This is a genomic window from Tsukamurella sp. II2bb, from assembly GCF_057815145.1.
This window is the reverse complement of sequence record NZ_JBYPZI010000002.1, coordinates 338,743-433,266: the sequence shown is the minus strand read 5'-3', so window position 1 is coordinate 433,266 and position 94,524 is coordinate 338,743. Positions and strand designations below refer to the sequence as shown.

Sequence of the window (94,524 nt, the reverse complement as noted above, 5' to 3'; positions counted from 1 at the left end):
CCTCTGTAGAGGAGGGAGAAAGAAGGAGAAGTACCCGCCCTTTGGCTCTGTCCCCCCGCTCCTCGCGTCTCCTGGTGACCGTCTGGTCAGCCGGCCTTCTCGGCGTCCTTCGACGGTGCCGCGGCCGGGGCCTTCGGCGCCGACTTCGGCAGCGCCTTCGTCGGCGAGCTGGTGTGCACGGGCGGGATCGCCTTCTTGGCGCCCGTCTGCAGGGCGTCGAGCGCCGTGCGCGCGTAGACCTGCTGCTCCGTGATCGTCATCTGCCCGCGCTTGTTCGTGAGGAAGGTGATCGCCCACGAGGTCAGCGTGATCACGCGGTTCTGGTAGCCCACGATGTACCACAGGTGCAGGGCGAGCCAGCCGAGCCAGGCGAGGAAGCCGCCGAACTCGAGCTTGCCGACCTTGGCCACGGCACTCGCCCGCGAGACGGTGGCCATCGAGCCCTTGTCGAAGTACTTGAAGGGCTTGCGCTCGGCGGGGGACTGGCCCTCGAGGCCGGCCTTGATCGCCTTCGCCGCGTAGGTGGCGCCCTGGATGGCGCCCTGGGCCATGCCCGGGACACCGTCGACCAGCATCATGTCCCCGACGACGAAGACGTTCGGGTTGCCGGGGATCGTGAGGTCCGGCAGGACCTTGACCCGGCCCGCGCGGTCGGTCTCGGCGCCCGACTGCTCGGCGAGGATCGCGCCGAGCTTACTGGCGGCGACGCCCGCGGACCACACCTTGCACTGGGCCTCGATGCGGCGCTCGGTGCCGTCCTTCTCCTTGACGACGAGGCCGTCGGCGTCGACGTCGACGACCATCGCGTTGAGCTGGATCTCGACGCCCATCTTCTCCAGCCGCTTGGCGGCCATGGTGCCGAGCTTCTCGCCCATCGGGGGGAGCACGGCGGGCGCGGCGTCGAGCAGGATGACCCGCGCCTCAGTGGGGTCGATGTTGCGGAAGGCGCCCTTGAGGGTGTTGTCCGACATCTCGGCGATCTGCCCGGCCAACTCCACGCCGGTGGGGCCGGCGCCGATCACCACGAAGGTGAGCAGACGCATGCGCTCCTCGTGGTCGTGCGAGAGCTCGGCCTGCTCGAAGGCGCCGAGGATGCGGCCGCGCAGCTCGAGGGCGTCGTCGATGGTCTTCATGCCGGGCGCGAACTCGGCGAACTGGTCGTTGCCGAAGTAGGACTGATCCGCACCGGCGGCGACGATGAGGCTGTCGAAGGGCGTCACGGTGGTGCGCTCGAGCAGGTGGCTGGTGACCGTGCGGTTCTCCAGGTCGATGTCCGTGACCTCGCCCAGCAGCACCTCGGCGTTGCGCTGCTTGCGCAGGATCATCCGGGTGGCGGGGGCGATCTCGCCCTCGGACAGGATGCCGGTCGCGACCTGGTACAGCAGGGGCTGGAACAGGTGGTGGGTCGTCTTCGCGATCATCGTCACGTCGACATCCGTGCGCTTGAGGGCGCGGGTGCCGAACAGGCCACCGAACCCCGAACCGATGACGACCACCTTGTGGCGGTGCGATCCCTCGCTCATTACTCTCGTCGCTCCTGGTTGTGCGTCGATGCCGGGATCCCCGGCGTGTGCAGTACTACCGTAGTCGCCTGCTCAGTCCCCGTCGCGTCGCCCGCCCGATGTGGTCGTGGCGCGGCGCTCCCGGTAGGCGGCGACGTGCGTGCGGTTGCCGCAGTTCCCCTCGGTGCAGAAGCGACGGGAGCGGTTCTTCGACAGATCGACGAGGACCCGGTCACAGTCGTCGGCGGCGCAGGCCTTGAGCCGGTCGACGTTGCCGCTGCGCACCAGGTCGACGAGGGCCATCGCGAACTCGGCGCGCATCCGCACCGGGATCGGCGCGTCGTCCGGGGTGAAGTGCAGGTGCCAGTCCCAGTTGCCGTGCCGGGTGAGCCAGGGCTGCTGCGGGGTGGCCGCCAGCATCTCGTTGACGATCGCCGCGACCCGGTCCGGATGGCCGGCCGACCAGGCGTTCGCGAGCTCCGCCCGGAGGGTGTGCACCGGCTGCAGATCGCGGGAGCCGGCGTTGCTCCACCCGGTGAACTCGTGCCGGCGCAGGTAGTCCTTGAGCGCCGCGACCGTGGTCAGGGTGTCGACGCCGTCGTAGTCGGAGTTCACCAGCTCGGCCGCCATCACCAGGGACGGCTCGGTGTCATGGGCGAACTTCATTTGACTCCTTACGTGGGCCGCCGGTACTGTCACCAGTGTAGTTCATTTCACTCCTTACTGATCGCGTATTGTCGGAGGTGACGCATGGGTCGGGGTATCGCAGTCGCACTACTGTCGGGATTCGCGTTCGCGATGTCCGGCCCGTTCGGCAAACCGCTGCTCGCCGCGGGCTGGAGTCCCGCCGGGGTCGTGCTGGTCCGGATCTGGATCGCCGCGCTCGTGACCGGCGTCCCGATGCTGCTCTTCGCGCGCGATCGGCTCGCGACCCTGCGGCGCGCGCCCTTCACCGTGCTCGCGTACGGCATCCTCGCCGTGCTCGGTGTGCAACTCGCGTACTTCAACGCCATCGCGCACATGTCGGTCACCGTCGCGCTGCTCATCGAGTTCTCGGCGCCGCTGCTGGTGCTGGTGTACCTCTGGGCGCGGTTCGGGCAGCGCCCGACGGCGCGCACGGTGCTCGGCGCCGCGCTCGCGGTGGCGGGGCTGATCGCCGTCGTCGGCGCGGCCTCGGGCGGCGCGGTCGTGACGCCCATCGGCCTGGCCTGGGCGTTCGTCTCGCTGGTCGGCCTCGCCTCGTACTTCCTCCTGGCGGAGGACGGCACGCGGGCCGACGTGATCGACGTGCCGAGCGCGCAGAAGCCCGGCGTCGACCAGCTCGCGCTGGCCGTGGGCGGCCTGGTGGTGGGCGGGCTCGTGCTCTCCGTCACCGCGCTGGCCGGGATCACGCCGGTCCGGATGTCGACGCAGCCCGTGGTACTCGGCGGTCTCGGCACCACACCCTGGTGGGTGCCGGCGGTGGTGATCGGGGCGATCGCCACGGGGCTGGCGTACGTGGCGGGCATCCTCGCCATCAACATGGTGGGGCCCACGCTGGCCTCGTTCCTCGGTTTCTCCGAGGTGATCGCGTCGGGGATCGTCGCCTGGTTGATGCTGGGGGAGGCGCTCACGCCGGTGCAGATCGGGGGCGCGGTCGCGATCGTCGTGGGGGTGATCGCCGTCAAGCAGGGCGAGCGGCGCGGAGCCCGCGCGGCTGCGCGGCAGGACGTGCCAGCCAATCGGCGCGATGGAGTTCGTACTCCACCCGTGCGTACGGTGTGAGATCCGCCTCGGCCTCGTCGCCGAGGTCGATCTCGTCGTGCAGGGACTCCCAGTCGAGCATCGCGATGTCCAGCTGCTGCATGCCCAGCCCCGCCAGGACCCGGCGGGAGGCGAGGTTCGACCACGCGGTGGAGGCGTAGATCCGGGCCGTGAGTCCGTGGTCGAAGGCGTGCCCGACGAGGGCGTGCGCCGCTTCGGCGCAGAAGCCCCGTCGACGGTGCTCGTCCGCGACGGAGTAGCTCAACTCGAGCCCGCGGACCCGGCTGTGCCGGGATGCGCGCAGGGCGATCCGCCCGAGTGTCCGGCGGCTGTGCCGGTCGACGATGTGGAACCTGCCGTCCGATTCGCCGACGATGCCGGAGACGGGGGCGAGGTGCAGGCGAGCCGTCTCGATGTGCACGCGCAAATCACCCCTCACAGTGCTCAGCGTAACCGGTCGGCCTCGGTGTGCCGTGCACTTCACGCGGGTGTCGCGACGCCCGGCCCGCTCCGGCTGCCATACTGTCCGGCGTGACGTACCGAATCGCTCTTGCCACTTCCGCGGCGCAGCCGGACACCGACGACCGCGGCCAGGAGATCCTCTCCGCCCTCCGCGCCGCCGGCCACGAGGCCGAGGCCGCCGTGTGGTCCGATTCCGCCGTCGACTGGGAGCAGTTCGACGCGGTCGTGATCGCCGGCGCCTGGGACTACGCGCAGCGCTACGACGACTTCCTCGGCTGGGCCTGGCGCGCTGCCTCGCACACGTTGGTGCTCAACCCCGAGCCCCTGGTCCGCTGGTACGCGGACAAGCGCTACCTGCGCGACTACGAGTCCGAGGGCATCCCCATCGTGCCCACGCAGTTCATCACGGTGCACGACGCCACGCTCGATCACGACTACCTCGGCACCGAGCACGTGGTGCGCCCGTCGATCAGCGGTGGGCTGGCGGAGTCCTTCCGGTTCGGCCCGGGGGACGACGACGCGAGCCGCGCCAAGCTCGACGAGATCAAGGCCAGCGGCAGCAGTGTGATGGTCTTCCCGTACTCGGTGGAGGCCGGCGGCGTCTCGCTGGTGTACATCGGCGGCGAGTTCAGCCACGCCTTCGGCCGCGATCTGGCGGCCGAGCTAGCCGCCGACGCGGCGGACGGCCGGCCCGCCGAGGTTCTCGTCGACGCCGAGCCGACGGAGGCGGAGCGCGCGCTCGCCGAGGCCGCGATCAAGCCGATCGATCCGGCGAACCCGCCGCTGTACGTCCGCGTGGACCTCGTCCGCACCCCCGGCGGCGATCCGGTGATCCTCGAGGTGCAGGTCGTCCAGCCCGACCTGCACCTCGAGCGTCTCGACGACGGCGCGGAGAAGTTCGCGCAGGCGGTGATCGCGCGGATCGCCGCGGCCGAGGCCTGACCGGCGCCCTTCTCGCTCCGAAGCCCCCTTCCGACGTTCGGACGGGGGCTTCGTCGTCGTTGGGGGTTGCCATTGCGACTATCGCGATATATCGTGAACGCATCGGGTCGCGGAACATGCGACCCCCTACCGAAAGGAGTGCCACCATGCGTAGGCACACTCACGATGAACAGCGTTTCGAGGGCCGGGGCGCCCACCTGTGCGACGACCGGTTCGAAGGTCGCTTCGGCGGCAGGTTCCGGCAGGGCGGCTTCCCGGGCGGTCCCGGCTTCGGTCCGGGCGGTCCGGGCCCGTTCGGCCCCGCGGGCCGCGGCGGTCCGATGCACGACGGTCCCGGACGTGGCCCCGGAGGCCATCGCGGCCGGGGGCGCGGGCGTCGCGGCGTCCAGCGCGGCGACGTCCGGATCGCGGTCCTGCGGCTCCTCGAGACCGAGCCGATGCACGGCTACCAGATCGTCTCCTCGATCGAGGAGCGCACGGCCGGGGCGTGGAAGCCCAGCCCCGGCGCGATCTACCCCACGCTCAGCCAGCTCGAGGACGAGGGCCTGATCACCATCGAGCGCGAGAACGGCCGTAAGGTCGCCACGCTCACGGAAGCGGGCCGCGAGTACATCGAGACCGCTCTCACCGATGCCCCGGACCCCTTCGCGGGCTTCGACGGCGGCTCGGCCGAGCGGGGCCACCTCCGCGAGACGCTGCGCGAGCTGCACGAGGTCACCCGCCGCGTCGCACGGACCGGCACCGCCGAGCAGACGGCCGCCGTCGACACCATCCTCGGCGACGCGATCAAGCAGGTCTACCTCCTGCTCGCCGGCGTCGACCGCACGCCCCCATCCGCGGCTACCGAGGATCCGGCGCAGCCGGACGAGCAGTAGCAGCGCGCCGGGCCCGCGCCGGGTCGGGGTGCAGCCGGACGGCATCGCCGGGGTGCAGATCCCGGTAGCGCTCCGCCGGCAGCTCCGCGACCAGCGCGGTCCCGTCCTCGGCGGTGGCGGTCACGCGGCAGTGCCCGCCCGCCACCGTCACCTCGACCACGGTGCCGGGCACCCCGTCACCGTCCGGCCCGTCGACGCGCACCGCGTCGGGCGGGAAGACCCACAGCCCTTCGCCGTCCGGCAGCAGGTTCATGCCCGCCAGTCGGGCGGCGAAGGGCGTCGCGGGGGAGAGCAGCAGGTCGGCCGCCGGCCGGTGGTCGGTCACCCGGCCGTCCTCCAGGACCGCGGCCTCGTCGGCGAGGGCGACGACGTCCGCGGCGTCGTGCGTGATGAGCACGCACGTCCGGCCGGCCAGCAGCGCCCGCAGCAGCGAGCGCACCTCCGCGCGCGCGGAGACGTCCAGCGCCGAGAGCGGCTCGTCGAGCAGCAGGACCTCCGGCTCCGCCGCGAGCGCCCGCGCGAGCGCGACCCGCTGGGCCTGCCCGCCGCTCAGCTCGTGCGGCCGCCGGTCCGCGAGGTGCTCCGCGCCCACGGCCGCGAGCCAGTGGTCGGCCGCGGCCGCCGCCGCCCGACGGTGCGCGCCCGCGCTCCGCGGCGCGAAGGCCACGTTCGCGCGCACCCGCAGGTGCGGGAACAGCCGCGCCGTCTGGCGCAACAGCGCCACCCGCCGCCGATGGGCCGGCACCGAGACGGCACTGTCGAAGACCGTGCGGCCGGCGACGGCGATGCGTCCGGAATCGGGCCGGACCAGGCCGGCGACGGCGCCCGCCACCGTCGACTTGCCGGCGCCGTTGGGGCCGAGGAGGGCGAGGGTGCGGCCCGCGGGCACCGCGAATCGCGCCTCGACGCCGCGGTCGGCGACGGAGACGTCCACCGCGAGGCCCGGCGTCATCTCCGCCATGCCCGCACCCCGTAGACCGCGGAGACGATGACCGCCGCCGCGGCGAGCAGTACCAGCGACAGCGCCACCGCGGCCTGGGGATCGGTCTCGTTGCGCAGGTAGATCTCCAGCGGCAGGGTGCGGGTGGTCCCCGCCAGCGAGCCGGCGAAGGTGAGGGTCGCCCCGAACTCGCCGAGCGCCCGGGCGAAGGTCAGCACCACGCCCGAGGCGACCGACGGCAGGACCAGCGGCAGGGTGACCCGGCGGAGCACCGTCGACGGTGCGGCGCCCAGCGTCGCCGCCGTCTCCTCGAAGTCGGTGCCGAGCGTCCGCAGTGCGCCCTCGACGGCCAGCACCAGGAAGGGCAGCGCGACGAAGGCCTGGGCGAGCACCACGGCCACCGTCGTGAAGGCGATGTGCCCGCCCAGCCCGGCGTACTGGCCGACCAGGCCGCGCCGGCCGAAGGCGTAGAGCAGCGCGATGCCGCCCACCACCGGCGGGAGCACCAGCGGCAGCAGGACCAGCGGCCGCAGCACCCCGACCAGCCGGGACCGGCTGCGCGCGAGGATCACCCCGAGCGGAACGCCGAGCACGACGCAGACGCCGGTCGCGGCCACGGAGGTCTGCAGCGAGAGCACGAGCGCGGTCCGCGAGTCCGCGGATCCGACCAGCTCGCCGAACCGCGGCCAGTCGACCTTCGCGACGATCGCGACGAGCGGTACCAGGACGAAGGCCACGCCGAGCGCGGCGGGCAGGACGATCCAGCGGGGGTATCCCCTCACGGCGCTCCGAAGCCGGCGTCCGCGAGCGCCGCCCGGCCCTCGGGGCCGCGGACGAAGTCGACGAACCGCCGGGCGCCCGTGGTGTTCTTCGCGGCGGTCAGCGGCGCGATGGGGTAGACGTTGACGGCACCGTCGGCCTGCGGGAAGTCGACGGAGCCGACCGCGCCGTTCGTCCCCCGGACGTCGGTGCGGTAGACGAGGCCGGCGTCGGCCTGCCCGTGCCGGACCTTGGCCAGCACGCTGGAGACGGAGTCCTCCTCGCTGACGGGCTTGAGGGTGACGCCGGCGGCCCTGGTGACCTTCGCGGTGGCGACGCCGCACGGCACCGGCTGCGCGCAGACGACGACGGTGACGCCGGGCCGGGCCAGGTCGGTGAGCGAGCGGATCCCCTTCGGATTCCCCGGGGCGGTGGCGATGGTGAGCAGGTTGGTGGCGAAGGGCTGCGGGTCGGTGACCAGCGCGGCGGCCTTGGCCTTGTCCATCGTGGGGGTGTCGGCGGTCGCGAAGACGTCGGCGGGCGCGCCCTGCGTCAGCTGGGTCAGCAGGCCCGAGGAGCCGCCGAACGAGAACTTCACCGTGGTGCCGGGGTTCCGCGTGCCGAACTGCGCGCCCAGCTTCTCGAAGACGCCCTGCAGGCTGGCCGCGGCGTAGACGACGACGGTGCCCGACGCCGCCGAGGGGGAGGCGGAGGTGTCGGCCGGCCCGGTGGACGGGGAGCACGCGCTGAGGCAGACGGCGAGGACGGTGGCGGACAGTGCTCGTGTAGCGCGCATCGCATCTCCCGGTCGAGGGCGTGGAATGTTCGTGGTCGACAATAATCCCATGGCAGGTCACGAGGTCGAGGTCCCGCTGCGGTGGTCCGATATGGACGCACTCCGGCACATCAACAACGTCGCGATGCTGCGGCTGCTCGAGGAGGCCCGTGTCCGGTTCCTGGCCGAGCGGGTGTGGCGGCCGGGGACGCCCAGGGCGAACGTCTTCGTCGCCCACCACGAGATCGATTACCTCGCGCCCCTGCTGTACTCGCCGGAGCCGGCGCGGATCGTCCTGCGCGTCACCCGGATCGGCCGATCGGGTTACGACCTGGGCTACGAGGTCTTCAGCGCCGACGGTGCCGCGGTCGCGATCGCCGAGACCTCGATGGTCGTCGTCGACGGTGACGGTCGCCCCGCGCCGATCCCTGAAGAGTTGCGCACCGGACTCACCGAGCTCCTCGGCGACCCGATCCCCTTCCGGCGCCGCCGCACCGAGCCCTAGCAGCGCACCGCCGCCAGGTACCGCCGGGTCATGACGGCCTGCAGCAGGCGCCCCACGGGCGCGCCGAGCCGCGTGTACCAGCGCCCCGGGCGGGAGAAGGCGACGATGACGGCGACCACGGCACCGTCGGGCCGCAGCTCGACGGAGAAGAACTCCTCGCCGCTCTCCGGGTGACCCGGCAGGGTGCCGTAGGCGAACCCCGCGCGGCCGGGCTCGTCGACGACGTGGACCACGCGACACGGGATCCGGATGCGGCCGAACAGCGGCGTGCTCATCACCATCACCGTTCCGGGCTCGGCCCGGGGCGTGCTCGCCCGCACCCGCAGGCCCGCGCCGCGTTGCATGCCGTAGCTCAGGATCGAATCGCGGACCGCCGCGAAGTCCCGCGGGCCGCGACCCACGACGCGCTCCGCACGCACGACGTGCGCGTCGGCGGGCGGGGTGCCGCGCGTCGCGCCGACCTCGGCGTAGGTGAAGGGTGCGTGCGCCAGTGCCGCGAGCTCCGTCATGCCGCCCGACGGTACGCCGCTACCGCCGGGCGAGGCGCGCCGCCGCGACGGCTCCGACGACACCCGCGGCGATCACCGTCAGGCCGCGCGCGCCGGTCAGCGTGACGGACTCGTGCAGCACGACCGCGCCGAGGGCCGCGGCGCACAGCGGCTCGGCCAGCGTGATCGCGGGCAGCGAGGCAGAGATCGGGGCGGGCTGGAAGGCCCTCTGCTGCAGGTACATCGCCCCGATCCCCGCCAGGACCAGGACGTACAGGCGCCAGTCCGTGAGCAGCCGCGCGGTGTTCGCGAGCGGGTCCGCGTGGTCGTACGACGTGAGCACCGGCTTGGTCAGCACCGTCGCGACGCCGAAGAGCACGCCCGAGGCCACGCCGAAGGCGAGCGCCCGGGACGGGCCGGGCACCGACCGGATCAGCCCGGCCCCGGTGGCGGCGGCCGCGACGATGCCCACCACGGCGAGCGCGGGCAGCCACGCGGCGCCCGGTGCATCGGCCACCCCGTCCGTGGGGCGGCCCGCGATGAGGAAGACGGCGAGCGCCGCGGCGAGGACGAGCGCGTACGCCCACTCGCGGGCGGACACGCGAGTCCGGTTGAGCAGCGCGGAGACCGGCAGCGCGAACAGCAGCGCGGCCACGATCAGCGGCTGCACGATCAGCACCGGGCCCAGCGCCAGCGCCCACGCCTGGAAGCCGTAGCCACCGAGGTCGCCGAGCAGGCCGAGCCACCATCGGGGCCGGCGGATCAGCTGGGTGAGGAGCGGCGCGCCCTCGGCGACGCTCGCCGCCTCCGTCTGCTGCGCGGCCGAGCCGCACGCGAACAGGAACGCGGCGATGAGGGCGAGGACGACCGAGGACGAGGTTGCGCTCACGGTTGAAATCTACGCTCGGGTCACGGTGCGTCGGCGGCACAGGATAGGTTCGACAGCAGCAACTGGTGAAGGAGGACGACGGTGGCGAAGGTCGAGAGCAGGGTCGAGGTGGCGCTCACCCCGGACGTGGCGTGGGCCAGGGCCGCGGACCTGCAGACCCTCCCGCAGTGGGTGACCCTGCACGACGGCTGGCGCGGGCCGCTGCCGGACCTCGCGGAGGGCGCGAAGATCACCTGCGTGCTGAAGGTCAAGAACTTCCGCAACCGCGTCGACTGGACCGTCACCGAGTACGACCCGCCGCGGTCGCTGGTGCTCGACGGCAGGGGCGCCGGAGGGACGAGGTACAAGCTGACCGTCACCGTCGTGCCCGCGGGTGACGGGTCGACGATCGCCTTGCGCGCCGACCTCGGCGGGGCGCCGCTCTTCGGCCCCATCGGCGCCACGGTGGCCCGGGCGCTCCGGGGCGATATCGCCGAATCGCTCGCGATCTTCCGGCGGATGTTCGAGTAGCGGCGCGGCAGCGGGAGGCGGAGGGAGAGTGACGTGGAGCTCACGGATCTGGTCGGCGCGGCGGTCCGGGGTGGCCTGACCTGGGGCTCCGACACGCTCGCGCGGCTGCGCCATCGCGCGGGCATCGACGGCCCGCGGCCCTGTGCGGGCCTGGTCCTCGATGTCGATGACACGCTCGTCGACACCGACGCGGCGCTGCGGGTCGCGGCGCGGGCGGCGGCGCTCGAGGTGTGGCCGTCGACGAGCGCTGCGGCGCGCGAGCGCTTCGCGGAGGCCTTCCTCGCCGACCCGGAGGGCGTCGTGGGCCGGTATACGGTGGGGGAGCTGCGCTTCCACGAGATGCGCAAGGCACGGATCGCCGTCGCCGCCGACCGCTCGGGACTGCTGTGGGAGGCGCGCCGGTACCGGCGCTTCTGCAGCGGCTTCGATCCCGCCTTCGCCGCGGCGCAGCGCCTGTACCCCGACGCGATGCCCGCCGTCGAGGCGGCCGTGCGCTGGGGGATCACCGTGGTGCTGCTGACGAACTCGTCGACGCCCGCGACCCGGATGAAGCTTCAGGTCCTGGGCATCGCCGACCGGTTCGACAAGGTCGTGACCACCGACACCCTCGGCGTCGGCAAGCCCGACCCCCGGATCTACCTGCACGCCTGCGAGCTGGCAGGCGCCGCGCCCGAGGACTGCGTCGCGGTGGGGGACAACTACGACTACGACGTGGCGGCCGCCCGTGCCGCGGGCCTGCGCGCGCTGTGGCTCGACCGGTCCGGGACCGGCGTCGGCGGCGAGCCGCCCGCGATCCGCTCGCTCGCCGAGCTGCCCGCCGCCCTGACCCGCGCGGAGTGACTTGTCGGACGCTCGTGTTAGAACTGCCCCCATGCTCACGGTGCACAGGTCCGAACGCGGCGACGTCCTGCTGGACGCGCTCGCCGAGGTCCTCGCGGTGCCCGGCGCCGATCCCTTCGTTCCGGACCTGATCGCGGTCCCCGCGCGCGGCGTCGAGCGGTGGATCATCCAGGGGCTCGCCTCCCGGCTGGGGATCGCCGCGAACATCGATTTCCCCACGCCCGCAGCGCTCGTGGCCGATGCGGTCGGCGCCGCCTCGGGGACCTCGCCCGACGAGGACCCGTGGCGCGGCGAGCGGCTGGTGTGGCTCGTGCTCACCGCGATCGACGCGATGGCCTTCGAGCCGGACGGGGCGGTACTGGCCCGGCACCTCGGCGTGTCCCGGCCCGGCGGCTGGGCCGAGCAGCCCGGCCACCGGCCGCGCCGCAGGTACCCGACCGCCGAGCTCCTGGCCGGCCTGCTGCGCTCGTACGGCGCGAACCGGCCCGGCATGCTCGTCGACTGGGCCGCCGGCCGCGACACCGACGGCCTCGGGGGAGAGCTGCCCGAGGACCTGCGCTGGCAGGCCGAGCTGTTCCGCCGCGTCCGCGTCCTCGCGGGCGCGCCCAGCCCTGCCGAACGCCTCGACGCCGCGTGCGCGCGGCTCCGGGACGAGCCGGGCCTGGTAGCGCTGCCCTCGCGCCTGTCGGTGTACGGCCCCACGCGCATCCCCACCGACCAGCTCGCCGTCCTCGGCGCGCTCGCCGCGGGCCGCGAGGTGCACCTGTGGCTCCCGCATCCGAGCCCGGCCCTCTGGTCCGCGCTGTCCGACGGTGCCGCCCCGCCCGCCGGGCCCGTGCCTCGCACCGTCGGCGCGCCGACGGCCACGAACCCGCTTCTCGCGTCCCTCGGCCGCGAGGCGCGGGAGCTGCAGAGCCGCGTCGCGCCGCTCGCGGATGCCGATCTGCATCATTCTGCCCCCGCGCGCCCCGCGACCCTGCTGGCGGCGTTGCAGACGTCGGTCGCCGCCGACGAGCCGCTGGCCGGGGAGCACGCGCCCGACGGCTCCGTCGAGTTCCACGCGTGCCACGGGCCCGCCCGCATGATCGAGGTACTGCGCGAGCGGCTCGTGCGGCTCTTCGAGGACGATCCGACGCTGCAGCCGCGCGACGTCCTGGTCACCTGCCCGGACATCGAGACCTATGCGCCGCTCATCCGGTCGGCGTTCGGCCAGGCGGTGGTGGGCGCCGACGGTGCCGACGGCTCCGGTGAGGCGGTGCACCCGGCGCAGCGACTGCGCGTGCGGCTGGCGGACCGGGCGCTGCGGTTCACCAACCCGCTGCTCGACGCCCTGGTCACCGTGTTGGAGATCGTCGACGGCCGCGCCACCGTCGCGCAGGTGCTCGACCTCGCCGCCTCCGAACCGGTGCGCCGCCGGTTCCGGTTCAGCGACTCGGACATCGAGCGGTTGCGCGGGTGGGCGGGCCCGTCGGGCGCGCGCTGGGGCCTCGACGCCGCGGGCCGCGAGCGCTACGGACTCGGCGGCTTCCCGCAGAACACCCTCGCGACGGCGCTCGACCGCATCGTCCTAGGCGTGGTCGCCGACGAGTCGTCCGGTCAGTGGCTCGGCCTCGGGCTGCCGCTCGATGACGTGGACTCCACGGACATCGATCTGGTGGGGCGCTTCGCCGAGTTCCACGCCGTGCTCACCCGCGCGGCCGCCGACAGCCGGGGCCGGCGGCCGGCCCGCTCGTGGGCCGAGGCGCTGCAGCGGCTGCTCGGCGAGGTGGGTGCGGTCCCCGCCGCCGATTCCTGGCAGGTCACCCAGGCGGCACGCGAGCTCGCCGCCGCGCTGCGCGACGGCGCCGATCGTGACCTCACCCTCACCGAGGTCCGGGCCATGCTCGCCTCGCGGCTCGCGGCCAAGCCCACCCGGGCGAACTTCCGCACCGGCGAGCTCACGGTGTGCACGCTGGTGCCGATGCGCTCGGTGCCGCACCGCGTCGTCGTGCTGCTGGGCCTCGACGACGAGGTCTTCCCCCGCTCCACCCGCTACTCGGGTGACGACGTGCTGGGCCGCACCCCGTGCGTCGGCGAGCGGGATCCGCGGGCCGAGGACCGCGAACTCTTCCTCGACGCCGTCACCAGCGCGACCGACCGGCTGCTCGTCTTCTACACCGGGGCGGACCCGGTGAAGGGCACGCGCCGGCCGCCCGCCGTCCCCGCCTCGGAGCTGCGGGACGCGGCGCAGGCGCTGCTCGCGGACCCGGCGGCCCCCGGGCTGGAGTACCGGCATCCGTTGCAGCCCTTCGACCCCGTCAATTTCGACCCCGCCGCGTTCGGCCGGGGCGAGCCCTTCTCCTTCGATCCGGCGGCGTACGCGGGTGCCGTCGCGGCCCTGGCGCCGCCCGCCCCGCCTGAGCCCTTCCTGTCCGCACCGCTGCTCGCCGCGGCGGTCGAGGACGTCGACCTCGACGCTTTGGTGCGGTTCTGCGAGCACCCCGTCAAGGCCTTCCTGCGGCAGCGCCTCGGTTTCACGGTCCCCGATGCCGACGAGGAGCTCGCCGAGGCGCTGACGATCGCGCCCGACGGCCTGCAGAAGTGGGACATCGGAGAGCGGATGCTGGCGTCGGCGCTGGCCGGGGTGCCCCCGGAAGCGTTCACGGCCGCCGAGGTGCGCCGCGGCACGCTCCCGCCCTTCGCCCTCGGCTCGGCGGTGCTGGGCGACATCGGGGCCACCGTCGCCGAACTCGCACGCGTCGCCGGACCGCTCATGACCGGCCCCGCGAGCACCGTGGACGTCGCGGTCGATGTCGGGGACGGGCGCAGGCTGGTCGGCTCGGTGCCGTCCGTGCGGCCCGACGGGGTGGTGCGCGCCTCCTTCTCCCGGCTCGCGCCGAAGCACCGGATCGCGGCGTGGATCGCGCTGCTCGCGCTGGCGGGTGCCGGCCACGACGGGGCCGCCGCCGCCGCCATCGGCCGGGCCCGGTTCCGCGGCGTGCTGACCTCCCGGCTCCGGGTACCTCCGGACCCCGTCGCGGTGCTCCGCGAGCTCGTCGACCTGCGCGACCGCGGGCTGCGCGAGCCGCTGCCGCTGTTCCCGTCGGCGTCGGCCGTGTACGTCGAGCGCGGCGCCGCGGGCGCGCCGGGCCAGCAGGCACTCGACGCGGCACGCGCGGAGTTCGAGGGGAGTTTCGGCGACGGCACGGACCGGTCGATCCGGTACGCGCTGGGGGAGAACGCCTTCGAGGACGCGCTCGTCCCACCCGTGGGGGACGAGGCGGCGTTCTCCCGCGCCGGTACGCGGTTCGGGGCCCTCGCAGCCCGCCTGTGGGTGCCGATCCTCGGGCACGAGGAGATGATCTGATGACCACCCGCGAGCCCGTCCTGGGCGCTGTCCCCTTCGAGCTCACCGGCCCGTTGCCGGCCGGGCCCACCAGCACGGTCCTCGAGGCGAGCGCCGGTACCGGCAAGACCTACGCGATCGTCGGGCTGCTGGCCCGGTACGTCGCCGAGGGCGTCGCCGAGCTGGGGGAGATGCTCCTCATCACCTTCTCCCGCGCCGCCACGCAGGAACTGCGCGAACGTGCCCGGGCGCGGCTGCTGTCCGTCGAGCGGGCGCTGCGTGATCCCGCCGCGGCAGCGGCGTCCGGCGACGAGCTGATCCGCCACCTCGCGACCGGCGATCCCGCCGAGGTCGCCCTCCGGCACCGCAGGCTGGTCACGGCGCTCTCGGACTTCGACGCCGCGACCATCACCACCACGCATGGCTTCTGCCAGCGCATGCTCGACGCCCTCGGCCTCGCCGGCGATCTCGAGCCCGGCGCGATCTTCGTCGAGGACGTCGACGACCTCGTCCAGGAGGTGGCCGAGGACGTCTACCTCGGGATGTTCGCCGGCCGCGAGCGCGCGCCCTTCCCCCTGTCCGATGCCCTGATCTACGCGCGCACCGTGGTCGCCAACCCGCGGGCGCGGATCACCCCCGTCGACGCCGAGCCCGGCTCGGAGACGGGGCTGCGCGTCGAGTACGCACGGGTCGTGCGCCGGGAGGTGGACCGCCGCAAGCGGATGGGCCGGCTCCGCGACTTCGACGACCTCCAGGGGCTGCTGCACGACGCCCTCACCGACCGAGAGCACGGGCACCGGGCGCGCGCCCGGCTGCAGGCGCTGTATTCGGTGGTCCTCGTCGACGAGTTCCAGGACACGGATCCCGTGCAGTGGGACATCCTGCACGACGCCTTCCACGGTGCGAGCACGCTCGTGCTGGTCGGCGACCCGAAGCAGGCGATCTACGCCTTCCGCGGCGCGGAGGTGACCAGCTACCTCAGGGCCGTCCGTCTCGAGGGAACCATCAAGCGGGAACTGGACGTGAACCGCCGGTCCGACGCGCCGCTGGTCACGGCGTTGCAGCACCTCTACGGCGATGTGGCGTTCGGGGACCCGCTCATCGTCGCGGGATCCGTCGAGGCGCATCGCGAGACGTCCCGGCTCCCCGGCGGCGCGCCCCTGCGGCTGCGCTACCTCGGATCGAACGGGCTGGGCCCGAAGACCCAGTCCGGCACGCCGTACGTGCGGAACGTGCGTCCCGCCGTCCTCCGTGACGCCGCCGCGGACATCACCCGCACGCTCACCGCGGGTGAGCAACTGGAGACGGAGCCCGGGGAGAGTCGGGCGCTGCGGCCCGGCGACATCGCGGTGCTCGTGCGCAAGAACGCTCACGTCGCCGAACTGCAGTCCTTGCTGCAGGACTACGGCGTGCCCGCCGTGGCCGCGGGCGGCGCGAGCGTCTTCACGACGGCCGCCGCCGTCGACTGGTTGCGCGTGCTGCAGGCCCTGGAGAACCCCGGCCGCAGCGACCGGGCCCGGCTCGCCGCGCTCACCCCGCTGTTCGAGTTCACCGCCCGCGACCTCGATGAGCGCGGCGATGAGCTGGTCTCCGCGATCAGCGGCCGGCTGCGCACGCTCGCCGGGATCTTCGCGCGCTCCGGCTTCGCGGCGATGTTCGACGCCCTCGCCACCAGCTCCCGATTCGACGCGCGGCTCCTCAGCCGCGTCGGGGGCGAGCGGACGCTCACCGATCTGCGGCACGTCGCCGAACTGGTGCAGCACGCCACCGTGACGCTCGGGCTCGGGCTCGCCGCCGCGACCCGATGGCTCGCCGACCGCATCGCCGACCCCGGCCTCGGCGGCACCGCCGATCCCGCGCGGCGGCTCGCGACCGACACCGCCGCGGTCCAGCTGATGACGGTGCACGCGAGCAAGGGCCTGCAGTTCCCGGTGGTCTACCTGCCCTTCGGTTGGGACGACGGTTCCTTCGGCGGCAAGAAGACCTTCGTCTTCCACGACGAGAAGGGCGACCGGCTCATCGACGTCGGCGGCGAGTACGCCCCGGGGTACGCCGACCGGTACGCGATCTCGCAGAAGGAGGCCGCGGCCGAGGAGCTGCGGCTGTTCTACGTCGGCGCCACCCGGGCGCAGTCCCGCCTCGTGCTGTGGTGGGCGCCCGGTACCACCACTCGGAGCTCGCCTCTGCATCGTTTGCTGTTCTCCGACGTGGGCGGCGGCCGAATCCCGGCGGCGCAGGTATCGATTCCCCGCGACGCCGACGTGGGGGCGAGGCTGCGGGAGTGGGCGGCGCCCGTCGCGGCGGCGGTGTCGATCGAGGCCGTCGATCTCGCGGCGCCGAAGCCGGAGCCGTGGCGTCCCGAGGACCGCGCCTACCCGGCCCTCGAGCTCGGCCGTGCCCACCGCCGGATCGACCCCACGTGGCGGCGCACCAGCTATTCGGCGCTCGTCGCCGACGCCGCCCACGGGCCGGCGGAGGCCGCGCCAGATACCGGCAGCGAGCCGGAGGAACCCATCACCGACGACGAGCCGGCCGAGGAGCCGGCGGACGCCGCGGCCCGGGTGGACGGGGCACCGTCGTCGCTGATGAACGGCCTGTCCGGCGGCGCGGTCTTCGGCACCCTGGTGCACGAGATCCTCGAGCACGTCGACACCGGCGCGCCGGATCTGGCGGCGGAGGTGCTCGCCCGGTGCCGGGAGGCGGCCGAGTTCGGCGCCACCGGCGACGATCCGGCGGAGGTCGCCGCCGCGCTGGTCGCGGTGCTGCGGACGCCGCTCGGCACCGGGGACCTCGCGCGCCTGACGCTCGCCGACATCGCGCCCGGCGACCACCTCGCCGAGCTCGATTTCGAGCTGCCACTCGGCGCGGACGACGACGGTGCGGACCTCGGCGCCGCGGCGACCCTGGCCACGATCGCCGACCTGCTGGACGAGCACCTGCCCGCGGGCGACCCGCTGGCCCCGTACGCGGAACGGCTGCGCGAGGTCCCCGGGGCCGCGCTGCGCGGCTACCTCACCGGCAGCATCGACTCGGTGCTGCGGGTGCAGACGCCCGGCGGCCCGCGGTTCACCGTGGTCGACTACAAGACCAACCGGCTGGCCCGGGGCGATCTCACCACCGCCGACTACACGCCGGAGGCGATGGCGCGCGAGATGATCTCCTCGCATTACGTGCTGCAGGCGCTGCTGTACTCGGTCGCGCTGCACCGGTTCCTGGCCTGGCGGGTCCCCGGCTACGCCCCGGCCACCCACCTGGGGGTGGTGCAGTACCACTTCGTGCGGGCGATGATCGGCCCCGAGACCCCGCCGGGTGCCGGGGTCTTCGAGTGGCACCCGCCCGCGGCGCTCGTCGTCGCGGTCTCCGAGGCGCTGGCGGGAGGTTCGCGATGACCGAGACCCTACTGGAGACCTTTGCCGAGGCCGGCGTCCTCGGCCCCGCCGACGTGCACGTCGCGTCCACACTCGGCCGCCTCGGCGGCGAGTCCGACGAGGCCGTGCTGCTCGCCGCCGCGCTCGCCACCCGGGCCGTGCGGCTCGGATCCGTCTGCCTCGAGCTCTCCCGGCTGCGCGACGTGGCGGTCGACGGGGAGGCCGCCGTCGACGTCGCCGCCTTGCCGTGGCCGGAGGACGAGACGGTCCTGGCCGGACTGCGCCGGAGCCCGCTCGTCGTGGGCGGTGCCGCGGGGCCGCTGCGGCCGCTCCGGCTCGTCGGCGACGAACTGCTCTACCTCGACCGGTACCACCGGCAGGAGGAGACGGTCCGCGCGATCCTCGACGCCCGCGCCGGCGCGGCCCCCGGCGTGGACGCCGCGCGCCTGCGCGAGGGCCTGCGGATCCGGTTCCCCGAGCCCGGCCCAGACCGGCAGCGCCTCGCCGCCGCGGCCTCGGTGCTCGGACAGACCACGGTGCTGGCCGGCGGCCCGGGCACCGGCAAGACCTACACGGTCGCGCGGATCCTGGCGCTGCTGTTCGACCAGCACGGCCCTGACCTGCGGGTGGGCCTCGCCGCGCCGACCGGCCGCGCGGCGGCCCAGCTCGCCGGGGAGGTGCGCGCGCAGGGCGTGGCGCTGGGGTTGCCGCGGGAGATCCCCGCGCAGACCATCCACCGGATGCTCGGCTTCAAGCCGGGTACCGCCAGCCGGTTCCGGCACGACGCCGGCAATCACCTGCCGTACGACGTCGTCGTGGTCGACGAGACCTCGATGGTCTCGCTGACCATCATGTGCCGCCTGCTCGAGGCGCTGCGGCCCGATGCCCGGCTGATCCTTGTCGGTGATCCCGACCAGCTGGCCTCGGTCGACGCGGGCGCCGTCTTGGGCGACCTCGTCGCGCGGGGGGTGACCATGGCACCGTCGCCGGAGCTGGAGGCGCTCCTGCAGGACGAGGCCGCGCGCCCGGGCGCCGACGAGGCCGCGCTCGATCCCGCCGAACTGGCGGACGCCGCACGCGGGGTCGTCCGGCTGCGCCGCGGGCGCCGGTTCGCCGGCGCGCTCGGCGACCTCGCCGACGCCGTGCGCCGCGGGGACGCGGACCGCGTGGTCGAGCTGGCGCGCGCAGGTGGTGACGGCGCGATCGAGTGGTGCGAGCCCGACGATCTCGCCGGCCTGCGCGCCGACGTCGAACGGGCGAGCGCGGTCACCGTCGCCGCCGCGCAGCGCGGGTCGGCCGCCGAGGCCGCCGCCGGCGTGCAGCTGCACCGGGTGCTGTGCGCGCACTCGGAGGGCCCGTCGGGGGTGACCCGGTGGGCGCAGCTCGCCGAGGAGTGGGCGGGCGTGCGCGGCGGGGGCGGCTGGTACGCCGGGCAGCCCCTGCTGGTGACCGCGAACGACTACGACACCAAGGTCTACAACGGCGACGTCGGCGTGGTGATCGCGCACGGCGGCGATCCTGCTGACCTGCGGGCCGCTTTCGCGCGCGGCGCGGATGTCGCGCTGCTCTACCCGAACCAGCTCGTCGCGGTCCGCACCGTCTACGCGATGACGATCCACCGCAGCCAGGGAAGCCAGTACGAGGCGGTGTCGGTGGTGATCCCGCCGGCGGACTCGCGGCTGCTCACCCGTGAGCTGCTCTACACCGCGATCACCCGCGCTCGGCAGCGGGTGCGGCTCGTGGGCGGCGAGGAGGCCTTGCGCGCGGGCGTCGAGCGTCAGGTGCTGCGGGCCAGCGGCCTGCGGGGTGACGCTGGGGTATGACTGGGGTATGAGCGAGAGCGGACGGGTCCTCATCCAGGGTGCCGGGGCGGTGGCCGCCGCGGCGGGCGCGCTGCTCGCCGGGACCGGTGCCGAGGTCCGTGCCGCGTCGCGGCGCGACGGGGTGCTCCTCACCGGCATCGCGCCCGACGGTGCCGCCGCCCACGTCCCGGTGGTCGGGTACGCGGACGTGGGGCCCGGCACCGTCGACCTGCTGATCCTGACGTCCGCGCCGGGCGAGCTGGACGACGGTGTCGCGGCGGCGCTCGCGGCCGTCCGGCCCGCGGTGGTCGGCGTGACGAGCCCGGTGATCGGCGACGCGGCGGTCGCGCAGCGTCTCTTCCCCGATGCCGACGTCGTGACGCTCGCGCCCGGGCTGCTGTCCTTCGCCACCGCCCGCGGCACGGAGACGCGGGCCGAGTACTGGGTGCCGCCGCTGGCGCCCGCCTTCGCCGCGGTCGCGGTCGAGGGGTCCGACCGTGACCTGCCGCGACGCCTCGCCGCGGAGTACCCGGGGGTCATCGGGCGGGCGCCGACGCGGGCCGTCGCCGTCGTGGGGGTGGCGATGGTGCCCTACGCGGCCGAGCTGGCGATCGCCGGCGGCGACTGGCCGACCTTCCTACGGCGGCTCTCGCGCCCGGGGAAGGCGATGGCGGAGGCGATGCGGGCGGACGTCGGGATCCCGGCGCCCGCGCCCCCGCCCGTCGTGGTCCGGGCCGTGCTGCGGATGCTCTGCCGGAGAGTGCCCTTCGACTTCCCGAAGTTCGCCGGGAACCACTTCGTCCGGCACGCCGAGCAGAGCCTGCGGATCCTCGACGCCTGGCGCGCCATGACGCCCCGGGCGACCCCCGCCCTGGATTCGCTGCGCGAGGATCTCGCTGCGGCTCTTTAGGGCTGCACGAGCAGGCGGATCGGGTTGCCCTCGTGGCGCTCGAGGCGCTCGATGCCCTCCGCGATGTCCTCCAGCGGCACGATCCCGCTGATCGACCGGGACAGGTCCAGCCGCCCCAGTGAGACGAGAGTCGCCAGGGTCTCGATGTCGACGTTCTTGTAGCCGAGGTGCCCGAGCACCTGCTTCTTGGTCAACCCGAGCATCGTCGTCGATCCCACGGACGGTTCCTGATCGCTCATGCCCACCGAGACCAGGCGCCCACCGACGCCGAGGTGGCCGAACGCCTGCTCGAAGGTGGCCTTGAGGCCGACGGCGTCGAAGGCGACGGCGAGGCCCCGGCCGCCGGTCGCCTCGGCGATCTTCGCGCCCAGCTGCTCGTCCCGCGAGTCGAAGGCGTGGTCCGCGCCGAGGTCGAGTGCGCGCTCCAGGACCTCGGGATTGATGTCGACCGCGATGATCGGCGCCGCGCCGACGAGGCGGGCCAGCTGCACCACGTGCGTGCCGACCCCGCCCAGGCCCCACACCCCGACGGACTCGCCGATACCGACCTTCCCGGTCCGCACCACGGCGCCGTACGGGGTGGACACCGCGTCGGCGAGGATCGCGGCCTGTTCGAGGGGGACGTTGTCCGGCACGCGCGTCAGCCCGGCAGCCTGGGCGACGGTGTACTCGGCCCACGCGCCGTCGTAGGCGAAGGCCATGATCTGGATCTGCGTGCAATCGGCGAAGTTGCCGCGCCGGCAGTCCGGGCACGTCGTGCAGGGTCGGCCCGCGGCCACGACGACGCGGTCGCCCTCGGCCCACCCGGTGACGCCGGGCCCCAGCTTGGCGATGGTTCCCGAGGCCTCGTGCCCCTGCGTGACCTCCGGCAGCATCGCCGGGAAGGTGCCGTTGATCAGGCTGAGATCCGAGTGGCAGATGCCGCAGAACGCGACCTTCACCAGCACCTCGCCGGGGCCGGGCTCGGGGATCGGCACGTCCTCCACGCTGATCGTCCTGGTGTCGGCGTGGAACCGCTGTGCGCGCATCGTCATCGTCTGTGTCATCAGTCCATCGTCGGTGGTCGCCCGGCTGTGGGGGTGGGATCGCGGAGACCGGCGGGGATTCCCGGGGCACGGTCGGACGTTCCGGTTCATATCGAACATGTCGTCGTGGAAATGCCTTGTCAAGCCCTATCGTCGTTCGAATGTGGTCGGTAGAATCGAAGGTATGAGCAGTTCGGATGACGCCTTCACTCTGGGCCGGCGGGTGGTGACCACGCTGCCGGGGGTGTTCGACGGTGTCGTGTCCGAGCTGACTGCCGGTGGTGCGCTCTCGCGGTTGCGGGTGTTGACGGTCGAACAGAACAAGTTGGAGGCGGAACGCTCCGCCGTTCTGACTCGGCTGTACGAGCTCCGCGATGACGCCCGGCGGGTGCGGGAGGCGTCCTCGCGCCGGTTCGTCGATGAGTGGGATGAGTTGGTGGCGGAGGTCGGTGCTGCGCTCGGGGTGGGTCGGATGGCGGCGGGGTCGGCGGTGCATCGGGGGTTGGATCTGCGGGAGCGCTGCCCGAGGTTGTTCGGGTTGTTCGCGTCCGGGGCGGTGGGGTTGTCGGTGGTGCGGGAGGTGCTGCGGGCTTCTGCTGCGGTGCTGGATGAGGGTCTCGCGGTGGTGTTCGATGAGCAGGTCACCGGCTGGCTCACCAACCGGGTCGGGCAGTCGCTGACGGTGGGAGCGGTCGCCGACGCCGCGAGAACGATCCTGACCCGCATCGACCCGGCCGCGGCGCGGCAGACACCACCGGCGGCGCCGCGGAAACGGTTGGAGTTCCACGCCCGCACGGACGGCCTGGTGGATTTGGAGGCGGTGATGCCGAAGGATCAGGCGTTGCGTCTGTCGGCGCAGATCAACCCCGTCGCGCGGTCCGTGTGCCGCGATGACGGGCGGACGCTGGGGCAGCGGCAGGTCGCTGCCCTGGTCGCTCTCGCCGAGGGCTACGAGAGCCTGGGGTGCCTGTGTGGGAAGGACTCGTGTGAGCTGCGGGAGGCCCGTCCGCGGGTCGGGGCGGTGTCGCAGGAGATTCAGGCGTTGGCGGTGATCGTGCTCAACGAGACCGACCTCGCCGACATCCACCCAGCCGAGGCCGATCCGACCACCGCCGCCGGGGATGCTTCGCAGGATCCGGACCTGTTCACCCCCGCCGCATCCGAGTCCGACACCGCTGGCGACACCGACGTGGGCGACGCCGACGAGGCGGACGTTGACAAGGTGGAGGTTGACGACGCCGATGCGGACGCCGCGCTCGCCGACACTGCTGCCGGCTCGGCTGCGAGTAGCGCAGACGTCGACGCCTCGGGCGTCGATGGTGACGGCACCGCCGCTACCGACGTCCTAGGTGCCGATGCTGACGTCGCTGACCCAGGCGCCCAGTGTGATGTCAATGATGCTGATGGTGCGGGCGGTGAGTCCCCTGGGCGAGCGGGGCGTAGTTCCGGGGCGGTGGTCCTCGCCGGGGAGCCGGGGATCACCGGGCCGGTCACGGTCGGGCAGGCGGGGGAGTTGATCGCCGCCGCGCGGACGCAGTGGCGGGTCCTCGGGCGCCGGGACCCCGCGACTGGGGAGATCCATGCGCGGGGTGCGGGTGGGTATCGGCCGACCTGGTATCAGCTACTCGTCATGCGTCTGACATATCCCACGTGTGTCTTCCCCGGCTGTGGTGTGCCGTCGGATCGGTGCCAGGCCGACCACGTCACCGAGTACGACCGCGACGACCCCACGGTGGGTGGGGCGACCACCGTCGCCGGCAGCGCCGGACCGGGAAATCTGGTGCCGTTGTGCGGATTCCACCACCGCATCAAAACCGAAACCGGGTGGCTCTCCGATCTCCTGCCCGATGGGACCGTCGAATGGCGCCACCCCGCCGGCGGGATCTACACCGTCCCACCCGGTACGGCCCGTGAGCTCCTGCCCGGGCTGGAGAAGATCATCTGGGACGCCCCCGACCCCACACCCGCCACACCGAAGAGCCCCGACGGACTCCAGACGGCGGCGAAACGGAAAGCGAAGGCCCGCCGTGCCCTGCGCACTAAGAATCGGCTGCTGCGGCAGCAGCACCGCGAACGCCGAGCTGCCGAAGCCCGGGCCCGGCAGCGGGCGGAGGAACGCGCCGAAGCCGAAGCCACCGGCCAGGCCTACGACGACACCGCGCCGCTCAAACCCCCACCCTTCTGAGGAGCAGAGATGCAGGGGCCCTCAGTGGGACGGCATGGACCGGCCGGCACCGTGCGTGGCGGTTCACTCGAGGCTGCGCAGCGGATCGTGCTCGGCCATGAGCCGGTCGATCCGGGCCTCGTCGACGCGGACGCGGATGCTGTTCGCCTCCTGCTGGTCCCGGACGACCTTCGCGAGGTTGAAGCAGCTGGTGATGAGGAAGAGCGTGCCGACGATCATGAACCCCCGCTGCCACGGGTCCATCGGCAGGTAGAAGGCGCCGATGAGGAGCGCGCCGGACGAGACGGCGAAGGCGATCGCGGACTGGACGAAGTAGGCGGTGGTCGGCTTGGGCGCCGGAGACGGTGTGCTCATGGCATCAGCCTGCTGCGCCGGTGGCCGTGCCGGATGCGTAGAACTACCCGATTCCCCTGCGTAGTCCGCGCCCTAGTCCGCGCTGTGAAAGCGGCCACAGGATTGTGCGGGAACGGGGCCGGGCTGCGATTCTCTGTGAGAGAAGATCGGCGGAGTTCTATCGCGACGAGGAGGCGGCATGACCACGGTCCTGGTTCTCACGGTCATCGCCGTGCTGGTCACCGGCGCGATCGGGCTCGCCGTCGCTGGGCCGGGCCGCCGGGCTGCGCTACCGAGCCGGATCCTCGTCCTCGTCGTCGCTGGGCTCGTGGTCGGCGAGCTCGTCTCGATGCTCGTGCTGAACGGTGCGATCGAGGACCGTCTGCGTGCGGACGCCGAGCGTGCCGCGGCGACGGCACCCGCGGTGCGCGCCGCCCAGACCGACCTGGACGCCGCCCGCGCCGACCGGACCGCGCTCGATACCGCGGTCGCGGAGGCGTCGGGCCGCCGCGACCAGGCGCTCGTCGTGGCACGCTGCGAATACCGGCCGGGCCCCGCCTGCCCGCAGACCTCGATCACCGGGGTCGCGGGCCAGGGGCCCGAGACGCGGACCGCGAATCAGCGGCTCGCCGCCGCCCAGACGGATCTGGACCGGGCGACGGCCGCTCGGGCCACGCGGTCACCCGGACTCGACGCCCGGGTCGCCGCGGCCCGGACCGACCTGCGAGCGGCGCAGGACGAGGCCGTCGCCGGTGCGGACGACGGTCTCGGTGCACGTTGGACGGCGCTCGGCGGCGTCACCGCGCACTCCCCGGCGTCGGCGGCGCTGCGGCTCACGACCGACCTGGTGTGCGTGCTGCTCGCGCTCTTGCCGCTGCTGCTGCGCCTCTGGCGGGGCGACACCGCCCGCGACGTCCGGCGCCGGCAGGAGCTCGAGAGCGAGCGGCTCGCCGCAGCGGCGCAGCTCGCGATCGACCGACGGAGCCAGCAGCGGCGCGTGGAGCTGGCCCTCGCAGAGGACTCGCCCACGCAGGTCCTGCCCGTGGTGGGCGGAGCGGCCCGCGGGGCCGCTGCGCTCGAGGCCGCGGGATTCGAGGCGGTCGCGGTGTCCGCCCGCCGCTACGTCCGTCCGACGCCGCGCGAACCCGCGCCCGACGAGGACTTCCTCCCGATCGCCGCCGCCGCGGAGGCGGCCAGCCTGGCCGCAGCGCAGGCGGCACGCCCTGCCGCAGATCGGCCGGCGGACTCGGCCGGCGGGTGGCCCGACGTGCGGCGGTCTGCCGACGAGTCGCCGACGGGGCCGATCCCCGTCGAACCCGGCACCGCGACCCAACTCGGCACCGCGACCACGGCGCCCGACGATTCCGAGGACCCCGAGCCCGCCGAGGAGGCGACCGTGCCCGACGAGACCGTGCCCGACCAGACGAATCTGCCGGTGCCGGCCAGCACGGCGGAGGTGGTGCCCGCGGCGCCCTCCCGCGAGGTCCGTACCCCCAACCCGTTCGTGCCGCCCGTGCTCGACGAGGCCGCGCGCACGATCGTGGGCTTCGTGCGACCGCTGATGCCGCCGGTCGTGGCGCGCGTCCTCCCTGGTGGCGGGACCCGGACGGTGCAGCAGTCCTACGAGGAGGTCGAGGAGGTCACCTTCTCGATGCGCCGCACGCGCAAGGTCACCGTCGGATCCATCGAACAGAGCGTCCCCGCACCGTCGGACGACGGTGCGCCTACCGCCCCTGGTGTCGACCCCTCCGGCCCTGTTCCGGGCGCCGGGCGCTCGGGCCCCGGCCAGGAGCCGCTCGATGTGGCGTACGAGCCGCTCGACGGCCTGCCCGGCCGCGGTCCGCGCGAGCTCGGCCGCGCGCGCGAGGTGTGAACGGGCGCGCCTCATACGCATTATTTGCTATTCTGCAAACGGGAGATCCGAGCGCAGAGGAGGCGCCCGTGGTTACCGTTTTCGCAGTCTGTGCCGTGGTCGGGATCGTCATCCTGGTCGCGTCACTGATCCTGGGGGACTTGCAGATCGGGGGAGTCGAGGTCGGCAGTGCCGACGCCGGCCTGCCCTGGCTGAGCGCGCCCGCCCTGGCCGCCGCCGTCGGCGTCTTCGGGGTGGTGGGCTGGCCGCTGTCGTCCGGCACCGCACTTCCGCTGCCCGTGACCGTCGGTGCCGCGGCCGTGTCCGGCGTTGCCGCGTACGGCCTGCTGATGCTGGTGCTGCGGGCCATGCGGCGCGCGCAGGCCGGAACCGTCGCCGGGCTCCGAGCGGCGATCGGCACGATCGGCGAACTCAGCATGGAGATCCCGGTGGGCGGCTGGGGGCGCGTGAGCTACATCGACTCCGAGTCGGTGCGCGCGGTCGCCACCGCGATCCTCGTCGATCCGGGCGTCGGGGCTGGTACCGGTGCCCAGGTGCTCATCGTCGACGTCGAGGGCGACCGGCTCGTGGTCCAACCGCTCGACACCCAGGCCTGATCACAAGCGCCGGGCCGTTGCGCCCGGCAGAGGGAGTGAATCAATGACCGTATCGATCCTGATCGCGGCCGGAGCCGCGGTGATCGTGATCCTGCTGGCGCTGTGGATCTTCTTCCACAACTACATCAAGTCCCCGCCGGACCAGGTGGCCATCTTCACCGGCCGCGGCGAGATGAAGGTCGTCCGCGGTGGCGCCCGATTCAAGGTGCCGGGGCTCGAGCGCGTCGATTACATGCCGCTGCGTCCGTTCGAGGTGCGGATCGCGCTCAGCAACGCGCGCAGTATCGACGGCGTGCCCGTCGAACTGCAGGCCGTCGGCCTCGTCCGGATCGGCACCACCGACGAGATGACCCGCACCGCTGCGCAGCGCTTCCTCACCGCGAACATGGCGGAGCTGGAGAACCAGATCAACGAGATCCTCGCCGGCAGCCTCCGCGGCATCGCGGCGACGATGACCGTCGAGCACCTCAACAGCAACCGTGAGGCCCTGGCGCGCGGCGTGGTCGACGAGGCCGGAGGCGACCTCGCCCGCATCGGCATGGAGGTCGACATCCTCAAGATCGCCGGCATCGAGGACCGCAACGGTTACCTCGAATCGCTCGGCCAGAAGCGCATCGCCGAAGTCAAGCGCGATGCCGATATCGGCAAGGCCGAGGCCGAGCGGGATTCGTTGATCCGCTCGGCGGACGCCCGCCGCGCCGGCGAGATCGCGCAGACCGAGGCGCAGACCGCGATCGCCGAGGCCCAGCAGGGCCGCGATGTGCGTATCGCCCAGCTCCGTGCTCAGACCGAGGCGCAGAACGCCGAGGCCGACCAGGCGGGTCCGCTCGCGAAGGCCAAGGCGGAGAAGGCCGTCGGCATCGCGCTCGAGGAGGCCGAGGCGGCCCGTATCGAGGCCCGCACCGATGTCGAGCGCAAGCGTCGGGCGCAGGCCGAGGCCGCGCTCGAGGCCGACGTCATCGCGCCGGCGGAGGCGCAGCGTCAGGCGGCCATCACCCGCGCCGAGGGCGAAAGGCAGGCCGCGATCCTCACCGCCGAGGCGGCGGCCGAGTCCACCCGCCTCGAGGGCGAGTCGAAGGCGAAGGCGCGCAAGTCGGCGGCGGAGGCCCTCGAGGCCGAGCTGCGGGCCGACGCCGCCGGTAAGCAGGCCCAGGCCGAGGCCTTCAACCGGTACACCGCCGACGCCGCGCGGTTGCTGCTGGTGCCCCAGGTGCTCTCGACCATCGAGGGTGCGGTGCGCGCGCAGTCCGAGGCGACGGCCGCGATCGACAGCATCAACATCATCGGCGGCGGGCAGAACGACGCCACCGGCGGGCTGCTCGGCCTGTCGGCGCAGTCGATCGCCTCGATCGTCGCCGCACTGCGCGCCCAGGGCGTCGACCTGTCGAAGCTGCTCGACGGTGCCGCCCCCGCTCCCGGGGCGCCGGCGGAGTGGCCGGGCACCGTCGACCACGAGTAGCGCACCGGTGAAGCCCGGCGATGCCGAGGCGTTGTGGCTCGCGGTGGGGCTGCTGGAGGAACGACTCCGGCAGCTGCCCGCCGCGGGTCTGCGCGGCTCCGAGCTGTTCGTGCTCGCCACCGTCGAGGCCCTCGGGCCCGGGGCCTTCCCGACGGCGATCGGGGACCGCCTGGACATGAAACGATCGAACGTCTCCGTCACGGTCGCGGACCTTCGGCGCCGCGGCTTCCTGCAGGGGGACGCCGACGGTTCGGACGGGCGGCGGCGCCCCGTCGCCCTGACGGAGCGGGGGCGCGCCGCCCTCCACGCCCGGGACGCCGAACAGGACGCGTGGCTGGTGCACACCGGAGCAGCGCAGCTCACGACCGAGGAGGCCGTCCGGCTGCGGGCGGCGATCCCGCTGCTCCTGCGGCTGGCGCGAGGCTGAGAATCACGGCGAGCACAACCCTGGGCGCCGTCCGCGCCGGGGGATAGCCTCGGTGTCGTGAGTGGTCTCCTCTCCTTCCCGAACCCGGTCAACGAGTACGCGGCCCGCGCCACCGCCGGCCTCGTCGTGGTGCTGGCGGTCGTCACGATCGTCGCCGGCCAGTGGTGGCTGTACGCCGCGCTGGCGGTGGGTTTCGCGCTGCGAGTCGCGGGCGGGCCCCGCTACTCGCCCTTCGGTCGACTGTCGGTGCACGTCATCGCGCCGCGGCTCGGCCCGGCCAAACTGGTGCCGGGTCCGCCGAAGCGGTTCGCGCAGACCATCGGCCTCGTCTTCTCGACCGTCGCGCTCGTGCTCTTCCTGACGGGTCAGCACCTCGCGGCCCAGATCGTGCTCGGGTTGCTCGTGGTGGCCGCGCTCCTCGAATCGGCGGCCGGCGTCTGCCTCGGCTGCATCGTCTTCGGCTGGTTGCAGCGCCGCGGCGTGATCCCCGCGTCGGTCTGCGAGGCCTGTGCGGGCGTCAACACCACGCCGCCGACCCTGACGGTGCCGCGCTGACCGGCGCCGGACCACCGCACTGACGAGAGAACGCCGCCACGGAGATCATCCGTGGCGGCGTTCGGCTGTTCAGGGAGGCTCAGATCTGGCCGACGATCTCCTCGGCCCACTCGACGGCCTTCTCGTCGACGTCGTCGGTGCCGGAGTTGTCGTGCTCGAAGCGCTCGCCGACCTGGGTGGCGCCCAGCGCGGTGAGGTGCTTGACGATGGTCTTGCCGCCGGCGTTGTAGGTGTCGACGTAGATCGAATCGCCCAGGCCGAAGACCGCGAAGCGCAGCCCGGTGAGGTCGGGTGCGGCCTCGACCAGCTCCTCGAAGAACTCGGTCGTGCCGGCGGGCAGCTCGCCCTCGCCGTAGGTGGCGCACGAGAAGACGTGGAAGTCCGCAGGATCGAGCGCGTCGATCTCGCCGTCCATCATGTCGTGCAGCTCGACGGAGCCGGCCTTGGCGAACACGTCGAACATGGCGTTCGCGGCGCCCTCGGCGGTGCCGGTCGAGGAACCGTAGAAGATGTGAACAGACATGAGTAGGCATTCTAGCCTTGTCCCACCCGGCACTGTGAGCAGCATCCTGTCGGTGTGACCTCCTAGGCTTACGGCCATGGCTCACGCAACCACGCCCGACGGTGCCCGGCTCGCCTACACCGTTCATCCGGCGGCCGCGGGCGCCGCGGGGCCGGGGGTAGTGCTGATCGCCGGGCAGGCGCTCGCGGGATCGTCGTGGGGCCCGGTGGTCGACGCCTTCCGGGCCGCCGGACCGGTCGTCACCTTCGACCACCGCGGGATCGGCGCGAGCGACGACGTCTTCCCCCGCCGCTGGAGCACCCGGGACTGCGCGGCGGACGCCCTGGCCGTCCTCGACGCCGCCCGGGCCGACGGTGCCGCGGGCGACCGGGTGGACGTCTACGGCTTCTCCATGGGCGGCCGCGCCGCCCAGTGGCTCGCCGCCGACCACCCCGATCGGGTGCGCAGGCTGATCCTCGGAGCCACCACCGTCGGGGACGCGCACGGCGTCTCGCGCCCCAGCGAGGTGCTGCGGATCCTGGTGCGGTCGGACCGGCGCGCCTTGCTGGAACTGTTCTTCACACCGGAGTGGCTGGCCGAGCACCCCGAGGCGGCCGAGGCGATCCTCGCGCGGCCGCGGTCCCTGCCGGCGCAGCGCGCGCACTTCGCCGCGAGCACCGACCACGACGCCGCGGCGGCGCTGCCGTGGATCGAGGCGCCCACTCTGATCCTGCACGGCGCCGACGACCGGATGTGCCCGGCCGAGAACGCGGAGATCCTCCGCGCGGGCATCGACAACGCCCGGATGCGGGTCTACCCCGGCATCCGGCACGGTTACCACCTGCAGGAGCCGGCGGCCACCGTCGACGCCCTGGACTTCCTCACCGCACCCTAACCGGCACTGCTACGGTCCACCCATGGCGGACTACGGCAGTTTCCAGGACGGCATCTACGCGGAGGGGCTGCTCGCGAAGCACCGCCGGTTCCCGTACACGTTCGCGGACCTTCAGGCGCGGGCGGAACAGGTACTGGATCCGGCGACCTTCGACTACGTGCGTGGCGGCGCCGGAGACGAGTTCACGCAGGACGTGAACGTCACCGAGCTGCGCCGGTACGGCTTCGTGCCGCGGATGCTCCGCGACCGCAGCGTGCGGGACCTGTCCACCTCGTTCCTCGGCACCGAGCTCGAGGCGCCCGTGATCCTGTGCCCGGTGGGCGTCAACGGGCTGGTGCACGAGGGCGGCGACCTGGCCGTGGCCCGCGCCGCCGGTGCGCTCGGCATCGCGGCGATGTACTCGACGCTGGCGGAGGCGACGCTGGAGGAGGTCGCCGAGGCGCGGGGCGACTCCTTCGCCGCCTTCCAGCTGTATCCGACGAAGGACGATCAGCTCACCGACAGCCTGGTCCGCCGTGCAGACGACGCGGGCTTCGACGCGCTGACCATCACCCTCGACACCGGCAGCCTGGGCTGGCGCCCGCGGGACCTGCGCAACGGCTACATCCCGTTCCTGCGTGGGCGGGGCCTTGCGAACTATGTCAGCGACCCCCGGTTCATCGAGCTCTGCGGGGTGGAGAATCCGCCGCCGTTGCACGCGGGGGTGGTGTGGTCCTCGCTGTTCAGCAAGCCCACCTTCGGCTGGGAGGACGTCGCGCGGATCCGCCGGATCACCGACCGGCCGATCATCCTCAAGGGCATCTGCCACGCCGAGGACGCGCGCCGGGCCGCGGCGGAGGGTGTCGACGCGATCGCCTGCTCCAACCACGGCGGGCGGCAGGCCAACGGCGGGCTGCCCGCGATCAGCCATCTCGAGGGCGTTCTCGACGCGGGCCTGCCCGTCACCTTCGACAGCGGGATCCGCGACGGTGTCGACATCCTGCGCGTCGTCGGGCTCGGAGCGACGCTGGCCGGGATCGGCCGGCCGTACGTCTACGGGCTGTCGATCGGCGGGCAGGAGGGCGTCGACCACGTGGTCCGGTCGATGCTCGCCGAGGCGGACCTGACGATGGCGGCCGACTGCCTCACGACGCTGGCGGACCTGCACGTCGTCAAGCGATGACCGGTGCCGGGAGCGGAGCGAGCGGGCCGAATCGGTGACCGGCGCCGGGAGCGAAGCGAGCGGGTCGAATCGATGACCGGCGGACCGGACTTCGACTGGTTCGGGTTCGAGGATGCGGTCGTGGAGGAACTGCGCACCGTCGCCCGGGCGCTGCTGTACCAGTGCGACGGTGAGCTGCCCTACGCGTACGCGCTCACGGGCTTCCATGCCGAACCCGGGGGACCGATCGACCTGCCGTACCCGGCGCTCGGCACCGTCGAATCCGTGCCTCCGCGCGACCTGCGGAACCCGCCCGCGTGGCCCCGGTCCGACGATGCCTGGACTCGGCGGGCGCCGCTCGACGCCTGGCAGGACCGCCTGAACGGGGTCGTCGACGGGCTCGGCGACGCGGACTGGCACACCGCTCATGCCCGCTACCGGTATGCGCTGCTCGGGGCGATGCGCCGCGTGAAGGCCGAACTGGTCGCGGAGGGGGCCTTCCCGACGGAGATCGCCTGCGTCCTCGATGATGAGGACGGGAGCTCGCGGACCCCGTGACTACTGCGCCGGTGACGACCGGAGATCGCGCACGGTGAGCACCCGGCCCGCGCGGGTGGTGACCCAAGCCAGTCCCTGCTCGTGTCCGGCTGCGGTCTGATCGGCCACGGCGTCGCCGACGACGAACGCCTGGATGTCGTTCTGGATGGAATCGGCGGCGGTCAGTAGGACCCCGGTGCCCGCGTAGACGCCCACCAGGATGAGTTGATCGCGCCCCTGCGCGCGGAGCAGTCCCAGCAGGTCCGAGTGGAAGTACTCGGACAGCTTGTGCTTGGTGAGGACCTTCTCCCCAGGACGCGGGGCGATGGACGGCTCGATCCCGCGATCCGACTCCGCCGCGCTCATCCCGAGACCGGAGAAGTCGTACATCAGCCCGCGCTCCTCGCGGGTCGCGCCGCCGCGCTGGGCCGAGAAGACGACCGGCACGCGATGCCGGCGCGCCCAGTCCTGCACGGCGCCGACCGACCGCAGCAGTTCCTGCCTCGTGCTCTCGGCGAAGATCCGGGTGAAGTACAACTGCATGTCGTGCACGAGCAGCACGGCGCGCCGGGGATCGACCTCCCAGGTGACCTTGTTCACCGGCTGCGGGACCGCGCTGATCCGGTACGCCACCGAGCCGGGCGGCGCCACCGCGGCGCTGGCGAGTCCGGCCCCGCGGCCGGTCGCGGCGAGGGCGAGCACTCCGGCGGTGCTCACGGCGGTGGCCCGGAGGAAGCGGCGGCGGTCGCACGCCGCCGCGTCCCCGTCGTCCGGGCCGGGCGAGCCCTTGTGCGTGGGTCCGATCATGCCTCGGACGATAGAGCCCGGCGCGCGGGTGCGCATCCGCTGCGCGTCCGGCCGTCGGTCTCCCCGCCGCGACGGCTCGACCCGCGAAGGCCCGGTCCGCGACGGCTCGACCACCGGATTAGGGTCTGCGCATGACGTTCTCGACCCTGGCTCTCGTGACCGCGCTGGGGCTGCTGGGGCCGCTGCTCGCGCTGCGGAAGTCCTGGCATATCCCCGCGATCGTCGGCCCGCTGCTGGCCGGTGTGGTCTTCGGGTCGACTGGATTCCGCGTGCTCGACGCGTCGGAGCCCACGTTCGCCTTCCTCGCAGACATCGGTTTCGCCCTGGTGATGTTCGTGGCGGGCACGCACGTCCCGGTGCGGGATCCGGCGGTGCGCACGGCGCTGGGAGCCGGTGCACTGCGCGCCGTGCTCGTCGGGGTGGTCGCGGCGATCCTCGGCACGGGACTCGCGGCGGCGTTCGGTACCGGACACGCCCTGCTGTACGCGGTGCTGATGGCGTCCTCGTCCGCCGCGGTCGTGCTCCCGATCATCGACTCCGCCGGACTGTCGGGGCGGCCGGTCCTGGCGCTGACGGCGCAGGTCGCGATCGCCGACACCGTCTGCGTCGTCGCGCTGCCGCTGGTCATCGACCCGTCGACCGCCCCGCGCGCCGCCGTCGGCGCCCTCGCGGTGGCCGCGGCGGCCGGGGTGGTCTACCTGCTGCTACGCCTCTCCGAGGAACGCGGCTGGCGCCTGCGCGTCCACCGGATCTCCGAGGAACGCCGGTTCGCCGCCGAGCTGCGGGTGAGCCTCGTCGGCCTGTTCCTCCTCGCGGCCGTCGCGACGCGGATGCACGTCTCGGTCATGCTCGCCGGGTTCGCGATGGGTCTGGCCGTCGCGGCGGTGGGGGAGCCGCGGCGGGTCGCCAAGCAGCTCTTCGCCATCGAGGAGGGCTTCTTCGCGCCGCTCTTCTTCGTCTGGCTCGGCGCGCGCATCGACCTGCGCGACCTGGTGGCGCACCCGGGGTTCATCGCTCTCGGGCTGGCGCTCGGCGGCGGGGCCGTCGTCGCGCACGTCGGGATGCGGCTGCTGGGGCAGCCGATCGCGCTGGGTGTACTCGCCGCCGCGCAGATCGGCGTGCCGGTGGCGGCGGTGACCGTCGGCGAACAGCTGCACCTGCTCGTGCCCGGCGAGGCGGCCGCGCTGATCCTCGGCGCGCTACTGACCATCGCCGCCGCGGCGGTCGCGGCCGGCAGAGCAGCGGGGATTCACACGGACAAGGCGTAGTCCACGACCACCGCGGCGTGATCGGAGAGCCGCAGATCCGGCGCGGGCTCCTTGTCGACCGCCACGGACACCGCGGCGCGCGCCAGGCGCGGCGTCGCGAGGTGATGGTCGATCCGCCAGCCCACGTCCTTGGCGAAGGAGGCGCCCGCCCAGCTCCACCAGGACAGCGGGCCGGGACGGTCGCCGTGCAGCGTGCGCACGACGTCGACGAGGCGCCGCGGTCCGAGCTGCGCGCCGAGCCACTCGCGCTCCTCCGGCAGGAAGCCCTCCATCTTCTGCGCGGGCCGCCAGTTGGTCACGTCGTGCGGGAGGTGCGCGACGTTCAGGTCGCCGAGCAGCAGGAAGTCGCGCCCGGCGGCGAGGGCGGCCCGACGGTTGCGGTCGAGCTCGCGCGCGAAGGCGTCCAGGAAGCGCATCTTCCGCCGGTACTTCGCGCCGCCGTCCGGGACGTCGCGGATGTTGCCCGGCCGCTGCAGGTGCGCGGGCAGGCCGCCCTTGGGCAGGTACAGGCACGCCACCGTCAGCGGGGCGTCCGAGAGATCCACCTCGATGTACCGGCCCTCGTGCGCGTACGCGCCGAGCCCCCGTGCGCGGGGCGGGTGCGACGCCCAGCTCCGCACGTCCGACGGTGCCGTCCGGGTCAGGATCGCCACCCCGTTGCGGCCCGGGACCGAGCCGCAGTCGATCGCCGCGTGGTACCCGGGGAATTCGCCCACCTCGGCGGGCGGGGAGCGCAGTTCCTGCAGCGCCAGCACGTCGAGGCCGCGGCCGGCGACCCAGGCGTCGAAGCCGCGCCGCCGCGCCGCCCGGATCCCGTTGACGTTGAACGTGCCGATCCGCAGCACCGACGGGGCGGTCAGGGCGCGGTCGCCGCGCTCGACGGGTCGATGAGGATCTTGGCGTGCACCTCCGGATCGCCCAGCGCGTCGAAGGCGTTGGCCACGCCGTCGAGCCCGACGGTGCCCGTGACGAGCGGCTTCACGTCGACCTTGCCGCTCGCCATCATGTGCAGCGCGTCGTGGAACTCGCCCGGGTCGTAGCCGAAGACGAAGCGCAGGTCGATCTCCTTGTTGCCGGCCAGCGCGGGCATGATCCGGTCGGGCTCCATGCACACGCCCACGACGACCACGCGTGAACGCAGGGGTGCATCGGCGATGATCCGGTCGATCATCCCGGGAACGCCGACGCACTCGAAGACCACCGGGCCGGACGGGGTCTCGCCGATCTTGTCCGCGAGCCGGAAGACCTGCCACCACGGCACCGGCCCGGGGATCCGGGTGAGCTTGTCCATGGTGCTCACGCCCAGCCTGAACAGATCGGCTGCGCTGCGGATCTCGGTGCGGGGCTGCTCGTAGGCGTCCCAGGGCTGCTGCTCGCGCGGGTCGACCACCACGTGGGCGCCCATCTGCTTCGCGAGGGCGCGGCGCCCGGGGGAGAAGTCGCTCGCGATGATCTTCTTGACGCCCGACGCGCGGAGCATCGCGATGACGGCGAGGCCGATGGGACCACAGCCGATCACGATCGCCGTCTTGCCGCGGCCGACCTCCGCGCGGCGCACCGCGTGCCAGGCGACGGCCATCGGCTCGGTGAGCGCGGCCTCCTCGTCGGAGAGCGTGTCGGGCACGGGCATCGTCATCGACTCCTGCACCAGCACCTGCTCGGCGTACGAGCCGGGGGAGCGCTCGGACAGCCCGACCAGCTGCGGTTCGCTGCCCACCATGAGGGTCGGCAGGGCGACGACGCGGGTGCCCACGGCCCACCGCTTGCGGCAGCCCGGCCCGTACTCGGCGACGGTGCCCACGAACTCGTGGCCCATCACGATCCGCTGGTCCGTGCGCATGCAGTCGGCGTAGCCGGCCTTCGCGGCGAGGTCGGCGACCAGATCGGCGTGGTGGCGCGCGTGCAGGTCGGAGCCGCAGATCCCGGTGCGGGACACCGTGAGGAGCACCTGCCCGCGGGCCGGGCTCGGAGCGGGGAGTTCTTCGACGGTCAGGCGGCCTTCGTTGCACACGACAGCTTTCATATGACGAAGAATAATCGCTGGTCCGAGGAACGTCGCACCGGGTCGAACGCCGGCCTGGACGCACGGTGATTCCGATGCTGGGCGCGTCGCCGAGAGAACTGGTTCGATGGTGTCGTGAGCACATCGGAGGAATCCCGGATCGTCTCCGCCAGCCGCGACATCGCGGCGCCGGCGGACACCCTCTTCGCCCTGATCGCCGACCCCGCGCGGCAGCCCGAGTGGGACGGCAACGACAACCTCGAGGAGGCGCCGCCCGGGCAGCGGGTGCGCGCCGTCGGCGACGTCTTCACCATGACCCTGACCAACGGGCAGGTCCGAGCCAACCGGATCGTCGAGTTCGACGAGGGCAGGCTCATCGCCTGGCTCCCGTCGCCCGTGGACGAGCCCGCCCCGGGGCACCTGTGGCGGTGGGAGCTCGAGCCCGTGAGCGACGGGACCACCCGCGTCACCCACACCTACGACTGGACGCAGCTGCACGACGAACAGCGCCTGGTCCGCGCCCGGGCGACCGGCGCGGACGCTCTGGCCGCGTCGCTGGACCGGCTCGCGGCCCGCGCCGAAGGACGGTGACCGGACCGCAACTGCGCCGGGGCCTCGGCTCGGCGGACGCCGTCGCCGTCGGCCTGTCCGCGATGATCGGGGCCGGTGTCTTCGCGGCCTTCGGGCCCGCCGCCGCGGCGGCGGGCTCGGCCCTGCTGCTCGGCCTCGCGATCGCGGGTGCCGTCGCGTACTGCAATGCGAGCAGCTCCGCGCGCCTCGCGGCCCGCTACCCGCAGTCCGGTGGCACCTACGTCTACGGGCGTGAGCGGCTCGGCCCGTTCTGGGGCCACCTCGCCGGCTGGAGTTTCGTCGTCGGCAAGTCCGCCTCGTGCGCGGCGATGGCGCTCACGGTCGGGCACTACGCGTGGCCGGAGCACGCCCACGCCGTCGCCGCCGCGACCGTCGTCGCGCTGACGGCGTGCAGCGTCGCCGGCGTGGAACGCTCGGCGCGCGTCGCGCGGGCGATCGTGGCGATCGTTCTGGCCGTGCTCGTCGCCGTCGTGATCGCCCTGCTCACCTCCGGCGCCGGGGATCCCGCGCGCGTGGTCGACGGTGCCGCGGGCGGCCCGTTCGGCGTGCTGCAGGCCGCGGGCCTGCTGTTCTTCGCCTTCGCCGGATACGCGCGGATCGCGACCCTGGGCGAGGAGGTCCGCGATCCCGCCCGCACGATCCCGCGCGCGATCTTCGTCGCGCTCGCGATCACGCTCGGGGTGTACGCCCTGGTGGGGGTCGCGCTGCTCGCGGTCCTCGGGCCCGTCGGGCTCGCGGCGTCCGCCGCGCCGCTCGCCGACGCCGCCCGGGTCGCCGGTCTCCCGGTCGCGGTCGTGACGGCGACCGCCTGCATCGCCGCTGCGGGCTCCTTGCTCGCGCTGCTGCTCGGGGTCTCCCGCACCACACTGGCCATGGCCCGCGACGGTCACCTGCCGCGGCGGCTCGCGACCGTCGATGAGCGCCGGCGCGTCCCGGTGTACGCCGAACTCGCCGTGGGCACCGTCGTCACCGTGCTCGCCGCCACCGCGGATCTGGGCGCCGCGATCGGCTTCTCCTCGTTCACGGTGCTGGTCTACTACGCGGTGGCGAACGCCTCGGCCTGGACCCTCGACACCGCCGTCCGCGCCCGGATCGTCCCCGCGGCGGGCCTGGCCGGATGCGTGCTGGTCGCGCTGTCGCTTCCGGCGGGATCGGTGGCCGCGGGCATCGTCGTGCTGGCGGCGGGCGCGCTCGCCTACACGGTCACGCGCTCACACCCGGCGCGGTGAGGTGGACGCGGTCACAACTGAGCGGACACGGCAGCGGGCCAGCCCGCGCGGTCGAGACCGTGCGCGGCGAGCAGCGCCAGCGCGATCCGTTCGATGCCGAAGCCGAGGCACGCGCTGTGCGCGGGCGCCCCGTCGGCGGTGGTGATGCCGAAACGCACACCGAACCGGTCGCGGTGATAGGTGCCGGACGCGACGGCGACCTCGGGCGCGTCGTCGCCGTACAGCGGCACGACCAGCTCCGTCTTGAGGTTCTCCGCTGACTGCTGCGCGGTGAGCGCGCGCCCCGCCCGCCCGAAGAACGGATCGGTCGCGGGGGTCTGCCGGACGGTGAGGCCGAGGTCGGTGAGGAGGTCGGCCGCGCGGGCGACCCAGGTGTCGCGGTGGGCGACCGCGGCGCGGTCGGAGCCGACGCGCAGGATCTCGCGCATGCGGAAGGACTGCATCCGCGCCGGATCGGGGGAGGGCTCGCGGCGGAAGCAGTGGCCGGAGACGTCGACCCACGCGCCGGCCCGCGGGAGCCGGCCGGTGAGGGTCGGATAGACGCTATGGCAGGCCGAGGGGACGAGCGCGATCTCGGTGGCACGGAAGTGGCCGCCCCAGTCGTGTCCGGCTCGGCGGCCGGCCAGGAGCAGACGGTGCTCGGCGTCGCCGCCCGTGTAGGCGGAGACCGCGGCGGCGAGCTGCGGGAAGGACTCGATGTAGTCGGTGCGGTCCAGATTCTCGCGCGCCATCACCGGGGGGAAGGTCAGCACGGTGGCGGCGCCCCCGTGCACGTCGCGGACAGTGGCGCCGATGAGCGCGTCGATCGCCGCGGTCAGTTCGGTGAACTCGGCGCCGTGGCCGTACACGCCGTCGACCGCCGACGGGATGAGCAGGCCCGCCTCGACGAGGGAGGCGCGGAAGCTCTCGTGGGGCCCGTGCGGATCAGTAGCGTCGATCGCACGTGCTGTTGCGGCCTGCGTCATCGGTCTCTTCTCGCCGGCGGAACCGTTGTCACTGCAACACGTTAGCAGGGAAGGGTGTCCAGCGTTGGGCTGCGCGCGGCGGCCGGGTGGGTGCCGTGTCGCCGGAGGAGCGTCGGCGGCACGGGTGCGAAAGTGTCCTGGACGAGGCGATTCGGGTGATCGTGGCCGCTCACCCCCGGTCGTGCGGGTCCGCCGCAAGTATTTCGAGTAGTGATCATCTGTTTGCGATCCGGCTCACATCGCACGCTGTCGTGAATGTCGTGCCGGCCTTGTCGGCGGATCCGGGACGCCGGCGGCGACGGTCAGCGGCCACCGCGGCCGAGGAGCACGGTGACTACGGAGGTCAGGAGGATCTTGGCGTCCAGCCACAGGCTCCAGTTCTCGATGTAGTAGTTGTCGTACGAGGCGCGGTCGCGGATGTCGGTGTCGCCGCGCAGCCCGTGGATCGCGGCCCACCCCGTGAGGCCGACCATCACCCGGTGCCGGGATTGGTAGGCGGGGATCTCGGCGCCGAAACGGTCGGCGAAGTGCGGCCGCTCGGGCCGCGGGCCCACCATGGACATGTCGCCGCGCACCACGTTCCACAGCTGGGGCAACTCGTCCACGGAGTAGCGGCGCAGGAACCGTCCGAGCCGGGTGATCCGCAGGTGCTGGTCGGTCCAGTCGCGGTCGGACTCCTCGTCGGGCACCGGACGCATGGTGCGGAACTTGTAGAGGCAGAACAACCGGCCGTCCTGGCCGACCCGGGTCTGCCGGAACAGGACGGGGGCGTGCGGTTCCTGGACCTTGACGGCGACCGCGACGAGGAGCAGCAGCGGGCCCAGGAGCACCAGCCCGAGGAGTGCGGTGAGGAACGAGGTGACCCGCTTGACCCGCCAGTGACGGGTCCGCAGGGCCAGGCGCCGGACGAGGACCACCGGGGTGGTGTGGATCCGGTCCATGTCGCGGTCCTGGTGGACGAACTCGAACAGCCGGGGAACGACGAAGATCTCGCAGTCGAGCGTGTCGCAGTCGCGCAGTGGCTCGACGAGGGTGGAGTCGCGGTCCCGGGAGAAGGCCACGATCACCGTGGCGATGGCGCGTGCGCGGATGAGGCCCGCCAGGTCCGCCTGGCGGGGGATCACCTCCACCGGGATGGCGGTCACGTCGAGGGGGTCGTCGTCCATCACGAGGATCGGCCGCAGCCCGTACGACGGGAACCCGAGCATCGAGCGGACGAGGTCACCGGCGACCTTGCCGCCGCCGATCACCAGCGTCCGCGCCCCGCGGTCCGGATGCCGGACGCGGTGGCGGCGCACCGCGCCGTAGTAGAGCGCCCGCGCCGCGAACAGCAGAGCCCAGCAGGTGAGGGCCGCGAGCAGATGCGCCCGGTCGTCGTGCCAGACGGTGATCGCGCCGATCAGCGCGAGGAGCAGGCTCGCGATCGTGAGCTGCGGCGCCGCGTCGAGCGCGCTGAGCGTGATCCGGGCGCGGTACAGGCCGAAGAGGTGGAGCACCCCCACCGTCAGGACGCCGCCCGCGAGCGCCTGGAGGATCCGGACGGCCGGCGAGTCGGTGGCGGTGATCGTCGCGGCGGTGACGGCCACGACGATGACGAAGTCGATGATCGTCAGCGGCCACGAGTACCGGCGCATGCGTCGGCCGCTACCGGCCTGTGTGCCGCTGGTACTCATGCGATCCCCGGAACCGTCGATGGTCTTTCGATCGCTCGAATATAGGAGACCGGGTCGCGCACCCCCCGGCCGGCCGGGCCCTGATCATCGACGGGGCCCGGCCCGCCTCCCGCGCACCTCGTACGCGGCTGGACGTGGATCGGCTAGGAGACCGTGGCCACTCCGTTGTGGAAGGTGATCGTCCCGTGCTGGAAGGTCTGCTTGATGGTGCCGCCCTCGTCGGTCTCGTCGCTGGTCGGGTAGCCGAGCTTGCCGGACTCGTGGCCCTGCTCGCCCCACTTGTCCCCGATCACGCCGTGCACGACGTGCGCACCCGAGGCCTCCGACCAGTAGATGGTGCCGCCCTTGAGCGTCAGATACTTGCCCTTACGGTCGGGCAGCGGCGAGACCGGGCCGAGCGGCGCACCGAGGTGCCCCTTCTCGTAGCCGTACTTCGCGTACTCGGCGATGATCGGAGCGTCGCTCAGCGTGACCTCGGTGCCTCCGGCGGTTCGCAGCGTCGTCGAGGGCACCGCCGGCTTCGCCTCGGAGCCGGGGTGCCCGGCGCCGGCGGCACGGCTCGCCGCGGAGCCCGCGGCGGAGGTGGCCTGTCCGGCGGCGTTGCCCGCGGCGGACGTGGCCTGCCCGGCGGCGCTGCCCGCGGCGGAGGTGGCGGAGTCCGCCGCGTCCTTCGCCTTGTCACAGGCGGTGAGTCCGGTCGTGAGGATAGCGGCGGCGGCTACTGCACCGAGCGTCCGTGTGATCCGAGTATTCATCTTCAGCTCCCTTCGACAGGGTGACGTGAACACCGGTATGTAACCACACTATCGACCATCTTTCAGCGTGGTCGGACCGTCAGGATCTGGTTCACCGTGCCGAAGGGGCCGTTGATGTCGTGAATGACCGAATGGGTCAGGCCGGCACCGTCGGGCCCCGTCGAGACGCGCGTGTCGAAGCCGACCGACTCCCCGACGGGGTCGCGGAACAGGTGCGCCGTCAGGTCGAGGTTGGGGTAGGCCACGTCGTGCGGGGAGAAGCGCGGCGTCATCCCGTTCGCGATGTCGAAGAATCGGGTCGCCCGGGCGACGGGGCCGCAGGGCTCGTCGAGCAGGTCGACGTCGGAGCGCACCCAGTACGTGGCCCGACCGGGCCGGACCTGGTCGCGGCGGAGGCGCGCCGAGGCGATGTAGCCGCCCGGCCACACGGCGCCGGGATCCCATGCGGGCATCCGGTCCGCCGGCGGGATCGGTTCGAATTCGCCCCCGGCGACCGTGGCGGTGTCGCGGCGGTCGAGCAACCAGGCGCGCAGGACGAGGGCGACGCGGCCGCCGTGGCCGAGCGTCGCCTCGACCAGCTCGATGGTCCGGCCCGGGCGGATCACACGGACGTCCACGTCGACGGTGTCCATGGGCAGCGTTCCGAGGATGTCGTACGACAGGCGCGCGAGCCGCAGGCCGTCGTCGCGGCGCGCGTCGCGATCCTGCTCGACGGCGTGCGCGAGCAGCGCCATCGGCGGCGCGATGTGCTGCTCAGCGGTGTTCCAGCCGCCGGAGACGTGCTCGGTGGGGCGGAACTCGCTGGCGGAGACCCGGTCGAAGTACGGCATGGGGTGAGCGTACGCCCACGACCGGCGGTTATCTCCTCCAGGGTTAATTGCGAATAACTCGAAATCGGTCCGGGAACGAACGCGCCCCGCGCACCCGGAAGGGGTGCGCGGGGCGGCTGCCGGCCGGACTGAAGAGGATCAGGCCTTCACATCGAACCGGTCGTTGTCGGACACCTTGGCCCAGGCGGCGACGAAGTCGTTCACGAACTTCTGCTTGCCGTCCTCGGTGGCGTACACCTCGGCGAGGGCGCGGAGGATCGAGTTCGAGCCGAAGACGAGGTCGACGCGGCTGGCGGTCCACTTCTTCGCGCCCGTGGCGCGGTCGGTGCCCACGTACGAGCCGTCACCGTCGGGCGAGGGCGCCCACTGCGTGGACATGTCCAGCAGGTTGACGAAGAAGTCGTTCGTCAGCGCACCCCGCCGGTCGGTGAACACGCCGTCGGTCGACCCGCCGAAGTTGTTGCCCAGGACGCGCAGGCCGCCGATGAGCACCGTCATCTGCGGCGCCGTGAGCGCGAGCTGCTCGGCCTTGTCCACCAGCAGGTACTCGGCGCCGATCGGGGCGCCCTTGGCCACGTAGTTGCGGAAGGCGTCCCACTTGGGCTCGAGGAACTCGAAGTTCTCGACGTCGGTCAGCTCCTGGGTGGTGTCCGCGCGGCCGGGCGTGAACGGCACCGTCACGTCGAACCCGGCCGCCTTCGCTGCCTGCTCGACGCCGAGGTTGCCGCCGAGGACCACGGCGTCGGCGAACGAGAGCGTGCGCTCCGACGAGCCGTTCCACGCCTCCACGACGCCCTCCAGCGCGCGGATGACGACGGCCAGCTCGTCCGGCTCGTTGACCTCCCACTCGACCTGCGGCTGCAGGCGGATGCGGCCGCCGTTGGCGCCGCCGCGCTTGTCCGAGTTCCGGTACGAGGAGAACGCGGCCCATGCGGTCTTGACCAGCTGGGTGCTGCTCAGGCCGGTGGCGGCGATCTTCTCCTTGACCGCCGCGGCGTCGGCCTCGGTGATCGGGGTGCCGGCGAACGCGGGGATCGGGTCCTGCCACAGCTCCTCCTGGCTGGGCACGAGCGGACCGACGTAGCGCGAGGTCGGGCCCATGTCGCGGTGGAGCAGCTTGAACCACGCCTTGGCGAACTCCTCGGCGAGCTCCTCCGGGTGATCGAGCCAGCGCTTGGTGATCTCGCCGTAGATCGGGGAGAAGCGCATCGACAGGTCGGTGGTGAGCATGCCGACGGAGGTGTCACCCTCGCCGAAGGCCTTCGGCACGGTGCTGCCGAAGCCCGCGGTCTTGGGCTTCCACTGGTTGGCGCCCGCGGGGCTCTTGGTGAGCTCCCACTCGTTGCCGTACAGCGTCTCCAGGAAGGCGTTGTCCCACGCCGTGGGGGTGTGGTTCCAGGTGACCTCGAGGCCGCTGGTCACCGCGTCGGGGCCGACGCCGGAGCCGTTGCCGCCCTTCCAGCCGAGGAGCTGCTGCTCGATCGGCGCAGCCTCCGGGTCCGGGCCGTTCTCGACGGGGCCGGCCCCGTGGGTCTTGCCGAAGGTGTGGCCGCCGACGATGAGCGCGGCGGTCTCGATGTCGTTCATGCCCATCCGGCCGAAGGTCTCGCGGATGTCGAACGCGGCCGCGAGGAAGTCCGGAACACCTTCGGGGCCCTCGGGATTGACGTAGATCAGGCCCATGTGGGTGGCGCCGAGCGGCTGCTCCAGATCGCGATCGCCGGTGAACCGGCCGTCGGACCCGAGCCAGGTGTGCTCCGGACCCCAGTAGACGTCCTGCGGCTCCCACTGGTCCGGGCGGCCGAAGGCGAAGCCGCGGGTCTTGAAGCCCATGTCCTCGAGGGCGACGTTGCCCGCGTACACCAGCAGGTCGGCCCAGGACAGCTTGCTGCCGTACTTCTGCTTGATCGGCCAGAGCAGCCGGCGCGCCTTGTCCAGGCTGGCGTTGTCGGGCCAGCTGTTGAGCGGGGCGAAGCGCTGCATGCCGTGGCCGCCGCCACCGCGGCCGTCCTCGCTGCGGTAGGTGCCCGCGGCGTGCCAGGACATGCGGATGAACAGCGGGCCGTAGTGCCCGAAGTCGGCCGGCCACCAGTCCTGCGAGTCGTGCATGAGCTCGACCAGGTCGGCGGTGAGGGCGTCGACGTCGAGGGTCGCCACCTCGGCCGGGTAGTCGAAGTCCGCACCCATGGGGTCGGCCTCGACGGGGTTGTGCGCGAGCAGCTTGAGGTTGATCTTGTCGGGCCACCAGTCGCGGTTGCTGCCGCCGGCGGTCGGCGGGCGCAGCGAGCCGTGGGCGACGGGGCAGCCGCCGCCGGTCTCGGTCTGCGGGAAGGGGGTATCGGTCTGATCCTCGGACACGGCGTTCCTCTCGGGTACGAATGTGTGTACGGCTGTGACAGCGGTGCGAGCCCGGGCCAGCGGCTCGCGCATGACCCACCATACGTGCGCGCGGGCCGCGTTTCCAGCTTTTCTGGAATTATTCTAGTAATCCCTGAAAGTCGAGGTGAATCGCCCTATCGGTGCGGTAGGCAAGCCCTATCGACGGGTCCGCCGGCGGTCACCTCGATCACGGGGCGACCCGGGCGAAGGCGCCCGTGATCGCGTCCAGCAGCGCGGGATGGCGCTTGGCCTCCGGGTGGCTCCCGGGCTTCCCGCTGGAGACCACGGCGGCGGCCAGCTCCCGTTCGGGATCGGCCCACATCGCGATCTCGGTGAGGCCCGTGTGCCCGAAGGCCGCGGGGGCGCCTCGGCCGAACGGGCCGAACCGCTCCGACCCCAGCATGTAGCCCGTTCCCCAGCGCAGCGGCGCGCCACCGGTGGCGAAGTCCGGCCGCAGCCGCCGCGCCTGCCGGGTCGCCGCGGCCAGTGTCTCCTGCCGCAGGACGCGGACACCGTCGAGCTCGCCCCCGCGCCGGAGGATCTCGGCGAACCGCGACAGCTCGTGCGCGGTCGAGACGAGGTTGGACGAGGGCACGACCCCGGTGAGGAATCGTGGCGAGTTCGAGGCCGGCACGATCTGTTGCATGGTGCCGCCCACCACCTTCCGGAAGGCGGACTCGATCGCCGGGGGTGCGGGCCGGCCCGTCGCGTAGCTCAGCCCGACGGCGGGCACGTCCTCGGGCGCCACCCCGAAGTTCGTCCACCGGAAGCCGAGCGGGTCCAGGATCTCCGTCGCGGTGATCTCCCGGATCGACCGGCCGGTCGCCGCGAGGACGAGCTCGCGGACCAGCGGCCCCCAGGTCAGCCCGTGGTAGAAGTGCAGCCGCCCCGGGGGGTACACGGGCTTCATCGCGGCGAGCATCTCCCGCGTGTACGCGCTGTCCTCCGAGCGCCGCAGGTCGGGCCGCGGACCGGTGTTGATCGGAATGCCCGCGCTGTGGGTCAGTACGTGCCGCACCGTGATCCGGTCCTTGCCGTCGGAGACGAACTCCGGCAGGTAGTCGTAGACGTGCGCCTCCAGCGCCAGGTCGCCGCGCTCGATCAGGCGGTGCAGCACCGTGACCGCGACGCCCTTGGCCGTGGAGTAGGTGCAGAACGGGGTGCCGACGGTGACGGGGACCGGCTCCGGCGCCTCGTCCTGGTTCGAGGGCAGGTCCGGGCCGTTCCCGCGGGCGTGACCGATCGCCCGGTCGAGGACCACGCGGCCGCGGAACCGCAGGCACACCTGGATCGCGGGCTGCATTCCCGCGGCGTACCAGGAGCGGGCGGCGAGCCAGATCCGCTCCATCGTGCGCGCGTCGACCTCGGAGTGGTCCTCGACGCCGATATCGGTGATCGCGTCCAGATCCCGCGGAACGCGGATGCGCCCCTCCCGGGGATGCCGGATCGCCTGCACGGTGTCGCTGCTCACGGGACGAGCCTACGGATAGATTGGCGCGGTGACCCGTGCCAGCACCGTTCTCAAGCTCGCCTACGCGGCCCTCGCCGCCGTCGACACCGCGCTGTCGGCCTCGTCGAAGCCCTCGCGCCACCACGCTCGGAGGTTCACGAAACCGCTGCTGTTGCCGACCCTGGCGGCGTCCTTCGCGACCGACCCGCGGGCGCGTCGCTCACCCCTGCGGCGCTCCACGCTCGCCGGCCAGGCCGCGGGCTGGATCGGCGACGTGGCCCTGCTCGGCGACGAGCCGAAGCACTTCGTGCTCGGTGCGAGCGCCTTCGCGACCGGGCACGCCGCGTACATCAGCGGGATGCTGCCGCAGCGCGATCCGCAGGCCTCCCTCGCCAAGCCCGCCGCCGTCGCCGCGGCCTGGGCCGTCGGCGCGCCGCGGACGCTGGCGGCCGCCTACCGCACGGCGCCGGCCGTCGCGCCGGTGCTCGCCGGCTACTCGGCCGTGCTCAGTGGGACCGCCGCCGCGGCGACGGTGCTCGGACCGCAGATCCCCGCCGGCGCCCGGCGCGCGACCCTCGCCGGGGCCGGGCTGTTCCTGCTCAGCGATTCGATCCTCGGACTGCGCAAGTTCGTCCTCGCCGACCCGCCCGCGTGGCTGGAGGGCGCCGTCATGGCCACGTACACGGGCGCCCAGTTCCTCCTTGCGGAAGGCGCCGCCCGCGCCGGGGCTTGAGGGGCCCGGAGGCCGGCGGCGTCGGTGGGCGGGCGTCAGTGGGCGGAGGCGCCGCGCAGCCGGTTGATCAGGGTCACCGCGATCACGACCACGGCGCCCACCGCGAGCCCGAAGAGGGCGGAGCCCAGCGTGTTCGCGAGCCAGCCGAGCAGCGCGCCGATCGAGTCGACCAGGCCGTGCGCCCAGGTCTCGGCGTGGTGCACCACGGAATACGGCCAGTGCCAGCCCAACTCGTCGAGGCCGACGAGCAGGATGTGCCCGCCCACCCAGCACATCGCGACGATGCCGACGTTCGCGAGCGTACTCAGCACCGTCGGCATGGCCTTCACCAGCGCGGTGCCCACCCGGCGGCTGAGCGCCGACGGGCGCTGCGCGAGGGCGAGGCCCACGTCGTCCATCTTGACGATGAGCCCGACGACGCCGTACACGAGCATCGTGATCACGACGGCGACGACCACCAGGATCAGGGCCCGCGCCCACAGCATCTCGCTCGCCACCTCGGCGAGCGCGATGACCATGATCTCGGCGGAGAGGATGAAGTCCGTGCGGATCGCCCCGCTGACGACGGTGTCCTCGTCGACGGCCTGCGCCGCGTCCGCGCTCGGCTCCTCGTGGCCCGCGATCTTCTCCCAGATCTTCTCGGCGCCCTCGTAGCAGAGGTACGTGCCGCCGAGCATGAGGATCGGCGTCAGCGCCCAGGGGGCGAGCCAACTGAGCAACAGGATTGCCGGGAGGATGAAGATCAGCTTGTTGCGCAGCGAGCCCTTGGCGATGCGCGCGACGATCCGCAGCTCGCGCTCCGGCTTGATGCCCTGGACGTACCGGGGCGTGACGGCCGTGTCGTCGACGACCACACCGGCGGCCTTGACGCTCGCCCTCCCCGCGGCGGCGGCCACGTCGTCGACCGAGGCGGCGGCGAGGCGCGCCAAGGCGGCGATGTCATCGAGTAGGGCAGCGAGTCCTCCGGCCATTGCGCCAGCGTAATCGGTGGGGGCGCGCCCCGTTTGACGGAGTGCCGTCGCGGGCCGTCGGCGTGAGGGAGGATAATGGTGCAACCGTCACATGGAGACTGACAGATCAGCTCGGACAGAGTCGACCGACCACGACATTCGGGAGAAGCAAAGACACATGAGTGCGCAGCAGACCATCATCTACACGCTCACCGACGAGGCGCCGTTCCTGGCGACCGCCTCGTTCCTGCCCATCATCCGGGCCTTCGCCGGGCCCGCGGGCATCGACGTGCAGACGAGCGACATCTCCCTCGCGGCGCGCATCCTGGCGGCCTTCCCCGAGCGCCTCACCGACGAGCAGAAGGTGCCGGACAACCTCGCGGCACTGGGCGAGCTGACTCAGGATCCGTCGGCGAACATCATCAAGCTCCCGAACATCAGCGCGTCGGTGCCGCAGCTGCTCGCCGCGATCGCCGAGCTCCAGGGCAAGGGCTACGACATCCCGGACCTGCCCTCGGAACCCAAGACCGACGAGGAGCGCGAGATCGCGACCCGGTACTCGACGATCCTCGGCAGCGCCGTGAACCCGGTTCTGCGCCAGGGCAACTCGGATCGTCGCGCGCCGAAGGCCGTGAAGGAGTACGCCCGCAAGCACCCGCACAGCATGGGCGAGTGGTCGATGGCCTCGCGCAGCCACGTCGCGCACATGAAGCACGGCGACTTCTACCACGGCGAGAAGTCCACGACCCTCGACCGCGACCGTGACCTGCGGATGGAGCTGGTGACCGCCGACGGCCAGGTGCACGTGCTCAAGAAGAGCGTGCAGCTCGGCGCGGGCGACGTCATGGACTCGATGTTCATGAGCAAGAAGGCCCTGCTGGAGTTCTACGAGGAGCAGATGCAGGACGCCTACGAGACCGGCGTCATGTTCTCGCTGCACGTCAAGGCCACGATGATGAAGGTCTCGCACCCCATCGTCTTCGGGCACGCGGTCAAGGTCTTCTACAAGGACGCCTTCGCCAAGCATCAGGCGCTGTTCGACGAGCTCGGCGTCAACGTCAACAACGGCCTCGGCGATCTGTACGACAAGATCGCGACCCTCCCCGCGAGCAAGCACGAGGAGATCGTCAAGGACCTGCACGCGTGCCACGAGCACCGCCCGGAGCTGGCGATGGTCGACTCGGCCCGCGGCATCTCGAACTTCCACTCGCCGTCCGACGTGATCGTCGACGCGTCGATGCCCGCGATGATCCGCGCCGGCGGCAAGATGTACGGCGCCGACGGCCGCCCGAAGGACACCAAGGCCGTCATGCCCGAGTCCACCTTCGCGCGCATCTACCAGGAGATCATCAACTTCTGTAAGACCAACGGCGCCTTCGATCCCCGGACCATGGGCACCGTCCCGAACGTGGGCCTGATGGCGCAGAAGGCCGAGGAGTACGGCAGCCACGACAAGACCTTCGAGGTGCCCGCCGCCGGTACCGCCAACATCGTCGACAACGCCACCGGCGAGGTCATCCTCTCCCAGGAGGTCGAGGAGGGCGACATCTGGCGCATGTGCACGGTCAAGGACGCGCCGATCCGCGACTGGGTCAAGCTGGCCGTCAATCGCGCCCGCAATTCCGGTATGCCCGTGCTGTTCTGGCTCGACCCGTACCGCCCGCACGAGAACGAGCTCATCAAGGCGGTCAAGGCCGAGCTGAAGAACTACGACACCGAGGGCCTCGACATCCAGATCATGTCGCAGGTGCGCGCCATGCGGTACACCCTCGAGCGGGCGATGCGCGGCCTCGACACCATCGCCGCCACCGGCAACATCCTGCGCGACTACCTCACGGACCTGTTCCCGATCCTCGAGCTGGGCACCTCGGCGAAGATGCTCTCGATCGTCCCGCTCATGGCCGGCGGCGGCATGTACGAGACGGGGGCCGGCGGTTCGGCCCCGAAGCACGTCAAGCAGCTCACGGAGGAGAACCACCTCCGGTGGGACTCGCTGGGCGAGTTCCTCGCTCTCGCGGTCAGCCTCGAGGACATGGGCCTGAAGAACGAGAACGCGGCGGCGAAGGTCCTGGCGAAGACGCTCGACGCGGCCACGGGCAAGCTGCTCGAGAACAACAAGGCCCCGTCGCGCAGCACCGGTGAGCTCGACAACCGCGGCAGCCAGTTCTACCTCGCCCTGTACTGGGCGCAGGAGCTGGCGGCGCAGACCGAGAACCCCGAGCTGGCCGCGAAGTTCGCGCCGCTGGCGAAGGCGCTCGAGGAGCACGAGCAGACCATCGTGGAGGAGCTGCGCGCCGTGCAGGGCGAGCCGGCGGACATCGGCGGCTACTACTTCCCGGACCCCGAGAAGACCGCGCAGGTGATGCGCCCGAGCGCCACCTTCAACGCGGACCTGGACGCGATCGGTTCCTGATCGTCGCACGCGAAGGGCACCGTCGACCGAGGTCGACGGTGCCCTCCCGTTGTTCGAGGGGGGTACCGCGCCTAGCCGCGACTCACAGGAACCGCGACTGCTGGCTGTCGACGAAGGACATCAGCCGCTGGTAGCCCGAGCCGGTGACCCGCACGATCAGGTCCAGGGCCACGGCGTCGGGGCCGATCAGGATGCGCCCGTGGTTCTTCCGGACACCGTCGAGGATCGTCCGCGCCGCCGCGTCCGCCTCGGTGCGGGCCAGGTACTTGTTGAAGAAGTCCGCGAACGAGGCCTGGTCCTGCCCCTCGCCGACGGTGGCGTTGTTGCAGATGTCGGTCTTGATGCCGCCGGGGTGCACGCAGCTCACGCCCACGTTGTGCCCACTCGCCAGCATCTCGATCCGCAGCGCCTCGGTGAAGCCGCGGACCGCGAACTTGGCCGCGTTGTAGGCGCTCTGGCCGCCGACGCCGAACAGGCCGAAGATCGAGCTGGTATTGGCGATGTGGCCGTCGCCGGACGCGATGAGGTGCGGCAGGAAGGCCTTGGAGCTGTTGACCACGCCCCAGAAATCGACGTCCATCATGCGGTCGTAGTCCTTGAAGGAGGTCTTCTGGACACTCGCATGGTGCGCGATGCCGGCGTTGTTGAAGACCAGGTTGACGACCCCGTAGTGCTCGGCCACCTCGTCGGCGTAGGCGAGGACCTGCTCGCGCTCGCCCACGTTGACGACCTTGGTGTGCACCTCGGCGCCGAGCGCCCGGGCGTCCTCGGCCGTGCGCTCCAGCCCCGCCGCGTCGTAGTCGCAGACCGAGAGCTTGGCGCCCTGCCGCGCGAGCTCGAGCGCGAGTTCGCGGCCCATGCCGGACGCGACGCCCGTGACGACGGCGACCTTGCCGTGGAAGTCCTTCATGCTGTTCTCTCCTCTAGTCCATGACCCGCGCGAGGAAGTCGGCGGCGTCGTCGGCGGCCGCGTACACGGTGCCGAAATGGTCGGTGGGGTACAGCCTGAGGGTGAGCGGCTGCCGGTGCCGCGCCAGCGCCGCGGCGAGAGAGATCCCGGAGACGACCGGTACGTCGATGTCGGTGAGGCCGTGGCCCAGGAAGATCGGCCGGTCGTAGCCCTGCACCGGGATGCCCATGTACTCGCGCAGCGCCGCCCCGATCCCGGGGATCGAGCGCAGGGGAGCGGTCACCCACGCCGAGATCCGGGCGCCGCGCAGGGCCTCCCGCGTGTCGTACAGGCTCAGGCGTTCGGCGAGGTCGACGACCCGTCGGCCCTCGGCGCTGAGCACGTCGTCGATCCCGAGGTCGGGCCGGGCGTCGCGGACGCCGGCCAGGATGTAGGCGGCGTACACGGTGGTCAGCGGCGGCAGGACGATCGGCGGGAACGACGGGCGCAGGAACTGCACGACGCGTTCGATGTTCGCGGGGGTGCCGGTCGCGACCACGCCGCGCAGGTCGAGGTCGTCGCCGACGCCGAACTCCGTCGCGTACCGGGCGCCGTTCATCGCCGCGCCCGCGCCCTGCGACTGGCCGACGAGGGCCCACCGCCCGGCCACGGGCAGGCCGAGCCGGCGCGCGGCCCGCACCGAGTCGACCAGGTTGTGCGCCTCGACCCTCCCGTTGAGATAGCTCATCAGTCCGGGTGTGCCCATGCCCGCGTAGTCGGTGGCGACCACCGCGTAGCCGTGCCGCAGCCAGTGCCCGAGGTAGAACCGTTGCCGCTCGGACTGCGGCTGGGCCGACGGGGTCGCGTCGTCGCACAGCCCGACGGTGCCGTGCGCCCACGCGATCACGGGCCATCCGCCCTCGGGGGCGTCGCCGCGCGGGAGGAACAGCGCCGCCGTGCTGACGGCGTCCGGCCCGTACTGATTGGCGGTGGCGTACAGGAAGCGATACGCCTCGGCCGCGTCGTCGAGGCCGAGCTCCGCGGCGAGCGGCACCCGGTCGATCGGGGAGCCGGCGGGCACCGTCGGGCCGCTGTAGGCGCGTGCGTCGAGACCGGACCAGTTCGGCGGGCCGATCGGGGTGATCGGATCGGGCGTCGCGAGCCCGCGGAGCAGTCCGGCGACCCGGGTCGACAGTGCGCGCGGCAGGGCGGGCGGCGTGATCGGCACCACGCCAACCTAACAGCCGGCAGGCTTCAGGTCGTCGCCCGACGCCGGGGGATCGCGAGGGCGCACGCCACCGCCACGGCGCACACCCCGATGCTGATCAGGATGGTCGCCTCGTAGGCGGGCGCCGACGGCGTGCGGACCGGGCCCGCCGGCGTGGCGGTGAGGACGGTCGAGCCGGTGAGCACCATGCCCACCACGGCCGTCGACATCGACGTTCCGACGGACCGCATGAGGGCGTTGACGCCGTTCGCCTCGCCGGTCTGGGCGACCGGGACCACCGACATGATCAGCGCGGGCATCGCGGAGTAGGCGAGTCCGAGGCCCGCGCCGACCAGCGCGCTCGCGGCGAGGATCCAGACCCAGGTGATGGGCCACGGGCCGGCCAGGGCGAGCAGGAGGATGAGGTAGCCACCACCGATCACGACGGCGCCGATCGCCAGCGACAGGCGCGCGCCGTGCCGATCGGTGATCCACGAGCTGACGTACGAGAAGCCGAACATGACGAGTCCGCTCGGCATCAGGACCAGGCTCGCCGGCACCATGTCGAGGCCGAGACCCGCGGGTGCCTGCTCCGGCGCCATGAGCACCTGGATCGGCATCATCTGCATCGCGTAGAAGGCGAAGCCGGTCGCCACGGAGGCGATGTTGGTCAGCAGGATCGGACGGTCGACCAGGGTGGCGACGTCGATGAGCGCGTTCGGCGTGCGGCGCTCGTAGCGCCACCACGCGATCGCCGAGACCGCGAACGCGGCGAACATGGCGAGGGTCAGCGGAGCGGTCCAGCCCCACTCGGACGCCTTGGACAGGGGGAGCAGGACGAAGGTGAGCACCGCGGTCAGCCCGAGGGTGCCGATCGCGTCGAACCGTCCGCCGGGATCGGAGGGCCCCTCGGCGACGAACCGCAGGACGGCCGCCGCGCAGAGCACCGCGGCGAGGGCGCAGATCCAGAACAGGGCGTGCCAGCTGATGTGGCGCGCGATCGACGCGGCGAAGGGCAGGCCGAGCGCGCCGCCGACGCCCAGCGAGGCGCTCATCGCACCGACCGCGGAGCCCAGCTGCGTGGCGGGGACGATGTCGCGCAGGATGCTGATGCCGACGGCGATCGCGCCGATGCCGAGCCCCTGCAGCCCGCGCCCGACGAGGAACGGGAGAAGCGAGGACGAGACCGCGCACACCGCGGAGCCGACCGCGACGGCGGCCATGTTGCCGAGGAGCACCCGGCGCTTGCCGAACATGTCGCCGAGACGGCCCGCGATCGGCGTGCCGACCGCGCCCACGAGCAGCGTGATCGTCAGGGTCCAGGACGCGTTCGACGGTGCCGTGTCGAGCAGCCCGGGGAGCTCGGGGATCAGCGGCACGATGATCGTCTGCATCAGGGCGACCACGATGCCGGCGGCGCAGAGCACGGCGACGGCGACGCGCGAGTATGACTGGGACAGGGTCGTGCCTTCGTGATCGGCGGTGGGCTGCTAGGGATTCTAACAATCCCCGCTCGAAGGCGGTCTCAGGGACGGCGCGGCTCGGGGTAGGTGTAGAAGCCCTCCCCGGTCTTGACGCCCAGCTTCCCGGCGTCGACGTACTCGTGCAGCAGGCGCCGCGGCCCCTCGGGCAGGTGCGGGTTCTCGGCGGCGTAGTGCTCCTCGATGTCCAGGACCACGTCGAGGCCGACGGAATCCATCATCTGGAACGGCCCCACGGGCATGTGCCAGTTGAGGCGGAACATCCCGTCCACGTCCTCGGGGCGGGCGACGCCGTCGGCGACCACCGCGAGCGACTCGCGCTTGATGGCCGCCCAGACCCGGTTGAAGATGAAGCCCGTGCTCTCCCTGCGCGCCTCGAAGGGGTGCACGTCGAACTCGGGCAGCACCGTGAGGAGCGTGTCGAGGACCTCGCGCGCGGTCTCGCCGTCGGACATGACGTCGGCGGCGTTCGCCGTGGGCGGCATGTAGAAGTGCAGGTTGCAGAACCGGCTCTTGTCGCGGATCTTCTCCTTCATCAGGCGCGAGGCGTACGAGGAGGAGTTCGTGACGAAGATCGTGTCCGACGGTGCCGCGGCGTCGATCTCGCCCCACAGCGGGATCTTGATGTCGAGGCGCTCGGGCACGGCCTCGACGGCGAGCCAGGCACCGTCGAGCGTCGTGGCGAGGTCGTCGCTCGCGATCGCGCGCCCCGCTTCGCCCGACCCGCGGCGAGCGAGCACGTCTGGGAGGGTGTCCGTGACGTAGTCCACGGCGGCCCGGGCCTGGTCGGCGTTCGGGTCGTGGATCCGGACCTCGCCGCCGCGGCTCGCGAACATGAGCGCGATCCGCCGGCCCAGCGTGCCCGCGCCGATCACGGCCACGGGCCGCCGGCGGATGTCGTCGAAGGAGAAGCTGTAGGTCATCGAAAACTCCTTGTTCTCAGAGGGAATCGTTCACTCCGGCGATGCCGGAGACGGGCGTACCCAGGTCCACGAAGACCTCCGGGTCGCCACCGCCGAGCGGCACGCGCCAGATGCGGCCGGCCAGATCGGAGACGTAGGCGATGTCCGACGGGGCGTCGACGGCCAGTCCGATGGCCTCGCCGAAACCGCGGGCCACGATCTCGGGCGCCGCGCCCTCGGCGCCGGCCGAGGGGAGCGGGGCCCGGTTGAGCGAGTTGCCGTCGGGCGCGGCGCCGCGGTCGGTCCAGTACAGGGTGTCGCCGACGATCTCGAGGTCGATCGGCTCGGGCAGCGCGTCCCACAGCGTCTCGATGTCGGGGCGGTCCGCGGCGCTCGCCCCGTCGGGAAGGTCGAGGCCGGCGCGAAGAATCCGCCCGCGGCCGCCCTTCGCGGGGCCCTTCTGCGTCCAGTAGAGGTGCCCGCGGCCGGGGTCCACCGCGACGCCGACGCACTCCGCGAGGTGGTCGGGCGCGGGCGCGTTGACGACGAGGTCGCGCAGCCCGGTGCCGTCCGTGCGCACCGAGCCGATCCGTCGGCCCTCGCGGTCGCCCCAGTACAGCCGGCCCGCGCCGTCGGAGGTGAGCTGTTTGCCGGTGGTGATGGACCCGGCGGGGACGAGGTCGTGCGCGTCGGAGCCGTCGGCGAGCATCGAGTGCAGCCCGCCGGTGCGCGCGGAATAGTCGAGCCCCGCCTCGCCCGTACCACCCGGAGTGCGGACCGGGCGGCCCATGGTGGTCCAGTAGATGCGCCCGGATTCCACCACCAGCCCGTCGGGAGACGTGCCCGCCACGCCGGTATACAGCGTCTCGACCCGACCGTCGGGGATCGAGATCCGGCGGACGGCACCGGTGCGGATTTCCAGAGCGACTATTGATTCGAACACCTAAACAACACTACTAGTGTCGCGCCTCACTGGAGTGTGATCTGCGAGACAGATCGGCCTGGAAATCTGCGGCTATGGTGTGGATCACGCGCTATCGGAGGAGGAGCATGCGGATCGTGGATGCACGCCGATTCGGCGATCGTGCCGTGCGGGTCCGCGTCGCGCCCGACACCGTCGACGCGCTGCGCGCCGCGCTCGCGGCGGAGCCGCTGCCCGGGCAGCGGGAGCTCGTCGCGGGTGGGGAGAGCGTCACGGTCCTCTTCGACGCCCCCGCGTCCGCCGCGGAGGGGGAGCGGCTGCTCCGGGCGATGGAGCCGCCGGCCGCGCGGCCGACGGACGGGCCCCTGGTCGAGATCGGGGTCGTCTACGACGGGGAGGACCTGCGCGAGGTGGCCGACCTGCTCGGCACCGACGAGGCCGGCGTCGTCCGCCTGCACACCGGACGGCGCTGGCGCGTGGGCTTCCTGGGCTTCGCCCCCGGTTTCGCATATCTGCGATCGTCGGACGTCGGTCCCGTGATCCCGCGCCGCGCGGCGCCGCGCGTGCGGGTACCGGCCGGCGCCGTCGGCCTGGCGGGCGAGTACAGCGCCGTCTACCCGCGCGTCTCGCCCGGCGGCTGGCAGCTGATCGGCCGCACCGACGCCGAACTCTGGTCGCTGGACCGCGATCCGCCCGCACTCCTCGCGCCCGGTACCCGGGTTCGGTTCACCGCGGTACGCGAGCGCGTCACCGTGCCCGCGCCGCGCGACCCCGAGGCTTCTCCGTCACATCCCGGGCGCGGCCTCGTCGTCCGGGAGACGGGGCTGCTCAGCCTCATCGAGGATCTCGGCCGCCCGGGGTACGCGGCGGTCGGCGTCTCGCGCTCGGGCGCCGCCGACCGCGGCGCGCTGCGGCAGGCGAACCGGCTCGTCGGCAATCCCGACGGTGCCGCCGGGATCGAGAACGCCGGTGGCGGAATCGACCTGCTCGCATCGGGAGAGCACGTCGTCGCGGTCTCCGGCGCCGACGCGGAGATGGAGATCGTCTCGCCGGACGGGCGCCGGCGCACCGTCGCGCGCGGACGCCCCGTCGGGCTCGACGACGGGGACCTGCTCGCCGTGGGTCCGGTGACGGCCGGCTTGCGGGTGGTCGTCGCGGTCCGGGGCGGCGTGGACGTCCCGCCCGTGCTCGGCAGCCGCAGCACCGACACGCTCGCGCACCTCGGGCCGCCGCCCGTCGCCCGCGGCGACGCACTGCCGGTGGGGCCGCAGCCCCGGACGGCCGTCGGCGATCCCGAGCCGGTGCCCGCGGTGCCGGACGGGCGGGCACCCTCGGTGCTCGATGTGGCCCCCGGGCCGGACGCGGACCTGTTCCCCGACGGTGCCTGGCGGCACCTGCTCGACACCGACTGGGAGGTCACTCCGCAGAGCGACCGCGTCGGGGTGCGGCTGGCCGGCCCGCCGATCCCGCGCGGCGACGGGGAGGTGCAGAGCCAGGCGCTGGTCCCCGGCGCGATCCAGGTCCCGCCGTCCGGCGAGCCCGTCGTCTTCGTCGTCGATCACCCGACGACCGGCGGGTATCCGGTGCTCGCGGTGGTCGCCGAGCACCACGCGGACCTCCTCGCCCAACTGCCGCTGGGCTCCGTCGTCCGGTTCGCGCTGCACGAAACCGGGGTCGCGGACGACTCAGGTGTGGTTATGTCGGGTCCGGGCGGTGCCGGACCGCTCGCCCGGCCGGTGCTCGGGGAACCCCGGAAGGAAACATGAGGAAGATCGCGGCTCGGCGGAACATCGGCGTCGTCTGCGGCCTGGCGGCCGCGGCACTCATCGTCACGGGGTGCGGGGACGGGGGTTCGCGTGAGACGGCGGCCACCTCGTCGCTGGCCTCGGCATCGGCCACCGGCGCCGCGGCGTCCTCGGGCGGAAAGCCGGCGGGGCAGTCCTCGACGGCCGCCTCGGCGAGCGCCGCCGCGGCCTCGTCCGGCGCCGCCTCGTCCGGCAGGGTCGCGCCCGGCGGGGTCGCGGTGAAGGGCGCCGATGGCAGCACCGTCACGCTCACGGGTCCCATCGGGGTGCGGTACGCCGCCGCGACGCCGGCGCAGCGCAGCGCCCTGGGGGTCGTCCTGACGGGTGATCACAACGCGGGCACCCGTGACAGCGGCGTCATCTTCCAACAGTTCAAGGGCGGCGTGATCACCGCGAGGAATGCGAACCCCGGGACCCCCGCTTACATCACGTGGGGCCTGATCCGGGACGCCTGGAACGTCGAGCGCGGTCCCGACGGCACCCCCGTGCAGGTCGGCAAGAACGGCTCCGCCGGCCCGCTCGGCGCGGTGACCAGCGACGAGACCACCTCGGGTGCGCTCAAGCAGACCACCTTCGAGCACGGCAGGATCACCTTCGACACGCGGACCGGGAAGGTGGAGGTCACCGTCAACGGGAAGGTCGTGCCGTCGGGCCTGTAGCCGGTCGGAAGTGCCGGACGACCCCCAGCAGGGCCGCGCTGGCGATTCGCACCTTCTCGGCGTCCGGTTCGTCGCCGGTGATGATCGGGGAGTAGACGAACGATTCGGCCATCCGGAGCAGGAGGTACGCCAGGTCGTCGGTCGGCAGCTCCGGCCGATAGCGGCCGGCGTCGACCTCCCGCTGGATCTCGTCGACGATGCGCGCCAGGATCCGTTCGTGCACGCCGCCTGCCCGCGTCGTCATCACCCGGAACGCCCGCTCCGGCTCGCTGCGGACGAAGGGGACGAACGCCGTCCCCTCGTTCGCGATGACCGCGAAGTCACCCATGAAGTTCGCGATCCGGACGGCGCCCTCCCCGGCCGCGGTGCGGGCGACCCGATCCAGCGCCGGCGCCGTGATCGACCACACCACCTCGCCCATGATCCGGTCACGACCACCGAACCACCGGAACAGGGTGTTGCGGTTGACCCCGGCGTACGCCGCGAGCTCGTTCATCTCCACCCGCTCACCGGCGAGGAACGACTTCCGGGCCCGGGCGATCACGGCGTCCCGGCGGTCCTGAGTGGTGCGTGCGTTCACCGGTCCTGTTGCAGTCGTGGGCGGATTCATTCGCGATCCGGCCCGGGTCAGCTCGCGGCGGCGCCGGGGACCGCCGGGTACGCGAACCGCAGTGCCGCCGGTGGGCGGAAGGGCTCGGCATCGGGCCCGGCGGCGAGCCGGTCCGCGAGCGCCCAGAGCACCGCCACGTTCGTGCCCAGACCGAGGTGCGAGCCGAGCACCTCGATGTTCTCCGCCGACGGTGACGGGTCCCGGCACAACTGCCAGGGCACGATGCCGTCGAGTCGGCTGTAGATCGCGACGGTCGGGACCGGGAGCGCGGCACCGTCGTCCTCGAGGGGGAGCGACAGCGGCTCCACGTGCCACCGGTCGAACAGTCGGTAGACGTGTCGGGCGTTGCTCTGCGAGTGCTTGGTCAACCGGAACGGGCTGCCGAGGGTGATCACCTGGCGCACCAGGTCCGGGTACTCCCGGGCGAGGCGGCGGGCGTAGATCCCACCGAGGCTCCACCCGATGAGGGTGACGGGACCCTCCGCGGCCGCGATGTCGCGGAGCCGCTCGGGCATGCCGTCCATGATCCGCGCGGAGGGGCCGATGTTCGTCCCCAGGCCCCACCGGTGCGTGCGGTAGCCCAGGCGGCGCAGGGTGCGCCGCAGGATACGTGTGGTGGTGTCGGAGGTGCCGAGACCGGGTAGCACGAGGACCGGGCGGCCGTCGCCCGTAGGAGCCCGCAACAGGAGCGGCCACGTCCACGCGAGGGCCCCGCCCTCGCACAGCGCGCGGGCGTAGTCCGTCGTCATCAGGGCCGGGCCGGGGGAGCGGACGCTATCGATGGTCTGTGTCATATCCGCCTCAGTTCGTGAGCATGCCGCCGTCGACCGGCAGGGTGATGCCGGTGACGTAAGTGGACGCGTCGCTGGCCAGGAAGAGCAGGGCGGGGTCCAGCTCGCCCTCGGCGCCGAGCCGGCCCAGGACCGTGCGGGGGAGGACGAACCTCTCGAGGACGCCCTCTTCGAACTCGTCGGTCATCTCGGACGCGAAGTAGCCGGGGGCGATCGCGTTGACGCGGATTCCGCGCCGCGCGCCCCACTGCTGGGCGAGGTCGCGGGTCAGGCCGACCACGGCGGCCTTCGACGCCGAGTACGCCGCCTGCGGCATGAGCACGCTGGTCAGGCCCAGGACGCTGGCGATGTTGATGATCGAGCTGCCGGGTTGCATCACCCGCGCGGCGGCCTGAGCCATCCAGAAGGTGCCGTTGAGGTTGACATCGATCACCTTGCGGAAGTCCTCCGGGGCCTCGCGCAGCGCGGGTACCGCTGAGGCGACGCCGGCGTTGTTCACCAGCACGTCGACGCGCCCGAAGGTGTTCATCGCCGCCTCGGCGACGGCGGTGCAGGCATCGGGGTCGGAGACGTCACACGCCACGGGCAGAGCCCGGACGCCGGCGGCCTCGACGAGCGCGGCGGTATCGGCGAGCTTGTCGACCCGGCGAGCGGCGAGCACCACATCGGCACCGGCGGACGCCAGCGCCTTCGCGAACCCGACGCCCAATCCGCTCGAGGCTCCGGTGACGACGGCGACCCGGCCGTCGAGCCGGAACAGGTCAAGGGGGTTCGTCATGCTTCTCCTTCGAAGGGGGCGGTGCTAAGCGAAGTCTTCGGCCACGCCGATGAGGCCGATGGCCTCGGCGGAATCGCGGGCGTGGTGCGCGAGCACGATCAGGTCGCGCAGGTTGCCGTCGCGATCGCGGATGTGGTCGCGCAGCAGCGCCTCACCGGTGAAACCGAGCTGGTTGAACATCGTGAGCACGCGCTCCTCGTCGATGGCGAGCTCGATCATGATCTTGGTCAGGCCGGCGGCCAGGCCGGCGCGCAGCGCCTCCTGCACCAGGCGGCGGCCGATGCCGGTGCCACGGCGGGCCTCGCCGACCACCATGCGCAGCTCGCCGACGTGGTCCGACCAGCCCGGGAGGCGGGTGAGGGTGGCGTATCCGAGGATCGAGCCGTCCTCCGCGACGGCGACCCAGCGGAGTCCGGGGCCGCTGATGAGCTCGGACGTGGGGCCGGTGAGGTCCTCGCGCATCACGGTGACGTCGCGGGCCGACAGACCGGCGAACATCGCCGCCAACGCGGCCTCGTCATCGGCGGTTACCTCGCGGACGGTGATCTCGGTCATTGCGCCTCGCTCTGCTTGATCAGGAAATCGATGATGGTGGGGATGGTGGTCTTGGCGGCGGTGCGGCCGACCACGAGGCCGATGTGGCCGCCCTTGAGCCGCAGCTCGGTCTTGTCCTCCGATCCCACGAGGTCCATGACGGGGGCCGCGGCGGCCACGGGGACGATGTGGTCCTTCTCCCCGAGGACCGCCATGAACGGCGTGGTGATGTCCGACAGGTGGACCCGGTCGCCGCCGAGGAACAGGCGGTCCGTCATGAAGCCGTTGTCGCCGCTGAGCATCGTCACCATCTGCCGCGCCGTTGCGCCGGGCAGCGGGATATGGTCCGTACCCCAGCCGTTCATCGCCTGGTAGGCGGCGACGTACTCGTCGTTCCACATGCGATCGAGCAGGTCGACGTAGCCGGTGAGTTCCGCGACCGGCGTCAGTGACCGGAACGCGCCGTACACCACGTCGGCGGGGAGGTTGCCGTCCTCGCCGAGTGCGCGCTCGACCTCCTCCACGCTGTCCGTGAACACCGTCTTGAACGGTAGTTCGGAGTAGTCGACGGGGCAGGCGACCACGGTGTGACTCCGGATGGGGGAGTCGGGGTGGTGCGCAGCGTGCAGCAGCGTGAGATTGCCGCCGAAGCAGTAGCCCAGCAGGTTCACCTCGTCCGTTTCCGACCGGCGGCAGGTCTCCCGGATGGCTGCGGGGATGGCGGCGTCGGCGTAGTACTCGAGCCCGTTCGCCGCGTCGCGTTCGTCGGGGGTGCCCCAGTCCAGCAGGTACACGTCGAAACCCGCCTTGAGGAGGTGCTCGATGAAGCTGTTCCCGGGGGTCAGGTCGAGGATGTAGCTGCGGCTGACAAGGCTGAAGACGATCAGCAGCGGCGGCCGGTACTTGACGTCGTCGTTGCGGTACCGGAACAGCCGAGCCCGCCCGTCCCGCCACACCTGATCGCGCGGCGTCACGCCGATGTCCGGTGCGTTCAGGCCCGCCGCCATCTTGATGCCGTTGCGGGCGCGGAGCGCGTTGCGCTCGATCTCCTGGCGGACCCGGTCCAGGGCGGAGCGGGGACCGTCGATCACTCCCACGTCAGTCCTCCTCGTCGAGGCCGGCGTGCGCATCCTGCTCGGCGAGATCGCGGCGGAGGCGCCGGACCTCGTAATCCAGCTGCCCGACCTGGCGGCGGAGCTTGCGGATGTCCGATCCCGCGGGCAGGTTGACGGCATGCAGCACCGCCGCGCCGACGGCGTCGATCCGTCCGCCGATCGCGGCACGCGTGCGACCGACGATCTTGAGTGTGGTCGCGAACTCTTCGGAGTGGACGACCGCTTCCACGGGAGGCGTGATCCTGCGTTCGACCTCGTCGTACAGCCCCCGCAACGAGAAATTGCTCATCGTCTCCCGGCTCCTCCGTTGTAGGGCGCGTGGTGGCGGTTGGGGCTCAGCGATCCCCAGGAATGCATCATTCGCTCAGAATGACACAGGTCCAGCGCTGTCGGAGCAGAACGGACGGCGACGTCGCGCCGAACTGGCGGACACCGTCGGGTCCGGGGTGCGAACCCGTCGAGTCGGGCGCCGAGCGGACCGCGTGGTGCACGCCACATATCGCAGCCGTTGCAGCTCAGTCTGCGGTGAGTTTAGCTAAAGACACTATCTTTGGGAAGGGTGCGGTTTCATGAAAAAGCGATACACGGCGGGTGCGCTGGCGCTGACCTCGTTCCTGGCGGTCGGCCCGCTCTCGCCGGCCGGCACCGTCCACGCGATCACCGACAGCCAGATCAGGACGCAGTGCGAGAGCGGGGTGGCGAAATGCACGTACGACAACGTGCGGCCGATTTCGGCGCCGTATCTCGCGCGCGGCCAGCGGGTCTCCGAGGTGGTGACCAACTGCACCTCCTCGCCGATCGACTACACGCTCACGTGGTCGCAGACGACGGGGACCACCACCACCTCCGGCGTGGAACTCACCGCGGCGTACAAGGCGGCGGTCGAGATGTCGGTGAAGACCAGCTTCTCCCGCTCGTGGAACAGTTCGAAGACGGAGTCCTCGACGCTCAAGGTGACGGCGCATCCGGGGGAGCAGGTGTGGGTCGAGCGGCAGGCGGTGGTCCAGGACATCTCCGGTGACCTTGCGACGCACTACGACGCGACCGTCGACGGACACTACATCTGGTACCTGAACGACCAGAGACTGACGGTTCCGCCGATCGAATCGACCTCCCTGCAGCCCACCATCAAGGGCGCGTCGAAGGCGGCGACGTGCTGAGCGCCGCCGGGTCGACGGCGGGCGGGCACGGGCGACGGGTCGCCGTCGCGGCTGCGGTGGCGCTGCTGCTGTCCGCTGGGACGGGCGCCGCGCACGCGCACGCCGCGGGTGCCTGTTTCCAGAAGGTCGAGTTCTACAACGAGTCCGGTTACGTGGTATCGAAGTTCGCCCTCACCGACGCGTCGGGGGACGTCTGGACGAGCCCGAACCAGTACGCGCTCGCGCAGTCGGTCACCGTCGATCTGACGCCCGGTTGGGCACGTACATCACGGTGACCGGGCGGCGCGACCGCACGACCGGGCCCGAGATCAGGTATTGCAGGAACTCCCAGGCGGTCGGCGTCAAGGCGTACGGCACGGTCTTCAGCCCCCAGCTCGCCACCTACTGAGGTTCGAGCGCACCCGTCGAGAAAGCGGTGGAACAGGAACATGAGTGCTTCGATCGCGCGCGGCTCCCGCCCCGCTTTTCCGATGCGAGCCGCATTCCCGGTGCGCCGTGTGGTCGCGGCGAGCGCCGCGGCGGCGGTACTGGTCGCGGCCGGCGCGTACGGCGCCGCGCGTGCGGCGGTGGAGGACCTGAGTTGGGGGGATTGCCCGTCGGCCGTGACCGCAGTGAATCCCGGCGGCGAACGCGCGCGGTGCACGACGATCTCGGTTCCGCTCGACTACTCGAACCCGGCAGCGGGCAGGATCAACCTCCTCGTCAGCGGCTTCCTGCCTACGGGGAAGACGGCGAGCCGGGTGATCCTCGGCAATCCCGGAGGCCCTGGCGGCGACGCCTACAACTTCTGGAGCGCCGACGGCAGATCAGCCCAGTGGCTCTTCGACGACAACGCCCTGATCGCGATCCAGCCGCGCGGCCTGGAGTTCTCGACACCGCTGAGCTGCTCGACCAGGGCCCAGTGCGCCGCCGTGATCGCGGCCTATCCGAACTACCTGCCGAACCTCACGACTGAGAACGTCGCGCGCGATATGGAGGAGTTCCGCAAGGCGGCGGGCCTGACCACGGTGTCGTACTACGGTGCCTCCTGGGGAACCTCGCTCGGTGCCGCGTTCGCCAGCATGTTCCCGGCGTCCGTGGACCGGCTCATCCTCGACTCCAACATGAATCCGACGACGATCGGAGTGGGTGGCGGCGCGATCGCGACCGCGGCGCAGAACGAGGCCTTCCGCGCGCGGTTGAACCAGTACTTCGAGTGGGCCGCTGTGAACAACGACACCGTGAAGCTCGGCGCCACCCCGCTTCAGGTCTTCGACAAGTGGAACGCGGCGCGGCTGTCCGCGTCTCGGAAGGCGTACGCGGCCAACTATCTTCCGCCGGCGGCGGTCGCGGAGGATCTCCCCGAGGCCTTGCGCCCCTTCGCGCCGGTGATCCTGCCCGTCTACAACGCGGCCCGGCAGGTGTACGAACGGATCGCCTACAACGTCCGGCTGACAGTCGGCCTGATCACCGGTGACATCACGCTGCTCGACGCGATCCAGGAGACCCGCGGCCCGTCGAGCATCATGCAGAACTCCACCAGCAAGATGTACAACCGCGGGCAGTGGACCGCGCTGTCCAAGCAGATCTACGGCATGGCGGTCGAGGGTCGGCCCGACTGGATGTACTCCGGAGTCAGTGCGGCGATCGGGGCGGGCAACGGCAAGGTGACGATCTACGACCTGATGGGACCGGCTGTGATGAACGCGGCGTCCGAGGCCGCGGAGACGGGGAGGGTGGACTTGAGCTACCTGCCGGCGATTCTCACCTCGGCCGTCAGCTTCGCGTTCAACCTGATGACCGGTGCCGACACCGCGCACACCCTGAGTGACTACCTGCGCGTGATCGGCAACCTGCGAGCCCTCGAGGGGTCCAACCGGGCGCCCGATTACTCCGTGAATCTCGCCACTGCGCCGCTGCTGCTGCAGAGCTACAACGATCCCGCCACACCCTACGCGGGGGCCGAAGCGATGCGAGACGCCGTGCACGGCGACCTGATCTCCGTGGGCGGAGGTGACCACGGGGTGTTCCGGAGAGGGGAGAGCACCGTCGACGATGCGGTCCGGCAGTACCTCGAGGACGGCACCGTGGCCGTGACCACGGCTCCCGAAGCGCCGCTCGGGAAGGACGGCAGGTACATCACACCCGGCGTTCGTACCTCTGCGCCCGCGGGTAGTGCGGCCGAACCGAAGGTCGCCGCCGCGCCGGCGCAGGTGCCGGAGTCGGCGGCGACGGTACCGGTCGGGGCTACGACGGTGCCGACCTCGGAGGGAGCTACGACGACGTCGACCGCGAGCCCGGCAAGCACTCCGACATCCAGCTCGACATCCGCCTCGGCCTCAGCGCAGAGCTCCGCCGGGCCGACTGCGACCCCGGCCGACGCGTCCGCGTCGGCTGCGACCGCCACGTCCGGCGCGAGCCCGTCCACCGGCACGACGGCCGAGCGAACCACCCCTGAGTCCACTGGCACGGAATCGACGAGCACGTCGTCGGCGGGGACGGGAGCGCCGGATCAACCCGCGCGATAGTTCCACACGAAATGTCATAATGTAGATTATCGGTGAAAAGCCAGTGACGATCGCGGGGTAGGTCTGATCACCGATGGACTTCTCTGTGAGGGTTCGGCGACCCCGACTCGGTACGTGGCCGTTCCTGAACTCGGTCGCCGGATCCGTTGCTTCTTCGGGCCGCGCCGTGGCTCGCGGCGGGATGTGCGGGCCTGTGTCGTCACCCCTTCGCCTGGTCGCGCCTAGCAGAGTCCAGAGCCTCACCGAGTAATATGTCACAGTGACGTATTCTCCGTGAGGTTGCCCGCTGTCACCGATGCTCAGGCAGGCCGCCGACCTGATGCTCGGCGGCGTTGAGGGCTTCGATGAGCAGCCTGCGCACGTGCCCGCCATGCACGCGGTACAGCAACCGGCGCCCTTCGCGGCGGTGTGCGACGAGACCGGCGAACTGCATCTTCGCCAGGTGCTGCGAGACCGCCGGACGAGCCTGGCCGACCTTCTCGGTCAGTGTCGTGACATCGAGTTCGCCAGCGCCGCTGAGTGCCCAGAGGATCCGCATCCTGGCCGGGACCGAGAGCATCTTCATCGCCAGGCATGCGGCGTCTATCTGATCGTCCGGGGGTGTGCGGTCCCACTCCGATGTGACATCATGTGCGTACACACGTACATGATGTCACGTGTGTCCGCGCGTCTCAGGAGGGTGACGGTGGTCTCGCCAGGGAGGGATCCGGCAAGGTTGTTGTTCGCGATCCGCGACTACCGACATCTGTTCACCGCGCAGGTAGTAGCCCTGTTCGGCACCGGGATGACGACGGTGGCGCTCGGCCTCCTCGCCTACGACCTGGCGGGACCCCGCGCCGCTGCCGTGCTGGGCACGGCCCTGACCATCAAGATGGTTGCGTACGTCCTCATCGCTCCCCTGGCCGCGGCATACGCGGACCGCCTTCCCCGGCGGACGATGCTGGTGGGCCTGGACCTGGTGCGCGCGACGGTGGCACTGGCACTGCCGTGGGTCGACCAGGTCTGGCAGATCTATGTCCTCGTCGTGGTACTGCAGTCGGCGTCGGCGGCGTTCACGCCCACCTTCCAGGCCGTCATCCCTGACATCGTGCCCGACGAGGCCCAGTACACCCGCGCCTTGTCGGCCTCGCAGCTCGCGGCGACGATGGAATCCCTGCTCAGTCCCGTACTCGCGGCCGTTGCGCTGACCATGATGAGCTTTCACTATCTGTTCCTCGCCACGGTCTTCGGATTCCTCGGATCCGCGGCACTGGTGGTCTCGACGTCGATTCCCAATGCCGGTCCGAGCGCCCGTGGCGGCGTCTTCCATCGCACCCTGACCGGCGCGGGGATCTTCCTCGCCACCCCGCGCCTGCGGGGCGTGCTCGGGTTGGATCTGGCGGTCGCGGGCACCGGCTCGATCGTGATGGTCTCGACCGTCAACCTCGTCCGGGACCTACTCGGCGGCTCGCAGGCCGACGTGGCGTGGCTGCTCGCCGCATCCGGGATCGGGACGATGCTGGTCGCCCTCGTGTTGCCCCGAGTCCTCGACCGGGTGCCCGAACGGCCGGTGATGCTCGCTGGCGGAACGGTGCTGGTCCTGGCCGCGGGCGCCGCGGTCGCGATGGTCGAAGTATCCGGAGCGGCGCAGCGGCCGGCGGCCGCCGCAATCTGGTTCGCGGTCGGCGGCGGCACGAGCCTGGTGCTGACCCCGGTCGGGCGGGTCCTCCGGCGCTCGTCAGCTGCGGGCGATCGTCCCGCGGTCTTCGCCGCCCAGTTCTCCCTCTCGCATCTGTGCTGGCTGATCGCCTATCCGATCGCCGGCTGGCTCGGCATCGCCGCCGGCCTCGGTACCACCTGGAGCATCCTCGGCATCCTGACGGTGCTCGGTGTCGTCGTCGCTGTCCGCGCCTGGCCCGCCCGCGAACCGGTGGAACTGGATCACCGGCACGCCGTCGACCGTACCGATCCCGCGCACCTCGTGGGCGCCGTCGCCGTCGGTGAGGGCACCGTCGAGCACCGGCACCGATTCGTCATCGACGCAGAACACCTCCGCTGGCCGGCCTGATTCGAATAGCCCCCGCGGGACCCGCGGTCCGGAGCGATCAGCGCAACCGCACGGCCAGAAGTGCGACGATCGCCAGGACCACCGCGAGACCCGTGAGTCCGGCGGTGAGGCCCGCGACTGCGGCGATCGCACCCACGAGGAGTGGACCGCCGGCGTCCCCCACCTCGCGTCCGATCTCGGCAGAGCCCATGGTCTGCCCGAGACGTTCCTTCGGCGAGTGCTGCGCCAGATGCGCGAAACCCAGCGGCGTGACCAGCCCGACACCCACGCCGATCAGGATGGCGGCAGCGACCACCCCGATCGGGTCGGGCGCGGCTGCAACCCCGAGCCCCAGGGCGGCGAGGGCGAGTCCGACGGCGATCCCCACGCCGTCGGGGAGCTTCCCGGCGTCGCGGAGTCTGCCGGCGCGGGGCTGCACCACCGAAGCCGTCAGCGCGAGCGCTGACACGATCGCCCCGGTGAGAAGTGGTCCGAGGCCGTGCTCGCCGGCCGCGACCGGGAGGAAGCCGACGCCGACGGCGAGCACTCCGGTGGCGGCGGCGAGCGCCGATGTCGGCAGCAGGAACGAACGGGACCCGAGACGGCGCAGCAGGTCCACGATCGTCTGCCGGGTGCGCGGCAACGGTGCTAAGCGCGGGACTGTGGCGGACGCCCAGGCGGCGACCGCTGCAGCGACGCCACCGAGGGCGGCGAACAGGAGGTCGTAGCCTCCGGCCCAGATCAGCGCGCCGCCCAGGACCGGTCCCGCGGTATAGCCGAACCCCTTCCATGCGCCGTAGCTGCCGAATGCGCGACCCTGCGCGGTATCCGGGGCCAGGCGCGAGACCATAGCGCTCGCCGCGGGCGAGAACGCGGCCGCCGCGGCGCCTTGCGCGAACCGTGCCAGGCCGATCCACCCCGCGTTGCCGGCGACGACGAACGCGGCCGAGGCGACCGCGAACGCGATGAGCCCGCCGAGGAGCACTGGCCGCGGTCCGATCCGGTCGGCGAGGGTGCCGAAGACGGGCTTGAGCAGAACTTCGGCACCGTCGTACAGCGCCAGTAGCAGGCCGAGCGCCAAGAGTTGCGTTCCCATCGATCCGGTGAGCCCGCCCAGGCTCGCGGCGATGCTGTGCGCCCCGAAGGCGGTGACGAAGCCCGCGCCGTACAGGGGGTACAGCGCAGCTTTCGGTCCGGCTCCGCCCCGCGCGCTGAGGCTGCTCACTCCCGCGTGGCCGTGGGACCGAGCAACGCGGACTCGGGGCGATCCGCCAGGCCCATGCGCAGGTGCTCGCTGTGATAGACCGCCTCGTCGAGGAGCTGCGCGACGTGGGTGTCGTAGAGGCTGTAGACGATGCTGCGCCCCGCCCGCACTCCGGTCACCAGGCCCAGGTTCCGTAACAGCCGCAGCTGATGCGAGACCGCGGACGGTTCCATCTGCACCGCTGCCGCGAGATCGCCCACCGCCATCGCCCGGCCCCGCAGCTGCGAGAGGATCCGCAGCCGGCTCGGCGTTGCGAGCGCCTGCAGCGTCGTCGCGACCCGCTCTGCAGTTGCGGCGTCGAGGCACGCGGATCCGTTCGCGTCGTCGTCGGCGATCCCGTGTCCCATAGTCGGAATACTACCTCGCGTCATTAATCTGAAGAGGTGTTCATATATGCTGATATTGGCGCGCGATGAGGAGTCGCACCCGCCCCAGCGTGAGGAGACCAGATGAACACCGCGACCGCCATCGGCGCCGCGAGCGCGACAGCCGTGCGGCCGGTCGGGATGCACCGCACCCGGCCGTGGGCACTGGCGGAGGTCCGGTGGGCCGCTGCCGCTCTCGTGTTGTTCCTGCTGGGACTGGCGGCTCAGCTCGCGGGCGCCCCGCCGTGGTCCTGGTGGGCGCTGTATCTGGCGTGCTACCTCACGGGAGGGTGGGAACCCGCCCTCGCCGGCCTGCAGGCGTTGCGGGAGAAGACCCTCGACGTCGACCTGCTGATGGTGGTCGCCGCGATCGGCGCGGCCGCCATCGGACAGATCACCGACGGTGCCCTCCTGATCGTCATCTTCGCCACCTCCGGCGCTCTCGAGGCCTGGGCGACGGCCCGTACCGAGGACTCGGTCCGCGGGCTGCTCGATCTCGCCCCGGACCGGGCGACGGTGCTCGGGGCCGACGGCAGCGAACGTGTCGTGGCCGCGGCGGAGCTGCAGGCCGGGGATGTGATCCGGGTCCGCCCCGGCGAGCGGATCGCGGCCGACGGCACCGTCGTCGACGGGGCTAGTGAGGTCGACCAGGCGACCATCACCGGCGAGCCGCTGCCGGTGGACAAGCGCATCGGCGACGAGGTGTTCGCCGGCACCGTCAACGGCACCGGCGCACTGACGGTGCGCGCGGATCGGGCCGCGGCGGACTCGGTGGTCGCGCGGATCGCGGCGATGGTCGCGCAGGCCTCGCAGACCAAGGCCCGCGCGCAGTTGTTCATCGAGAAGGTCGAACAGCGCTACTCGATCGGCATGGTCGTGTGCACCCTCGCGGTGTTCGCCGTGCCGCTGGCGTTCGGCGCGGATCTGCGATCCGCGCTGCTGCGGGCGATGACCTTCATGATCGTCGCGTCCCCGTGCGCGGTGGTGCTCGCGACGATGCCGCCGCTGCTCGCCGCGATCGCCAACGCCGGTCGCCGCGGCGTGCTTGTCAAATCCGCTGTGGTCATGGAGAACCTGTCGGCCATCGACACCGTCGCCCTCGACAAGACCGGCACCGTCACCTCCGGAAGGCCCACCCTCGCGGCGGTCGTGACGACCGCGGACGGGACCGACGGCGACACCGCTCTCGCCCTCGCGGCAGCGGTGGAGACCTTGAGCGAGCACCCCCTGGCTGCGGCTATCGTCGCTGCGGCCGCCGACCGCGGCCTCGACGTGCCCGCGGCGACGGACTTCGCCGCTCATCCCGGTCGGGGCGTCACCGGCACCGTCGACGGGCACCGTATCGCCGTGCTGTCCCCGCACACCGCGGACACCCCGGCGACCCGCGAGGTGGCCGAACTGGTCGGCGGGTTCGAGGCCCGCGGAGACACCGCCGTGATCGTCACCCGCGACGACTCCCCCGTCGCCGTGCTCGCCCTGACCGATACCTGCCGCCACGACGCCGCGGCCGCCGTCGGCGCCCTCTCCGCCGCAGGTATCGGCACCGCGATGCTCACCGGCGACAACCCCCGCGCCGCCGCTCGCGTGGCCGGCGATCTCGGCATCGACGATGTCCGCGCCGGACTCCTGCCCGACGGCAAGACCGCTGCTATCAACGACTTCCGCGGTGCCGGTCGCACCGTCGCGATGGTCGGTGACGGCGTCAACGACGCACCCGCCCTCGCCGCCGCTGATGTCGGCATCGCCCTCGGCGGTGCCGGCTCCGACCTCGCCCTGCAGGCCGCCGATGTCGTCATCGTCGGTGACGACCTCACCGCGGTCCCGTCGGTCATCGAGTTCGCGCGCCGCGCGCACCGCGTCGTCGTCGCCAACCTCGCCATCGCCGCGACCTTCATCGCGGTACTCGTCGTCTGGGACCTGGTGGGCACGCTGCCACTGCCCCTCGGCGTCGCCGGCCACGAAGGATCCACCATCATCGTCGGCCTCAACGGCCTCCGCCTCCTGCGTCGGCACGCCTGGCCCCGCTCCCGGTCCAGCTGACGCACCGCGGGCGACGCACCATATCGTCGGCGTATCGAAAAGCGGATACGCCCCGGCAACAGGGCGGCCCCGAGACTCGGATGCATGACTTACGACGAACCGATTCGATACGTGCCGCGGAGGCTCACGCCGCCCACGTCGCCGACCGCGGGCATCACGGTCTACGAGTGCGGGGACGACGAGGCCCGCCTCTTCCGCGCCCTCGAGCCCCGATTCGGCGTTCCGTTGATCCTGACCGACGCCGCCCTCAGCGAGAAGACCACGACCCTGGCCTTCGGCAACAGGAGCATCTGCGTCGGACACAAGACCCCGGTGGGGCGGCCCGTGCTGCTGGCGCTGAGCCGCCTCGGCGTGCGCCACATCTGCACCCGGAGCGTGGGCTTCGACCACATCGATGTGGAGTACGCGGCGACGGTGGGCATCTCGGTGAGCACGGTGAGCTATTCGCCCGACAGCGTCGCGGATTACACCGTGATGCTCATCCTGATGGCGCTGAGAGGCATGAAATCGCTGCTGCGGCGCACTGATCGGTACGACTACCGGCTCGCCCCCGACCGCGGCCGGGAACTGCGCGACCTGACCGTGGGCGTCGTGGGCACCGGCCGGATCGGCAGTGCCGTGATCGCCCGTCTCTCCGGCTTCGGCTGTCGCGTGCTCACCGCCGACCGCTCGCCCGCCGCCGGTGCCGTCCCGCTCGACGAGCTGCTGCGGCGCAGCGACGTCGTCACTCTGCACACTCCCCTCACGCCCGAGACGCGCCACCTCCTCGATCGGCGCCGCATCGCGCTGCTCCGGCCGGGGGCGATCGTGGTCAACACGGGGCGCGGGAGTCTGATCGACACGGCCGCATTGCTCTCCGCCCTCGAACGGGAAGGAATCGGAGGCGCGGCCCTCGACGTGGTCGAGGGCGAGGAAGGCGTCTTCTACGCCGACCGCGGCGATGACCTCACCGATCCGGTGCTGACCCGCCTGCAGGAGCTTCCCTCGGTGATCGTCAGCCCCCACACCGCCTACTACACCGACCACGCGCTCGCCGACACGGTGGAGAACGCACTGATCAACTGCCTCGACTTCGAAAGGCCGGCAACAGCATGAGCCGCATCCGGATCGGCATCCTCTTCGGTGGCACCGCCGAGGAGCACGCCGTCTCCTTCAAGTCCGCCCGCGAGGTGGCCGCGAACCTGAACACCGACGTCTACGAGCCCTTCTGGGTCGGGATCACCCGTGCCGGCACCTGGAAGCTGTGCGAGGGCCCCGTGATCGGCTGGGAGGGCGCGGGCTCGCGGCCGGCGATCCTCTCCCCCGACCGCAGCGTGGGCGGGCTGCTGGTGTTCGACGGTGACCGGTACACGACGGTGCCCCTCGACGTGGTGCTGCCCGTTCTGCACGGCAACGGTGGCGAGGACGGCACCGTCCAGGGACTCGTGGAACTCTCCGGTGTCCCCTACGTGGGCTGCGATGTCTTCGCCTCCGCGCTGTGCATGGACAAGTCCCTCACCTACCTGGTGGCGGCAGCCGCCGGAGTCGCGGTCCCGGAGCACTGGGTCGTCGAACCGGGGCAAGAGCCGGACATCGACGGCTCGTCCTATCCGGTCTTCGTCAAACCCGCTCGATCCGGCTCGTCCTTCGGCGTCACCAAAGTGACGTCCGCGGGCGCCCTCGCCGAGGCCGTCGCGGTGGCACGGGAATTCGGCTCGAAGGTGCTGATCGAGGCCGCCGTCACCGGCATCGAGGTCGGCTGCGCCGTCCTCGGCAACGGTCCGGAGGTCCGACTCGGCGAGATCGACCACATCGCACTCTCCCACGGATTCTTCCGGATCCACCAGGAGGACGCGCCCGAGACCGGATCCGACAACTCGGTCGCCGTCGTCCCCGCGAAGATCTCAGCGGATTCCCGTGTGCTGGTACGGGAGACGGCGAAGACGGTCTACCGTGCCCTCGGATGCCGGGGCCTCGCGCGCGTCGACATGTTCCTCACCCCGGAGGGATCCGTCGTCCTCAACGAGGTCAACACCTTCCCGGGGCTCACGTCGTACAGCCGGTATCCGCGCATGATGGCGGCGGCAGGGTTACCGCTGTCCGCGGTGCTCGACCGTCTCGTCTCCCTGGCCCTCGGCGAGGCGGCCCCGGTGGCGGGAGCGCAGCGATGATCCCCGAGTTCGTCTTCGTCGATGAATACGTTCCCGGAATCCGGTGGGACGCCAAGTACGCCACGTGGGACAACTTCACCGGCAAACCCGTCGACGGGTACTTCGCGAACCGCATCGTCGGGACCCGCGCCCTGTGCGATGCGCTCCGGGACGCGCAGGCGCTCGCCGAGTCCGACGGCTTCGGCCTGCTCCTGTGGGACGGTTACCGACCGCAGCGCGCGGTGGACGGCTTCGTCGCATGGTCCCGGCAGCCGGAGGACGGCCGCACCAAGCGACGGCACTACCCGAACATCGACAGGCGTGCGATGTTCTCGCTGGGCTACGTGGCGACCCGCTCCGGCCACAGCCGCGGCAGCACCGTCGACCTGACGCTGTATCACCTGGACTCCGGCGAGCTCGCGGCCATGGGCGGCGACCACGATCTGATGGATTCGATCTCACGCCACGGCGCCGAGGGGATCAGCGCGGCGGCGGCCGAGAACCGGAAGCGACTGTGCGACGTCATGGAGCACAGCGGTTTCCGCCGATACGACGCCGAATGGTGGCACTACACACTGCGCGACGAGCCCTTCCCGGACACCTACTTCGACTTCCCGATCACCGTCCGAACCGGGTATCGGGCGGCATGAGCGACGCCGCTGTCCCGATCGGCGGGCCGCCGCGGATCGTGGTCGCCGGCGGGCACTCCGTCGGGCACATCGAACCGGCGATGAACGTGGCCGACGCCGTGCGGCGGAGGGTGCCCGACGCCCGGATCACAGCGCTCGGGACGGTCCGCGGCCTCGACACCGTCGTCATCCCCGGCCGCGGCTATCCGCTGGAGTTGATCCCACCGGTTCCGTTGCCGCGCAAGGCCACCGGTGGGCTGATCCGGACACCGCGGCGGCTCCTCGCCGCCGCGCACGCAGCGGGCGCGGTGCTCGATCGCGTCGGCGCGGAGGTCGTCGTCGGGTTCGGCGGGTACGTCTCGATGCCGGCCTATCTGGCCGCCTACCGGCGGCGACTGCCGATCGTCGTGCATGAGGCGAACCTGCGCCCCGGGCTCGCGAACCGCGTGGCGGCGCGGATGACCGAGCACGTCTTCACGGCGTCGTCGTCGGTGCCGCTCCCCCGTGCTCGCGCCATCGGCATCCCGCTGCGCGCGGCGATCGACACTCTCGATCGCGCGGCGATACGGGCCGAGGCGAGGCAGCGGTTCGGTCTGCGCCCGGATGCGACGGTGCTCCTCGTCACCGGGGGATCGCAGGGCGCGGAGGCGATCAACACCGCAGTGCCGGGCGCAGCCCGTGCTCTCCGCGGCGCGGGAGTGCAGGTGCTTCACATCGTGGGGCCCGGACGCACCGTCGATCATCCGGAAGATGACCCGGACTACCGGATCTTCTCCTTCGTGGAGGAGATGCGGTACGCCTACGCCGCTGCGGATTTCGCGATCTGCCGCGCCGGGGCGATGACCTGTGCGGAGGTGGCGGCCGTCGGGCTGCCGGCCGCGTTCGTGCCCCTGCCCCTGCGGGGCGGCGAGCAGGGGCGTAACGCCGAACCGCTCGTCGCCGCCGGCGGCGCACTGCTCGTGCCGGACATCGAGATCAGCTCCTCCTGGATCGTCTCGACGCTCCTGCCCGTTCTGACCGATGCGAGCCGGATCGCGGCGATGTCGCGAGACATCCGTGCGGAGGGCTCCCGCGACGCGGCCGATGATCTCGCGCGGTGCGTGCTCACCGTGCTCGCGGCGCACCGGGCAGGCCGACGGTGACGGTCAGCCCACCGCCGGGCCTCGGCGCGAGGAGCAGTTCACCGCTGTGCGCGTGCACGATCCGGTCGACGATCGCGAGCCCCAGCCCGACCCCGGCCTGGTCACCGCTGACCCGCCCACTGCCGCGTTGGAAGGGCTCCGTGAGCGTGGCGACGAGGTGCGGGCCCAGCGTCGGCCCGGTGTTCTCCACCACCAGGACGGCGTTCCCATCAGCGTTGTCGGTGGCGTCCCGGGTGGTGACGCGGACGATGCCACCGGATGGCACGTTGTGCACGATCGCGTTGTGCACGAGGTTCGTCACCACCTGCAGGAGCAGGGGTGGTGACCCGGTTGTCAGGGCGGTCGGGCCCGTGGTCTCGAGGGTGATGCCGCGCCGCTCGGCGAGCGGGAGCAAGGTCTCGGTGGCCTCCTCCGCGACCAAGGACAGGTCCACCTCCTCGCGGGAGAACGATCGGCGCTCCACCCGGCTCAGGAGCAGCAGAGCGTCGGTCAGGTCGATCGCACGCGTGTTGACGAAGTGCAGGCGCTCGACGAGCTCATCGGGGCCTCGGGTCGGGTCGCTTCGAGCCACGTCGAGCAGTGTCCGGGTGATCGCGAGCGGTGTACGCAATTCGTGGGAGGCGTTGGCGGCGAAGCGCTGGGACTCCTCCATGTGTGCCTCGAGCCGCGCCAGCATGGTGTCGAATGCGTCGGCGAGTTCACGGAACTCGTCGTTGCTGCCTTCCAGCCGGATGCGGTGGCTGAGGGAGCCCTCCGCCGCGAGGCGCGTCGCGTGGGTGACCCGGGTGAGTGGCGCGAGCATCCGGCCCGCCAGCACCCAGCCGCCGGCGAGCCCGAACACCAGCAGGAAGCCCATCGCCAGGAACGCCTTCGGAACGAACGCCGCCTGCAGGTCGGACCTGTTGGGGATGCTCCTCCAGCCGGGCCCCGGACCGGAACCGGGCAACCGGGGAACGTCGGACGGCACCACGATCACCTGAGGTACGTACCGCAGCAGGAAGACCCACACCACGGTGAGCAGGATGGCGCCGGCCACCATGAGGAAACCCGCGTAGCTGAGCGTGAGTTTGAGCCGGACGCTGAGCCCCGGCGGCCTCGTCACGTGCCCACCGAGGCGTCGATCCGGTACCCCACGCCGGGGACGGTGGCCACCAGCCAGGGCTCACCGAGCCGTTTCCGCAGTGAGGAGACCGTGATCCGCACCGCGTTGGTGAACGGATCGGCGTTCTCATCCCATGCCCGTTCCAGGAGTTCTTCGGCGCTGATGACCCCGCCGTCGGCCGCCACGAGCACCTCCAGCACGGCGAACTGCTTGCGCGTGAGCGCGATGTACCGTCCGTCCCGGTAGACCTCCCGGCGGAACGGATCGACGCGCAGGCCCGCGATCTCCCGGACGGGCGGCCGGTGGTGCCCGCGCCGTCGGTCCAGCGCGCGCAACCGCAGGACCAGTTCCCGCAGTTCGAAGGGCTTGGTCAGGTAGTCGTCGGCCCCCAACTCGAAGCCCGATTCCTTGTCGTCGAGCCGGTCGGCGGCCGTCAGCATCAGGATCGGAACGCCGGTACCGGAATCGACGATGGACCGGGCGACCTCGTCGCCGGACGGACCCGGTATGTCGCGGTCCAGAACGGCGATGTCGTAGGCATTGACGCTCAGCATCTCCAGGGCCGTGTCGCCGTCACCGGCGACATCGGCCGCGATCGCCTCGAGCCGCAGCCCGTCACGGATCGCCTCCGCCAGGTACGGCTCGTCCTCGACCACCAGTACGCGCATGGCGCCATGGTACGAGCGGGTGCATATCGCCGGCGTATGGAAATTCAGCGGGTTGCCGTGGCGTACGCGCCGGTGAGGATGGGAAGCAACACTTTGGGGCTGACCATGTGGTCCTGGCCGGCCACTTCTTCGAAGGTCGCGCCCGGGACGGCGTCGGCGATACGACGGGCAACCTCACGCATGCCGGCGGGACTCTTCGACCCGAACGCGACGTGCACGGGCGTCCTGATACCGGCCAACCGATCGACCGGGGGAAGGTCCTTGGTGAGCTCGACGTCGTACATCAGGGTCGGCGCCAACGCCTTCATCGTCCTCCAGCCGGGGAGCAGCGGGAGCAGCGCGACGAACACGGAGGGCATGCCGATCTGCGTCAGGAAGTACTTCACGGCGGCGGCGTTGTCCCCGTTGCGCACGTGCTCGGCGGTCCGGCGCATCTGCGTGGTGTAGCGCAGCTTCTCCGCCTCGTCGCTGACGTAGGACGCGTCGTAGACGACCGCGGCACGCACCTTCTCGGGAAGGCGCAGTGCGGCCTCGAGCGCCAGTACGGCACCTGAGGAGTGTCCGTACAGGTAGGCGCTCCCCCCGGCGGCGTCGATCATCGCCTCGATGTCCTCGATCTCGCGATCGATCGCGTACGGGGCGGTGTCCTCGCTGTCGCCGCGGCCGCGGCGGTCGTAGCTGTAGACCGTGAACTGTTTGGCGAAGGTCTTGGCGTCGCTCTTGACCGGCATGAAGTTGCGAAAACACGTGGCGCCGGTGATCACGATGAGCGCGGGCCCGGAGCCGAAGCGGTCGTACGCGAGGCGTGTTCCGTCTGAGGAGGTCGTGGTGTGCATGATTCCCTTCGGGGTCGGGATCCGCGTGGGCGCAGGCAGTCGATCGAGTGAGGGGACTCGCCATCGCGGCTGACTATGTATAACATAGTGGAAAATCTTCTGTCCATAGGAAACGGAGGGGCGATGCCGATCAGGCGGAGCTATTCCCAGCACGGCGACGGCTGCGCGACCGCCCATGCCTTCGAGGTCCTGGGCGACCGGTGGACTTACCCGGTGCTGCGTGAGGTGCTGCTCGGGCCCAAGCGATTCGGCGAACTCGCCGCGGCCGTCCGCGGAGTCACGCCCGCGGTGCTCACGGCGCGGCTGCGAGAGATGCAGGCCACTGGGCTGATCGTGCGCAGGGAACTCCCCCCACCGGCGAACGTCGCGGTGTACGAGGCCACCGAGTGGGCGCGTGATGCCGCGCCCGCCTTCGCCGCGCTGGCGCGCTGGGCCCTCCGCTCACCGACGTGGGACCAGGACGGGGGCCTGACGCCCGACGCTGCCGTGCAATCGATGCTGGCCATGGCACCGTCGCACCCGGTGACTCCCGCGATCGACATCGAGTTGTGCCTCCGCGACGCGCGCATCGCCGACGGCGATCGCGGCGGGGGCTACCGCTACCACGTGACGTGGGCAGACCGGCTCACGATCGAACGCGTTCTCGGCGCGGAGTCGGCCGCCTCCGCGCCGAGTTCGCCGATCGCCGCCGGCTCGACCACGCGCCTGCGCGCCGATTCGTCCGTGTGGATCGAGATGCTCTACGACGGACGGCCGCTCGACGCCGCGGATATCGACGGCTCGCCCGACGACGTCGCTCGTCTCATCGCCGCGTTCCGGGGTGTGGAGCCCGGTAATTGATCCGTCAGTAGCTCAGCGACGGGAACGGCGCGCCGGCGGCGCGGGTGGGCACCCACACGGCCTTGGTCTGCGTGTACTCGTCCAGCACCCCGGGGCCCGACGAGCGACCGTGCCCGCTGTCCCCGAAGCCGCCGAACGGCACCGCGACATGAATCGTCTTGTACGCGTTGATCCAGAAGGTCCCGGCCCGCACGGAGCGCGCCACGTGGTGCGCGCGGGAGACGTCCGCCGTCCACACCGCCCCGGCCAGCCCGAACGACGTGGCGTTGGCTCGCGCGATCGCCTCAGCCTCCGAATCGAAGGCGTCCACCCCGACGACCGGACCGAAGACCTCCGTGGTCTCCAGCCGGTTGTCCGGGGTGACGCCGTCGAGCACCGCGGGCCGCACCCAGTGGCCGGTGGCGAGCGCGGATCCGGTGATCGACTCCGGCAGGGACTCGCCCGTGCGGAGCCGGGCACCGTCGGCGATCCCGGCCGAGATGAGCGAGCGGACGGTGGCCAGCTGCGGCGCCGTGAGGATCGGTCCCACCTCGGTGGCGGGGTCAAGCGGATCCCCGAGGCGCAGGCGCGCCGCCCGCTCGGCAACGCGCTCGACGAACTCCGCGCGCACACTCGACTCGACGAGCAGGCGGGATCCCGCGACGCACGACTGCCCTGCGCCGGAGAAGATCGCGGCGACGGCCCCGTCGGCGGCCCGATCGAGGTCGGCGTCCGCGAAGACGATGTTCGCGCTCTTGCCCCCGAGCTCCAGCACCGTCGGGATGCCCGCGCCGGCGGCGGCCACCGCGACCCGGCGGCCCGTCCCCACCGAGCCGATGAACGACACCTTCCCCACTCGCGGGTCAGTGGTGAGCGCGGCCCCGACGGTCGACCCCAGTCCGGGGGCGACCGAGAACACCCCGTCCGGGAGGCCGGCCGCGTGCGCGAGCTGCGCCAGCCGCACGGTGGACACCGGCGTGAACTCGCTCGGCTTGACGATGACGGCGTTGCCGGCCGCCAGGGGCGCGGCGGAGTTCCAGCCCGCGGTGAACAGCGGCGCGTTCCACGGGGTGATCGCCACGACCACGCCCCACGGCACCCGCTCGGTGTAGGTGTGCCAGTTGCCGGGTACGGGGATGGTCTGCCCGAGCACCTTGTCGGCCCAGCCCGAGTAGTAGCCGAACATCTCGGCCACCTTCGCCGCCTCGACTCGCGTGTCGCGCAGCGGTTTCCCGGTGGTCGCGGACTCCAGGACCGCCAGTTCCTCGACGTGATCCTCGACAGATGCCGCCACCCGCCGCAGGATCGCCGCTCGTTCGAACGGGTCGGTCGCGCCCCAGACCTCCGCGCCGCGGGTGGCAGCCGCCAGCACGGCGTCGGCGCCGTCGGCGCCCGGGTCGGCGTAGGTCGCGTACTCCTCGCCCGTCGCGGCCTGCGTCAGCGGGATCCGCTCCCCCGACCCCGGAACCACCCGGCCGTCGAGGAACGCGCCGACTCCGCCCGGGAAGGCGCCGTCCAGGACGGTGCGGGCGGAGGCCGCGGACGACGATGCGGGGACGGTGACGGGGTTCATTGCGGAGCTCCTTCGCGGGTGACGGCGGGCGCGACGACCCGCGCGATCTCGGTGAAGTCCGCCTGCGGGCCGAGTGCCTCGAGGCCCTCGCGCCACCGTCGGGCGGCGTGCGCGAGCAGGTCGGGATGCTCGCCCCGCCGTTCGGCGATGTCGACGGCGAGGTTCGCATCGCGCGTCATCAGGCCGAGCGTGAAGCCCGAGTCGTGCGTGCCGGACAGTACCCACGCGGGGTACATGGCGGCCGAGGCGCGGCTCGCGCCGGACGCCCCGCTGATCGATTCGGCCGCGGCCCCCGGGTCGACGCCGTAGGCGTGCGCCACGGCCAGCGCCTCGCCGACGGCGACCAGGTTCGCCGCAGCGAGCAGGTTGTTCAGCAGCTTGACCACGTTGCCCGCGCCCGGCCCGCCGAGCCGGCGGTACTGCCCGGCGGTGAGCGCCTCCATCACGGGCGCGGCGGTCTCGACCGCGTCGGGCTCGCCGCCGACGAAGGCCGTCAGCCGTCCCTCCAGCGCGCCGGCCCGGCCGCCCGAGACCGGGGCGTCGACGAACGCGACCCCCTGCGCCGCGGCCCGCTCGGCGACGGCGCGACTGGTGTCCGGCTCGGACGTGCTGGTGTCGATCACGGCGACGGTGCCGGGCACGGCCAGCAGCGTCTCCATCGCCTCCTCGACCACCCGGGCACCGGGCAGCGAGAGCACGATGTACGGGGTTCCGGCCAGGTCCGCGAGCGTGCCGGCGGTGCGGACGCCCTGCACGGCCGCCGCCTCCGAGGCCGACGGTGACGGGTCGTACCCGTGCACCTCCCAGCCGGCCCGGAGCAGGGCGGACGCCATCGCGCCGCCCATCGATCCGAGGCCGACGACGGCGATCGTCCGGTCCATTGTCTTCTCCTTCGTGGCGATGTACGGGCGCGGCTCAGTCGAGGTACGCGTCGAGGTCTTTCCACAGCTGCTGCGTGCGCCGGATCGCGGCGCGGCTGCGTTCCGGGTGTGCGGCCTCCATGCCGGCGAGCAGCCCGTAGATCACCGACGTCGCGGCGGTGACGGACTGGAAGAAGGAGATGCCCTCCGACGGGACCACCAGCAGGTGGTCGGCGACGGCGGCGAGCCGCCCGCGGCGCATGTCCGTCACGGCGACGACCGCGGCACCCGCCGCGCGGGCGGACTCGGCCGCCCGCACCACCTGACGCATCGGGCGCCACATGTTGATCACGACCAGCGCATCGCCCGGGCCGAGAGCGTTGGTCGCGCTGGCCAGGCTGACGCCGCCGCGGGTCTCCAGCGCGATCGGGTAGCCCATGGTGGAACCGAGGTGGGCGAGGACGGTGGCCGGACCCGCGAACGAGCCCTCCCCCACGACCAGGATCGACCGGGCGCCCGCCAGGGCGCCGATCACGGCCTCGGCGTCCTGCGCGGTGGTCGTCTCCAGGGTCTGGCGAAGGTTCTCGATGTCGTGGGTGAGGGCGTCGTGCAGCGGGCTGCGGTGCTCGCCGTGCTCGGCGAGGGTCTGCTCGGTAGTGATCCGGGCGAGGTAGCGCGCCCGCAGTTCGCGCTGCATGTCCGGCCAACCGCGGTAGCCGAGGGCCTGCGCGGTGCGCACCACGGTCGATGCGTTGACCGCGGCGCGACCGGCGATCTCGGCGAGGTCGGCGTACGAGGCCAGCTGCGGATTCTTCGCGATCGCGTCCACCACGCGGGACTGGCCGGGGGTGAGTGGGACGTCCGGTACCGCATCACCCGGCCAGTCGTCGACCGCGGGCCCGGTGTCCCCCGTGGTGGGTGCCATCGATCACCTCCGCTGTGTCGCGCCTCATACGCAAGATAGATTGCAGATGGCGGTGGGTGTCGGTGGATTCGAACTAGCGCTTGAAGAGGAGACGGACCGCGGCTTCGTCGCCGTCGATTCCGACCGCCTCGCGGCAGTCGTGGAGGCTGAGTGCCCCGGCCGCCAGGCCGAGGATGAGCGCCGGGTCGGCGCGCAGGACTGCGTCGAGGGGGCGGCCGTCGTGTCGGACGACCTCCACTCCGCGCTCGCCCGTCTGCACCTGGAAGAGCCGTCCGTCGACCTCCAGGCCGACCGCCGGACGGGGCTCGGAGGCGCTCCTCGTCCGGTTCAGGAGCGCCGGCAGCGCGACGGCGAGCCACTCCGGCAGGAACGTGTCACCGTCGGCGCCGCGAGTCATCAGCGGTGTCGACCACCGGATCAGGCCTTCGATCGGGCCGCGAAGTCCGGCTCCCCACTCGGTGAGCGCGTACACCACCGCATTGCCGGCGGCCGCCGGTCGGCGTTCGACGACGCCGGCCGCCTCGAGATCCCGAAGTCTGTCCGACAACAGGTTCGTCGCGATTCCCGGCAGGCCTTCCGTCAACTCGCGATACCGGGCCGGCCCCATCAGCAACTGCCGGACGATCAGCAGGTTCCAGCGGTCGCCGACCACGTCCAGGGCGCGCGCGAGACCGCAGTAGTGACCGTAGCTTCGACTCATACCAACCACTTGACTTTCGTATTTGTACTTGAGAATCTCAACCATAGCCGATGGAGAGGACCACGACCATGCCCGCAGGCGAACGGCCCACCTGGGTCGATGACGAACTGTTCCCCTTCGAAAGCCGCTTCCTGGAGGTCGGCGGCAACGTGGTGCACTACGTCGATGAAGGAACCGGGCCCACCCTGCTGATGCTCCACGGGAACCCCACCTGGTCGTTCCTCTGGCGCGACGTGATTCGCGAGCTGCGCGGCGAGTTCCGGTGCATCGCGCTCGACTACCCCGGCTTCGGTCTGTCGACGGCCGAACCCGGCTACCGCTACCTGCCCGAAGAGCACACCGGAGTGGTCACCTCCTTCGTCCAAGCGCTCGGCATCGACGGGGCGACGCTCGTGGGGCAGGACTGGGGCGGCCCGATCGGTCTGGCCGTCGCGCAACGCAGACCCGGCACGTTCGACCGACTCGTGCTGACCAACACCTGGGCGTGGCCGACCAACGGTGATCTCTACTTCGAGGGCTTCTCCCGGATCGGCGGCTCAGCTCCACTCAGGGTGCTGGCGGAGCGCATGGATCTCGTGGTCAACACCTTCATCCCGCTGGGCCATCACCGACGTAAGCCGTCACCCGCCGAGATGACGCACTACCGCCGGGCGCAGGACACTCCGCGGCGTCGGCAGGCCTCGGCGGTGCTGCCCAGTCGGATCGTTGCCAGCCGGGACTTCTTCACCGACATCGAATCCCGGCTCGACGAGGTCGACGACCTGCCCACCCTCATCGTCTGGGGCGGCGCGAGCTGGGTGTTCCGCGCGAAGGAACTCCAACGCCTCGAGTCGACCTTCCGGAACAGCCGGACGGTGACCGTCGACGGTGCCGGCCTGTACGTCCAGTCGGACGCACCAGCAGATTTCGCCGCCGCGATCCGCGACTGGTATCGCCAGGACGAGTCCTGACCCGACGGAGCCGGACCCTCGCGCCGATCGTCGTCGGTAGGCTGAAGCGGTTGTCCCACGAGGCCGCCAGGAGCGCTCATGTCGCAGTCCGTCCCCCACGTCGCCGACACCCACGAGAAGATCCGCGTCCACGGCGCGCGGGAGAACAACCTCAAGAACGTCAGCATCGAACTCCCCAAGCGCCGGCTGACGGTGTTCACCGGCGTTTCCGGCTCCGGTAAGAGCTCCCTCGTCTTCGGCACCATCGCGGCGGAGTCGCAGCGGCTGATCAATGAGACCTACAGCGCCTTCGTGCAGGGCTTCATGCCGACGCTCGCCCGGCCCGACGTGGACGTGCTCGACGGGCTCACCACCGCGATCATCGTCGGCCAGGAACGCATCGGCTCCGACCCGCGCTCCACCGTCGGCACGGCCACCGACGCCAACGCCATGCTGCGGATCCTGTTCAGCCGCCTGGGAACCCCGCACATCGGCTCGCCGCAGGCGTTCTCCTTCAACGTCGCCTCCGTGAGCGGCGCCGGGGCGGTCACCGTCGAGAAGGGCGGCCGGCAGGTCAAGGAGAAGCGCACGTTCTCCCTCGTCGGCGGCATGTGCCCGCGCTGCGAGGGCCGCGGCACCGTCAACGACATCGACCTCACCGCCCTGTACGACGAGACCAAATCGCTCGACGAGGGACCCTTCACCATCCCCGGCTACAGCATGGACGGCTGGCAGGGCCGCATCTACCGGGGCAGCGGCTTCTTCGACACCGCCAAGCCCATCGCGAAGTACACCAAGCGCGAGCTCGACGACCTGCTCTACAAGGAGCCCACCAAGATCAAGGTCGAGGGGATCAACCTCACCTACGAGGGCATCATCCCCAAGATCCAGAAGTCCTTCCTGTCCAAGGACGTCGACGCCATGCAGCCGCACGTGCGGGCCTTCGTCGAACGCGCCGTCACCTTCAGCGTCTGCCCGGAGTGCGACGGGACGCGCCTGTCCGAGCTCGCAAGGTCGTCGAAGATCGACGGTGTCTCGATCGCCGACTGCTGCGCCATGCAGATCGATGAGCTGGCGCACTGGATCCGCGGCGTCGACGACCCGTCCGTCGCGCCGCTCATCGAGAGCCTGCAGTTCACGCTCGACTCCTTCGTCGAGATCGGCCTCGGCTACCTCTCCCTCGACCGGCCCGCCGGCACGCTCTCCGGCGGTGAGGCACAGCGCACCAAGATGATCCGGCACCTGGGCAGCTCGCTGACGGACATCACCTACGTCTTCGACGAGCCGACCATCGGTCTGCACCCGCACGACATCGCCCGGATGAACGACCTCCTGCTGCGCCTGCGCGACAAGGGCAACACCGTCCTCGTCGTCGAGCACAAGCCGGAGGCGATCGCCATCGCCGACCACGTCGTCGACCTCGGCCCGAAGGCCGGAACCGCGGGCGGCGAGATCGTCTTCGAGGGCACCGTCGAGGGGCTGCGGCACGCCGACACGCTCACCGGACGCCACCTCGACGACCGCTCCCGCCTGAAAGACGAGGTCCGCGCACCGTCGGGCGTGCTCGAGGTGCGGGGTGCGACCGAACACAACCTCAAGGACGTCGACGTGGACGTCCCGCTGGGCGTCCTGACGGTGATCACCGGCGTCGCCGGTTCGGGGAAGAGTTCGCTGATCCACGGCTCGGTCAGCCCGCGCGAGGGCGTGGTCACCGTCGACCAGACCCCGATCAAGGGCAGTCGGCGCAGCAACCCGGCCACCTACACCGGCCTGCTCGAGCCCATCCGCAAGGCCTTCGCGAAGGCGAACGGCGTCAAGCCGGCGCTGTTCAGCGCGAACTCCGAGGGCGCCTGTCCCGCCTGCAACGGCGCAGGGGTGATCTACACCGACCTCGGCATCATGGCCGGCGTGTCCACCACCTGCGAGGAGTGCGAGGGCAAGCGCTTCCAGGCCGCGGTGCTCGAGTACCGCCTGGGCGACAAGAACATCAGCGAGGTGCTCGCGATGCCCGTCGCGGAGGCGCTCGGCTTCTTCGCCGAGGGTGAGGCCAGGATCCCCGCGGCGCACAAGATCCTGGGGCACCTCGCCGATGTCGGGCTCGGCTACGTCAGCCTGGGCCAGCCGCTGACCACGCTGTCGGGCGGCGAGCGCCAGCGGCTCAAGCTCGCGACGCACATGGGTGAGAAGGGCGGCGTGCTCGTCCTCGACGAGCCCACCACCGGCCTGCATCTCGCCGACGTCGAGCAGCTCCTCGGCCTCCTCGACCGGCTCGTCGACTCGGGCAAGTCCGTCATCGTCATCGAGCACCACCAGGCCGTCATGGCGCACGCGGACTGGATCATCGACATCGGTCCGGGTGCCGGGCACGACGGTGGCCGGGTGGTCTTCGAGGGGACCCCGTCGGATCTCGTCGCAGGACGATCGACGCTGACCGGTGAGCACCTCGCCGCGTACGTCGGGGCCTGATCGCCCGGTCGGCGGCCGTCAGCAACCGCACAGCGGGTTCGCATACCATCGCACCCGTGGCTACCACCGTGAACCGTCGACCCACCGGAGTCCTACTGCTCGTGACCGGCGTGCTCGGGCTCCTCGCCTCGGCGATGCTGACGATCGACAAGATCCGGATCCTGCAGGATCCAAACTTCGTCCCCGGCTGCAGTATCGATCCCACGATCTCGTGCGGCTCGGTCATGCAGTCCTGGCAGGGGGCGGTGTTCGGCTTCCCGAACCCGCTGATCGGCATCGCCTCGTTCTCGGTGGTCATCGTGGCCGGCGTGCTCGCGCTGGGCGGTGTGGCGCTCCCCCGCTGGTTCTGGACCGGGCTCGCGATCGGCTCGGCGGCGGGGATCGCGCTGGTGGTCTTCCTGATCTACTCGAGCCTGTTCGAGATCCACGCGCTGTGCCTGTGGTGCATGCTCGTCTGGTCGATCATGCCCATCGTCCTCGCGACCGCCGTCGCCGCGGCCCTCGGTGCGAAGGCAACGCAGCAGGTCAAGCAGCTGCTGGCCGCCCTGGTCCTGCTCTGGTACATCGTGGTGATCGCGCTGATCGCGGTGCAGTTCTGGGACTACTGGAGCACCAAGCTCTAGCTCACCAGGTGTCCTCGAGCATGCGTGGCTTGCAGGCCTGGTAGGCGCCGGCGCCGAGGACGACGAGGCAGCCGAAGAGCATCGCGAACGGCGCGGTCCAGCCGTGCGTCACCTCGTGCAGCAGGCCGAATCCCAGTGGACCGGCGCAGGCGACGAAGTAGCCGACGCCCTGCATGAATCCGGACAGCGACTCGGATCCGGCGCCCGTCCGGGTGCGCAGGTTCACCAGGGTGAGCGCCATCGGGAAGGTCGAGGTCCCGAGACCGGCGGCGACCACCCAGAGCCAGGTCAGGGTCAGCGGTGCGAGCAGCAGGCCCGCGAAGCCGATCGCCAGGAGCACCAGGAACGACAGGACGAGCGGGAACGGATTGGTCATCCGGGCGCAGAGGCCGGGGACGGCCAGGGTGGCGAAGAAGCTCACACCCGGCATCACCGCGATCATGTTGCCGCCCAGCGTCGCACTCCCGCCGGCATCCGCCAGAATCCCGGGGATCCAGGTGAACAGCGAGTAGGTGCACAGCGAGGTCATGCCGAACATCGCGGCGGCACCCCACGCCACGGGCGAGCGCCAGACCCTGCCCCGGGGCTCGTCGACCTGCTCCGCGGAGACGTCCTGCACATCGTGGCCGCGCCGCGCGATGACGATGCCGAGCCAGGGCAAGAAGGCGGCCACCGGGACGATCGCCCACATGCCGAGCGAGACGCGCCAGCCGTAGGCATCGGCGACCGGGACCGCCGTGAGCGCGGGCACCATCGTGCCGAGTTGCACGAACGTCAGGTAGGTGGTGCTCATCACCGCGACCTGATCGGAGAAGTAGCGCTTGACCAGCGGCGGCAGCACGACGTTGCCGATGCCCATCCCGATCAGGGCCAGGCTCGAGAAGGCCAACAGCCCGACGGTGCCGCCCATCAGCGGCCGCACCGCGACGCCGACCGCGACCGCGGCGACCGACACCAGGGTGGTCCGCTCCAGGCCGATCCGGCTGGTCAGCAGCGGCGAGACGATCCCGGCGGCGCCGAACAGCGCGGTCGGGAGGGCGCCGAACAGCCCGATGATCGCGGCGCCGAAGCCGATGTCCTCGCCGATCACGCTGAGCAGCGGGGCGATCGACGTGACCGCCGCGCGCAGGGTGAAGGCGAACAGGACGATGGCGAGGAGCACGAGCATGCGTCCCCGGACGAGTGATCGCGCGGTGGACACCTTCTCGATCTCCTCAGGACTCAGGGTCGCGGTGGCGGTCATAGTTCGCTCTCCTCACATTCATGGAAAATCATAGGATGAATGGACCTGTGCGAGCAAGGCGATGACGGCCGATAGGATGACGGCGATGCAACCGGTACGTAGGCAGACCTTGATCGCCCAGGTCACGGAACAGCTCCGCGGCGAGATCGCCAGTGGTCGCTGGCCCGTGGGCGGCCGTATCCCCACCGAGACCGAGTTGCGCGAGCTCACCGGCACCGCGCGCAACACCGTGCGCGAGGCGGTGCAGGCGCTGGTACACGCCGGCATGCTGGAGCGTCGGCAGGGATCCGGCACCTACGTCCTGTCCACGTGCGCCACCTCCACCCTCGGCGACTACTTCTCGGCCGCGCGCGACACGGATCTGCTCGAACTCCGCGAAGCCCTCGAGGTGACCGCCGCCGGCCTCGCCGCCGAGCGTCGGGACGACGACGACGTCGCCGAACTCCGTCGGCTTCTCGAAGCGCGCAATCGGCTGTGGTCCCCCGAGCACGTCGAGCCCGCGGCCCAGCGCGAGGCGGTGGTCGCAGATCTTGCCATGCACCGCGGCGTCGTCGCCGCCTCGCACAACACGATCTACCTCGAGTTCTACGACTCCCTCGTGCCCGTCCTGCAGGAGCACCTCCAGGAGTTCCCGGTCGGCGCCGCCACTTCCTACGAGTGCGCGCACGTCGCGGTGATCGACGCCGTGGCCGCGGGTGACGCGCCCGCCGCCCGTGCCGCCGCCCGCGAACTGCTCGCGGAGGTTCGGCTCCGCGAGCGCTGAGGGATACCCCCTTAGGGTATGATTCAGGCCGTGCGGACGATGCGGAGCAGAGGAGCGTCGGCCGTCGCGGCCGTCCTCCTCGGGCTCGCCGTCCTCCTCATGCATACGGGCATGCCCATGCCCGTGGCCGCCGGGATGCCCGGCACCGTCGCCGCGCACCACGGAGCGCCGCCCGAAGCGGCCGGCGGCGGGCCGGCCATGGACCGGGCGGATCACCAGCCGTCGCTGCGGAAGCACACCGTCGACGCGGTGCACCAGCACGAATCGCACCACTGCGCGGGCACCGTCGTCGTACACAAGCAGGTGGGCGCGCCCTCGCTCGTCACCGTCCTTCCCCGGTTCGACGGTGCGCCCGACCCCACGCCGGCGACCCGCGCGGCGCTCGCTCGCGGTCCCCCGCCGTGGACGGTCCTCGACCTCACCCAGCTCTGCCTGCTCCGAGTCTGATCGACGCCCGCGCGCGGCCCACGGCCGCGGCGCGCTGAGCCGACCCGTCAGACACCAGAGACCTTCTGCAGAGGAACCCCCCATGACCGATTCACGTATCCGTATCGCCACCGTCCTGTCCGCCGTCGCCGCCGGAGCGACCCTGCTCGCCGCGTGCGCCAGCGGCTCCGAACCGTCCACGCCCAGCAGCGCGGCCGGGCACGCGGGTCACGGTGCCGGCCCGACGGTGTCGTCCGCACCGTCGAGCGGCGCCGCCGACGCCCGGTTCAACGATGCCGACGTCCACTTCGCGACGATGATGTACCCGCACCACGCCCAGGCCGTCGAGATGGCGAAGATGGTCGACGGCAAGGGTGCCCGCCCCGAGGTGGTCGCTCTCGCCGCCGAGATCCAGGGCGCGCAGCAGCCCGAGATGGACGCCTTCACCCGCCTGCTCGCGCAGTGGGGCGAGCCGGCACCGTCGGCGACGATGGACCACGCCATGGACGGCATGATGACGCCGGCGCAGATGCAGAAGCTCGGCACGCTCCGCGGCGCCGCCTTCGACCGGGAGTGGCTGACGATGATGATCGCCCACCACCGGGGCGCCGTCACCATGGCCGACACCGAACTCGCGAAGGGCGTGAGCCCGGAGGCCCGCAGGATCGCGGAGCAGATCAAGAGCGGCCAGCAGGCGGAGATCGCCCGCATGGAGAAGCTCCTCTGATCTCCTGAGCCACGACGGCCGTCGTTCCCCACGGGGAACGGCGGCCGCGTGCGCCTCGTCGTGGGGCGGACCACAATATCGACGAAACGGTCTTCGCGGTGGAATTCCCGTGCAGAATCGGCTGCGTTCGGGACGTCCGATTCCCGTGCTTCGAGAAGAGTGAGCAGAACATGACGTCGACGCGTGCCCGTGGCAAGTTCCGGCCGATCGCACTGGGAGTCGCAGGAACCGGACTCGCGAGTGTCCTCGCCCTGGCCGGGGGCGGCGCCGAGTTCCTGGCACAGGTCGCGGCGAAGACGATCATCGTGGTCGGTGGGGCGAGCGATCCCACGGGCAAGGACCAGTGGAAGCGGATCAGCGGCGACTACGTGGGCCCGGATCCCGTCTTCGTGCAGTATCCGGCCGTCTTCGGCGTCGGTTTCCCGGGGGCCGCGCTCAGTAGCGACGGTAAGCACACCTACGCCCAGTCCAACGACATCGGCGCGAACGCCACGGTCGATGCGATCAACGCGGCGAAGCAGAATCCCGATGAGGAGGTCGTGGTCTACACCATCTCGCAGGGCGCCGACGTCGTCGGCCTTGCGGTGATCCGGTACGGCAAGGACCACCCGCGCCCGTCGGACGGCTCGGCGAAACTGACCTTCATCGAGCAGGGCAGCCCGAGCTTCGTCCGGTCCGGTGCCTGGAACGTGATCCCCGCCGGCATTCCCGGCCTGCACAACGGTCCGGTCCGCAACGACGGTGCCTCGGGTGCGACCGTCGTCAGCGTCTGCGTCAAGGGCGACATCGGTTGCGCCATGGGGCTCAACCCGGTGTCCGCCGTTGTCTACCTGATCCCGGGCTTCCAGATGCACGGCACCGTGTACACCGCGGAGAACATCGGTCGTTACTCCCCGCTCACCGGCGAGCCCCTCACGCCCGGATCGACGCCCGAGACGCCGGTCTCCACGCGCACCGAGGTCCGGAACGGGAGCACCGTCACCGTCGAGACCTACGCGGACGGCACGGTCAAGCGGACCTGGGTCGAGGACAAGACGACGTGGGTCTCGATCGATACCGGCGAGAATCCGTGGGGTTGGCTGCTGCGGCGCAACGGCATCGACGTACCGAAGCAGTTCGATCAGGTCCTCAACACGGTGGTCCCGGTACCCGAGCCCGGCGAGAGCTTCACCCTGCCGAAGCTGCCGGTCCCGGCGCCGCAGGCGGCGGCCGCGACCGAGCCGAGCCCCTCCTCCGCGCGGCACCGCGACGATCGGCCCGATGCCGTGCCGGTGGCCCAGTTGCTCGCCTCGACCGACGCCTCGTCGGGCTCGGTCACCACCGCACTGCCGCCCGCGCCCGAGCAGCCGTCGGCCTCGGTGCCCGCCGCGGTACCGGCGACCGAGGTCGTGACGCCGACGGCCCCGACGGGCGCACCGTCGCCCACGACCGAGCCCGCGCAGGAGAGCAGCGTCGAGGGTCCGGCGGCACCGTCGGGTCAGGCACCCGCAGACCAGACCCCCGCGGCGAGCGCCGCCTAGCCGTAGACCTCGTCGTACAGCGCGACGATCTCGGCGGCGTCGGGGACGCGGGGATTGTTGCCGGGCGACCCCGACGCGAGGGCCTGCTCCGCCATCAGCGGGGCGAGCTCGTCCCACCGGCCGCGGTCGATGCCGTAGGCGCGCGGGGTGGGCACGGCGAGATCCGCGCAGAGCGTGTCGATCGCGCCGACGAGGGCCTGGGCCAGCGCCTCGTCGGTCTCGCCCGTCAGCCCGTAGGCGCGGGCGCAATCCGCGTACCTCGACGGTGCGGCGCTCACCGAGTAGCGCATCACGGCCGGCAGCAGCATCGCGTTCGAGAGGCCGTGTGCGACATGGAAATGCGCGCCGATGGGGCGGCTCATTCCGTGCACCAGCGCGACGGAGCTGTTGGAGAAGGCGACACCGGCCTGCGTCGCGGCCACCATCATCGCCTCCCGGGCGGCGCGATCGGCACCGTCGGCGTAGACGGCCCGGATGTTGGCGGAGATCGTGGAGATCGCCGTCAGGGCGAAGCCGTCCGCGAACGGATTGGCCTTGCGACTCACGTAGGCCTCGATCGCGTGGGTCAGGGCGTCGACGCCCGTGTCGGCAGTGAGTCGCGCGGGCATCGAGAGGGTGAGCTCGTAATCGACGATCGCCGCGATCGGGAGGAAGGCCGGCCCGGGGCAGAGCATCTTCTCGTCGGTCGCGCTGTCGGTGATGATGCTGTACTGCGTCGCCTCGCTGCCGCTTCCGGCGGTCGTCGGGATCGCGACGATCGGCAGGGCGGGGCCGACGGTGACCGTCGGCGCCTTGTAGTCGCGCATCGTCCCGCCACCCTGCGCCAGCACCGCGAGCGCTTTCGCGGTGTCCAGCGGGCTGCCGCCGCCGAGCCCGATCACGCAGTCCGCGCCGTGCTCGCGCACCACGGCGAGGCCGGGCTCGAGCGAGTCCGTGGTCGGGTCGGGGACGGTGCCGTCGAAGACCGCGACCTCGCAACCCGCATCCGTGAGGGCTGCGACCAGGCGCCCGACGGTGCCCTGCGCGGCCAGGAAGGCGTCCGTCACCACTACCGGGCGGCTGTGGCCGAGGCCTTTCACGAGGCGGCCGGCGTCGGCGAGAGCGCCGCCTCCGATCGCGAGCCGGCGGGGAAGACCTATCTGTGCTGCCGTCATCGTACGAACGTACCTAGACTTCTTCGCATGGCTGAGCAGATCGGCGAAGGCACGCACGAGTTCGAACCGCATCACGACGCCGTCGGCGACCGGCTCAACTGGCTGCGCGCCGGTGTGCTCGGGGCGAACGACGGCCTGATCTCCACCGCCGGCATCGTGATCGGCGTGGCCGCCGCGACCGGCGAATCCTCGGCGATCCTGACTGCGGGGATCGCCGGACTCACCGCCGGCGCGGTCTCGATGGCGCTGGGCGAGTACGTCTCCGTGAGCACGCAGCGCGACACCGAGGTCGCGCTCATCGCCAAGGAGCGCGCCGAGCTGACCACGATGCCCGAGGACGAGCTGGCCGAACTCGAGGGCCTCTACCGTGCGAAGGGGCTCTCCCCCGAGACCGCGCGGCGCGTCGCCGAGGAGCTCACCGCGCACGACCCGCTGCAGGCCCATCTCGACGCCGAGCTCGGCATCGACGAGGAGAACCTCACGAGTCCGGTCGCGGCGGCGGTCTCGTCGGCGATCTCCTTCAGCGTGGGCGCCGCGATCCCGATCGCGGCCTCCCTCGTCCAGGGGCAGCGGATTCTCGCGATCGTGATCTCGGTGCTGGTCGGGCTCGCGCTCACCGGGTACGTCTCCGCGCGGCTCGGCGACGCGGACGTGCGGCGCGCGACGGCTCGGGTCGTGATCGGTGGCCTGATCGCGATGTCCGTGACCTACGTGGTCGGTAAGCTCCTCGGGACTACCGGAATCGCCTAGGAGGCACCACGTGATCGCTCGCTTCGGACAGCTCTCTCCCCGCATCGCGGAAACCGCCTGGGTGGCGGATTCGGCCACCGTGATCGGTGACGTCGAGCTGGCGGCGGGCGTCGGCGTCTTCTACAGCGCGGTGATCCGGGGCGACATGGCGACGATCTCCGTCGGCGAGAACAGCAACGTCCAGGACGGCGTCGTCATGCACGCCGACCCGGGCACGCCGCTGACTGTCGGAGAGCGGGTCTCCATCGGCCATAACGCGGTGCTGCACGGCTGCACCGTCGGCGACGACGTCCTCGTCGGCATGGGCGCGACGGTACTCAACGGCGCCGTGATCGGCTCCGGCAGCCTGATCGCCGCGAACGCGCTCGTCCCCCAGGGCATGGAGATCCCGCCCGGCTCGATGGTCGCCGGCGTCCCGGCCAAGGTGCGTCGCGAGCTGAGCGAGGCCGAGCGGGCCGGCATCTCTGCCAACGGCGCCGCCTACGTTGAGCTGACCAAAGCGCACGCCCGCGAGGCCGACGGGGCCTGAAGGAGGGCCTATCGCCCGCCGCCCTCCGGGTTCAGGATCTGTTCTGACTTCCAGTAAGGATGGGTCTCCCAGTCGACGAGCGGATTCCTCGCGCGGATGAGCGGCGGATTGGGCAGGTCATTCGGGTTAGTCTCCGGCAGGTGATCGTACTGCGTGAAGTCCAGGACCAGGTAGCGGTCGATAGTGTCCATCAGGTCGACCTTCCGCGGACCTCCACAGAATTCATGACCGTCAGGAACCTCGCCGTAGCCATTGCCGCAGCCGAGAAGATCCCGACCACGGCAGCCCCGATCACACCCGCCCTCCGCTGACCACGCCGAAGTACCCGGTCGCTCCGATAGCGTCCTGCCAACCCCACGGGTGTGGGTGTCGAACGGTCATGTTGCCCCATCACGCTTCTCCTTAACGTGTCTGTCACATCAGTCGCATCTGTAACTCAGGTCACAGCAAAGCAGTTGATAGGAAGCCTGTCCAGCGGGAGGCCAAGCCCTCATTGGCGGACCCTGGCTGCCTGCGTGGCCTACAACGCCGAGCACGTCAGGCAACTGTGCAGGTCGCCGTGTGTAGACAACCCGAGTAGGGCGAACCTGAACACGGATTGGCGACATCGCAACCAGTGGTCGTTGTTATCACATCGCAATGTTCTCGGAGTCGCGCTCCGTGGCGTGGGCTACGCCTACAGCCCCGACCACACCATCGTTGCGCCGGAATGGCCGGCGGCAACCACACCCCAGATGCACGCGACCAC

91 protein-coding genes (1 of these 91 only partly in view) are annotated in these 94,524 nt (G+C 71.8%); 45 read left to right on the top strand and 46 right to left on the bottom strand.

Annotated features, from left to right (window positions below; genetic code table 11):
- Window positions 1–86: 86 nt before the first annotated feature.
- Together AC21LY_RS08110 and AC21LY_RS08105 are read right to left on the bottom strand one after the other, a co-directional pair.
- The gene (locus AC21LY_RS08110; RefSeq protein ID WP_489045894.1) at window positions 87–1,523 is read right to left on the bottom strand and encodes an NAD(P)/FAD-dependent oxidoreductase; all 1,437 of its coding nucleotides are present in this window, start codon (window positions 1,521–1,523) and stop codon (window positions 87–89) included.
- A 72-nt stretch (window positions 1,524–1,595) separates the two neighbouring features.
- A complete protein-coding gene (locus AC21LY_RS08105; RefSeq protein WP_489045893.1) occupies window positions 1,596–2,168 on the bottom strand; it encodes a CGNR zinc finger domain-containing protein in 573 nt (190 codons plus the stop codon).
- Between the two features lie 84 nt (window positions 2,169–2,252).
- On the opposite strand from AC21LY_RS08105, the gene AC21LY_RS08100 reads away from it, so the two are divergent.
- Window positions 2,253–3,266 (top strand): EamA family transporter, encoded by a 1,014-nt coding sequence (locus AC21LY_RS08100; RefSeq protein ID WP_489045892.1) that lies wholly within the window; start codon window positions 2,253–2,255, stop codon window positions 3,264–3,266.
- Here the strand turns inward: AC21LY_RS08100 and AC21LY_RS08095 are convergent.
- Complete coding sequence (locus AC21LY_RS08095) at window positions 3,166–3,684, bottom strand: GNAT family N-acetyltransferase (RefSeq protein ID WP_489045891.1); 519 nt, start codon at window positions 3,682–3,684, stop codon at window positions 3,166–3,168. The two genes, AC21LY_RS08100 and AC21LY_RS08095, sit on opposite strands and share 101 nt — an antisense overlap.
- A 92-nt stretch (window positions 3,685–3,776) precedes the next feature.
- Between AC21LY_RS08095 and AC21LY_RS08090 the strand changes: the two genes are divergently transcribed.
- Complete coding sequence (locus AC21LY_RS08090) at window positions 3,777–4,649, top strand: ATP-grasp domain-containing protein (RefSeq protein WP_489045890.1); 873 nt, start codon at window positions 3,777–3,779, stop codon at window positions 4,647–4,649.
- A 146-nt stretch (window positions 4,650–4,795) separates the two neighbouring features.
- Window positions 4,796–5,524, top strand: coding sequence for a PadR family transcriptional regulator (locus AC21LY_RS08085; protein ID WP_489045889.1), 729 nt, complete (start codon window positions 4,796–4,798; stop codon window positions 5,522–5,524).
- Here the strand turns inward: AC21LY_RS08085 and AC21LY_RS08080 are convergent.
- Genes AC21LY_RS08080 through modA form a run of 3 tightly spaced genes read right to left on the bottom strand, consistent with a single transcriptional unit; the run spans window position 5,490 to window position 8,019 of the window.
- On the bottom strand, window positions 5,490–6,485 hold the full coding sequence (locus AC21LY_RS08080; RefSeq protein WP_489045888.1) for a sulfate/molybdate ABC transporter ATP-binding protein: 996 nt from the start codon (window positions 6,483–6,485) through the stop codon (window positions 5,490–5,492). The genes AC21LY_RS08085 and AC21LY_RS08080 overlap by 35 nt on opposite strands.
- Window positions 6,473–7,246 carry an ABC transporter permease gene (locus AC21LY_RS08075; protein WP_489045887.1) on the bottom strand — a complete coding sequence of 258 codons (774 nt, stop codon included), beginning with the start codon at window positions 7,244–7,246 and terminating at the stop codon, window positions 6,473–6,475. The genes AC21LY_RS08080 and AC21LY_RS08075 overlap by 13 nt, the downstream gene beginning before the upstream one ends.
- Entirely contained in the window at window positions 7,243–8,019 is a 777-nt protein-coding gene (gene modA, locus AC21LY_RS08070) for a molybdate ABC transporter substrate-binding protein (RefSeq protein ID WP_489045886.1), read from the bottom strand. Before modA ends, AC21LY_RS08075 begins: the two co-directional genes overlap by 4 nt.
- A 49-nt stretch (window positions 8,020–8,068) precedes the next feature.
- Here modA and AC21LY_RS08065 point away from each other — a divergent pair, with 49 nt between their 5' ends.
- On the top strand, window positions 8,069–8,503 hold the full coding sequence (locus AC21LY_RS08065) for an acyl-CoA thioesterase (RefSeq protein ID WP_489045885.1): 435 nt from the start codon (window positions 8,069–8,071) through the stop codon (window positions 8,501–8,503).
- Here AC21LY_RS08065 and AC21LY_RS08060 read toward each other — a convergent pair.
- Complete coding sequence (locus AC21LY_RS08060; protein WP_489045884.1) at window positions 8,500–9,012, bottom strand: DUF1990 domain-containing protein; 513 nt, start codon at window positions 9,010–9,012, stop codon at window positions 8,500–8,502. The two genes, AC21LY_RS08065 and AC21LY_RS08060, sit on opposite strands and share 4 nt — an antisense overlap.
- A 19-nt stretch (window positions 9,013–9,031) precedes the next feature.
- A complete protein-coding gene (locus tag AC21LY_RS08055; protein ID WP_489045883.1) occupies window positions 9,032–9,880 on the bottom strand; it encodes a DMT family transporter in 849 nt (282 codons plus the stop codon).
- A gap of 81 nt (window positions 9,881–9,961) precedes the next feature.
- Here AC21LY_RS08055 and AC21LY_RS08050 point away from each other — a divergent pair, with 81 nt between their 5' ends.
- The 6 genes from AC21LY_RS08050 to AC21LY_RS08025 are packed head-to-tail and all read left to right on the top strand — an operon-like array spanning window position 9,962 to window position 20,635.
- Complete coding sequence (locus tag AC21LY_RS08050) at window positions 9,962–10,390, top strand: type II toxin-antitoxin system Rv0910 family toxin (protein ID WP_489045882.1); 429 nt, start codon at window positions 9,962–9,964, stop codon at window positions 10,388–10,390.
- 33 nt (window positions 10,391–10,423) lie between these two features.
- Window positions 10,424–11,230 (top strand): HAD family hydrolase, encoded by an 807-nt coding sequence (locus AC21LY_RS08045; protein ID WP_489045881.1) that lies wholly within the window; start codon window positions 10,424–10,426, stop codon window positions 11,228–11,230.
- A gap of 31 nt (window positions 11,231–11,261) precedes the next feature.
- Entirely contained in the window at window positions 11,262–14,576 is a 3,315-nt protein-coding gene (recC, locus tag AC21LY_RS08040; protein ID WP_489045880.1) for an exodeoxyribonuclease V subunit gamma, read from the top strand.
- Window positions 14,576–17,944 carry a UvrD-helicase domain-containing protein gene (locus AC21LY_RS08035; RefSeq protein ID WP_489045878.1) on the top strand — a complete coding sequence of 1,123 codons (3,369 nt, stop codon included), beginning with the start codon at window positions 14,576–14,578 and terminating at the stop codon, window positions 17,942–17,944. The genes recC and AC21LY_RS08035 overlap by 1 nt, the downstream gene beginning before the upstream one ends.
- Window positions 17,941–19,746, top strand: coding sequence for an exodeoxyribonuclease V subunit alpha (gene recD / locus AC21LY_RS08030; RefSeq protein WP_489045877.1), 1,806 nt, complete (start codon window positions 17,941–17,943; stop codon window positions 19,744–19,746). Before AC21LY_RS08035 ends, recD begins: the two co-directional genes overlap by 4 nt.
- A gap of 7 nt (window positions 19,747–19,753) precedes the next feature.
- The gene (locus AC21LY_RS08025) at window positions 19,754–20,635 is read left to right on the top strand and encodes a hypothetical protein (RefSeq protein ID WP_489045876.1); all 882 of its coding nucleotides are present in this window, start codon (window positions 19,754–19,756) and stop codon (window positions 20,633–20,635) included.
- On the opposite strand, the gene AC21LY_RS08020 is transcribed toward AC21LY_RS08025, so the two are convergent.
- A complete protein-coding gene (locus tag AC21LY_RS08020; RefSeq protein WP_489045875.1) occupies window positions 20,632–21,681 on the bottom strand; it encodes a zinc-binding dehydrogenase in 1,050 nt (349 codons plus the stop codon). The genes AC21LY_RS08025 and AC21LY_RS08020 overlap by 4 nt on opposite strands.
- A gap of 163 nt (window positions 21,682–21,844) precedes the next feature.
- Here AC21LY_RS08020 and AC21LY_RS08015 point away from each other — a divergent pair, with 163 nt between their 5' ends.
- A complete protein-coding gene (locus AC21LY_RS08015; protein ID WP_489045874.1) occupies window positions 21,845–23,845 on the top strand; it encodes an HNH endonuclease signature motif containing protein in 2,001 nt (666 codons plus the stop codon).
- 63 nt (window positions 23,846–23,908) lie between these two features.
- On the opposite strand, the gene AC21LY_RS08010 is transcribed toward AC21LY_RS08015, so the two are convergent.
- Complete coding sequence (locus AC21LY_RS08010; RefSeq protein ID WP_489045873.1) at window positions 23,909–24,199, bottom strand: YiaA/YiaB family inner membrane protein; 291 nt, start codon at window positions 24,197–24,199, stop codon at window positions 23,909–23,911.
- Window positions 24,200–24,377: 178 nt separating this feature from the next.
- On the opposite strand from AC21LY_RS08010, the gene AC21LY_RS08005 reads away from it, so the two are divergent.
- From AC21LY_RS08005 to AC21LY_RS07985, 5 genes are all read left to right on the top strand, one after another.
- Window positions 24,378–26,051 (top strand): DUF4407 domain-containing protein, encoded by a 1,674-nt coding sequence (locus AC21LY_RS08005; RefSeq protein WP_489045872.1) that lies wholly within the window; start codon window positions 24,378–24,380, stop codon window positions 26,049–26,051.
- 68 nt (window positions 26,052–26,119) lie between these two features.
- Entirely contained in the window at window positions 26,120–26,647 is a 528-nt protein-coding gene (locus AC21LY_RS08000; RefSeq protein ID WP_489045871.1) for an NfeD family membrane protein, read from the top strand.
- A 43-nt stretch (window positions 26,648–26,690) separates the two neighbouring features.
- Entirely contained in the window at window positions 26,691–28,106 is a 1,416-nt protein-coding gene (locus tag AC21LY_RS07995) for a flotillin family protein (protein ID WP_489045870.1), read from the top strand.
- 7 nt (window positions 28,107–28,113) lie between these two features.
- The gene (locus tag AC21LY_RS07990; protein WP_489045869.1) at window positions 28,114–28,533 is read left to right on the top strand and encodes a MarR family winged helix-turn-helix transcriptional regulator; all 420 of its coding nucleotides are present in this window, start codon (window positions 28,114–28,116) and stop codon (window positions 28,531–28,533) included.
- 57 nt (window positions 28,534–28,590) lie between these two features.
- Window positions 28,591–29,088, top strand: coding sequence for a DUF4395 domain-containing protein (locus AC21LY_RS07985; RefSeq protein WP_489045868.1), 498 nt, complete (start codon window positions 28,591–28,593; stop codon window positions 29,086–29,088).
- A 79-nt stretch (window positions 29,089–29,167) separates the two neighbouring features.
- On the opposite strand, the gene AC21LY_RS07980 is transcribed toward AC21LY_RS07985, so the two are convergent.
- Complete coding sequence (locus tag AC21LY_RS07980; protein WP_489045867.1) at window positions 29,168–29,611, bottom strand: flavodoxin domain-containing protein; 444 nt, start codon at window positions 29,609–29,611, stop codon at window positions 29,168–29,170.
- A 76-nt stretch (window positions 29,612–29,687) separates the two neighbouring features.
- Between AC21LY_RS07980 and AC21LY_RS07975 the strand changes: the two genes are divergently transcribed.
- From AC21LY_RS07975 to AC21LY_RS07965, 3 genes are all read left to right on the top strand, one after another.
- Window positions 29,688–30,485 (top strand): alpha/beta fold hydrolase, encoded by a 798-nt coding sequence (locus AC21LY_RS07975; RefSeq protein WP_489045866.1) that lies wholly within the window; start codon window positions 29,688–29,690, stop codon window positions 30,483–30,485.
- A 22-nt stretch (window positions 30,486–30,507) separates the two neighbouring features.
- Complete coding sequence (locus tag AC21LY_RS07970; protein WP_489045865.1) at window positions 30,508–31,647, top strand: alpha-hydroxy-acid oxidizing protein; 1,140 nt, start codon at window positions 30,508–30,510, stop codon at window positions 31,645–31,647.
- 72 nt (window positions 31,648–31,719) lie between these two features.
- Window positions 31,720–32,184 (top strand): hypothetical protein, encoded by a 465-nt coding sequence (locus tag AC21LY_RS07965; RefSeq protein ID WP_489045864.1) that lies wholly within the window; start codon window positions 31,720–31,722, stop codon window positions 32,182–32,184.
- Here the strand turns inward: AC21LY_RS07965 and AC21LY_RS07960 are convergent, their stop codons facing one another.
- Window positions 32,185–32,970, bottom strand: a complete 786-nt coding sequence (locus tag AC21LY_RS07960) for an isochorismatase family protein (RefSeq protein WP_489045863.1) — start codon at window positions 32,968–32,970, stop codon at window positions 32,185–32,187.
- Between the two features lie 131 nt (window positions 32,971–33,101).
- Between AC21LY_RS07960 and AC21LY_RS07955 the strand changes: the two genes are divergently transcribed.
- On the top strand, window positions 33,102–34,238 hold the full coding sequence (locus AC21LY_RS07955; protein WP_489045862.1) for a cation:proton antiporter: 1,137 nt from the start codon (window positions 33,102–33,104) through the stop codon (window positions 34,236–34,238).
- On the opposite strand, the gene AC21LY_RS07950 is transcribed toward AC21LY_RS07955, so the two are convergent.
- Window positions 34,220–35,080, bottom strand: a complete 861-nt coding sequence (locus tag AC21LY_RS07950; protein WP_489045987.1) for an exodeoxyribonuclease III — start codon at window positions 35,078–35,080, stop codon at window positions 34,220–34,222. The genes AC21LY_RS07955 and AC21LY_RS07950 overlap by 19 nt on opposite strands.
- 14 nt (window positions 35,081–35,094) lie before the next feature.
- On the bottom strand, window positions 35,095–36,261 hold the full coding sequence (locus AC21LY_RS07945) for a zinc-binding dehydrogenase (protein WP_489045861.1): 1,167 nt from the start codon (window positions 36,259–36,261) through the stop codon (window positions 35,095–35,097).
- Between the two features lie 114 nt (window positions 36,262–36,375).
- Between AC21LY_RS07945 and AC21LY_RS07940 the strand changes: the two genes are divergently transcribed.
- Window positions 36,376–36,831 carry an SRPBCC family protein gene (locus AC21LY_RS07940; protein WP_489045860.1) on the top strand — a complete coding sequence of 152 codons (456 nt, stop codon included), beginning with the start codon at window positions 36,376–36,378 and terminating at the stop codon, window positions 36,829–36,831.
- Window positions 36,832–36,893: 62 nt separating this feature from the next.
- A complete protein-coding gene (locus tag AC21LY_RS07935; RefSeq protein ID WP_489045986.1) occupies window positions 36,894–38,060 on the top strand; it encodes an APC family permease in 1,167 nt (388 codons plus the stop codon).
- Between the two features lie 11 nt (window positions 38,061–38,071).
- Here AC21LY_RS07935 and AC21LY_RS07930 read toward each other — a convergent pair whose 3' ends face one another.
- The 6 genes from AC21LY_RS07930 to AC21LY_RS07905 form a co-directional block, all read right to left on the bottom strand.
- A complete protein-coding gene (locus AC21LY_RS07930; protein WP_489045859.1) occupies window positions 38,072–39,025 on the bottom strand; it encodes an amino acid--[acyl-carrier-protein] ligase in 954 nt (317 codons plus the stop codon).
- A gap of 302 nt (window positions 39,026–39,327) precedes the next feature.
- Entirely contained in the window at window positions 39,328–40,659 is a 1,332-nt protein-coding gene (locus AC21LY_RS07925; RefSeq protein WP_489045858.1) for an exopolysaccharide biosynthesis polyprenyl glycosylphosphotransferase, read from the bottom strand.
- Between the two features lie 182 nt (window positions 40,660–40,841).
- Window positions 40,842–41,453 carry an LGFP repeat-containing protein gene (locus AC21LY_RS07920; RefSeq protein ID WP_489045857.1) on the bottom strand — a complete coding sequence of 204 codons (612 nt, stop codon included), beginning with the start codon at window positions 41,451–41,453 and terminating at the stop codon, window positions 40,842–40,844.
- A 62-nt stretch (window positions 41,454–41,515) separates the two neighbouring features.
- Window positions 41,516–42,283 (bottom strand): thioesterase family protein, encoded by a 768-nt coding sequence (locus tag AC21LY_RS07915; protein ID WP_489045856.1) that lies wholly within the window; start codon window positions 42,281–42,283, stop codon window positions 41,516–41,518.
- A 138-nt stretch (window positions 42,284–42,421) separates the two neighbouring features.
- On the bottom strand, window positions 42,422–44,641 hold the full coding sequence (gene katG, locus AC21LY_RS07910; protein ID WP_489045855.1) for a catalase/peroxidase HPI: 2,220 nt from the start codon (window positions 44,639–44,641) through the stop codon (window positions 42,422–42,424).
- Between the two features lie 208 nt (window positions 44,642–44,849).
- The gene (locus AC21LY_RS07905; RefSeq protein ID WP_489045854.1) at window positions 44,850–46,133 is read right to left on the bottom strand and encodes a serine hydrolase; all 1,284 of its coding nucleotides are present in this window, start codon (window positions 46,131–46,133) and stop codon (window positions 44,850–44,852) included.
- Window positions 46,134–46,161: 28 nt separating this feature from the next.
- On the opposite strand from AC21LY_RS07905, the gene AC21LY_RS07900 reads away from it, so the two are divergent.
- Entirely contained in the window at window positions 46,162–46,845 is a 684-nt protein-coding gene (locus AC21LY_RS07900) for a lysoplasmalogenase (RefSeq protein WP_489045853.1), read from the top strand.
- Between the two features lie 35 nt (window positions 46,846–46,880).
- Here AC21LY_RS07900 and AC21LY_RS07895 read toward each other — a convergent pair whose 3' ends face one another.
- On the bottom strand, window positions 46,881–47,816 hold the full coding sequence (locus tag AC21LY_RS07895; protein ID WP_489045852.1) for a DUF808 domain-containing protein: 936 nt from the start codon (window positions 47,814–47,816) through the stop codon (window positions 46,881–46,883).
- Window positions 47,817–47,973: 157 nt separating this feature from the next.
- Between AC21LY_RS07895 and AC21LY_RS07890 the strand changes: the two genes are divergently transcribed.
- Entirely contained in the window at window positions 47,974–50,208 is a 2,235-nt protein-coding gene (locus AC21LY_RS07890) for an NADP-dependent isocitrate dehydrogenase (RefSeq protein WP_489045851.1), read from the top strand.
- An 82-nt stretch (window positions 50,209–50,290) separates the two neighbouring features.
- Here the strand turns inward: AC21LY_RS07890 and AC21LY_RS07885 are convergent, their stop codons facing one another.
- The 5 genes from AC21LY_RS07885 to AC21LY_RS07865 all read right to left on the bottom strand — a co-directional run bounded on the left by AC21LY_RS07885 (window position 50,291) and on the right by AC21LY_RS07865 (window position 55,630).
- Complete coding sequence (locus AC21LY_RS07885; RefSeq protein WP_489045850.1) at window positions 50,291–51,118, bottom strand: SDR family NAD(P)-dependent oxidoreductase; 828 nt, start codon at window positions 51,116–51,118, stop codon at window positions 50,291–50,293.
- Between the two features lie 13 nt (window positions 51,119–51,131).
- Complete coding sequence (locus AC21LY_RS07880; protein WP_489045985.1) at window positions 51,132–52,319, bottom strand: lipase family protein; 1,188 nt, start codon at window positions 52,317–52,319, stop codon at window positions 51,132–51,134.
- Between the two features lie 32 nt (window positions 52,320–52,351).
- Window positions 52,352–53,698, bottom strand: coding sequence for an MFS transporter (locus tag AC21LY_RS07875; RefSeq protein WP_489045849.1), 1,347 nt, complete (start codon window positions 53,696–53,698; stop codon window positions 52,352–52,354).
- A 131-nt stretch (window positions 53,699–53,829) separates the two neighbouring features.
- Window positions 53,830–54,708: a 3-hydroxyacyl-CoA dehydrogenase family protein gene (locus AC21LY_RS07870; RefSeq protein WP_489045848.1), complete on the bottom strand. Its 879-nt coding sequence runs from the start codon at window positions 54,706–54,708 to the stop codon at window positions 53,830–53,832.
- A gap of 16 nt (window positions 54,709–54,724) precedes the next feature.
- Window positions 54,725–55,630 (bottom strand): SMP-30/gluconolactonase/LRE family protein, encoded by a 906-nt coding sequence (locus AC21LY_RS07865; protein ID WP_489045847.1) that lies wholly within the window; start codon window positions 55,628–55,630, stop codon window positions 54,725–54,727.
- A 107-nt stretch (window positions 55,631–55,737) separates the two neighbouring features.
- On the opposite strand from AC21LY_RS07865, the gene AC21LY_RS07860 reads away from it, so the two are divergent.
- Window positions 55,738–57,375, top strand: a complete 1,638-nt coding sequence (locus tag AC21LY_RS07860; RefSeq protein ID WP_489045846.1) for a 5-oxoprolinase subunit B/C family protein — start codon at window positions 55,738–55,740, stop codon at window positions 57,373–57,375.
- On the top strand, window positions 57,372–58,073 hold the full coding sequence (locus AC21LY_RS07855) for an LGFP repeat-containing protein (RefSeq protein ID WP_489045845.1): 702 nt from the start codon (window positions 57,372–57,374) through the stop codon (window positions 58,071–58,073). Before AC21LY_RS07860 ends, AC21LY_RS07855 begins: the two co-directional genes overlap by 4 nt.
- Here the strand turns inward: AC21LY_RS07855 and AC21LY_RS07850 are convergent.
- Genes AC21LY_RS07850 through AC21LY_RS07825 form a run of 6 tightly spaced genes read right to left on the bottom strand, consistent with a single transcriptional unit; the run spans window position 58,042 to window position 62,190 of the window.
- Window positions 58,042–58,653 carry a QsdR family transcriptional regulator gene (locus tag AC21LY_RS07850; protein ID WP_489045844.1) on the bottom strand — a complete coding sequence of 204 codons (612 nt, stop codon included), beginning with the start codon at window positions 58,651–58,653 and terminating at the stop codon, window positions 58,042–58,044. The genes AC21LY_RS07855 and AC21LY_RS07850 overlap by 32 nt on opposite strands.
- 47 nt (window positions 58,654–58,700) lie before the next feature.
- A complete protein-coding gene (locus tag AC21LY_RS07845) occupies window positions 58,701–59,477 on the bottom strand; it encodes a lipase family alpha/beta hydrolase (RefSeq protein ID WP_489045843.1) in 777 nt (258 codons plus the stop codon).
- A gap of 7 nt (window positions 59,478–59,484) precedes the next feature.
- On the bottom strand, window positions 59,485–60,252 hold the full coding sequence (locus tag AC21LY_RS07840) for an SDR family NAD(P)-dependent oxidoreductase (protein ID WP_489045842.1): 768 nt from the start codon (window positions 60,250–60,252) through the stop codon (window positions 59,485–59,487).
- A gap of 24 nt (window positions 60,253–60,276) precedes the next feature.
- On the bottom strand, window positions 60,277–60,807 hold the full coding sequence (locus tag AC21LY_RS07835) for a GNAT family N-acetyltransferase (RefSeq protein WP_489045841.1): 531 nt from the start codon (window positions 60,805–60,807) through the stop codon (window positions 60,277–60,279).
- Window positions 60,804–61,883: an alpha/beta fold hydrolase gene (locus tag AC21LY_RS07830; RefSeq protein ID WP_489045840.1), complete on the bottom strand. Its 1,080-nt coding sequence runs from the start codon at window positions 61,881–61,883 to the stop codon at window positions 60,804–60,806. Before AC21LY_RS07830 ends, AC21LY_RS07835 begins: the two co-directional genes overlap by 4 nt.
- A 1-nt stretch (window position 61,884) precedes the next feature.
- Window positions 61,885–62,190, bottom strand: coding sequence for a hypothetical protein (locus tag AC21LY_RS07825; protein ID WP_489045839.1), 306 nt, complete (start codon window positions 62,188–62,190; stop codon window positions 61,885–61,887).
- A gap of 280 nt (window positions 62,191–62,470) precedes the next feature.
- Between AC21LY_RS07825 and AC21LY_RS07820 the strand changes: the two genes are divergently transcribed.
- From AC21LY_RS07820 to AC21LY_RS07810, 3 genes are all read left to right on the top strand, one after another.
- Window positions 62,471–63,061 carry a hypothetical protein gene (locus AC21LY_RS07820; RefSeq protein WP_489045838.1) on the top strand — a complete coding sequence of 197 codons (591 nt, stop codon included), beginning with the start codon at window positions 62,471–62,473 and terminating at the stop codon, window positions 63,059–63,061.
- Window positions 63,055–63,336 (top strand): hypothetical protein, encoded by a 282-nt coding sequence (locus tag AC21LY_RS07815; RefSeq protein ID WP_489045837.1) that lies wholly within the window; start codon window positions 63,055–63,057, stop codon window positions 63,334–63,336. Before AC21LY_RS07820 ends, AC21LY_RS07815 begins: the two co-directional genes overlap by 7 nt.
- 195 nt (window positions 63,337–63,531) lie before the next feature.
- Window positions 63,532–65,568: an alpha/beta fold hydrolase gene (locus AC21LY_RS07810; RefSeq protein ID WP_489045836.1), complete on the top strand. Its 2,037-nt coding sequence runs from the start codon at window positions 63,532–63,534 to the stop codon at window positions 65,566–65,568.
- 289 nt (window positions 65,569–65,857) lie between these two features.
- Here AC21LY_RS07810 and AC21LY_RS07805 read toward each other — a convergent pair whose 3' ends face one another.
- The gene (locus AC21LY_RS07805) at window positions 65,858–66,133 is read right to left on the bottom strand and encodes an ArsR/SmtB family transcription factor (protein WP_489045835.1); all 276 of its coding nucleotides are present in this window, start codon (window positions 66,131–66,133) and stop codon (window positions 65,858–65,860) included.
- A gap of 150 nt (window positions 66,134–66,283) precedes the next feature.
- On the opposite strand from AC21LY_RS07805, the gene AC21LY_RS07800 reads away from it, so the two are divergent.
- The gene (locus AC21LY_RS07800) at window positions 66,284–67,615 is read left to right on the top strand and encodes an MFS transporter (RefSeq protein WP_489045834.1); all 1,332 of its coding nucleotides are present in this window, start codon (window positions 66,284–66,286) and stop codon (window positions 67,613–67,615) included.
- 37 nt (window positions 67,616–67,652) lie between these two features.
- Here the strand turns inward: AC21LY_RS07800 and AC21LY_RS07795 are convergent, their stop codons facing one another.
- Window positions 67,653–68,819: an MFS transporter gene (locus AC21LY_RS07795; RefSeq protein ID WP_489045833.1), complete on the bottom strand. Its 1,167-nt coding sequence runs from the start codon at window positions 68,817–68,819 to the stop codon at window positions 67,653–67,655.
- On the bottom strand, window positions 68,816–69,205 hold the full coding sequence (locus AC21LY_RS07790) for an ArsR/SmtB family transcription factor (protein ID WP_489045832.1): 390 nt from the start codon (window positions 69,203–69,205) through the stop codon (window positions 68,816–68,818). The genes AC21LY_RS07795 and AC21LY_RS07790 overlap by 4 nt, the downstream gene beginning before the upstream one ends.
- 102 nt (window positions 69,206–69,307) lie before the next feature.
- Between AC21LY_RS07790 and AC21LY_RS07785 the strand changes: the two genes are divergently transcribed.
- The 5 genes from AC21LY_RS07785 (at window position 69,308) to AC21LY_RS07765 (ending at window position 75,163) form a co-directional block, all read left to right on the top strand.
- Window positions 69,308–71,263, top strand: coding sequence for a heavy metal translocating P-type ATPase (locus AC21LY_RS07785; protein WP_489045831.1), 1,956 nt, complete (start codon window positions 69,308–69,310; stop codon window positions 71,261–71,263).
- An 84-nt stretch (window positions 71,264–71,347) separates the two neighbouring features.
- The gene (locus AC21LY_RS07780; RefSeq protein ID WP_489045830.1) at window positions 71,348–72,358 is read left to right on the top strand and encodes an NAD(P)-dependent oxidoreductase; all 1,011 of its coding nucleotides are present in this window, start codon (window positions 71,348–71,350) and stop codon (window positions 72,356–72,358) included.
- Complete coding sequence (locus AC21LY_RS07775; protein WP_489045828.1) at window positions 72,355–73,413, top strand: D-alanine--D-alanine ligase family protein; 1,059 nt, start codon at window positions 72,355–72,357, stop codon at window positions 73,411–73,413. Before AC21LY_RS07780 ends, AC21LY_RS07775 begins: the two co-directional genes overlap by 4 nt.
- Window positions 73,410–74,042: a D-Ala-D-Ala dipeptidase VanX gene (gene vanX, locus AC21LY_RS07770; RefSeq protein ID WP_489045827.1), complete on the top strand. Its 633-nt coding sequence runs from the start codon at window positions 73,410–73,412 to the stop codon at window positions 74,040–74,042. The genes AC21LY_RS07775 and vanX overlap by 4 nt, the downstream gene beginning before the upstream one ends.
- On the top strand, window positions 74,039–75,163 hold the full coding sequence (locus AC21LY_RS07765) for a UDP-N-acetylglucosamine--N-acetylmuramyl-(pentapeptide) pyrophosphoryl-undecaprenol N-acetylglucosamine transferase (protein ID WP_489045826.1): 1,125 nt from the start codon (window positions 74,039–74,041) through the stop codon (window positions 75,161–75,163). The genes vanX and AC21LY_RS07765 overlap by 4 nt, the downstream gene beginning before the upstream one ends.
- Here AC21LY_RS07765 and AC21LY_RS07760 read toward each other — a convergent pair.
- The 3 genes from AC21LY_RS07760 to AC21LY_RS07750 are packed head-to-tail and all read right to left on the bottom strand — an operon-like array spanning window position 75,126 to window position 77,769.
- A complete protein-coding gene (locus tag AC21LY_RS07760) occupies window positions 75,126–76,265 on the bottom strand; it encodes a sensor histidine kinase (RefSeq protein WP_489045825.1) in 1,140 nt (379 codons plus the stop codon). The two genes, AC21LY_RS07765 and AC21LY_RS07760, sit on opposite strands and share 38 nt — an antisense overlap.
- On the bottom strand, window positions 76,262–76,933 hold the full coding sequence (locus tag AC21LY_RS07755) for a response regulator transcription factor (RefSeq protein ID WP_489045824.1): 672 nt from the start codon (window positions 76,931–76,933) through the stop codon (window positions 76,262–76,264). The genes AC21LY_RS07760 and AC21LY_RS07755 overlap by 4 nt, the downstream gene beginning before the upstream one ends.
- Before the next feature lie 44 nt (window positions 76,934–76,977).
- Entirely contained in the window at window positions 76,978–77,769 is a 792-nt protein-coding gene (locus AC21LY_RS07750) for an alpha/beta fold hydrolase (RefSeq protein WP_489045823.1), read from the bottom strand.
- A 123-nt stretch (window positions 77,770–77,892) separates the two neighbouring features.
- Here AC21LY_RS07750 and AC21LY_RS07745 point away from each other — a divergent pair, with 123 nt between their 5' ends.
- Window positions 77,893–78,609 carry a winged helix-turn-helix transcriptional regulator gene (locus tag AC21LY_RS07745; protein ID WP_489045822.1) on the top strand — a complete coding sequence of 239 codons (717 nt, stop codon included), beginning with the start codon at window positions 77,893–77,895 and terminating at the stop codon, window positions 78,607–78,609.
- A gap of 4 nt (window positions 78,610–78,613) precedes the next feature.
- Here AC21LY_RS07745 and AC21LY_RS07740 read toward each other — a convergent pair whose 3' ends face one another.
- The 4 genes from AC21LY_RS07740 to AC21LY_RS07725 all read right to left on the bottom strand — a co-directional run bounded on the left by AC21LY_RS07740 (window position 78,614) and on the right by AC21LY_RS07725 (window position 82,646).
- Window positions 78,614–80,161, bottom strand: coding sequence for an aldehyde dehydrogenase family protein (locus AC21LY_RS07740; protein ID WP_489045821.1), 1,548 nt, complete (start codon window positions 80,159–80,161; stop codon window positions 78,614–78,616).
- Window positions 80,158–81,042 carry an NAD(P)-dependent oxidoreductase gene (locus tag AC21LY_RS07735; protein ID WP_489045820.1) on the bottom strand — a complete coding sequence of 295 codons (885 nt, stop codon included), beginning with the start codon at window positions 81,040–81,042 and terminating at the stop codon, window positions 80,158–80,160. The genes AC21LY_RS07740 and AC21LY_RS07735 overlap by 4 nt, the downstream gene beginning before the upstream one ends.
- Window positions 81,043–81,076: 34 nt before the next feature.
- Window positions 81,077–81,946 carry a MurR/RpiR family transcriptional regulator gene (locus AC21LY_RS07730; RefSeq protein WP_489045819.1) on the bottom strand — a complete coding sequence of 290 codons (870 nt, stop codon included), beginning with the start codon at window positions 81,944–81,946 and terminating at the stop codon, window positions 81,077–81,079.
- 73 nt (window positions 81,947–82,019) lie between these two features.
- Window positions 82,020–82,646 (bottom strand): winged helix-turn-helix transcriptional regulator, encoded by a 627-nt coding sequence (locus AC21LY_RS07725; protein ID WP_489045818.1) that lies wholly within the window; start codon window positions 82,644–82,646, stop codon window positions 82,020–82,022.
- A 68-nt stretch (window positions 82,647–82,714) separates the two neighbouring features.
- Between AC21LY_RS07725 and AC21LY_RS07720 the strand changes: the two genes are divergently transcribed.
- From AC21LY_RS07720 to AC21LY_RS07710, 3 genes are all read left to right on the top strand, one after another.
- Window positions 82,715–83,596, top strand: coding sequence for an alpha/beta fold hydrolase (locus AC21LY_RS07720; RefSeq protein ID WP_489045817.1), 882 nt, complete (start codon window positions 82,715–82,717; stop codon window positions 83,594–83,596).
- A gap of 78 nt (window positions 83,597–83,674) precedes the next feature.
- Window positions 83,675–86,041, top strand: coding sequence for an ATP-binding cassette domain-containing protein (locus AC21LY_RS07715; protein ID WP_489045816.1), 2,367 nt, complete (start codon window positions 83,675–83,677; stop codon window positions 86,039–86,041).
- 56 nt (window positions 86,042–86,097) lie between these two features.
- A complete protein-coding gene (locus AC21LY_RS07710) occupies window positions 86,098–86,664 on the top strand; it encodes a vitamin K epoxide reductase family protein (protein WP_489045815.1) in 567 nt (188 codons plus the stop codon).
- Between the two features lies 1 nt (window position 86,665).
- Here the strand turns inward: AC21LY_RS07710 and AC21LY_RS07705 are convergent, their stop codons facing one another.
- Window positions 86,666–87,907 carry an MFS transporter gene (locus AC21LY_RS07705; protein WP_489045814.1) on the bottom strand — a complete coding sequence of 414 codons (1,242 nt, stop codon included), beginning with the start codon at window positions 87,905–87,907 and terminating at the stop codon, window positions 86,666–86,668.
- A gap of 85 nt (window positions 87,908–87,992) precedes the next feature.
- On the opposite strand from AC21LY_RS07705, the gene AC21LY_RS07700 reads away from it, so the two are divergent.
- The 4 genes from AC21LY_RS07700 to AC21LY_RS07685 all read left to right on the top strand — a co-directional run bounded on the left by AC21LY_RS07700 (window position 87,993) and on the right by AC21LY_RS07685 (window position 91,343).
- A complete protein-coding gene (locus AC21LY_RS07700) occupies window positions 87,993–88,670 on the top strand; it encodes a FadR/GntR family transcriptional regulator (RefSeq protein WP_489045813.1) in 678 nt (225 codons plus the stop codon).
- A gap of 30 nt (window positions 88,671–88,700) precedes the next feature.
- A complete protein-coding gene (locus AC21LY_RS07695) occupies window positions 88,701–89,117 on the top strand; it encodes a hypothetical protein (RefSeq protein ID WP_489045812.1) in 417 nt (138 codons plus the stop codon).
- 82 nt (window positions 89,118–89,199) lie between these two features.
- Window positions 89,200–89,823, top strand: coding sequence for a DUF305 domain-containing protein (locus tag AC21LY_RS07690; protein WP_489045811.1), 624 nt, complete (start codon window positions 89,200–89,202; stop codon window positions 89,821–89,823).
- Window positions 89,824–89,993: 170 nt separating this feature from the next.
- Entirely contained in the window at window positions 89,994–91,343 is a 1,350-nt protein-coding gene (locus tag AC21LY_RS07685) for a PE-PPE domain-containing protein (protein WP_489045810.1), read from the top strand.
- On the opposite strand, the gene AC21LY_RS07680 is transcribed toward AC21LY_RS07685, so the two are convergent.
- On the bottom strand, window positions 91,340–92,497 hold the full coding sequence (locus tag AC21LY_RS07680) for an iron-containing alcohol dehydrogenase (protein ID WP_489045809.1): 1,158 nt from the start codon (window positions 92,495–92,497) through the stop codon (window positions 91,340–91,342). The two genes, AC21LY_RS07685 and AC21LY_RS07680, sit on opposite strands and share 4 nt — an antisense overlap.
- 27 nt (window positions 92,498–92,524) lie before the next feature.
- Between AC21LY_RS07680 and AC21LY_RS07675 the strand changes: the two genes are divergently transcribed.
- Together AC21LY_RS07675 and AC21LY_RS07670 are read left to right on the top strand one after the other, a co-directional pair.
- Entirely contained in the window at window positions 92,525–93,247 is a 723-nt protein-coding gene (locus tag AC21LY_RS07675; protein WP_489045808.1) for a VIT1/CCC1 transporter family protein, read from the top strand.
- 10 nt (window positions 93,248–93,257) lie between these two features.
- Complete coding sequence (locus AC21LY_RS07670) at window positions 93,258–93,776, top strand: gamma carbonic anhydrase family protein (RefSeq protein WP_489045807.1); 519 nt, start codon at window positions 93,258–93,260, stop codon at window positions 93,774–93,776.
- A gap of 8 nt (window positions 93,777–93,784) precedes the next feature.
- Here AC21LY_RS07670 and AC21LY_RS07665 read toward each other — a convergent pair whose 3' ends face one another.
- Entirely contained in the window at window positions 93,785–93,967 is a 183-nt protein-coding gene (locus AC21LY_RS07665) for a hypothetical protein (protein WP_489045806.1), read from the bottom strand.
- A gap of 485 nt (window positions 93,968–94,452) precedes the next feature.
- Window positions 94,453–94,524, bottom strand: the 3' portion of a protein-coding gene (locus tag AC21LY_RS07660) for a hypothetical protein (protein WP_489045805.1). Its footprint extends 414 nt past the window's final position; 72 of the gene's 486 nt are visible here — the last part of the coding sequence; its start codon lies beyond the right edge, outside the window; it ends in the stop codon at window positions 94,453–94,455.

Bases quoted from the DNA above. Each gene is read 5' to 3' on its own strand.
- AC21LY_RS07895 (WP_489045852.1), bottom strand. From the start codon at position 47,816: ATGGCCGGAGGACTCGCTGCCCTACTCGATGACATCGCCGCCTTGGCG.
- AC21LY_RS07820 (WP_489045838.1), top strand. From the start codon at position 62,471: ATGAAAAAGCGATACACGGCGGGTGCGCTGGCGCTGACCTCGTTCCTG.
- AC21LY_RS07920 (WP_489045857.1), bottom strand. From the start codon at position 41,453: ATGAATACTCGGATCACACGGACGCTCGGTGCAGTAGCCGCCGCCGCT.
- AC21LY_RS07765 (WP_489045826.1), top strand. From the start codon at position 74,039: ATGAGCGACGCCGCTGTCCCGATCGGCGGGCCGCCGCGGATCGTGGTC.
- vanX (WP_489045827.1), top strand. From the start codon at position 73,410: ATGATCCCCGAGTTCGTCTTCGTCGATGAATACGTTCCCGGAATCCGG.
- AC21LY_RS07810 (WP_489045836.1), top strand. From the start codon at position 63,532: ATGCGAGCCGCATTCCCGGTGCGCCGTGTGGTCGCGGCGAGCGCCGCG.
- AC21LY_RS07735 (WP_489045820.1), bottom strand. From the start codon at position 81,042: ATGGACCGGACGATCGCCGTCGTCGGCCTCGGATCGATGGGCGGCGCG.
- AC21LY_RS07805 (WP_489045835.1), bottom strand. From the start codon at position 66,133: ATGAAGATGCTCTCGGTCCCGGCCAGGATGCGGATCCTCTGGGCACTC.
- AC21LY_RS08110 (WP_489045894.1), bottom strand. From the start codon at position 1,523: ATGAGCGAGGGATCGCACCGCCACAAGGTGGTCGTCATCGGTTCGGGG.
- AC21LY_RS07780 (WP_489045830.1), top strand. From the start codon at position 71,348: ATGACTTACGACGAACCGATTCGATACGTGCCGCGGAGGCTCACGCCG.
- AC21LY_RS07960 (WP_489045863.1), bottom strand. From the start codon at position 32,970: ATGATCGGACCCACGCACAAGGGCTCGCCCGGCCCGGACGACGGGGAC.
- AC21LY_RS08105 (WP_489045893.1), bottom strand. From the start codon at position 2,168: ATGAAGTTCGCCCATGACACCGAGCCGTCCCTGGTGATGGCGGCCGAG.
- AC21LY_RS07965 (WP_489045864.1), top strand. From the start codon at position 31,720: ATGACCGGCGGACCGGACTTCGACTGGTTCGGGTTCGAGGATGCGGTC.
- AC21LY_RS07745 (WP_489045822.1), top strand. From the start codon at position 77,893: ATGCCGATCAGGCGGAGCTATTCCCAGCACGGCGACGGCTGCGCGACC.
- AC21LY_RS08020 (WP_489045875.1), bottom strand. From the start codon at position 21,681: ATGACACAGACGATGACGATGCGCGCACAGCGGTTCCACGCCGACACC.
- AC21LY_RS07720 (WP_489045817.1), top strand. From the start codon at position 82,715: ATGCCCGCAGGCGAACGGCCCACCTGGGTCGATGACGAACTGTTCCCC.
- AC21LY_RS07975 (WP_489045866.1), top strand. From the start codon at position 29,688: ATGGCTCACGCAACCACGCCCGACGGTGCCCGGCTCGCCTACACCGTT.
- AC21LY_RS07935 (WP_489045986.1), top strand. From the start codon at position 36,894: ATGATCGGGGCCGGTGTCTTCGCGGCCTTCGGGCCCGCCGCCGCGGCG.
- AC21LY_RS07685 (WP_489045810.1), top strand. From the start codon at position 89,994: ATGACGTCGACGCGTGCCCGTGGCAAGTTCCGGCCGATCGCACTGGGA.
- AC21LY_RS07930 (WP_489045859.1), bottom strand. From the start codon at position 39,025: ATGACGCAGGCCGCAACAGCACGTGCGATCGACGCTACTGATCCGCAC.
- AC21LY_RS08060 (WP_489045884.1), bottom strand. From the start codon at position 9,012: ATGACGGAGCTCGCGGCACTGGCGCACGCACCCTTCACCTACGCCGAG.
- AC21LY_RS08065 (WP_489045885.1), top strand. From the start codon at position 8,069: ATGGCAGGTCACGAGGTCGAGGTCCCGCTGCGGTGGTCCGATATGGAC.
- AC21LY_RS07845 (WP_489045843.1), bottom strand. From the start codon at position 59,477: ATGACACAGACCATCGATAGCGTCCGCTCCCCCGGCCCGGCCCTGATG.
- AC21LY_RS07970 (WP_489045865.1), top strand. From the start codon at position 30,508: ATGGCGGACTACGGCAGTTTCCAGGACGGCATCTACGCGGAGGGGCTG.
- AC21LY_RS07890 (WP_489045851.1), top strand. From the start codon at position 47,974: ATGAGTGCGCAGCAGACCATCATCTACACGCTCACCGACGAGGCGCCG.
- AC21LY_RS07980 (WP_489045867.1), bottom strand. From the start codon at position 29,611: ATGTCTGTTCACATCTTCTACGGTTCCTCGACCGGCACCGCCGAGGGC.
- AC21LY_RS07675 (WP_489045808.1), top strand. From the start codon at position 92,525: ATGGCTGAGCAGATCGGCGAAGGCACGCACGAGTTCGAACCGCATCAC.
- AC21LY_RS07835 (WP_489045841.1), bottom strand. From the start codon at position 60,807: ATGACCGAGATCACCGTCCGCGAGGTAACCGCCGATGACGAGGCCGCG.
- AC21LY_RS07925 (WP_489045858.1), bottom strand. From the start codon at position 40,659: ATGCGCCGGTACTCGTGGCCGCTGACGATCATCGACTTCGTCATCGTC.
- AC21LY_RS07665 (WP_489045806.1), bottom strand. From the start codon at position 93,967: ATGGACACTATCGACCGCTACCTGGTCCTGGACTTCACGCAGTACGAT.
- AC21LY_RS08025 (WP_489045876.1), top strand. From the start codon at position 19,754: ATGAGCGAGAGCGGACGGGTCCTCATCCAGGGTGCCGGGGCGGTGGCC.
- AC21LY_RS07785 (WP_489045831.1), top strand. From the start codon at position 69,308: ATGAACACCGCGACCGCCATCGGCGCCGCGAGCGCGACAGCCGTGCGG.
- AC21LY_RS07730 (WP_489045819.1), bottom strand. From the start codon at position 81,946: ATGGCACCCACCACGGGGGACACCGGGCCCGCGGTCGACGACTGGCCG.
- AC21LY_RS07825 (WP_489045839.1), bottom strand. From the start codon at position 62,190: ATGAGCAATTTCTCGTTGCGGGGGCTGTACGACGAGGTCGAACGCAGG.
- recC (WP_489045880.1), top strand. From the start codon at position 11,262: ATGCTCACGGTGCACAGGTCCGAACGCGGCGACGTCCTGCTGGACGCG.
- AC21LY_RS07860 (WP_489045846.1), top strand. From the start codon at position 55,738: ATGCGGATCGTGGATGCACGCCGATTCGGCGATCGTGCCGTGCGGGTC.
- AC21LY_RS07945 (WP_489045861.1), bottom strand. From the start codon at position 36,261: ATGAAAGCTGTCGTGTGCAACGAAGGCCGCCTGACCGTCGAAGAACTC.
- AC21LY_RS07740 (WP_489045821.1), bottom strand. From the start codon at position 80,161: ATGAACCCCGTCACCGTCCCCGCATCGTCGTCCGCGGCCTCCGCCCGC.
- AC21LY_RS07750 (WP_489045823.1), bottom strand. From the start codon at position 77,769: ATGCACACCACGACCTCCTCAGACGGAACACGCCTCGCGTACGACCGC.
- AC21LY_RS07725 (WP_489045818.1), bottom strand. From the start codon at position 82,646: ATGAGTCGAAGCTACGGTCACTACTGCGGTCTCGCGCGCGCCCTGGAC.
- AC21LY_RS08005 (WP_489045872.1), top strand. From the start codon at position 24,378: ATGACCACGGTCCTGGTTCTCACGGTCATCGCCGTGCTGGTCACCGGC.
- AC21LY_RS07875 (WP_489045849.1), bottom strand. From the start codon at position 53,698: ATGCAGACGATCATCGTGCCGCTGATCCCCGAGCTCCCCGGGCTGCTC.
- AC21LY_RS08015 (WP_489045874.1), top strand. From the start codon at position 21,845: ATGAGCAGTTCGGATGACGCCTTCACTCTGGGCCGGCGGGTGGTGACC.
- AC21LY_RS07700 (WP_489045813.1), top strand. From the start codon at position 87,993: ATGCAACCGGTACGTAGGCAGACCTTGATCGCCCAGGTCACGGAACAG.
- AC21LY_RS07855 (WP_489045845.1), top strand. From the start codon at position 57,372: ATGAGGAAGATCGCGGCTCGGCGGAACATCGGCGTCGTCTGCGGCCTG.
- AC21LY_RS07755 (WP_489045824.1), bottom strand. From the start codon at position 76,933: ATGCGCGTACTGGTGGTCGAGGACGAGCCGTACCTGGCGGAGGCGATC.
- AC21LY_RS08100 (WP_489045892.1), top strand. From the start codon at position 2,253: ATGGGTCGGGGTATCGCAGTCGCACTACTGTCGGGATTCGCGTTCGCG.
- AC21LY_RS07680 (WP_489045809.1), bottom strand. From the start codon at position 92,497: ATGACGGCAGCACAGATAGGTCTTCCCCGCCGGCTCGCGATCGGAGGC.
- AC21LY_RS07915 (WP_489045856.1), bottom strand. From the start codon at position 42,283: ATGCCGTACTTCGACCGGGTCTCCGCCAGCGAGTTCCGCCCCACCGAG.
- AC21LY_RS07870 (WP_489045848.1), bottom strand. From the start codon at position 54,708: ATGACCTACAGCTTCTCCTTCGACGACATCCGCCGGCGGCCCGTGGCC.
- AC21LY_RS07955 (WP_489045862.1), top strand. From the start codon at position 33,102: ATGACGTTCTCGACCCTGGCTCTCGTGACCGCGCTGGGGCTGCTGGGG.
- AC21LY_RS07790 (WP_489045832.1), bottom strand. From the start codon at position 69,205: ATGGGACACGGGATCGCCGACGACGACGCGAACGGATCCGCGTGCCTC.
- AC21LY_RS07995 (WP_489045870.1), top strand. From the start codon at position 26,691: ATGACCGTATCGATCCTGATCGCGGCCGGAGCCGCGGTGATCGTGATC.
- modA (WP_489045886.1), bottom strand. From the start codon at position 8,019: ATGCGCGCTACACGAGCACTGTCCGCCACCGTCCTCGCCGTCTGCCTC.
- AC21LY_RS08085 (WP_489045889.1), top strand. From the start codon at position 4,796: ATGCGTAGGCACACTCACGATGAACAGCGTTTCGAGGGCCGGGGCGCC.
- AC21LY_RS07715 (WP_489045816.1), top strand. From the start codon at position 83,675: ATGTCGCAGTCCGTCCCCCACGTCGCCGACACCCACGAGAAGATCCGC.
- AC21LY_RS07840 (WP_489045842.1), bottom strand. From the start codon at position 60,252: ATGACGAACCCCCTTGACCTGTTCCGGCTCGACGGCCGGGTCGCCGTC.
- AC21LY_RS07885 (WP_489045850.1), bottom strand. From the start codon at position 51,118: ATGAAGGACTTCCACGGCAAGGTCGCCGTCGTCACGGGCGTCGCGTCC.
- AC21LY_RS08080 (WP_489045888.1), bottom strand. From the start codon at position 6,485: ATGGCGGAGATGACGCCGGGCCTCGCGGTGGACGTCTCCGTCGCCGAC.
- AC21LY_RS08010 (WP_489045873.1), bottom strand. From the start codon at position 24,199: ATGAGCACACCGTCTCCGGCGCCCAAGCCGACCACCGCCTACTTCGTC.
- AC21LY_RS07705 (WP_489045814.1), bottom strand. From the start codon at position 87,907: ATGACCGCCACCGCGACCCTGAGTCCTGAGGAGATCGAGAAGGTGTCC.
- AC21LY_RS08035 (WP_489045878.1), top strand. From the start codon at position 14,576: ATGACCACCCGCGAGCCCGTCCTGGGCGCTGTCCCCTTCGAGCTCACC.
- AC21LY_RS07690 (WP_489045811.1), top strand. From the start codon at position 89,200: ATGACCGATTCACGTATCCGTATCGCCACCGTCCTGTCCGCCGTCGCC.
- AC21LY_RS07775 (WP_489045828.1), top strand. From the start codon at position 72,355: ATGAGCCGCATCCGGATCGGCATCCTCTTCGGTGGCACCGCCGAGGAG.
- recD (WP_489045877.1), top strand. From the start codon at position 17,941: ATGACCGAGACCCTACTGGAGACCTTTGCCGAGGCCGGCGTCCTCGGC.